This is a genomic window from Bacillus sp. PSXD-155, assembly GCF_049310765.1.
GTDB classification, from domain to species: Bacteria; Bacillota; Bacilli; order Bacillales; family Bacillaceae_G; genus Bacillus_A; species Bacillus_A cereus.
Window position 1 is genome coordinate 1 of the sequence record NZ_JBMOWC010000012.1, and the last position, 115,343, is coordinate 115,343.

Consider the following 115,343-nt stretch of genomic DNA (forward strand, 5'->3'; position numbering starts at 1 on the left):
TGCAAATATATTATTTGGGTCAATACCAAGTCTTTCTGATAATTGATATAACAATATACTAGATGGATAAATCATACCTTTTTCTATTTTGCTAATTTGACTTTGCGAACATATTCCATGACATAATTCGGATTGTGATATATTTTTTTTAATTCTAAGCTCTTTAATGGTAATACCCAAATCGTAAAATTCCATTTTCCCACCTACTATTTAGTACTATATTAGTATAAGAGTATTCTCTAACTTTTAATGTAATGTAAAATTAATATAGTTGCAATTATTGTTTGTTTCAAAGGTCTTTCTCTATCCGTATTGACACAAAAACAGGCTAGGAAGAAGACTTTCTCCCTAACCTGGCCCCACCGAACAAACTTACAAATCCAATAAGAAGACATGAATATAGAGTGCGTAACTTCTCATCTCATCTACGTTTCCTTTTAACTGCAATTAAAAACGCAATAAATAATACATTCACACCAACGATTAAGGAGATAAATAACCAATTCACACCTGTTTCTCCGTTAACTTTATACACGTTTGATTCTTCACGCTTTAAAACGAGATAAAATTCCCCATTTTCCTCTCTTATAATTTCATCCTCTAACAATCCTCTTAACTCTTGTTTTTCACCAATCGTACTTGCAGGTAAGGAGACTTTTTGTGTTTCTTTCGTATTATTAATTGCTACTAAAGTTACTTCATTTTTATATTTTCGTTTTAGTATGCTCATCCCGCTCTTATCATACAGTAGCTCAAACGTACCGCGTCGTAAAGACGGTCTAGCCTGTCTAAGTTCACCTAGTTTTGTTATGTGCTGCATAAATTTTTCGTCTGACTTAAAATCCATTAATCGTCTATTATCAGGTACACTTCCTCCATCTAATGCAATTTCAGTTCCGTAATAAAAATTCGGAATTCCAGGTGATGTTAACAAATATGTAAGCGCCAGTTTTAAACGTGATGGCGGATAATACATATTTTCTTTTGCAATACGCGCATATCTTTTTGTTTCTTGATCATCTAAAAACGTAACAAATTCCCCTTCTTTTTTACTCACATCGTATAACGATTTCACCGATACATCCGCTTTGGAAAACGATTCTACTATTTTTTCGTTGTATTCACTATCCTCCTTTGTCATAATACGAAAATCTTTCTTTATCACTTGCATATCTTTTTGCGCGTTATCCCAAAAGGAACGCGGCTTTTTTTCACTATGTATAACATAACTTCCATCTAAATCAACTTCTTTTATCCACCATTTCATTGCATCAATTACCTGTTGTTCGTTTTCTCCAAGCGGAAATTGAAATACAACTTTCATTCCTTTTGCATGAGCTTCTCTTACAAGTTCTTTCACATCATTGTCTGCCCCGAAATGTTCATTTACCTTTTTAAAATTTCGCACGTCTACTCCATCGTACTTTCCACTTTCAAAAAGCGGCGAAAGCATAACGGTAGTAAAACCCATTTCTTTTATGTAATCCAACCTTTTTATAATTCCTCTTATATCCCCACCTTGATACCCTTCTAAATTACCAACTTCTAACTGTTTGTCATTTTTCGGTTCTCCATTATTGAAGCGATCAATCATAATGGAATAGATAACTTCGTCTCGCCACTCTCTTTTTTCGTCTGCAAAAGTATGTATTGGTACAAACAAAACAACAGCTAAGCAAAAACAAATTAATAGTTTCCTAGTCCGTATTTTTCCCACACGCATCCCCCAAGTTTTTTAATTGTAAGAATATTATACCAATTTTCTGAATGAAACGCATATGTCGATTTCAACCCTCACAAAATAATACATGTTAGGTTTTCTAACATCATGTATATATTTTTCTGAATTTTTAGTTGATTTTTAGTTCAATTTCGAATATGATATGAAACATAACAAAATGATGTTATTTTTTCTAACATTACAGGAGGGAAAATCATGAATATGGGAGATACGGTTTTTATGTTTGTGACGACAGTAATGGTCATGTTGATGACACCAGGATTGGCACTTTTTTATGGAGGTATGGTTCGCAGCAAAAATGTACTCAGTACAACGATGCATAGTTATAGCGCAATGGCTATCGTTTCGATTCAGTGGATTGTTATCGGCTATTCTTTATCATTCGGACCAGATTGGCACGGGATTATCGGTACACTTGATTGGTTCGGTCTAAACGGAGTTACCTACGCACCAAATCCAGACTACTCATCTACTATTCCTCACAATTTATTCATGATGTTTCAACTCATGTTCGCCATTTTAACTCCAGCTTTAATTTCAGGTGCATTCGCTGAAAGAATGCGATTTTCTGCCTTTCTTATTTTTATCCTTCTATGGACAACGATCGTTTACAATCCTGTCGCTCATTGGGTATGGGGCGTCGGCGGGTGGCTAAGGGAACTTGGGGCACTAGACTTCGCTGGCGGAAACGTCGTTCACATCACTTCCGGAGTTGCTGGTCTTGTATTAGCTATTTTCCTTGGAAAACGAAAAAACATAAATGGTTCTTCTCCTCACCATTTGCCATTTACAATGTTAGGCGCAGGCTTATTATGGTTTGGCTGGTTCGGTTTTAACGTCGGCAGCGCATTATCCTTAAACGACGTAGCTTTAACTGCATTTATTAATACAAATATAGCCGCTGCTGCCTCCGCTCTAACTTGGATGCTTTCTGAATGGTTCTTCCAATCAAAACCGACTGCGATGGGAGCTGCTTGCGGAGTTGTTTCTGGTCTAGTCGCTATTACACCAGCTTGCGGGTTCGTTACACCTTTCTCCGCTCTTCTTATCGGAGCAATTGGTGGTATATTATGCTTTGGCGCCGTTTTCTTCTTAAAAACAAAATTCGGGTATGACGATACACTTGATGCCTTTGGATGCCACGGCATCGGAGGAACTTGGGGCGGTATTGCAACAGGACTATTTGCAACCACTACCATAAACGGAGATGGTGCAAACGGATTATTTTACGGAAATGCCACTTTACTGTTTAAACAACTGGTAGCAATTGGAGCAACATATGCATTCACAATAATAATGACTTATGCCATTATTAAAGTTATTAACTTCTTCCTCCCTGTTCGGGTAGATGAGCACGAGGAACATATGGGACTTGATATTTCGATGCATGGTGAGAAAGCTTATGAACATGCAGAGCGAGCAAACTAAAAAAGAGATGCAATCTATTAGTAATAGATTGCATCTCTTTTTTGCGCACCGGGCAACATACCCCACCTAGTATAACTGGAAATATATTAACGGTTTTTTGGATATATCAATGATTTTTCAAATATATCGATTGTTTCTTTCAATATATCAACGTTTCGACACAAGATATCGATTTACCAACAAATTCCGACATAACGAAACTGAAGAATACCCGCGTGTAACTTTACACATAAAAAAGACGACCGTTTCATAACAGTCGTCTTTTCCTATTTATTTCGGAGCATTTCCTACATATTGCGTAATATCAACATTTAATGCCTGCGCTAAACGCATACCGTATTCTTGATCTGCACGGAAGAAGTTACAAACAGCTAATAATTTTGTGCGTTCATTTACGTCTTTTAGATCATTTGTTAAGTTTGCAATTAAGTTATCTTGCTCTTCTTTAGAGAATGAACGGTAACGCTCGCCTGCTTGTTTGAAGTCATTTGGTTTCTCGATTTTTTCACGAGATACATAGCCTTCTACTTTCATAGTTGAATCGCGGTAAGCTTTGTCTTCAACCGGATTCTCTGCATGACGGCTCGGTTCGTAGTTGATTGTAGATGGGTTTTGATTTACTTGCATCGCACCATCACGTTGTTGATTATGAACAGCTGCGTATGGGCAGTTTACAGGAATTTGTAAGTAATTTGCACCAAGACGATAACGCTGTGTATCTGGGTAAGAGAATAAACGACCTTGTAATAATTTATCTTCCGATGGCTCAATACCATTTACAGTTGCACTTGGAGAGAACGCTACTTGTTCTACTTCTGCAAAGAAATTTTTCGGATTACGATTTAACGTCATCGTCCCTACTTCCATTAATGGGAAGCGATCTTCTGGCCATACTTTCGTTGGATCTAATGGATCAAAGTCTAAAGAGTCCATTTCATCTAATTGCATAACTTGTACGTGTAAATCCCATTTCGGGTGATTTCCTTTTTCGATTGCGTCGAACAAGTCACGAGTTGCATGATTGAAGTCTTTCCCTTGTACTTCTTGCACTTCTTTCGCATTTAAGTTACGTACACCTTGCTGTGGTTTCCAGTGGTATTTAATATAAACAATTTTACCTTCTTCATTAATCCATTTAAATGAATGGACGCCGAAACCTTCCATTTCACGATAACTTGCTGGTGTACCGTAATCAGAAAATACCCATGTCATCATGTGTGTAGATTCTGGAGTTAACGTCATGAAATCCCAGTAACGATCTGGCGTTTGAATATTCGTATCAGGTGCTGGTTTTAAAGAATGTACCATATCAGGGAATTTAATTGCATCACGAATGAAGAAAACCGGTAAATGATTACCTACGATATCGTAGTTTCCTTCTTCTGTATAAAATTTAACAGCGAACCCACGTGGGTCACGTGCTGTTTCAGGAGAACCTTGACCATGAATAACCGTTGAAAAACGAACAAATACAGGCGTTTCAGTTCCTTCATTTTGTAAAAATGCCGCTTTCGTATATTGCTTCATACTATTTTTCGTTACGAATACACCGTGAGCACCTGCACCACGCGCATGCACAACACGCTCCGGAATACGTTCACGATCAAAGTGCGCAAGTTTTTCTACTAAATGATAGTCTTCTAATAATACTGGTCCACGACGACCAGCTGTACGAGAATTTTGGTTATCTCCAACTGGAGCACCTTGGTTTGTTGTTAAGCGATTATTTGGATTCATCTAGGGGGATCCTCCTCTTTCTTTCGTAGTAATTATTATTTATTTAAAATCATTATAAAATAATTATTATTCAAAACTAAACCTTTGTCAACTATTTCCTTCACTTTTTTTGAAACAATTTCAGCCAAACAGTCGATAAATGCAGATTGTGCATTCGGCATACTTGGTCTAAAATATTTGGCATTTAATTCATCAGTTACAACTTTACATTCATAATCGTTGTCATATAAAACTTCTAAATGCTCCGCTACAAAACCAACTGGGCAATATATGAAAGATTCGTACCCATGCTCTGCATATAAATCTTTCGTTAAATCTTGCACATCTGGACCAATCCATGGATCAGGAGTATTCCCAGCACTTTGCCAACCGATTGTATAGTTTTGAATATTTGCAGCTTCTGCAATTAAATCTGCCGTATGCTTTAGTTGTTCTACATATGGGTCTCCTGCTGCAATAATCTTTTCTGGCAAACTATGCGCTGAGAAAATTACGACTGCTTTCTCTTTATCATCAATTTCTGTAAACGTTTCTTTTATTTGGTCTGCCCAATACGAAATAAATTTCGGTTCATCATACCATTGTTCAATTGGTTCAATAACAGGACCACCGATTTCTTTTGAAAGACGAATAGCACGATCATTATACGCTTTAATGCTAAATGTAGAATAGTGCGGTGCTAATACGATACTAATCGCCTGCTCAATTCCATCTCGCTTCATTTCCTCTACAGCATCTTCTATAAATGGCGCAGTATGTTTTAAACCTAAGTAACAAGTAAATTCATACTCTGTAAATATGTTATTCATTGAATCTGTTAATTTATGCGCCTGCTCTTTCGTAATTTTTGCAAGCGGCGAAATTCCACCAATCGCTTTATAGCGCTCAATTAAATCTTCAAGCGCTTCTTCTGACGGCTTACGCCCGTGACGGATATGTGTATAATATGCCTCTACATCGTCTAATGATTCTAGTGTTCCATACGCCATTACGAGTAAACCTATTTTTTTCTTTGTCATCTATATAGCACCTCAATTTTATAAATGAGAATCCTTTTCAGAACGTTTGTTTCCAATTATAACAAGCAATAATAAGTACGTCAAAATAATAATTCTAATTAAGTATTATTTATAAGGTGATTTTGAATTTTATATGACAATTTCTTTAATAAAAAGCGACTTACATAATTGTAAGCCGCTTTTCCCTTATTCCTTAATATTTACCCCATATTCTTTAAACCAAACGTGAATTTGTGCTAAATGAGCTAAAAGCTGTGGCCCAGTCATCAATTGACCAAACCATGGTGTTTGAAATGCACTGCCACCAGACTGAATTAATCCGTTCAACTGCTCTTTATCAAACAATTCGTGTAAAATTGAACCTTTATCCGTTAATAGATTTTGAAGCCATACTGTTACTGCTTTTGTATAGTGTGGATTGTGCGTTTTCGGATAAGGACTCTTCTTTCTATATAAGATGTCATGTGGAAGTACATCTTCTAACGCTTTACGTAATAGACCTTTTTCGCGGTTTTTATACATTTTCATTTCCCAAGGAATATTCCACGCATATTCGACAAGGCGATGATCTGCAAATGGAACACGTACTTCTAAACTTGCCCCCATACTCATGCGGTCTTTTCTGTCTAATAATGTTGTCATAAACCATACCATATTTAAATAAAATAATTGGCGTCTTTTTGCTTCTAGCGGACTTTCTCCCTCTAAAATAGGAACTTCTTGAATCGACTCTTCATAGCGCCTTTGTACATATTGTTGTAAATTTAATTTATTTCTCCATTCTTTCTTTAGCAGTTGTTCACGTGCTTCTGTAGAGCGCATCCACGGAAAGGCACTCGATTGTAAATCATCTTCTCTATAAAACCACGGATATCCACCAAATATTTCATCTGCACATTCCCCAGATAAACCGACGACAAAATCTTGTTTAATTTCACGACAAAACCATAATAATGACGAATCGATATCTGCCATACCAGGCAAATCACGAACGAGTACTGCTTCAGTTAAATACTCTGCTAATTTTTCATTCGAAATGACGCAGCGATGATGGGTTGTTTGAAATGTCTCAGTCATTAAATTAATAAACGGAGCATCTGAATTTGGCTGGAACGCATTCGCTTTAAAGTATTTGTCATTATCTTCGTAATCAATAGAATACGTGTGTAATTGCCCTTTTCCTGATCTCTCGTATTCTTTCGCTGCGATAGCTGTAATAGCGCTCGAATCTACACCACCTGATAAAAAAGTACATAGTGGTACATCAGAAACAAGCTGTCTTGTAATGGCATCTTGTAATAAAAAGCGCGTTTTCTCTACTGTTTCTTCAAAAGAGTCTTCATGTTTTTTACTTTCTACATTCCAATATCTCCATATACATAAACCGTTCTTTGAAAATGTCATCGCATGACCTGGACGTAATTCTTTTATACCAGCATAAATACCATGGCCAGGCGTTCTTGACGGTCCGAGGCCGAATATTTCGGATAACCCTTCTAACGTTACTTCCGCCTTCACATCTGGATGAGCCAGTATCGCTTTTAACTCTGAACCAAATAGTAATCGCCCACTATCATATTTATAAAATAGCGGTTTTACACCTAGTCGATCTCGCGCAATAAATACTTGTTCTTTCTGTTCATCCCATACAGCAAACGCATATATACCGTTTAAATGATCGACACATTCTTCTTTCCATTCAATATAAGAAGCTAATAATACTTCTGTATCAGAATGACCTTTGAACGTATATCCTCTTCTTAATAATTCCTTTCGAATGTCTTCTGTGTTATAAAGTTCACCGTTATAGCAAATGGCGTAATTCGTTTCATCTTTTAAACAAGTCATCGGTTGTTTCCCGCCCTCAGGGTCCACAACGATTAAACGTTTATGCCCAAATGCGACATTGCCTTTAATCCAAACTTTATTATCATCCGGCCCACGTTTGGCTAACGTCTCAGCCATCTTCGTAACGACATCTCTTTCTCCTTCTAATGAGCGTTTATAATCCACCCATCCTGTAATCCCGCACATATAAATCATCCTTCCATCTTATTTCTTTTCTTGAACGTGCAGTAATCCCCACCCTAAGAGTGCGGATCAAAAAATGGAAAACTTGACGATAACCTACTATCCACATATGGAATAGCATTCTCACTCAGTAAAACGTGTTTTATTGTATGCCCACCTATGTCTAGATGTGTCTAGTTATAAAGAATGCACGAACTGTCTATAACAGGAATAACTACTTTTTATAAAGGAGAAATCATGTATGATACAACGTAACCATATTTTATATAACCAGCCCCGCGCTCATACAGTCGGTAATGTAGAATATATAAACAATGAATGGGTATTCTTTGATGATGAAAATGATGAAGCATTTTTATTAGAAGATATTGCCGAAGATGGTTTTGAGATTTTATATAACAACAACTGGCTACCAGCTCGTTTCTATGAACAAGATATATTACAAATCGCCAACGAACAGCACCACCTGCAAAACGGGGAAATGATACGTATTCGAAAAAAATTACTTCTTAGCTATAATGAATGGCTCGAGGAATTACCTGACTCTGTGTTCACATTATTAACCGAATCATTGCAATCACTTCACTACTCTTTATATGATTGCATGTATTGTCATAATTATTTATCTTTCTTACCGAAAGAGGAGTCACGCGAAGGAGTAAATATTCTTTTGTTTGATAACGAAGAGATGATCTGTACACTACAGCATCATTTCGTCCGTCACACTACATCCAATAAAAACATGTTCCGTTTTACGAAAGTAAATGGAGAAGAGTTACATATCGATGCGACATAAAAAGTAAAAACCACCTTAGCTCCCAAGTCTTTGAGATTATAAGGTGGTTTTATTTTCTTTATTAGAATACTTGCCAACCAATCGGTAATTTCAGTCCAAGGTAAAATACTGCTACTAATGCAACAATAAATAGCCCCCAAACTGCCCCTGTTGCTTTGTTCTTGCTCATTTTCACAAGAACCATTTCCATTCCACCGATAACTAAAATACCAGCTATCATTTTTAAACCATACCACATGTGCATGTTACTTGTTGCAGTCTTCATAATCCCCATGTACAACATGAAACCTGTCACAATAATGATAATGTACATAAGACGAAGCCCCATATGTACACCTTTACCTTTTCTTCCTGCTGAATAAAGTGAATACGCAACGAAGAATAAAATTAAACCTAACGCCCATGCTGTAATATGCATATGTACCATCGTATCCCTTACCTCCTCTTTTCACACTTTTTCACTCTATATGATAACATGTTCATTTATTTTCAGGAAATGTTTCGCTTTTTTACATTTAAATGCTATAATATTTAGAGTATTTACAAACTTCTTGTAATAACAAAAGGGGGAACAATCATGATTCAAACTAAGGATATTATCGAACTTACAGACACATATGGAGCAAATAACTATCACCCACTTCCAATCGTTATTTCTAAAGCAGAAGGTGTTTGGGTAGAAGATCCTGAAGGAAACCGCTATATGGACTTATTAAGTGCATATTCTGCAGTAAACCAAGGTCATCGTCACCCGAAAATTATTAACGCTTTAATTGACCAAGCTAATCGTGTTACGTTAACTTCTCGTGCTTTCCATAGCGACCAATTAGGTCCTTGGTACGAAAAAGTTGCGAAACTAACTAATAAAGAAATGGTACTTCCAATGAATACAGGTGCTGAAGCTGTTGAAACTGCAATTAAAACAGTTCGTCGCTGGGCTTATGATGTGAAGAAAGTAGAAGCAAACCGTGCTGAAATCATCGTTTGTGAAGATAACTTCCACGGACGTACAATGGGTTCTGTTTCTATGTCTTCAAATGAAGAGTACAAGCGTGGATTCGGTCCAATGCTTCCTGGCATCGTTGTAATTCCTTACGGTGATTTAGAAGCATTAAAAGCCGCAATTACACCAAACACAGCAGCATTCATTTTAGAGCCAATTCAAGGTGAAGCAGGAATTAACATCCCACCAGCTGGTTACTTAAAAGAAGCTCTTGAAGTATGTAAAAAAGAAAACGTTTTATTCGTAGCAGATGAAATCCAAACAGGCTTAGGCCGTACTGGTAAAGTATTCGCTTGTGACTGGGACGATGTAACTCCTGACATGTACATACTTGGTAAAGCCCTTGGTGGCGGTGTGTTCCCGATCTCTTGTGTTGCAGCAAACCGCGACATTTTAGGTGTATTTGAGCCAGGTTCTCATGGTTCTACATTCGGCGGTAACCCACTTGCATGTGCTGTTTCTATCGCAGCTCTTGAAGTTTTAGAAGAAGAAAAATTAACAGAGCGTTCTCTTCAATTAGGAGAAAAATTAGTTGGGCAATTAAAAGAAATTGATAACCCAATGATCACTGAAGTTCGCGGTAAAGGTTTATTCATCGGTATCGAATTAAACGAGCCAGCTCGTCCTTACTGTGAACAACTAAAAGCAGCTGGTCTACTATGTAAAGAAACACACGAAAACGTAATTCGTATCGCACCACCTCTAGTAATCTCTGAAGAAGATTTAGAGTGGGCATTCCAAAAAATTAAAGCTGTATTATCGTAATAATAGAGAGGTTGTCCAACATGTTGGGACAACCTCTTTCTTTTTATATTCAATTATATTAAGATAAAATTGTAATTTTCTGTATTTTAAATTCATAAAGGAGGTGCGATATGCTACTAAGATATGGTAAACATATTAACTATTTAGCTACAGCGTTTATTTTAGTTACATTCTTTAGTTTCCTACTTTCCACAACATGGCTTCATTACTCAACTCCTACTACACTCACACTACTGAAAGCATCATTTTGGACTGCTGTTATTCTTACTATTATTGGATTTGGACGAGAAAAAAGCGCACTTGCGGTTATATTATTTGGCATTTGTACACTTGCATTAATTGGTCTTTACACTTTTGCCGTTATCGATTATCTCTATAATCCGAGACCATAGAAAAGAGCTATCTTTATACAAGATAGCTCTTTTCTCATTTCACTACATTTCGCAAAGTACCAATTCTTTCCACTGTAATGACCACTTCATCACCAGCATGTAAAAACTTCGGTGGTGTAAAACCTTTTCCGACACCAGCCGGCGTTCCTGTTGCGATAATATCGCCTGGTTCTAAAGTCATTCCTTTGCTTATCGTTGAAATAATTTCTTCTATTGAAAAAATCATTTTATTTGTGTTGGAAGTTTGCCTTACTTCTCCATTTACTACCGTTTCAATGTGTAATGCATTCGGCGTTTCAACCACCGATTTATGAATTAAATACGGTCCCATCGGACAAAATGTATCGAAGCTTTTCCCAAGGAAAAACTGTTTATGTTTTCTTTGAATGTCTCGAGCTGTTACATCATTTATAATCGTATAACCAAAAACATGCTCAAGCGCTTTTTCTTTTTTAATTTGCTTCCCTCGCTTACCAATAATGATAGCTAGTTCTCCTTCGTAATCTAGTTCGTCCGTTGCGTGAGGGTGACCATTAATTTGCTCATTTATGCCAATAACTGTTGTTGGTGCTTTCGTAAAGATCATTATATTTTCTGGAATAGACTCTACTCCGCCCATTTCTACCGCATGCTCACGATAGTTTTTTCCAACGCACAAAATATTCTTTCTTGGCCTTGGAATCGGCGCTAATATTCTCACCTCTGTTAACGGATAATACGCCGCTTCCCCGTTCTCTTTTGCCCAATTTACAATTTCACATACTTTCTCAAAACATTCAGTCCCTCTTTCAATACACTCTAACATTGTAATAGGGATTGTAACCTTTTCCCCTTTTTGTCTTTGCGCTTCTCTTAAGTGTAATACCTTTTCTTCTTCTTCATCCACAATACCTACAAATACCTTTTCTTCTTTCTTCGCCGTTACAAAACGCAATATTTCCACTCTCCATCCTAAAACTCATGCCCTTTAATTGTATTCGCATCCGCAAGAAAAAAACCTTCTCATGCACGCTAATTTTTACAATATTCTTCTCGCATCTTATTCGTTACTTATTCATTATTTAGCATAAAATGTAGAAATTTTACTTTTTTTAGCGAAGGCATTTCTTTTTTATGATTTTTTTGTATAATATGTACTACATATATACTAAAAATTTCATTTAGAGATGGAGCCGATTTCAATGTTTGAGCAAGCTATTGAAAAAAAACGTGAAAAAATGATCTATTTTGCTGAACGCTATGGAATGACTTCTCAAAGAACAGTGGATTGTAGCCAAGAACTGGACAGGCTCTTAAATGTAATTTGTCATGTACATACGGATTTACACCCTACTCAAACGTTCAACACACACACGCAATAACGCGTGTGTTTCTTTTATTTCAAAAAAACACACATTTTATTGGAAACGCCCATACAATAGTAGAAAAGAAAATTTTAAAAACGAAGGGTGTTTTGTATGCCAGCTATGGTCGGACATATTCGTATCGTCAATATTGGATCAAGTGGTATTTTTCATATTGGAGATGTATTTGCGATTAGGCCTATTAGTTACTCACGTGCTTTCGCCGGGGCCGGTTCTTTCAACGTTGGAGATAATGTTTCTGTCTACAATTATCAAAGTGCAACGACTGTCAACGATTCAGATGTAATCGATCAAGCGATAATTGGCTCAACTTAAAGGAGGCAATTGAATTGAATTTTTATGTAAACCAAAGTATCATCATCAACAGTATTAAAATTGATAGCATTACAACCTCTTCTGTATTCCAAATCGGTACTGCCGGAAGTATTAAAGCACTATCTAAATTTTCAAATACGGGCGGATTTACGGAGCCACTTCGCCCATTACAGGCAAAAGGACAAATTATTTCTATCAAACCATCAACTAGTTCTTCTTAAGACATCCTTGTCATAAATATATAGCAGGAATATTTTTACCCTCCCTATTGAAAAGGAGGTTTCACAAATGAATCAAGATATATATACTTACTTACACCAACTTCAACAAGCTCTTCAAACACAACAAGCAGCCATCCTGAATTTAGAAGATCAAGTGCGCCAACTCCAAGAAGAGCTTAACGAATTAAAAAATCGCCCCTCCTCTTCTGTAGGAAAAGTGGAATACAAATTCGATCAATTAAAAGTCGAAAATTTAAATGGTACTTTAAATATTGGTTTAAACCCATTTTCAGCAAAAGGACAACAAATTGAAGATTTTCAAGTGGATACAGAAACATTGAAGGTAAATCCTGAAACCGAAACAAATCCAGACTTTTATCAAGGTATCCTCCAAGAAATGCATCGATACTTAGATGAAGAAGCATATAATCGTATTCTCCATTTTGAACAAGAAGAGAGAACACCGCTTGATGAAATGTATCGACAAATGATGGTGGATGACATAAAAAAACAGATGGAGCATCGACTCCCTTATTATTTATCACAAGTTCAATCACATGAAGGTATTTCAACAGATCCAGATTATTTACGAGATATCATTATTCAGGCAATGAAACAAGATATTGACAAAGCCTTTCTCTCCTTTATTCAGCACATACCGGGAAATTTCCGAAAGGAGTAAGTATGTATGAACCTTAACGTTGTAAACCGTGAGTTAAAAGTCGGGCAGATTAAAATGAACGGTGTATCGTCGTCTGCACTCTTTTTAATTGGAGATGCAAATCTCCTCATTCTATCTTCTATTCTCGATACACCATTTGAAACAGTTACAGAGGGTCCATTTGTACCATTAGTAACAGATGTCCCTCCTACTCCAGGTTAAGGAGACTGAAAAATTATGTTGCATCATGTGTCTATTGTCCAAAATGTTTCTATTGTTTCGTTAGGGATTGCTGCCGTATTTCAAGTTGGAGATGCAAACCAAATGGAATTAAAAAGTAGAGCCATTGCCGTCCACCGTGAAATTCCTTGTTATATACGGGGAGAAGGTCGCTTTGATGCTTTTGAAATCTTTACAGATGAACACATTACAATTCCAAAACGAACGACAGATGTAAAATTAAACATTGTAAATGAATGCCCTTTTATTGAAGTTAATAACGTTGAATTACGGACACTTTTAAATTCTGGTTGCTTTCAAATTGGAAATGTTGATTATGTTTTTAATAACTCTCGTATTATGCAAATCCGCCAATATATTACGGATGAACCTTCCGCACAATAATTCATATAGTAATTAAAAAGCTTAGTAAAGTAGGTGGATGGTATGCCTTCGGTTGTAGGAAATCTCGTCGTTCAAAACAGTAACGGCTCTTTCAACTTAGGAGATTTTTATAACGTGTCTCCGAAAGAAAACACGAAAGCCTATAATGGATCTGGAGCTTCCAATGTTGGGTTTGTTGTGAATACTTTTAGCGGTGTTAGTGCAACAAATACGTTTGATTCTGATGTGGCAGATCAAGATCAGATTGGAACAGCGTAAAAAAAGTAGGAGATATTCTCCTACTTTTTTCTTTTATCTAATTCAAAATTATTAAAATGAAATTTTAATAAGCAAGAGCTTTACTGTCCACAAATAGTAGTATAAACAAGTAAGTAGTGAAGAGACACTATTTCGTTTTATTTAAATGATAACCCGCTCTCCTCCAAAGCCTTTCTAAGCTTCGGCAAAGACGCAGGTCCCATACCATGCAATTTTAAAATTTCTTTTTCACTATATTTTGAGAGTTCTTCTACAGTTTGAATTCCATGGTGTTCTAATGCCCTTCTTGCTGGTGCTGAAAGAAGAGAGAGAAAACCTTCTTTTGGTTTTCTCTCTTTCTCACAGGTTGGGCAAGTTGGACAATCGCTACTTTTATAATACTCGTGTCCCTGTTCACAAGTTCTTAACGTTTTTTCCGTTACCATTTTCAAGCCCCTCTATTCTTCAATATTTACAACGTGATTCCCATCAAAGAAATATAAACATTTCTCTTTCACAGGATGTTGTAAGCTTTTTTCGAGTGCTTTTGCATATAACGAAAGTTGCACTTTATATCGATCTTCTAAAATTGGTTTTGCTTGTTCGAATCCGCCTGGGAATTTCCCTTCAATCGTATCTGTTTTGAAGTCGATTAACGTAATGCCATCTTCCTCTTCAATCATGCAGTCGATAACCCCTTGAACAAGAATCGTTTCTTCACTCTTCCCTTGCCAATCTTGATATGCTTCTTCTGCTGCAAGCATCATCGTAAATGGTACTTCACGCTCTACACTTTTTGCCGCTAATACCCTTTTACCTAAGTCACTGTCAAAGAATGAAATTACTTTTTCAATTGCTATTTCTTCCGCCTGCTCGAATGTTAATAATTCCTTATTTACCATTCCCGCGATTTGTTCTTGTAGCGTTTCGGCCGTAATCGGTTTCTTCAAATCTACATGCTGCATAACGGCATGGACTGCTGTTCCACGCTCTGCGTACGTTAACCCTTTTTTCTCCATAAAGCGCGGACGTGTTTTAATTGGTGCACGTAGTTTTTTAATAAAGGCGTTATCGCTACCTTCTTCAGATTGATAATTTCTCTTTATTTCTGTAACAGATTGCTTCGCACGATGAGATGTCGCATCCTCATATCCGTACTTCCACATTAATCTGTCGTACACTTCTTCTTTCCGTTCACTTTGCAGGGGAACAGCCTTTTTCTCACGAAGCGCTTCTAACAATTCTTGTTTCTCTTCTTGAACTGGCTCTGGTGCAAGTAGCGTGTTACCGTCCACAACTTCTACTTTCCAGCTAGTGTCATACCCGTAAATTTCATCTGGAATACTTCCTTGTCCTAATTCAAGAAGCATTTCACTATCACGGTGTCTATATAATGAAGGTGCAATCCAGTCTAAATAACAAGACGCTCCAGCACGTATGTGATCTGGTAATAACCATTCACTATGTTCCCTCGCATCAAGCCATTTTTCCATTTCCTTATTTGCATCCTTAACTGTGCCGATTAAAATTAACTTCTCTTTCGCACGCGTCAATGCTACGTATAGTACGCGCATTTCTTCCGCAATTAATTCCATTTTCATTTTACGCTTAATCGCAAGCTGTGATAATGTTGTATATTTAATTCGTTTACGCGGATCGATAAATTGCGAACCGAAACCGAAATCTTTATGCAATAAGAAACGTTTCATTAAGTCTTGTGTATTAAAACGACGACCGAGTCCAGCTACAAATACAACTGGGAACTCTAACCCTTTACTTTTATGAATCGTCATAATGCGAACAACGTCTTCTTGTTCACCGAGAGCCCTCGCCGTACCCATATCATCACCGCGTTCTAAAATACGTTCAATAAAACGTAAGAAGCGGAATAATCCTCTAAATGATGTTGCTTCATATTGTCTTGCACGGTCATATAGTACGCGTAAGTTTGCTTGTCTTTGCTTTCCTGCTGGTAAACCGCCAACGAAGTCGTAATAACCTGTCTCACCGTACACTTTCCAAATTAAATCAGAAAGGGATTGTTGACGGGCAAATTCACGCCATCCTTGCAGTAAATTATAAAACCACTCTAATTTATCATGAAGTTCTTGCTCTTCTTCAAGCGGTGCTCCTTTTAAGAACGAGCTCATTACTTCATAAAATGACCCTTTCTTCCCATGAGCACGAAGCGTCGCAAGGTCTTCATCATTTAGTCCCACAATCGGTGAACGAAGTACAGCTGCAAGCGGAATATCTTGCATCGGATTATCAATAACGCGGAATACGTTCATCATAATATTTACTTCTGTCGCTTCAAAATAACCCGTCGCAAGGTCAGCATATACTGGAATTCCTTGCAATTTTAACTCTTCCATAATTTGCGGCGCCCACGGCATCGAGCGGAGTAAAATAACGAAATCACGGTATTGTACAGGGCGCATACTATCCGTTTTACGATCATACACTTCATAACCTGAATCAACCATCGCTTTAATACGCTGCGCCATAAGACGAGCTTCTAGCTGTGCTTTTTCGACTTCTGCACCTTCTTCACCGTCTATTACTTCTTCTTCCGTTTGCTGAATACATAATAGCTCTGCCGCTACATCTTCACCTTCTGGATAGCTAGCACCTAGCTTTAATTCAGCGTCAGCATCGTAATCGATTTCCCCAACTTCTTCGCCCATAATTTGTTTGAAGATGAAGTTCGTTCCTGCTAGCACTTCATGACGACTACGGAAATTTTTCGCTAAGTCAATCTTCATTCCGCCGCCCGATCCTTCTTGCGTAAAGCGTTTATACTTTCCTAGGAATAAGCCTGGTTCGGCTAGTCGGAAACGATAAATTGACTGCTTTACGTCGCCAACCATGAACAAGTTTCCTTCACTCTCAGAATCTTTCGTTACAAATTTAATAATGGATTCCTGTACAAAGTTCGTATCTTGATATTCATCGACTAACACTTCAGCAAATTTATTACGATATTGAAGCGCTACTGCTGAAGGATTCATTTCACCATTTTCACTTTGTTCACTTAAAATTTGTAAACAGAAATGCTCTAAATCTGTGAAATCGACCATTCCTTTATCTCGCTTCATCGCTTGGAAACGCTCTGTAAATACTTTTACAAGTTGAACAAGCTTTTCTAATACTGGGTGCATATCTTGAAAATCTCGTAAGAAACTTTCAGGTTTGCGGCTAAATAACTCTTCTTGTAATTTCTTCACTTCATCTTTCGCTTTATTACGAAGAGAGTCTACTTGTTTTACAACATCTTCATTGTAATCACTTTTCTTAATACGCTTTAACGTTTGCCACGATACGTTTTGCATCGCTTCATACAAACTTGTCCACGACTCACGAGCAGCTGATGATAGCGTTCCAAGTAATGCTACATCTGCTTGCAGGGTTTCAATGCGAGGCGCTGGACCGTCAGGAAGCATCGCGAGTTCAGTTGCCTTACGAATATGCTGTTCCGCTGTTTCAAGCTGGAATTTCACATCTTCTAATAAATAAGAAGCATATACTAAATCTTCAATTGTCTTTCCTTCTACGTCATATGCTTCTACTAATTTATCAAGCCATTTTTCCGGATTTGGATGCGCTCTTGACTCTGTATGAAGCGCTAAAATCATACGTTGTAAGTCATCATCACTACGGTCACTCGTATAACGATCAACAAGTTCAAAGAAAATTGTATTATCTTCGATTCCGTACTCTTCTTCTAATATGTCATCTAGCACTTCTTCTTTTAACAATTCATTTTCTGTTTGGTTCGCAATACGGAAACGAGGATCAACATCAAGCATGTAGTAATATCCTCTAATTACTTGTAAACAGAATGAGTGAATTGTTGAAATGGAAGCTTTATTTAATAGGCTCAGCTGCTTTCTTACGTGTTGAGAGCCTGGTTCATCAATTAATACTTTTTCTAACGCTTCCCCGATTCGGTTTTTCATCTCTTGCGCTGCTGCATTCGTAAATGTTACAACGAGCAGGCGGTCGACATCGACTGGATTCTCTTCATTAATAATCTTTTTAATAATACGTTCAACTAATACTGCTGTTTTACCTGATCCAGCTGCAGCCGCAACTAAAATATCACGCCCGCTCGCTACAACAGCTTTCCACTGGTCATCTGTCCATTGACTACCTTCTGGTTTTTTAGGCCAATTTTCTATCATTCTCCGCCAACCTCCTCTCTTATTTTCTCCATCGCTTCGCTATCTTTCATATCTTTTAACGATCGGAACTGATTATCTTCAAGTGACTCATCAAATTGACAAACAGACTTGAAGTTACAGAACGTACATGCTGCTTTATTTCCCATTTTATAAGGAGCAATATCGATAACACCTTCTGTAATATCTTTTCCGATATTTTCAAACGTATGGTGTACATATTTTTGCAGTACGTTAAACTCTTGCTCACTTGCAATACTTGAACGCGCACTAAAGCTACCGTCTTTTTTCAGGCCAGCAGAAATAATATCTGAGCTCCCTGTTGAAAGTTTGTTATCCATTAAACGAACAACGTCAGCATCTCCTAATACGAGTCCTTTCATTTTAAATTTCTTTAAAATTTCTTTTTCAATTTCAGCTTCAGATGCGTCACCTTTCATCTCAACGATTGGGTTATGAATATGGAAATACAATACACCAGCTGGTGATGCTGCGTGGCCTTTTTTCATCCACGTCTGTGCATTCGAAGTAACGACATCTAAATACGTTAACATTTGAAGTGCTAATCCGTAATACACTTCCGTTAAATCTAACGCTTTTGAACTTGATTTATAATCAATAATACGTAAGAACGTCCCGTTTTCATCTTCTGCCTTATCAACACGGTCAATACGGCCGACCACTTCCATCTTCACACCATTTGGTAATGAGAATTCCATCGGCGGAAGTGATCCTGTACCACCCATACCGAACGGCACTTCTAAATCAACTGGTACGAATCCGCTTGACTTCGCATGTTCACGAAGAATGATTGAAGTACGGAAAATGATTTGTTGTAGTTTTTGTTTTAAATAGAAATGACGGTTTGAACTTAATAAAATTTGTCGTTGTAATAACGGTGCGATTTCTTCTATTACTAAAACAGAAAGATGCTCACACTCTTTTATGGATAAATCCGCCCAAGTACGGTTTTCACGCAATAACTTGTCCGCAATTTTCTTTAATGCCGCATGGAATAATTCGCCGATGTCTGGCGCATCAAGCTTGAAAATATCACGCTCTCTAAGCGATAAACCGTGCTGCGCAAAATGAGCGTATGCACAACGATTAAATAGTTCCATACGAGAGACGCTTCCTTTAATTATATCTCCGTATAAATCTCTACTTACTGCTGTACTTAGTTTCTTCGCACGATTTCGATAGAATAAACTTGATAAGACGCGGCTACTTTTTTGTTTCCATTCATCTGAAGTTACGTAGAAATTATATACGTCCCACCAAAAGTCTAAATTTCCTTCAAATCCGTATCGCTTCCACGTTTGTAGTTGCTGCATAACGTAAGATAACGTTACTTCTGGCGTTGCTACATATGAAATTTGTTCTGAACGTGATAAATCATTTACATCATTCGTAATAAATGAATCTTTCACATTAGGGAACATTCTTTTTATTTTCTTAATAAAGCTAGACGCAAGTAACGTCTTTCCTTCTTCATCTGCAAGCGGGCATGAAATGTATAACTTCTCAGATGCTCTCGTTACCATTTGATACATAACGAACTGTTCTTCTAACAAAGTTTGTCTCGTCGTTGGCGCTAATTCAATCCCTGCCGCACCAAGAACTTCTCTTTCCTCATCAGAAAGCATACCTTCATCCATAGGTGCTGCTGGAATGACACCCTCATTTACACCTATAATAAACGTTGCTTTCACGTCAGATAACCTGGAGTGATCAATATTAGCAATTAACACTTGGTCTAATGACGGCGGAATGTTAGCAAATTGAAGTGCCTCAAGACCTGTCGACATAACGTCAGTAAACATAGAAAGAGACATTTTCTCTTCCCCAAGCATCTCTACAAATGTATCAAGAAGGCTCATTACTTCTTCCCATACTTGTTCATGATCTGTCGCAAATAAGAAATCTCCACTTTCTTCTGCACGTATACGTAATTCTTCTAGTTTCTTCGGAACATCCAGTTCTTCTAAAAACAAGTAAACTGCTTCACACATTTGCATAACTGTTCCTGCACGCTTTAACCTTTTTTGCATGCGAATAACAGGTATTCTTACAACGTCACGTAGTCTATTTATTTTCTCTTCCATTTCACGTTCACTGTCTGTAATCATCCCGTTCGTATCATCAAGAGAACGATAACGACGATACATCCATGGATCCTCTGAAGTCCATCTCTTTCCTTGTACACCGTACGCTAAACAGTAATTTTCAAATTCATCCATTTCTTCACGCATCGTTTCTTTTCTTACGTCTAATGGATATAAAAGCTCTGTTTTCACGCAGCGGAACACCGCATCATAACGCCAATTCCCACTAATAATCTCGAGTGCAGAACGAATACATTCTACCAATGGGTGGTGTGACATCGGGCGCTTTTCATCGATGAAGTGCGGGATATTGTAATCTGTAAATAACGTTCGCATCACATCGTAATAACTTTCCCCATTACGAAGAAGCACTGCAATATCTCGGTAACGATATTTTTCGTCCGCAACAAGTTTACGAATTTCACGAGCAACACCTTCTACCTCCGCTCGTAAATTCGCAGCTGTACTAATCGTTACACTCGCTTCACCGTTAAATTTTTCATTCGGACGCGCTTCATAATGAGCTTCTAAATGCGCTAATGCTGGAGAATGAAAACGCGGCTGTTCCATAAGTGGAATTGTTTTTTCAATTTCTATTTTCTCTTCACGCGCTACTTGTTTTATTTTTTCATACGTTAACGTCGTTTCATAAAATAAATCGAGTTCATTTACTGGCTGTGCTAACGTTTTTTCATCTATCGTTAACGTGATCGTAACTTTCGCTCCGCAAATCATAAGCTGTCTTACAATCTCTAACTCTTGCGGGGAGAATGAATGAAATCCATCTATATAAATTTCCGCACCATTTACATATTCAGACTGCGGAAGCTTTTCCACTAGCAATTGCAGGTAGTCTTCTGAATCTAAGTATTTTCCAATTAAAGCACGTTCAAAATCATCGTATAGTAACTGTAAATCATACACTTTATTCGCTAGTAACTTTTGTTCGGCACTGCTACTATGCGCATCTAATTGTTGCCACATTTCATATACGTTAGATGGCGTTACATTGTAACGTTTAAACTCCGCGATCATACTGCCAAGATGTTCAAAGAAACCATTTTGCTCCGCTGCTTTTTGGAACACCGATAATCCATCTTTACGAGACTCTACAATTTTACGGAGTAACATATGTACACCAGCTTCATCAATATGAAGACGACTCGCTCCGCCAACTTCTTGCAGCACCTTCCACGCTAATCGTGAAAAACTAAAAACTTGTGCCCGAATAGAACCTCTTACATCCTCACTTCCAATTAACGCCTGCTGCGTCTGGAATGTCATCTGTTCTGGCACAAGATATAATATTGTTTTCCCTCTCGGGCGCTGTTTTAACTCTTCTTGCACTTCACGTAAACAAAGTGTACTTTTTCCACTTCCCGCTCTACCAATCACAAATCGAAGTGACATGTAACCCCACCTTTCACTTACATAACGAACGTTAGTTTGCTACTATAATTGTATTATAGTACACGAAAAAAGACAAACTGAGTTGTTTGTCTTTTCTATACTTCTACTTCATTATATCAACCTTTTGAAAAATTCGTTTGTACCTCTTGAATTGGCCAATATCGCAAATCAACTTTACCGACGACTGTATCAGCTTTTACAAAGCCAAAGTGTCTACTATCCCAGCTCCCGAGCCGGTTATCACCTACTACAAAAATAAACCCGGGTGGCACCAGCTTTTCTTTCGTTAACTCTTCTAATGTAAAGTCGCCTGTTAGTTGCCTTCCATTTATCTCTTTCTTATACTTCTCTAGATACGGCTCATCAATAAATTGTCCATTTATATATAACTTATCATGCTTATATTCAATATGATCTCCAGGTAAACCGATAATTCGCTTTACATAGTCCTCTTTTTTATTCGCATGAAACACCACAACATCAAATCTGTTCAAGTCCCCAACTTGATAACTCACCTTATTTACAACGAGCATATTGCCATCTTGCAATGTCGGCATCATTGACTTCCCCTCTACAACATACGTTGAAAAGAAAAACGTTCGAAAAAATACAGCTAATAATACACCAATTAAAATTGTTCGTATCCACTCTATGCCTTCTTTTTTCAAAGTTTTCTTCATCTGCTTCTCCCCTTATCCTTTAATACTGAAGCTTTCCTTTACAAAGAAGACTATTCTTAATGTAGTTCTAACTTTACTTCGATTTTCTTACCGACATACCATAAAATAAAAATACCAATCGCTACAATGACTGATTTCACCGGGTTATGAATAAATGACATTAAATCATGACCGATATACGTTAAAATAAAAATCATCACAAGTTTTCCGAATGCTAACGCTAGACCAAACTGTTTTACACTAATTCGGGATAAACCAGCGACAACATTTATGAGCGCTGACGGTGTAAACGGAAAACAAAATATAACAAAAATCGGTGCGAATCCTTTCCTTTCAATCCACCCCATTGCTTTTCGTACTCTCTCATGCTTATTTACAAACGAAAAGAAACGACTGCGACCAAAATGGCGGATGATGAAAAAGACAAGTAATGCACCCATTACTGATCCAAGCCATGAATAAAGAAAACCGATCCAAAAGCCAAATGCAACAGCATTCGCCAGTACAAATACGATAAGCGGTAATGCTGGAATCAACGCCTCTATCATCGGTAAACCAATACCAAGAAGTGGTCCGAACGCTTTATAACTCTCAACAATATGATCCATATTTTCTGGTGAAAAATACTCTTTGATTGTCTGAAAATCCATTCTACACTTTACCCCTTTACTCTAAATACTATCCCTACTGTATCATCGCTTATATGAAAGAGGAAATGGTAGATACGACATATGGAGATGCATTTATTAAAGTTTCCATATCTTTCATAAGAATTCCTTCATTATTTAGCTATGATAATCTATCAATATTCGACAGGACATGTCGTTCGTTTTGTTATTTAGATGGTTTTCCGATTTTTTATCGGTAAATGAAATTACACTGGTGATTTTCTAAATATATCGCTTTATCTATACAGCCCGACCCCCACCTAACTTTTTTGCTTTCGCTGAATTTTGAGGTGGGGGTCTTACTGCCCACAAATAACGGGATAAACAAAAAAAGAATGGGGATTCCCCCATTCTTTCACACCTCGCCTTCTTTCACAAAATACACACTCTCATAAGCGGGTCTTAATGTTGATTCCTCTTTTTTATCAACCTCTTTAAAACAAGGGCTCCCTTGTTTTTTCCTACGATCTTCATATTCAGTACGTAATTTCGCTGTACGATTTTGTTGATTTTCAAAACTAGTTTTTGATATTTCTAATTTCACAGCAAAGCCATTTATAAATCTAATAATAAGATTTCCATCTTTTAATTCTTTATTACTTTCAATATAAAAATGAGACAACCAAGCGCACTCTTTTCTAGAGTAAGAATAGGTAGGGAAAAAATAAAGTTGATCTGCTGGACTAATCGCAATCGGTGCTTTATGTGTAATATGAGTTAACTCTTTCGTTCCTTCTTTTCTGCCTAAGAAACTAGAGCCATGCTTGCGGCAACTTCTTTCTATAATATCTAGAGGTTTTTGAAATACGAAAAAAGAATCATTCATTTCAACGACTCGCGTAACAATTTTCTTTTCACTTAGAATAACAGGAAGTAAGGCCATCGTATTTTTCGTTACAACATAATTTTCGACATAGCGTTCCACTTTACTTTCCATACTCCATTATCTCCTTTTTTCCATTTATATTAGCAGCTGCATATACAATTTTAGCATCTATGAAAAGGAAATAGCTTACAAGTTCCGCTTTTTTACAATTTTTTATCATTTATCAAACATTTGTTAAATAAAAAAATCACGATATAGTAATGATTTAATTTTAAAGTTATAAAAACAGCATTTATACTACCTATAAATATTTATTATCCCTTCCTATTTTCACATCATGAAAACAATTAACTTTGCTATAATTAAAATGTAAATCCAATATATGGAGGGCCACTATGAAGGAAAAAGAGCTCCAACCATCGATTCAAATGAAAAATAGCAGCGTCATTATCGTGAAAAACTCAGCTAGTATTATATTCGGTTTATTTTTCATTCTGCTATTCTTTGCTAAACCGTTTCGTAAATCAAAATGTCCAGAATGTAAAAAACGTGAGAAGAAAAAATCAGGGCAAGAACAATAAAAGGCCTTCCTTTATGGAATGCCTTTTTACATTTGTAGTATCATTTTATTTATTCTTCTTCACCCTAAAAAAACTATATTTTCTTTCAAGGTTCTCTACATCTTTTTTGATTTGTAATATGATCCTTATATAAAACATGAGAAAGAGTATTTGTACTTGTTACCCGCTTTTAATTTTTATTAAACACTTCAAATTTGTACATCTTTATCCATCACTAACAATTCGTTAATTAGTTAACTTTGTAATATAAGTTTTGTATATAATTTCATTCAAAAACACAATATATATAAGTGGCTATTTATAATTATATTGCTTTTTATCGAATTCCAAAAAGGAGCTGTATACTATGGATAAAGAAAATCTATTAAGTCAGCAGGTTAATAGCATTCCCTCAGATGCTCTGAATACCCCTAGTAAGGAACAAGAACAACTGTTAGAAACATCATCTCAAAACGTACAAAATTCCAACAACAATGCTAACAAAAAAGATGTTACTCAAGGTCTATCTAGAAAAGATTTCCCCATTTCAACAGAGAAAACAAATTTATAGTTATTTACTATCATACGCAGCAAATACTCTTGCTGAACTAACTCTTCTACAGAAACTAATACGCATTTCCGATAATTTTTTACCAGTTTTAACATAAAAAAAGAGATTTACATATAAAAACAGGCTCTGGAAAAATTTTCTCCACAACCTAAAAAAAGGATGGCATTAGCCATCCTTTTTTTTATCATCAACTATAAAATTATAGTTTGATTACGTTTTTAGCTTGAGGTCCACGGTTACCGTCTTCGATTTCGAAGCTAACTTTTTGACCTTCTTCTAGAGATTTGAAACCGTCAGTTTCGATTGCAGAGAAATGTACGAATACGTCGTTTCCACCTGGAACTTCGATGAAACCGAAGCCTTTTTCGTTGTTAAACCATTTTACTTGTCCTGTTACTGCCATAATTATTTCCTCCTAAGAAAATACAAATTTTAAATTTTTTAGTCTTCCTGTCTAAAAAAAGAATCCACACATTATCAAATACGAAACATAAACTAGTTCTCACATACTTTTTCTCGTTCGTTTTCAGCACTTGATAACATATGGATTGCTTAATTTAACTATTCAACTGACATCATCATAGCACATTAAAATAAAATGTACAATCTTTTTCTAAAATGGAATTTCTAATTTTTAGTATTTCTTATAAAATATAATTATCTCTATTCCAAATAAGGAGGAATTTATGAACAATAAAATTCCTAGAAAAACATTAAAAAGAATCGAAGAGGATATTGAAAATAATAATCTTGGAAAAGCAAGAGACAGATTGCACGGCCTCATCTTTACATACCCAAATGAATTACATCTTCGAAAACAACTCGGAGATATTTATTATACATTACAATATCCAGAAATGGCTGGACGTTACTGGTATCTAGAGGAGCATAAAACAGACATAATGCATGAATCATGTTTATTATTTGAAAAATCAATGGGAAATAGTCCTCATCATATTGCACGTGCTTTAAAGTTTAAAGGCGATTCTAACCATATAAAAAGTTTGTATAAAGAGCAACCTTTATCTTCAGTGCAGAAGAAAGTAGCAGAGGAGTTAATTTATGAGTATAAAGAAACATGGCAAGATAAGCTAGTCCCTTTTGGCTGTCTAGCATTGCTTGCTTCCCTTCTCTTTTCTGCCATTGTTGGTCTATTCACTATTTGGAATTGGATTTTTTAATTATAGGGGGAATTTTCACATGTCAAACTACGCTAAAGAAGAAAGGCTAACAGGGGGAAACGTCTCAAGCGTATATCGTTCTGAAAATACTGTTCGGCGAGAGTTAAAGCCAGGCAGTGAAAAGATTCATAAGCTATTACAACATTTAGAAAACAAAGGATTTCATTATGCTCCAAAGTTTTTAGGTGTAGATGAAAAGGATAGAGAGATTTTATCCTTTATTGAAGGAGAAGCTGGCAATTATCCTTTAAAAGAATATATGCGATCTAATGATGTATTAAAAGAAATCGCAAAGATGCTCCGCCTTTACCATGATGCTGTAAGTGATTTTCCGTTATTAGATGATTGGAAACCGATGGATCATACTCCAAATAACATTGAGGTTTTATGTCACAATGATTTTGCCATATATAACATTATTTTTAATAATGAGAAGCCAGTAGGGATTATTGATTTCGATGTTGCTGCTCCTGGTCCAAGACTATGGGATATCGCTTATACACTCTATACTTGTGTGCCTTTAAGTAGAGTGTATTATACAGAATCCGGTGAAGCCGTTCATTATGACTCATCGCAACATGCAGATTGTATTAAAGAGAGAATGAATTTGTTCGTTCAGTCCTATGATAAAAATATGGATGAAGATTACTTAGGAATGGTGTTGCTTCGATTAGAAGGGTTATGTACATATATGAAACGAAAAGCACAAGAAGGCGACTTGAATTTCCAAAGAATGATTGATGAAGGACATCTAGAGCATTACGAGAAAGATATGAAGTTTATTCGCGATCATGGAGCTGAGTGGAGTTGATTTAGTAATAAAGAAAAGTTAGTATCGTTTTTTGCCGGTAAATCGATATTTCTTTTCGAATCTTTTAGAAAATAACAAGGGGCACCTTTCAAAAAGGTGCCCCTTCCTTTTATTTCGTAAACTGTGCTTCTTCTGTAGATCCTTTTAACGCTGTCGTTGATGAAGTTCCGCCTGTAATCACTTGTGCCACTTCATCAAAGTAACCTGTTCCTACTTCGCGTTGATGACGTGTTGCAGAGTAGCCGTGTTTTTCAGCTGCGAATTCTGCTTGTTGTAGTTCAGAGTATGCTGCCATGCCGCGCTCTTTATAGCCACGTGCTAGTTCAAACATACCGTAATTTAATGAATGGAATCCAGCAAGCGTTACGAATTGGAACTTATAACCGTAAGATGCGATTTCCTTTTGGAAGCTCGCAATTGTTTTTTCATCTAGTTTTTGTTTCCAGTTGAATGAAGGTGAACAGTTATATGCAAGTAGCTTTCCTGGATGCTCCTTATGAATTGCGTCCGCAAATCGTTTTGCATCTTCTAAATTTGGTTCCGACGTTTCACACCAAACGAGGTCTGCATACGGTGCATACGCTAAACCACGCGCAATTGCTTGATCAAGACCTGCATTCGTACGGTAAAATCCTTCTGGTGTTCTTTCTCCTGTAATAAATGCTTTATCAACAGGATCGATATCGCTCGTAATTAAATCAGCTGCATCCGCATCTGTTCTTGCAACGATAATTGTCGGCACTCCCATTACATCTGCTGCAAGACGTGCAGAAATTAAATTGCGTACTGCTGTTTGCGTTGGTAGTAGTACTTTTCCGCCTAAATGGCCACATTTTTTTTCTGAAGATAATTGATCTTCAAAATGCACACCTGATGCACCTGCTTCAATCATACCTTTCATCAGTTCGAATACATTTAATTGCCCACCAAATCCAGCTTCTGCATCTGCTACAATCGGTACGAAATAGTCTGTATCATCGCTTCCTTCCATATGCTGAATTTGATCCGCACGTTGAAGCGTTTGATTAATTCGTTTTACTACAGCAGGTACGCTGTTCGCTGGATATAAACTTTGGTCTGGATACATATGTCCAGAAAGGTTTGCATCAGCTGCTACTTGCCAACCACTTAAGTAAATCGCTTTTAACCCAGCTTTTACTTGTTGCATCGCTTGGTTTCCTGTTAATGCGCCAAGTGCGTTAATATAGTCTTCTGTATGAAGCGATGTCCAAAGCTTCTCAGCACCACGACGCGCTAACGTATGTTCAATATCAATTGACCCGCGCAGGCGAATTACATCTTCTGCCGAATATGGACGTGTGATCCCTTTCCAACGCTCATCTAATTCCCAGCTTTCTTGTAACTTCTCGATTCTTTCGTTTTTCATTTGTTCCATCCCCTTTTCATTTTTTATAAAATTTCATAACCCGGTAATGTTAAAAATGGTACGAATTCATCATTTCGAACGAGATTTGTAAACAACGTTGTCGCCTCTTGGAATCTCCCTTTCTTAAAGGCTTCCTTACCAATCTCTCTTTCTATTTTTGCTAATTCTTCTTCTTTTAGCTCTTCCATTAATTCAAGCGTAATATTACGACCATCATTTAGTTTTCCACCTTCATGACGAATCCATTGCCATACTTGTGCTCTTGAAATTTCAGCAGTTGCCGCATCTTCCATTAAGTTATAAATGGGTGCTGCTCCCCGTCCGCTTAACCAAGATGCAATATATTGAATACCTACACTAATATTCATGCGAAGGCCCTCTTCTGTAATCGTTCCCACCGGTACCTCTAGTAAATCGTTTTCTGTTACACATATTTCTTCACGTTTTCTAAAAATTTGATTCGGTGTTTTCATAATGTGATTAAATACTTCCATTGCAACCGGTACAAGTCCAGGGTGGGCAACCCAAGTCCCGTCATGACCGTCTAAAGCTTCGCGCTCCTTATCAGCACGCACTTTTTCAAAAGCTGCTTCATTTGCTTCTGGATTATTTTTAATCGGAATTTGTGCCGCCATTCCTCCAATTGCTGGTGCATTACGGCGGTGACATGTTTGAATTACTTTCAAAGAATACGAACGCATAAATGGCGCCGTCATCGTGACTTGTGCTCTATCTGGTAGTAAGAATTTATTATGATTACGGAAACTCTTTAAAAAGCTAAAAATATAATCCCATCTTCCGCAGTTTAAGCCAGCAGAATGATCTTTTAGCTCATATAAAATTTCATCCATTTCAAACGAAGCGTGAATCGTTTCCAGTAACACAGTTGCTTTAATCGTTCCATTTGGAATGCCGATATATTTTTGAGCAAATACGAATACATCATTCCATAATCTCGCTTCTAAATAACTTTCCATTTTTGGTAAGTAAAAGTATGGGCCGCTTCCTTTTGCTAAAAGAGCTTTCGCATTATGGAAAAAGTACAAGCCGAAATCTACTAAGCTACCCGACATATTCTTCCCATCAACTTGCATATGCTTTTCCTCTAAATGCCATCCTCTTGGACGTACAATGAGTACAGCTGTTTTCTCATTTAATCTATATTCTTTCCCTTTATCATTTTTATGTGAAATCGTTCCCTTTACTGCATCTCGTAAATTGATTTGACCTTCAACTGCGTTTTCCCAAGTTGGTGCATTCGAATCTTCAAAATCCGCCATAAAAAGATGCGCTCCTGAATTTAAAGCGTTAATGACCATCTTTCTATCTACCGGTCCAGTAATCTCTACGCGGCGATCCTCTAAGTCTTTTGGCAGCTTGGCAATTGTCCAATCCGCTTCACGTATGTGTTTTGTTTCTTCTAGAAACTTCGGAAACTCCCCTGCATCAATTCTCTTTTGTTTTTCTACACGTTTTTGTAAAAGTTCTATGCGGCGCTCATTGAAATTCTCATGTAGTTCCTTCAAAAAACTAAGCACCTCAGGTGTCAATATTTCGTTGTACGCTGGTAACATTTCTCCAACGAGTGTAACCCGTGAAGTTTGCGTCGACATATTAGCATCCCCTTCTTAAACTGTTTTATAACAGATTTGATTTCATGTTTTATATTATATAACAAATCTTCAGAAAAGGAAGTTTTTTTTGAAAATTCATTTCATTTTTTTTCAAAACGCCATTCTTTCGTGCTTTATTTCATACAAAAAAGGCCGCTGTTATACAACAACGACCTTTTTGTATTATTTTTAAATTTCACTTTGACTAGTTAAACTTTATTACTGCCCTTGTTCCATATCATGCAATATTGCTCTATGTAAAAACTGTGCGTATTGTTCTCTTGTTACCTTCATAGACGGACCGAATTTACCTTCTCCGATTCCCATTGTAATACCATTTGTTTGTACTGCACTAATTGCATTCGTTGCCCATGAATTTGCTGAAACATCATTAAAGTTATGAGATCCCTTGGCCTGTAAGTCAAAAGCATTCGTAAGAACTTGTGCCATTTCCGCACGCGTTAACGTCGCCTTCGGTCTAAAGTTTCCATTCTCGTCTCCCTGGAAAATTCCCATTTCCGTTAAAGCCAATATCTCCTCGATAAAGCTTGTTGAATTTTCATCAATATCTCCATATGGGTTTTCATATTCATCTTGTTCTTCCATATCAAACACACGGTAAATTAAAGCTGCAACTTGCTCACGTGTTACATTATCCCCAAAACCGAATATTCCATCGCCATATCCCAAAATAATTTCTTGTTCCGCTAATTCATGAATTGCCTCATATGCCCAATGTCCTTTTGGTACATCTTTAAATACAATTGTATTTGTTTTTTGCAACGGTGCACTTTCCGCTTTTACACTGTTACTCTCTGCTGAGAATAACACCCCACCCATAATTGTTAATGCTGTAGCTGTTTTTAATAATTTTTTGCTCATCAAATTATCTCCCCAATATGTATATGTTTTTTTAAAAATATACAGAATAAATGGTATAGTGACAATATATTTTTCGACACATTTCGTGACGGTTTTGTGAATCATATTACACATCATGTCTTTTTTATGGGGTTGATTATAAAGCTTATGTATAACATTAAAAATACAAATAAACGAATAATAATTCTTTTTTAAACAAACAAAAAAGCACAAATATTTCTATTTGTGCTTTCATATTTCACTCTATTTCCAATCCTCTTTCAAATGATAATTAATAATCGCATTATTAATAAACTGAGCATATTGTTCTCTAGGTACAGGGCGATTTAATTCATACATGCCATTCCCAGTTCCTCTTACAACATTATTAGATTGTAGCGCACTAATTGCATCTTCTGCCCAGTGGCCTTTTGGAATATCTTTAAATGTATGTTTTTGTTTCGTTTCAAAATTAAATGCTCGTTTTAAAATGACAGCCATTTCCGCTCTAGAGATTGGTGCTTTCGGCCTAAAATTCCCTTGGCCATCCCCTGTAAAAACACCACGTTTTGTTAACGCCAAAATTTCCTTTTTAAAAGTTGTTGTACTATCAGAAACATCTTTATATGGATTCGCTACTGATCCTTCTTCTTTTATCTCAAGTGTTCTGTAAATAGTCCCAGCTACTTGTTCACGTGTTATAAGATCACCAACACCATACTTCCCGTTTCCATACCCTAATATAATTTTATGATATGCTAAATCCATAATAGCATCATATGCCCAAAATCCGTATGGAACATCTTCAAACACAATCATTTGTGGATACTCTTCCGCTTTTACAGGCGTCACATTCGTCCCTGCAAATATACCTCCTGCCATTGTCGCAATCATCATTACACCCAATATTTTTTTCTTCATTATCCTCTCTCCCTATTTCATTCAAATAAAATGAATTTCATTGTTTCAGGAGTACTCTTTTTTGGTGAATGTAAGATAAAATGCAAATCTTCTAGAAGAAATATTTCCACTACCTTTCTGCTTTATGCCTCCTTCTTTCTTTTTCAAAAAGGAAGTTGTCACCTCTAAGGTGTTATGTACTAAAACATTCTACAATCTCTTTATAAACTCCTTTTCACTTTACAACTTCCCTTTATTGGCGCGTAAAGGAAATACCTAATGGAGGTTACTATATTCATGATTTATATTTCAGAGTTAGCATTCCCCTTCACTGATAACTCGCCTTCTCTTCCCTTGCGAAAAGTTAGTGCCATCCCTACAAATATAAGGATAATCCTTATTACTTGCATCTAAATCCGGTCTAATAGTTTGGCAACAGCAGGATCTAAAAACACTAATACAGAAATAATTCTCGTCGATAAACCTCTTACACTGTCAAAAAACAAGTAATATACAAATCTAGTATGTATAAATCATCGCCTTGAAAATGCCCGAAGTCTATGAATAGTAGCAATAAAAAAAGCATCCTTTTTTTATTAAAAGAGGATGCTTTTTTTATATTTATTAACACTCAAATATGCTACTACTTTTGAAGAGTAAATTGGGCAACTATTTGTTTTAATTTTCCTGCTGCGTTATGCATATGTTCAATTGAAACCGAAATCTCTTGAACAGATTTTTCTTGCTGTTGAATAGACTCTTTTACCCTATCAGTTCGGTCAGATGATCTTTGGGAAATTTGAGCCATGTCTTCTGCAGAAGCCGAGATTTCCTCACTACTCGCTGCAATTTCATCTGTAGACATAGATACCGTTTGAATTTGCTCAGATACTTGTTGTACTTTTTCTGTAATTGTTCCAAATACTTTTTCTGTGTGCATTACTACTTGTGTACCTGCCTGTACCTCATTATCTACTTTCCCCATCATATGTACCGTATGGTTCGTTGTTCCCATAACTTGAGTAATAAGATTCTCAATTTGTTTTGCAGAATCACTAGATTGTTCTGCTAATTTCCGCACTTCATCTGCCACAATTGCAAATCCTCTACCACTTTCACCAGCACGTGCAGCCTCAATTGCGGCGTTTAATGCTAATAAGTTAATCTGAGAGGTAATACCTTGCATTACATCAATGATTTTAACAATTTCTTCTGATTGTTCTTTCATAGTCTCTACTTGTTTCACACCGCTATGTACCGAATTTTGGATTGTATCCATCTGTTGAATCATTTGTTTCATTAATTTGTTACCACTCTCTGCATCTAATGCTGATTGAGCAGATAATTCATTTACAGAGGATGATGTATTGACTATACTCTGCATTCCTTGTGTCAACTCTTCCATCGCACCCGCAGTTTGTTCCATTGCTTGCATTTGACTCTCTGCACCATTTGCGACTTCTTCAATATCCATAGTGATTTTTTTTGCTGCACTACTAGATACTTCTGACGCAGATGCTACTCCGTCTGCATATTGGAATAGAAGCTGAATATTATTCTCTACTTCTTGCATATTTGTTCTTAGCCCTGCAATCATCTCATTAAAATTACTTACTAATACACCTAATTCATCCTTAGCAGTATAATCACCATGTACAGTTAAATCTCCTTCTTTCGCTCTTTCCATCATACGACTAACCGTTTGTAAAGGAGCAACTATAAGCTTGCTAATAATATAACTTACTATACATATAACGATTGTAGTAACTACTACAAGAATGATAAAGGTAATAACGGAACGATCAATCATTTTTTGCGAATCTTTAAATACTTGGTCAGCTAAATTTGAAACATACGATTCTAGATCCACTGCATAACCAGCTAACTCTATTCCCTTCGGTTTTAATTCCTTCTGAAATTCATTTACCATTTGCGGCTCGTTTGTTGCCTTCGCCTTTTCAAATAATTTCTTATATGTATCTTTATAACTTGGTAAAGATTTCTTCATCTTCTGAAACAGTTCATCCTCTTGCTTACTTAAATTAAAACCATCATCATATTCTTTTAATAAAGAATCATATTTTTTAAGATCCTTTTCAATATTATTAATTATTCCCTCTTTATTTGCCACTTCATTTTGTGATGCCGTAATTAACTCTAATAAGTTATATTCTAGTGAATTTTGTGTGCGAAGCATTCCTTCTAATAAAATTGCAGAATATTGATAATCATCTACTACAACCTCTGTATCGTGCTTAATCTTATTAATAGAATTAATTGCTACACTGCTTATAATTACCATACCTAAAACTGCTAATGAAATAAGCGCTAATAATTTATATTTCACTTTTAAATTTTGTAAAAAATACATTTTTTCACCTTTATTCCTTTATATATAGATTTTTAGAATTTTATAGCTTATTATTTACAAAATCGCAATAAAAAGCAATGATAAATATTCCCAATATGAAACTTATATCTCTATAAAAAAAAGTAGCATAATAGCTACTCCTTTTTTCTTTGTTTCTCATATTGTTCAAACGTATGAATTCTTTCAAAAATTGGTGGGTGCGTGTATAAGAAAAATTTCACTAACGCAGGCGGATTCACTTGGCTTAAACTTGTTTTTGATAAATATTGAAAAGTTTTCACACCAGATTTTCCGTCCTTCGTCATATTTAAAGCATATTGATCTGCCGCTCTTTCTTCTATACGTGAAACATAGTTTGTTGCTGGTTGTACTGCAAATGAGAGTATAGAAGAAATTAAGAAAAATAAAGGTAAAATGGAGAAACATGCCACTTTTGAAATTTGCAATGTATCTCCCCATTTGCGAATACACATATTTATAATACGACTAATTAAAAACATACCTATAAACGATAGCAATACATAACTTGCAACGCCAAAATATATATGCTTCATAACATAATGCCCCATTTCATGGGCCATGATAAATAAAATCTCTTTATCTTTTAACTGCTTAAGCGTTGTATCCCACATTACAATACGGGCGTTAGGGCCAATTCCTGTTACGTAAGCATTTAATGCATTCGTTTTTTCTGACATATTTACTTCATATACGTGTTTAGCAGGAATATCCGCTTTGTCTGCTATCGCTAAAATTTTCGTTTCTAATTCTTTATTTTTCAGCGTCGAGAAGTCGTTATAAAGCGGATCAATAACGACAGGCTGTATGAATGTTAAAAAGATTGTAAATGGAACAGAGAGCGCCCATCCTGCGAGCCACCATCTCTTCGGAAATTTACGGATAAGCCATAATAGAACGGTAACTACAATTAACATAGTCGCATAACTTTCCCAAAAACCGATAACATGATCTTTTATCCAGCTTTGTGTGCTTTGCGTTGAAATGCCGTAATCAACGGACACTTTCCGGCCAATCCATTGCATCGGTAAGGCAAGCACTGTTGTCAATAATGATAAATAAAAGAAATAAATCGCAACTTGCAAAACACTTATTTTAGTCGTTTCCTTCGACCATTTCTCAAACTTTCTTGAAATACCTAGCACAAGTACAAATAATAAAATAATCCATTCAAGAGGCGTCGCTAAAAAGTATAGTAAATTTTTCACGCGCGAATAATCTTGGCTTAGCGTAAGCTCTCTCGTACTCATAAACGTTTCTGGATCTGCACTCGTTCCCTTATACATGTCCGGAATAAGTTCATGATTCCATCCAAATAAATACCAATATATAAGTAACGCAAATCCAACGTACAAAAAAAGCGACCAACCGATAACCTTCCTCACGCTATTCCCTCCTCTATGCTGCCTGTCTATTATTATTGTAAGTTCGTACACGCTAAATTAGAACAAGCTTATTATGTGAATTGCTCGAGATCCTTTTATTTACATAAAAAAACTCTTCTACACAAGAAGAGTTTTACCTATCTTTAAACACTTTCTTTAGTTCATAATCCGGAATAAGGATCGCACGTACAAACCAACACACGTACCCTACTTGCTTTTTAGATAACATAAAAAGCCTCTTTAAGGAAGTACATCTATTAATAAATTAAAATCTTGTAAAGAGAAAGAACTATATTTCATAATACCCTGTACAGCTAAAAGTAAAACAAGACCGATCACACACATATAATTAACGCTTTCTTCATTCTTTTTTTCAGTAACCACTCCACCACTTATACATAAAATCCCTAGCAAATGAAGCGCTAAATACATGAAAAAGTAAGCTTCCTCCCAGCGCAAAATAACATTTACTGTCGTTATTAACACTAGACTAAGTAAAATCAAATAAAAAAACTTATTTGATGATATCGTTTCATTCATATAATTTTATACATCCCTTTCAAATTTCGAATTAATGATGTTTCAAAGCTATAAAGTAAATGATTATTTTCATACCATAAAACAAAAGGAAAGCCACCATTACTTTCTCGAATACTTTATGAATCCACATATACTTCTCTTCATTCTTTCTGAAGATGCGCTTCATCATTTCTTCTACAATTAGACCAAATATTAGTAAAACCCCGAACACAATAAGAAGAGAAATAATATTTTCTTTTAAATGAGTACTAGAAAATAAGTACTACTCTGGAAACACAATCGTATCTACTACAGGTTGAAGCCAATGACAAACGCTTTTATCACACATATCTGTAATAGACGTAGCATCTATAATCTCTTTTAATATTTTTTCAACCGTCTTCTTCATCTCATTTACTCCCCACTATATCTGAAAAGCTCTTTTCCTGCTCTGCATATATAACTGGCACTTCTTTACTCCAATATTTACGATTAACAAATAAAAAGATAAGTACTAAGTTTAATCCTGTTATAAAAATAATAAGTCCAGGAAAGAATGTCGTATAATTTGAGAAATCGGCAAAACTCATAATTTTTTCTCTACTTATTAAAAAAGACGCACCCATTATAAATGCATTGTTTAACATATGTATTGCAATTGGCATGAGTAAACTTTTCGTACGAATATATACGATTGATAATACGATGCTGAATATGGCTGCACCGAGGAAATCAACATGTAACAACGCAAACAATATTGCTACAACGATGGTCGCTATGCTCGTTCCCCATTTTGTTGCAAAACGTTGAAGTAAAAATCCGCGAAAAACAAACTCCCCGATAATTGGTGCGATGAATACGACCCTAATGACTTGATATACATATCCCCCAGTACTATCTATAATCGGTTCATGCAATGCATTCATAATAAAGTCCGGTGTAATCCATGCAAAACTATACATATACAAAATAAGATACCCGTAACTAAACATGCACAACATAACCGTAATGTATAAAACTTGCACCAAGTTAAATGTTTCATTTTTATTAACAAACAATGAAAATGAAATGCGATGCTTTCTATACTCATAAAAAATCCATACGATCGGAAGGATATAGAATATAAGGATATTGATAAAAGAAGAATTTTGTATATGAAATATACTTGTTAGCAAATCGCCACTACTTCTCGCTATTAAAATTAATAGTGCAAATACAATTAAAAAATATCTAGCTCGCATCACTTGAAACGGATTCACACTCATCTCCTCCCCTATGTTACTTTTATCATATCATTTGATTCTTAATTTTTTGCGAAAGAAAACCTTAAAATTTCCTTAAAAATTCCATAAGTTACAAAATGATGATATGATATTCGAGAAAATTAGGAGGGATTTTTATGTACCAAGCAAATATTTTACTTGTTGATGATGAAACAGCAATTTTACAATTACTAACTACCATTCTTGAAAAAGAAGGTTTTTCTCATATTACAACTGCAACATCAGCTGAAATAGCTTTATCTCTAACTAAGCAAAACAATTACGATTTAATTATTTTAGATGTAATGCTTCCTGGACAATCCGGTTTTGATATTTGTCCAATCATTCGCCAACAAACAGATTGTCCAATTTTCTTCCTATCAGCAAAAGCATCTGATTTAGATAAAATATCCAGATTTTCATACGGTGCGGATGATTATATTACGAAGCCCTTTAATCCATTAGAAGTAGTAGCACGTATGAAAGCACAGCTTCGGAGACATATGAAACAAACCGTACCACACGAACAAAAATCACACTCGATTTCATTTGGCAGATTTGAAATTGATCAGCACTCTGCAGAACTGACAGTGGATGGTCACATTGTCGAATGTTCCGCTCAACTCTTTCAACTACTACTCTTCTTTTGCGAGAATCCGAACTACGTATTTTCGAAAGAGGAAATATACGAAAAAGTTTGGGGAGCACCTGCCTATAATGGCGATGACAACACTGTTATGGTCCACATTCGAAAACTACGTGAAAAAATTGAACACGATCCAAGTAAACCAGAATATATAAAAACCGTTCGCGGGCTTGGTTATAAGTTCGTTACAAAGTAGGGTGACGATATGAATTTTAATAAACGACTTATTATTCAATTTATCATGCAACACGTTTTTGTTTTAGTTACATTACTTATCGCTGTAGTTGCTGCTTTTACTTATTTAATTTTTCTTCTTACTAGTACTTTATACGAACCTAATATTCCAGATTCTGATAGTTTTACAATTTCAAGATACATCTCTTCAGAAGATGGGCATATTTCGTTACAATCTGAAGTGCAAGATTTAATAAAGGAGAAAAATGATTGGCTCCAAGTTGTAGATGAAAACGGAAAAATCCTCTACCACTTTAATACACCAAATGATGTTCCGAATGCTTATACGAAGACATCTTTAGTCGCATATATACAACATCATATCGAAAGTAATTATAAATTTACATATTGGGAAATTGAATTAGAAGAAAAGAAAGTACTTGTTATTTATGGTGGTATGTTAAAAAGCAATGCGTTACTGACAGCAATTCAAAAGGATCACTCCTCTTTAACGATGGATTCGTTCACATTAACAGATCAAGAAAAACAGTTACTGTCTAAAGAAAAAGCAGCACTTCAAATATTTAATCAAAATGGCGAAGAGGTTTTTGCCTATCCAGCTGGAAAGAAAAAAACATTTTCAGCAATACAAATCGCCCTTAATGAAAAAGAACCGTGGAATCATAAAGAAAACACGTCTAGCTTTTACGATGCAAATAGTGGCAACCTTCTCGTTGTGACTGCGAAAAATGATCACTACTATCCAGATGACGAAATTGAAGATGTATTTACTAAGAAGTTTCTCATCGGATGCGGATTAATCCTTCTTATCGTATTTGTTTATTTAGTCATTCTTTCTATTTGGTACGGTAATAAATTCGGGAAACCGTTATTACATGCGATGCGCTGGCTTAAAAATATCGCTGGTGGAAAGTATGAAGAACCCATTAGTAAAAAAGGAAAACCTGTCAGGTTCCGGCGATCTGGTAAAGAAAAATGGTCATTCCGTTTGTTTAGAGATGTAACAAGTTCACTAGAACACCTTTCTATTACACTCAAAAAAAACGATGCGATGAGGCAAGTACTTCAGCAAACACGAGAAGAATGGATTACCGGTCTAACGCATGATTTAAAAACACCACTTAGCTCTATATATGGCTACGCATTATTACTCGAATCGAATCAATATAACTGGACTGATCGTGATATTCAGCAATTTGGTAGTGTTATGAAAGAGAAATCTCAATATATGACGACATTAATTGATGATTTAAGCTTAACGTATCAATTAAAAAATAACAGCCTTCCTGCCCAACACGTAAACGTTGAAATCAATCAGTTCGTTCAAAAAGTGTTATTGCAATTTATTAACAATCCAACACTCCAAAATCAAAATATTGAATTCGTACCGAGCTCAAATAAAATTCAATATTTCATTGAAGAAAAATGGTTCCAGCGTATTATCGAAAACTTACTAGTAAATGCTGTAAAACATAATAATGAAACAACTACTGTCATCGTAAAACTATCACAAAACGCTAATTCCTTTACACTCTCCATTTCAGATGATGGAAAAGGAATGGATGAAAAAACGAAAGAACTTCTATTTGAACGATATTACCGCGGAACAAACACAGAAGAAAGCAACATCGGAACTGGACTTGGCCTAGCCATTACAAAACAGCTCGTTCATGCTCATAACGGAACAATTTCCGTTGATAGCGCACTCGGAAAAGGAACGACGATTATTCTTGTATTTCCGTTTCGTTCGTAGGAAAGACGCTATGTGGCGTCTTTTTTCTTTCCTGGGATAATTTTACAGTAATTGAAATTATGTGGATCGTTTTTTTGAGGTGTTTTAGAGGTATATGAAATTATATCGGCGATTTTTTGAATATATCGGCGCAACTCGAATTATATCAGCGATTTTCTAGATATATCGACTTACCGACAAAAACCGACAATACTAACCTGCTTCCTCTACTACTATACAAATTAAAAATAACCCTTCATAACTCACTATGAAAGGTCACTCCGTATTTCAGCTATTTCCCTACTAACACAAACACATTCTCATCAGGTGCTTCCATTACTGCAACATGTCCTGATTCTGTTGGAAATGGTTCGCGAATCCATTTTACATCTTTATTATCTTTTAAACTTTCATAAGTTTGTTGCACATCTTCTACTAATACTTCGACTTCCGTAAAATTAATATCCGGATGATTGCTTATTACTAACTCCGAACTTTTCTCATCTGGAAACTTCAATCCTATTAACGTCCAAATAACCCCTTCTTCTAATTCTCTTTCTATCATCCAGTTTTGCTTCATTCCCATTTCTTTATAAAAAGAAACTGATCTTTCTATATCCTTCGTATGTATAGATACACATTCTAGTTTTTTGAACATTTTCCTATTTCCCCTTTATGAAAAAGCGAACCATCTCCCAATAATTCGCTCTTACCCTATTATTTTTTCTTCACCGGTATCCAAAGCTCTACTTGTGCAAACTCACTCTTATCTTCGTGGCAACGCTCATCGTATAATTCAAACTCTGTAACGCCGCAATGTTCATAGCCTGAATGCGGGAACCATTCTGAGAATACTGCATTCCAAGTTTGGTGAATAGACGATACCATTTCTTCATGAGGAACTTTCGGCGTTGTAAATACTGCATATGTTGCTGCCGGGAAAGTACGCTTCGCAATTTCATTTGGTACATTTTCAAAGTCTGTAACTTCCATTCCGATAATGTAAGTGAAGTCCCCTGTTTCTAAATTAAAATCAGTACATAATCCAAGCTCTACCCATTGGCTCGTATCTTTACGATTGGGAATTGTTGTCCCAAGATCTTTTTGTAAATATTCTTGCCAAAATACTGGAATGTCTTGATGGTTTTTCCCTTCTTTACTTGTCGTCTTCAATTCATAACCCGCCACTAAAAATTCTGGTTTATTTACAATACGATATTCCATTTGTATGCCCCCTAAATACGGATTTAATTTTCTTTGCTTTACATTCACTCTGTAATACATCGGTGTTTCGATTTCTTGTTTTCGATATTCACTCGGTGTCATTTGAAATAATTTTTTAAAGGCTCTCGTGAACGTTTCGTGAGATTGAAAGCCATGTTCAAACGCGATATCAATAACTTTTTCATCCGTATGAGAAAGTTGATAAGCTGCCCGGGCTAACCTCCTCTTTCGAACATACTCCATTACTGTATCACCTACTAATGCCTGAAATACACGGTGAAAATGCGACTCAGAAAAACCTGCAATGCGAGCTAAATTACGCAGCGTTTGTTTTTCCATTACATCTTCCTCAATATAATCAATTGACCTTTGAATTTGTGTTTCATAGCTTTCCATCTCTGTTCACCCGCCTTATATGTATTATGATAAAAGAGAACGCAATCCAATTCTTGACGTTTTTTACTATAATTCCATAAAAAATTGTAACTTTTTTATATGTATTTCGTTGTTATGTATGAAGGGAGGGAAATTAGTGAAACGCAAACAATCATTAGAAGACATTTATTCAGATCATATGCATGATTTATTTCGCTATCTTCTCTCCCTAACCGGAGATTCTCATTTTGCTGAAGATCTCATGCAGGAAACCTTTTACCGCATGCTCGTCCATATTGACTATTATAAAGGAGAAGAAATTAGGCCGTGGTTATTTACAATTGCCTACAATGCCTTTATCGATTGGTATCGTAAAGAAAAGAAATATAAAACAACAGAAGTTGCAGAATTCCATTTACCAAACGTTCCAAGTACAGAACATGAATATTTCGTAAAATTTGAGATTGCTAGTTGGTTAGAAAGTTTATCTTCTCTTCCGCTCGAAAGACGAAATGTCCTGCTACTACGAGATTACTATGGATTCTCCTATAAGGAAATAGCAGAAATGACTGGTCTCTCATTAGCGAAAGTAAAAATTGAATTACACCGCGGACGAAAAGAAATGAAAAGCATAAAGGAGTGATACGGATGGGGTGTACAGAATTTAAAAAACTATGGAAGAAGTATGAAAATGGAACGCTCACGCATGATGAACAAGAACTGTTAGAAAGTCATATTGAGTCATGTGAAGAGTGTGAAGCTTACTTAGATGAGCTGTTAATAAAAACAGAACCAATTAAGAAAAAGTTACCTCCAAAAGATCTTAAAGTTCCTTTTTGGAGGATTAAGTGGAAACATCGTTTACAAACGTTTGGTTTTATATTATCAATTTGCATCGTTATCTATATAATCGGCGGGGTATTATCAGCCTTTTATTTTCAAGCTAATAATGATAAAAGGCTAGAAGAAATTAGAGAGGTTCCTTCCCTTGCACTTGAAGCAACGATCCCAAATAGCCGTGTTATGGGGGGCGGAACAAGTGTAGAAGCTTTTTTCCGTACGAATAGCCAATTTGATTTAGTACGAACCGTCGGTAAAAAAGAAATGCCCCTCGGTACAATAGAAACAAAAAGCTTCTTATCATCTGTAGATGTTACGAAGCGAACTTGGATGAATCCGTTCTATCAACCAAAACTCTTCTTTGTTCATCCAAAAACAGAGCAGGGTGATTATTTAAAGGATTCATCAAAAAAAGTATGGGATACACTTGCAAAAGTACATGATGGAACCGTTGCAGAAGTAGCAATTTCTTTTGATAAATCTTATACTTTAAAAGAATTAGAACCGCTTTTATATAGCATATTCGAGGCACAAGAACTCCCTCCAACTCCTTTATGGTACGCTTTAGATACAGGACAAGAAAGAAAAAATGTAGATGACTATATCCTACATGGCGGAGAAGCTATAGGGTTTCCAGAACATGTAAGATTCCTCGATAATGAAACTGACGGGCAGAAAACGCAAGAAGACAAAGTAACCGAAATGATGCGCGTCCTTTCTATCCATAAAAAAACGGTAAGCAAAATAGCAGCGCTTTCTGAGAAAGAATTAAACTTAGATAAACGTTATCAATATGTAAAGGATAACGGTGTAAAAGTATACGGAATTGTTATTACTGGCCCGTCGAAAGAGTTATTAAAATTACAAAACTCCCCGCACGTACGTTATGCGACTCTTGGAGATATTGAGATTTGGAATTGGTTTGATAATTAATAAAAAAGAAGTAGCGCTCTAAAAACGATGCGCTACTTCTTTTTTAATTCGAAATCACTTTCACATACATCCCTCTCACCGCTTTTTCATAAGCAATATCACTTATCTGTCTTATTTTTTCTGATACAACAGACGACTGAACAATTTTCCCTTCACGAAGTAACGGCGGATCAATAAGACGTACTTTATTTTTCTGATGTAGATCATAATCGTTTCTATCTTCTTTTACTTTTATATTTGAATGAACTTTGCTTAATAAAACTTCTACTTCGAGGTCATTACATTGCTGCAATTTCGAAATAAGCTCCTCATCTTCAAGAAGAAAATCATCTGCATGAATAATCCTTTTATGAAGAGCTACCTTTAACATTTTCGCTAACATATCATTTCCGTAAATATTCATTGGTTTCATAAAGAAATCGATTACTTCTTTGTAATACGTTTCTGTAAACCACTCTGCCATTTCGATACTTTGAAGGACCATTTTCCCCTCTACTGCGATGACATCCTCTAAAAAACTATGGACTTCTTCTAAAGAAATATACCCATATGTATACATATCTCGTAACGTATAATCTACTCGATCTGCGCATAATTCGGGCGCTGACCTTTCTAGTAATGTCCACTTCGAATCATCTAATAAAATATCTTCATAGTTATAACCATGCTTCGCAAGGATCGCTGGAATTTCTGAGTTTTTCACAACAGAACTAAATATCTCTTCATGGTAACTTTCATCTTCATTATCAAAAACGTAATCAATCACGTGGGAAAAAGCAGTATGCGATACGTCATGCAGTAAACCAGCGATCTGTTCTTCTACTGAACCACCTAGTTTTTTAACTAATAACATAACACCAACTGAATGATCAAAGCGCGTTACATTCCATTTCTCGTTCATTAAGTAACTTGCGCCTGCTTGATGAATTCCCTTTAGTCTTTGCGTAGGCTTACTTAAAATTAATTCTTCTAGCACTACATCCACTTCAAATTCTCCGTATAGTACATCTGATATGATCACTTACAATCCCCCTTTATTTTAATCGAGTCTTATAATCGTATCTCTTTTATGAAATTAGCACCAACATAAATATTTATTGTTATTTGTTTTTATTGAAAAAAATAGAGAGCCATCAGCTCTCTATTTCATAACCCCTATTCAAACGTAACTTCTACCTGCACAATCTCCGACCTACTACCAAGTCTAAGCGGGGGTCCCCAAAATCCAAATCCAGAAGAAACAATTGCGTGGAACGCGCCTTTTTGTGCGTATCCCCAGTCTAGCTCGTACATTCTTCTCGTTACAATATGATTGGGCGCCATTTGTCCGCGGTGCGTATGACCGGATAATAATAAATCTACACCTGCCGCTGCTGCTTGTTTCAACTCAAATGGCTGGTGATCCATTGCGATAACAGGCATCGATTTATCTACCGTACTCATTAATTGTTCAAAGCTTTGGCGATCTCGCTCTGTTTTATCTCTTCTTCCAACGAGATAAAAGTCATCTTTAATTGTAATCACTTCATCTAAAAGAATACGAATATCAATCTTATCCATCTCTTGTAAAAACTCTGGAACTGCTCTGCCGTAGTATTCATGGTTTCCTAATACGCCATATACGCCTAATGGTGCTTTCATTTGTTTCATGATTGGTCCCATATTCTTTTGAATGAACACACCTGGATGATCATCGATAATATCACCTGGCAGCAAAATAATATCAGGTTCCATCTCATTTACATGACGAACAAGTCTTTTTAAATGCGAAACGCCAGACAGTTTACCGAAATGCATATCAGAAGCCATCGCAATGCGTAAACTTTTACGCCCCTCTACCTTTTTCGGTATGTGCACTTCGTACTTTCTTACTACCGGACTATACGCATTAAATACTCCGTACGCAAAGATAAAGATAAATGCAGCTATCACAGCCGCCCCTGTCCAAATAATTGCTGCTTCTTTCTCCACTGAAAACTGTAAAAGAAAGACCATAATATCAGCTAATGGCAACAACATAAGTGCATATTGTATAACCGCAAACCAAATCGAACCTATCGTTCGCAGAAATGGCAGAAACTTAAACACTTGCACGAGAATGTACGCATATGAAATAAATGCGACTATGAAAGCATAATATCCCCAAGATTCCCAGCCAAATACCGCATGAAGCCAAACCCATCCGTTCCAGCCGATGTAAAACATAAGTAGTGTGTATATAATTAATACGGTAAATATATTGAGATAACGAAGATTCTTCACAGCCAGCCTCCTTATTGATTTCTTCTATTATAACTTGTTATGCACTTATAACGTAAATATTAAGCACTTCAATCTTCCCAATAAAAACATTGGTAAACATATCGTCTTAAAATTTTTAGGAACGGCTGTAATGGGCATTTTAGAGTCTTAAGTGTTGGATGAAATTCTATTATCTTTATCCTTCAAAACTCACCTATGCAATTATGCATATACATCTATTCCGTTTTATTTTTATGTTACGATATGAATGAAATACGACATATATCGACAAAGATAAAAGGAAGTGATTGTATGAAACGTTCTAAAACATATTTAAAATGTTTAGCATTATCCGCTGTTTTTGCTAGTAGCGCTGTAACTCTTTCAACACCTGCTGCTTACGCTCAAACGACGTCACAAGTTGTAACAGATATCGGGCAAAATGCGAAAACACATACGAGCTATAATACATTTAATAATGATCAAGCTGATAATATGACAATGTCTTTAAAGGTAACTTTTATCGATGACCCAAGCGCTGATAAACAGATTGCCGTTATTAATACGACTGGTAGTTTTTTAAAAGCAAATCCTACTATAAGTGATGCACCTATTGATAACTACCCAATCCCTGGCGCTAGTGCAACATTGCGTTATCCTTCACAATATGATGTTGCATTTAACCTTCAAGATAACAGCGCTCGTTTCTTTAACGTAGCACCTACAAATGCTGTAGAAGAAACGACTGTAACATCTAGCGTATCTTATCAACTTGGTGGCTCTGTTAAGGCTTCTGTAACGCCTAATGGACCTAGCGGTGAAGCTGGTGCAACTGGTCAAGTCACTTGGTCGGACTCTGTAAGCTATAAACAAACTAGTTATAAAACAAATTTAATTGACCAAACAAACAAAAACGTAAAGTGGAACGTATTCTTTAACGGATATAACAATCAAAACTGGGGTATTTACACACGTGATTCTTATCATTCTTTATATGGAAACCAACTGTTCATGTACTCTCGCACATACCTATATGAATCTGATGCAAAAGGTAATTTAATACCGATGGATCAACTTCCAGCATTAACAAATAGCGGTTTCTCTCCTGGTATGATTGCTGTTGTTATCTCTGAAAAAAATACAGATCAATCTAACTTACAAGTCGCTTATACAAAACACGCCGATGATTACCAACTTCGTCCAGGCTTCACATTCGGAACTGCAAACTGGGTTGGAACCAACGTAAAAGACGTTGATCAAAAAACATTTAATAAATTGTTCACACTAGATTGGAAGAATAAGAAATTAGTAGAGAAAAAATAAAGAAAACCGAACCGCCACTTAGATGACGGTTCGGTTTTTATTTAAATTACAAAATCCTCCGGAATAAACACCTTCACTTCTTTCGGCTGTACGTATACAACATCACCCGCTTGAATGCTGAGATGCTTGAACTGTTCTTTACTTATTTCTGCTTCTAAGTACTCATCTGTTCCATCTCGTTTTAATTCTACATATACGACAGGTCCGACTGCGTGAAAATAAGATACTTTTGCCGGGATTGCATCTACGCTTTGTTTCGCACGAGAGATTGATAAGTCATGCGGCCTTACGTAGGCTATTCCGTCTACGTTGGAAACGTGCTTATGCTCTGGTGCTTCTAGTTCGACCGACCCTACATTTAGCTTTCCTTTATGAACGCGGCCGTGAAATAAATTTACATTTCCTAAAAAGTCATATACAAACGGACTTGCTGGGTTTTCATATACTTCTTCCGGTGTTCCCATTTGTTCAATGCAGCCTTCATTCATTACAACGATGCGGTCTGCAACGTCTAATGCTTCCTCCTGATCATGCGTTACGAATACGCTCGTAATTTGAAATTCGTCATGTAATTTCCGGAGCCATCTTCGTAATTCTTTTCTCACTTTTGCATCAAGTGCACCGAACGGTTCATCAAGTAATAAAATTTTCGGTTCGACTGCAAGTGCCCGGGCTAGTGCAATACGTTGACGTTGTCCACCAGATAATTGCGCTGGATAACGTTTAGCAAAGCCATCCATTTTTACGAGCTTTAATAATTCTGTTACCTTTTCTTCTATCGCTTCTGCTGACGGTCTTAAGCTTTTCTTTCTTACTTTTAAACCGAAAGCGACATTCTCAAATACATTCATATGTTTAAAGAGCGCATAGTGCTGAAAGACGAAACCGACTTGCCTGTTTTTCACGTGAATGTCTGTTAGATCTTCCCCATCAAATGAAACAGAGCCTCCATCCGCTTCTTCTAATCCTGCAATAATGCGTAATAACGTCGTTTTCCCAGAACCTGACGGGCCTAATAAGGCAACAAGTTCACCTTTTGGAATATCCAAATGAATGTCTGTTAGTGCTTGAAATGTACCATATTGCTTCGATACACCTTGAATTTGAATACTCACCGTAATCCCCCTCTTATTGTCGTTTTTCCATTCGCCATTCAATCCAGTTTTTTATAACGAGTGTAAACACTGCAATTAATGACATTAACGTCGCTACTGCAAATGCTGCTGAAAATTGATATTCATTGTACAAAATTTCAATATGAAGCGGCATCGTATTCGTAATACCGCGCACGTGACCTGATACGACAGAAACGGCTCCAAACTCACCGATAGCACGGGCATTACATAGAATCATGCCGTATAAAAGACCCCATTTTATATTTGGAAGCGTAACGCGCCAAAACATTTTCCAGCCACTTGCGCCAAGTGATAAAGCTGCCTCTTCTTCACTTTTCCCTTGCGCCTGCATAATCGGAATTAATTCACGTGCAACGAACGGGAAGGTTACAAAGATTGTTGCGATAATAATGCCTGGTACAGAGAAAATGAGTTTCACTCCATGTTCAAGTAGCCATTCGCCAAGAGCACCCCTCGGTGTGAAAAGTAAAACGAATACTAATCCTGCGATAACTGGTGACACAGCAAACGGCAGTTCAATAAGAGAGAGTAATACTTGTTTTCCTTTAAACTGAAACTTTGTAATAAGCCATGCGGCCGCTACCCCAAATATCGTATTAAGCGGCACAACGATTAACGCAACGAGAAGCGTTAATCTAATTGCTGAAAATGCTTCTTGATCTGTAATAGCGGCAATGTATACATCCATCCCTCTTTCAAAGGCTTTTAGAAAAATAGTTATGAGTGGCAGTAATAGAAAGAGAGATAAAAATAAAACTGTAATCGTAATTAATATGCCTGGTACAAGCTTAGATTCTTTTTTAGCTGATACGCTTTTTACTATTTTCTTTTCTAATAATGTTGGTTCCATTTTCTCTCCTCCTATTCATTTTTTAGTTCATGCCTTCTACTCCAGCTTTGAATCATATTAATAAGAAGAAGGAAAAGGAGAGAAATAATAAGCATCACGGTCGCTACAGCTGTTGCCCCCGCATAATCATATTGTTCTAGTTTCGTCATAATCATCAGTGGCGCAATTTCTGTTTTCATCGGCATATTACCTGCGATGAAAACGACAGATCCGTATTCTCCTAATGCTCTTGCAAATGCGAGTGAAAAACCTGCAAGAAGAGCGGGAAAGATCTCTGGTAAAATGATTTTCACAAATATTTGTAAGCGGGATGCACCTAAACTCGAAGCTGCCTCTTCTACTTCTTTATCAATATTTTGCAGCACTGGTTGCACCATTCGAACGACAAATGGTAAACCGATAAAAGTAAGCGCAACGATAATTCCGAGTGGTGTAAAAGCTACTTTTATATGAAACAGACTAAATATTTTCCCAATCCATCCATTTTCCGCATAAAGCGTTGTAAGTGTAATACCAGCTACAGCTGTCGGAAGTGCAAACGGTAAATCAATAAGTCCATCTAATAGACGTTTCCCTGGAAATTTGTAGCGTACGAGCACCCAAGCTATTAATAAACCGAAAATGGCATTTACAATAGCAGCTGCAAATGAAGTTGTAAAACTAACTTGATAGGAATGCAACACACGCTCGTTCGTTATAACCCCAGCGAACTTCTTCCAACCTAACTGTGAAGTTTGAATAAATACGATAGAAAGTGGTATAAGTACGAATAAACTCATGTACAACATTGTAAATCCAAGCGATAATCCAAACCCTGGTAAAACACGTTTCTTCCTCATCCTCTTTCACCTCATCCCCCTTTAGCAGTACGCATTATTTTTGATAAATTTTATCGAATACGCCGCCGTCATTAAAGTGTTTCTCCTGTGCTTTTTTCCAACCACCAAATAGTTCATCTACAGTAAATAATTGAACTTTCGGAAATTGGGATGCATATTTTTCTGCTACTTTTTCATTGCGCGGACGATAAAAGTTTTTCGCCGCAATTTCCTGTCCTTTTTCTGAGTACAAATATTCAAGATACCCTTCTGCTACTTTTTTCGTTCCTTTTTTATCAACGACTTTATCTACAACCGCTACTGGTGGTTCTGCAAGTACACTAATAGAAGGGGTTACAATTTCAAATTTATCTTTTCCAAGCTCTTTTTGAGATAATAACGCTTCATTTTCCCATGCGATTAATACGTCACCAATTCCTTTTTCAACAAATGTTGTCGTTGCTCCGCGCGCTCCTGAATCTAATACTTCTACGTTTTTATAAATTTGGCTAACAAACTCTTTCGCCTTATCTTCACTATTATTATATTTTTTCAGTGCGTATCCCCACGCCGCTAAATAGTTCCAACGTGCCCCGCCTGATGTTTTTGGGTTTGGTGTAATGACAGACACACCTTTTTTCGTTAAATCATCCCAGTCTTTAATTCCTTTCGGGTTTCCTTTTCGAACAAGAAATACAATTGTTGACGTGTACGGAGTGGAATTATTCGCAAGTCGCTTCTGCCAATCTTCTGCTAATTGTTTTTTCTTGCTAATGGCATCAATATCATAAGCAAGTGCTAGTGTAACAACGTCTGCTTCTAAGCCATCAATAACAGAGCGTGCTTGACTTCCAGATCCCCCGTGTGATTGTTTTACATTTACTGTTTGCCCATGCTTCTCTTTCCAATACTTCGCAAAATCTTTATTGAAATCTTGATATAACTCCCTCGTTGGATCATAAGAAACATTTAAAAGCTCAACTGTTTTTTTATCTCCACTTCCTTCAGAATTACTAGTGGATGTTGCCGAACCACACCCTGATAAAAGTACAACTGCTGATAATAAAACACCTGTACTTTTCATAAACGCTGTCTTACCCCACTTTTTCATCGTTAAGCCCCCTTAGTTTATACAATAGAAAAAGGCACACAATATATTCACAAATGTGAACATTGTGCGCCTTCAGTTTATCTGATTAGCTTCTAATGTATTGTATTCGATTTCTTTTCATTTTAATTCTGTAATTCATATGTGTCAACTTGGAATTTGAATTTTCTTACTAAACTAAAATATTGGCATACTTCGAGCCCAATGATTTTTCAAATCAGCAAATTCTTTTGGTAACTTACTATTTTCATTCCATTCTAATTTATATGCATTTACTAACACCGTAGCCATTGATTCACGGTTCATTACTCCATTTTGATTAAAATTACCGTTCTTATCATTTTCAGAGTTCATCCATAATTTCACAAATAAGATATTGCACTCGCCGTAAGCGTTAATCCCTTCTGTTCTATGTATATCTCCTCCTTGTTGGTCATATGAAGCTTTAAATATATGGCACCACAGCTTAATCAATGCACAAAAAAATGAGGCAACCACCTTCAAAGATGGTTGCCTCATTTTTACACTTGCATCGCTTTCTCTCTCAATGCTCTTCTTAACAACTTACCAGTCGTATTCTTCGGTAATTCTATTAAAAACTCAATGCTTTTCGGCACTTTATATTTCGCTAAATGTAACGTACAGTAATGCATTAGTTCTTCTTCTGTTACGTTCGTTTGTTTCAGAACGACGTAAGCTCGCACTGCTTCTCCTAAGTTTTCATCAGGAACACCGATTACAACAACTTCCGCTACTGATTCGTGCGTATATAATACTTCTTCTACTTCACGAGGGTATACGTTATAACCGCCAACTAAGACGATATCTTTTTTACGATCAACGATATAGAAGTAACCTTCTTCATCCATTTTCGCTAAGTCACCTGTATATAGCCAGCCGTCTTTCAATGTCGCAGCTGTATCTTCTGGTGCATTATAGTATCCTTTCATAACGTTAGGTCCGCGAACGATTAATTCGCCGACTGCGCCGACAGGTACTTCTTCCCCAAGTTCATTTACAATTTTATTTTCTACATGCCAAATATTTGTGCCAATTGATCCTGGTTTACGAGGACGATCTAGCGGGTTGAAACAAGTAACTGGTGATGCCTCTGATAAACCGTATCCTTCTGAAACAATAACGTTAAAACGTTTTTCAAAGTTTTGCAGAAGAGCAACAGGCATCGATGCACCACCGGAAATACAAAGACGAAGCGTCTTCACATCTTCTGCGCTTGCTTCTTCAAATAAATATAAATAATTGTACATCGTCGGTACGCCAGCAAAAATCGTTGGTTCGTACGTGCGACAAATACGGAATACTTCTTTCGGACTAAATTTCGGTAACATTAAAATTGTTGCCCCGTTCACAATCGGTGCATTTACCGCAACTGTTAAACAGAACACATGGAACATTGGCAGTGCCGCAACGACGCGATCGTCAGCAGTAAATTGTAAATAAGACGCAACATCATTCGCATTACTATATAAATTTTTATGTGTTAACATAGCGCCTTTCGGTTTTCCAGTTGTACCTGAAGTGTATAGGATAACCGCTACATCTTCTTCATCTAGTTCAGGGCCTTCGTATTGTAAGTCTCCAGCCCCCACAAAACTAGTAAACGTTTTCATTTTTTCGGTTTCTGTATGGTTAAAATCTGATGAGGTTTCGCATATGATGATGTTTTCTAATGAAGGAAGTCTTGTTGTAAGAGATTGTATAACAGGTAGAAGGACGTCGAGTACGATGATTGTTTTTACATCTCCATTTTGTAAAATGTAATGCATTTCGTCTGCTGTATAAATTGGATTAACTGGAATAACAGTTGCTCCGGCTTTCATTGTTCCGTATAAACCGACCAAAAAATGTGGTGAGTTCCCAACAACTAATGCGACATTGTCCCCTTTTCCAATGCCCATTTCTGCTAAATTGCTAGAAAACCTTGTGACCATTTTGTTTAATTGGTCATAAGAGACCGACTGATCCATAAATATATAAGCCGGTTTATCCCCCTTCTTTTTTGCCGTTTCAGCCAAAGATTGAACGAGATTCACAAAAACCCCACCTTTATAAAATTTAGAATATTTAAAAATTCTAAATTAATTATATTAAAAGAAAATTAAAGTAGCAAGTGATATTCTATTAACTGCATATAGACAGATCACCTTCTCTTAGTTTGCTTTGGAAAGATAAGGGAATTTTATTCGCAAGTAATTTATGAAACTAGACCAGAAATCATTTTAGGATAATATGCATTCATCTTTTCTCTAAGTTTATTAAGTTCCTCTTTATTTAACGTCGTATGCTCTCCAAACAAGTTGATCGCGTCCGCTCCATCTGCATGAAAATACACCGTAACATATAATGTCGGTAACCCTGTATTGTCTTCATCTATTGAAAAGACGACATCTGGTGTTTTATTAACAGTGCTGAATGTTTCATTTCTTTTCCACTTCTTATTTTGAAACATGTCTTGTATATTATGTATCTTTCGTTTGTTATCTGTATGCGTAAAATATATAACATTATCCTCCGCTGGCTTTCCGATAGATAAAAGGGTACGACTTGAGGAAGTTTCACTGTTACACGCTGCAATCCCAATGACGAATCCGAGCAATATTACAATGTGTATGACCCTTTTCATATCGATCCGCCTCCTTTTCATATATATATTCCTTTATAAGAGGCAGATGTCCTGTAAGTATACATTTTGTGGTAAATGGAATTATATCGACAAAACTATAAAAAGAAAGAGGCTGCCTTTATGGCAGCCTCCCTCATTTTTAGAAGAATAAATGTAAGAAATCTTCTGTTGTAATGTTACCGAAGTAGCGTGCGATATCTACGCCTTCTAAAGCTGCAGTGAATGCATCTTTATCGAACTGAACGCCTGTTAGACGCTCTTCAATATCATGAACATCTAGTGAACCGAAGAAGTCGCCGTAAATTTTACATTCTGTTACTGTTCCTTTTTTCACTTCAAGACGAACATCAACTTGTCCAACTGGGAAGCGGTGTGAATGTTGTAAGTTGAACTTCGGTGATTTTCCATAGTTCCAATCCCAATTTTGGTAACGTTCTTCAGAAAGTTTATGGATTTCTTTCCAATCATTTTCTGTTAATTCGTACGTTGGGATTTCTGTTTCTCCTTCGAAAATTGTTTCTAGAAGAAGTTGTCTGAACTCTTCTGTCGTCATTTCTTCGTTTAGAAACTCTGTAATGTTCGCAACGCGGCTACGGATTGATTTAATTCCTTTTGATTGAATCTTATCCATTTTTACTTTTAATGCTGATACGACGTGATCGATTTCAGAGTCAAATAGTAACGTACCGTGGCTGAACATACGACCTTTCGTTGAGAACTGCGCGTTACCTGAAATTTTTCTGCCTTCAGCTAAAATGTCGTTACGACCACTTAGTTCTGCATTTACACCTAATTTACCAAGCGCTTTCGTTACAGGCTCAGTAAATTTTTTGAAGTTGCTGAAACTGTCTCCATCATCTTTTGTAATAAAACTGAAGTTTAAGTTTCCTAAATCATGATATACTGCGCCTCCACCTGATAGACGACGAACGACATGAATACCTTTTTCTTTTACGTAATCTGCATTAATTTCTTCTACTGTGTTTTGGTTTTTACCAATGATTATCGAAGGCTCATTAATGTAAAACAGTAAATATGTTTCGTTAATATCTAAATTCTTCACACAATATTCTTCAATTGCTAAGTTTATTCTAGGATCTGTAATTCCTTTATTATCAATAAATAACATCGTATCACCTCATGAGTTCCATACGTAACCACTATGCGCTAACGTAATATGGCCACTGAAAATTTGTTTTGCTTCTGTTACTAAATCAGATGGGTTGCCTGTATGCGGTAAGTGCGTTAATAAAAGTTCTTTTACATTTGCATCTTTCGCAATACTTGCTACTTCTGTACTATTCATATGCCCTGCTTTTGCAGCCTCTTGATGTGCATACATATTACACTCACAAATGAAAAGATTAGCATCTTTTGTGAATGGAATGAATTCAGGAATATAACTTGAATCAGCGCTGTATACTACAGCATCATCTCCAGCTGTAATACGCATCGCAAAGCATGTAACAGGATGAACAGTTTTTAAGAACGAAATCGAGAACGGTCCAACTTGAAGTGTTTCTTCTGGATTGTACGCGATTCCTTTCGTATGTCGTTCATGTGTTAAAGAATGGAATCCATTCTCGTCAAACGTATGACCGTATATTGGTAATTCCGGTAGTTGCCTTGTTGTCGCACTCGTAATTAATCTCGCATATTGCAATACCCCAATGTCCGCAACATGATCGTGATGATAGTGTGACAGTACAACTGCATCTATATCAGATGGTGTTATATATTTTTGAAGCTGTGCTAGTACACCACTACCACAGTCTACAAGTAAACGAAAACCATCGTGTTCAAACAAATACCCCGACGTTGCTTCTCCCGCTTCTGGAAAGCCGCCCCAAAAGCCGACAACAGTCATTTTCATATGTATCCATCCTTTCTAAAACCGAGTAGGAATGCAGTTTTTCTCCGTACTTGAGAAAGTTTTTTACTTACATCCTACATTGTTAACTATAATCCATTTCCTAAACTTTTTCATTAATTTTCAATTTTGTTATAAAACAGTTGTTGACTTTTATTTTTTGTACTAATACAATAATAGTAAGAAATGGAAATGGAGGGATTGACATGATCGATCAACCAATGGAGTTTTTCAGAAATTTACCGACGAAAACTTGTGCGCACTGTGGGAAAGAAATTGATGAGCAACACGAAGCATACCATAACAAATGTGACGATTGCGTTCACGAAGAATAGTAGTTTGTGAACATAAAAAAACCTAGCAGACATAGTCTACTAGGCTAATAACATCTTATCCTTCATCGTTGAACCTTTCACCAAGAGCTCCAGTTCAAACTCATACAATTCTTTTTTTCGATAATTTTTCGTATGGATTTTATCCATCATCAGGTCGACAACTTTTCGGGCCATTTCATCAATTGGCTGTTCAATTGTCGTAATACCTGGTTCTGTAATCTGCGATAATATTTGATTATCAAAACCGATAACAGCGAGATCATCTGGAATGCTCCAGTTATGGCGTTTCGCCTCTGAGATAATTCCAGCTGCTACCTCATCGCCTCCTGCCAAAATCGCGGTAGGATTTTTTTTGTCCTTCAATACTTCATGGAATATTCGTTTTCCATCTTCCCAGGAGAAAGCGTTTTCAAGAAAGTCAATCGCTTCTACTTGGCGGCTCTTCTCAGTTATTGCACGTAAAAAGCCCATTTTTCGCTGCTGGCTAACGACTTTGGTTTCGTTACCACGGCAAAAAATAAGATTACGATATCCTTGATCTAACACATGCTTCGCAGCTATGTATGCTCCTTGCGCATGATCAAACTTCACTGTTGGAATATTTGCTTCCTCAATATATTCATTACACAACACGATTGGACCGTGCTGTAAGTATGGCTCTACATCTTCCCACGGATTTTCTAGTGAACATAGAATAATCCCATCTACTTGTTTCGTAGATAATAATTGTAAATACTCCATCTCTTTTTCCGGTAAATATCTTGTTTGACAAATAATCAGTTTATATTTATGTTCAGAAGCAGCAATCTCGATTGCCTCAATAAATCTACTGAAGAAAGGATTTGTAATCCTTGGAACTAGCACCGCAATTGTTTCCGTTTTTTGTTTACGAAGCCTTCTCGCCGCAGAATTAGGAACGAAGCCTAAATGCTTCATTGCTAATTGAACCCTTTTTTTCTTCTCATCTGAAACATATGGATGATTATTAATCACCCTAGAAACCGTTGTCCTTGATAACCCCGCTAATTTCGCCACGTCCTCTATAGTCGACACGAAATTCTCCCCCTTTGCATGAAAACGTTTTCTTAAATTGATTATATAGTATATTATTGGAAACTGCAATATCGGTTGTTATGATTTTACTATATTAATATTATACATAGGAAAAAGTCTGTTAATGCAGGGGCAATATACTACTTTTAGAAATTTACGTTATGTACATTCCTTTTCTTAATACCATATATCCTTTATTCAATATAAAACCCCATCAATACGTCATCTCCATATGATCCATCTTCATACTTTATTTGCTTTCGTTGTCTCCCTTCTTCTACAAAACCCATACGTTTGTACACTTTAATTGCCCGATCATTAACAGAAACTACACCTAAGCAAATTTTCTCTAAACCTTTCTGCCCTTTCGCCCAACTAATAAGAAATTCAATTAATTTCGTGCCGATGCCTTGATTACAATACGCCTCTTTAATCCCCATTCCCATTGTGCCTGCGTGTTGTAACCGTTCTAGTTCATATCGGTTGAAAAGTAAAAAGCCAACTACCTTCCCATCTACTTCATACACGATATAAAGATTACCTTTCTCATTGCTTTTCCGTATCTTTTCTCTTTCTGCATTACTATCATTCGGTAACTTCTTTGGGGATACTATGAAAAATTTTGTAGTAGTTTCCGATAATATAATTTCTTTTCTAATATTCATAATTGCTTCTGCATCAGTCTCTTTTACTAACCGTATCATTGAATCACCTCGTACTTTTTCTTTTTAAAAATAATATTAAAACTATAAAACGTCCAATATGCAATATTACATATTGAGAATCTTTTTACTCTTGATACAATATTCATACATCAAAATAAAAGGAATGTATGGAATGAACCCAATCTTAACAGCTGCAAAACAACTATTACATAAAGAAGAAAAAATTTTATCTACTTTAAAATGTTCACTTACTGGCTATATGATTACGCATAAAGTCCCGTATCCTGGCATGTTACTTGCTACTAATAGAAGACTGCTCTTTTTTAGCCAATATAAAAACACATTCATTGCCGAATTTGATTATGAAAAAATTCTATCCATAGAAACGAAGAGAAGAATCTTTGACAAAAAAATAATATTTTATTATGAAGATGAATATATAACGCTTGGATACATTACAAGTTCGAATGTTGAAGCTTTCATAGACTTACTACAAAGAAACAGCAAGACTAGCACAGGCTTATAATCAGCGGGGATCCCCTCGCTGATTCATTATTTTAACTCCTCCCACTTCGTCCAAACTTCTCTCCCGTTTATACGGTACATATTATCCTCTCTATCCATAAACCCCTGTACAATAAATTCACGTCTAATTGTACAAAAATCATCATGATATTGTTTTATAAATGTATTAATTTCTTTTTCTGTATATTGATTTTCAGCATTTAACTTGCTTATTAAATGCTCCAACAATACTAGTTTTTTCTTCTTTTGACCTGGAATCGATTTTAAACGATCCTCTTTATCGAAAAAGTTACGAATGGTCGTATCGCGGAATTTCATTTCACTTTCAGTCATTTTTTATCCTCCATCACTTTTTTTCTTTATCTTTTCACTTAAAATATCAATAAAGTAATATCCACCCATTAACACATAGTAGAACGTAAGTATTCCAAATGCATCTTTCATACTTGTATATACTTCTTTATCAAACAATATAGGTGAAAGGGCATAAACAAGAAAGATGATTAGCGGATTTACGATAAAATAATAAGTAAGATTGCCTCTCATCATATCAACTCCTCTACCCTATGTTTCTCTGTAAATTGTTGTAATTCCTTTTCTTTCGTTTCTATAGCTTTTAGAAAGATTTATAGATGAACTAAGGAAAAAATGCCCTCTATTAAAATAAAAAAGCACCAAAAAGGTGCTTTTTTTACGCTTCAACCGATTGATTTTCAGCAACATTTTTAAATTGTCGTTTGTGCATCAAAGTTAAGGAGGCGATTGTTCCAAGTGATAATACAACGATAAAGATCATGAGCATTCCTATGTTTTGCCACATGAAGTCAAAGTCTCCACTTGATACGACTGCTTTTAATCCTGATACAGAGTATGTCATCGGTAACCAAGCATGAAATGGTTGTAAAAACTTCGGAATCAACTCTAGTGGGAATGTTCCAGCACTTGTTGTAAGCTGCATAATTAATGTAATGATGGCGATAAAACGACCTGCATCACCAAAAGCTGTTACTAAACATTGAATTAATGCGATAAACGCTAAACTTGTAATGATACTAAAGAGTATGAAGTATGGAATGCTTTGTACTTCTACACCCAATCCGAACAGTAATATAACATCTGCTACTATCGCTTGAATAATACCGACTGATAGTAACACGCCGAACTTACTAATAAACCAACTAAATCCTGATTTCGGAACGCCAACTGTATCGCGTAATGGGTATACGATAGATAATAATAATGCCCCAACAAATAAACCGAGTGATAAGAAATACGGCGTAAATCCAGTTCCGTAGTTAGGAACTTCCGCCATTTTCTCTGTCTTCACTTTTACAGGACTTGCAAACATATCATACGTTTTATCTGTCCCTTTTACTTCCCCAGTTTTCTCTGCCCCTTCCCCAAGTTTCTCAGCAAGTTCACCTGAACCATCGTTTACTTTCACTAGTCCATCAGTTACTTTTCCTGAGCCGTCTGCTAGTTTATTTACGCCGTCGATTAGCTGGGTCGAGCCCGTTGACATTTTATTTAAGCCACCATTTAAAGTACCTAAGCCAGTTGTTACTTGGCTTGAACCGTCTGCCAACTGCGTTATGCCACCTGTCATTTGGCTTGTTCCTACAGATAATGTACCCAAACCGCCGGTTACTTGGCTTGAGCCATCTACTAATTGATTTACTCCTGCAGATAATTGACCTAATCCTGCTGTCACCTTTCCTGATCCGCTTTGTAATTGCGTTATCCCATCAATTAATTGAACTGATCCATCTTTTAATTTATCGGCACCTATTTTTGCATTATCTAATCCCTCACCAAATCCATAAAACTTACTAACAAATTCATTTTGAGCATTTGTTAGTTTCTCAATACCATCTGCTAGAGTTTTTACTCCTTCTGAATTTGGTAATTTATTTTGCAATCCACTTGTTTTTTGATCTATTTCGCCTTTTAATTGTTTTACTTCTTCATTTAATTTATTTGTTCCACCTGCTACTCCAGTAGCTTTTTGCTGAACTGTCGCTGTGCTTTTTACGGCACTTGTTATGAATGGTTGTAACTGTTCTTGATATTCTTTCGGTAAACTCTCAATTTTCTTTTGTAAATTCGCTACCTCTTGCGCTGCATTTTTGGCATCTCCTGCTGTTGATTGCGTAAGTTCATTTAACTGATTTACATTCTCTCCAGCTCCATCTATTTTCTCATTTACTGCATTCAATATAGAAGGAACTTTCGACTGCATTTCCTCTAATCCTGCAGCAGAATTTTGTACGTTACTATTTAAATCCTGCAATCCCTTTTGAATCGCTTGAGAACCTTTCTCTAATTGACTTTGCCCTTCAACAAGTTTTCCCATACCATTTGATAGATTAGTTGTTCCTGTTTGTAATTCGCCGGATTTACTTACTAGTTTGTTCAAGCCACCAGTCACTTTCTCAGATCCATCACGCAATTCACCCGTTTTGCTATTTAACGTATTTAAACCGCCTGTTACTTTTCCGGAGCCATCTTGCAATTTCCCTATACCCGTCTGCATCTCACCTGTTTTGCTATTTAACGTATTTAAACCATTTGTTACTTTGCCTGATCCATCTACTAATTTATTAGATCCATCTGCTAATTTCTGAACTCCATCCTTCATCTCCCCAGATTTCCCTTGAAGTGTATGAAGGCCATCCGTCACTTTACTTGAACCATCATGCAATTCACTTGATCCGTCATGTAGTTCATTTGCCCCTTCCGCTCCATCTGCTAATCCTTTTGAGACGTCTTTAATAGAATCAAACATTTTCTCTACATATGTTTTCGTTAACGTGCTTGATACTTCAGTTTTAATCTTTTCAATAGCTGTTCCTCCAATTTGTGAAGATAAGAAGTTTAAGCTTTCGTTTGGAATGTACTCTAAGTTTAATGGCTTTGGATTGTCTTTTAGTAACGTTGTAGCGTTACTTGAGAAGTCATCTGGAATGCGCACTAACATGTAATACTTTCTACCTTCCATTCCTTTCTTTGCTTCTTTTTCACTTACGAACTCCCATTTAAAACTTTTATTATCTTTTAAATTATCAACGAGCCCTTTTCCGACCTCAATTGGTTTCCCATCAAATACTGCGCCTTTATCTAAATTGACTACTGCAACTGGTAAGTCATCTAACTGTTTATACGGATCCCAAAAGGCCCACAAAAACATCCCCGCATATAAAATCGGTACGAATAAAACCGCGATAATTGGAATTAATATTTTTTTACTTTTTATAATTTCCGTGAACTCTTTACGAAATAACTGATTCCCTTTCATAATTTCTCCCCCTTTTATAAAATGACCAAAACGTTCATATGGTCATTTTCACCCAAACAAAAAGGCTATACTTGTTCATACATATGCCTTATCCCCGAATTTATTACTATGCAACTTTTTCTCATTTTGATTATAGTTTTTCTATATCCCCCCTTAACTCAAATATATGACCGCATTGTTCAATTGGTCATTTTTTATAAAATTAAAAGGATTATCTTAGTTTGACAATCCTTTTAGTAAATAAAGTTCAAATAACTCTGCAATTTTTTCTTTTTCTAGCGGTTCATGATTTTTTTCCCAATCAAAGATAAGCGATACGTATAGGCGAAGCATAATAAATGCTGTAATTTCTGGATCACATTTGCTAATTTCACCTTTTTCAATCGCAATCTTTAAATACGATTGAATAACAGAAACGATTTCCACATCAACTTGTTGCATAACTTCTTGTACTTCTTTCGTTCCCATATCGCGCTCTTCTTGAATTAATTTAATCATGAGCTGATGTTCTTTTCTAAATTCCAAGATGCTATATAATGCTCTATGTACATTTTCAAAAAATGAAACATCTGAACGAATTGCACTTTCTGCAACTTGCTTCATTTCTGTAATTAAATTAGAAATAATTTCACCAAATAGCTCTTCTTTATTTTTGAAAAAAGTATAAATCGTTCCTTTTCCTACATTCGCTAACTTCGCTACTTGATCCATCGTTGTTGCTTTATAACCGAACGCTGAAAAAGACTTTGTTGCAGCTTCAATAATAGAACGTTTTCGATCTATCGCCACATTGTCACCTCCAAAAATGACCAATTGGATAATATAGTCAATCAGTACATCTTTGATATTACCACACGCTTACATTCTATACAAGTTCTCTTTTTATTATTTCCAGTATAAAAGATTTCAGTCAAGTTATATCATACTGTCCATAGTGTATCAAAAAGTATACTTGTATGGAAAGCTAGAATATATTCATAATAATTGCTGGCTAGATCCCACTAGAAATTTAATAAAATAGACAGTGTTCTTAAAACTAAAAGTTTAAGAACACTGCCTTTTATTTTGACATAGAAAGTAATATTTTCTCCATTTCTTTCTTAGTTAGCTCATCATCGATTATCTCTTCGTATATCTTTGTATCTCTTGTAAAAATATCATTCACTATGACAATTTGATACTCACTATTCTTACCTTGTGCTGGTACAAACATTTTAAGACCTCTTAACTTCCCCTCTCCATGAGAAGATTTATTATATACCATTCCTTTCCCATCTAAACTATAACTTTCTAGATTCTCTACTCCAGGCATCATATAGTGTAGCGGATCCTTACCACCATTAACATTACCATCCATATACATCCTTGACTGGTAAATTGTAAAACCATATTTTCCTTTTGTATATTCTGATTTAATAACTAATTCTACATCTCTTCCAAAATATGAGTCAGCCCATTCTCTCTTTAATTCATAACCTTCAGGTATATAAGTCGGCTGCTTAATTTGATACGGTACATGTTCTTTCGCTTCTTCTATAGTATATGTTAAAGACTTCTCCAGCTTATCTCCAAGCGGTTTTAATGTCTTCTCAATAGTAGCTAGTCTTTCTTGATCAGCTTTCTTCAAGCGTTCAGGTTTATATTCCTTTGTATCTCCATCATAATTCTCAGGCACATTTTTCTTAACCATTGCTTTTTTATGAATTTCTTGCGCTTCCTTAAATAATCGAACATACTGCTCAAATTCTTCTTTTGTAAAATTCTTTTCTGCCAAATACAAAAAATCTGTATTCTTTTTATATGACGTTATTGACATCCCCCATTCTCTACTTGCATTCTCCGGTGTACCTAATACTGTTTCTATCGCTTTTTCAAATGCCGCTTTAGATTGCTTTTTTTCTACAACTTTTTCTTTCTGTCTTTCATCTCCCTCAGTTATCCTTGCATTTAATAAAAATCCGCCCGCTATAGCTGCTATAGCAATCACTCCGAGTAAAGAAAGACGATACGATTTCTTTTGGAATTTTTTAATCATAATGATTCTCCTTTTTAGTGTTCGTTTATTTCTACTTAAATTTGCTAGGCTTGGTAATTGATAGGAATAGTGTTCTAGAAGGGTAATAATTGTATGACCGTATGCAATTTGTTCCTCTTTATCTATAAAAGTAAGTGCATATGCATCACAGGCTAATTCTTGATCTTCTCGCATACAAAAATAGGCGTACCAAAGAATTGGATTGAACCAATTTAATAGGATTAAACTGTACATAATCCAATTTACAGCTACATCGTTTCTCTTAATATGAGCTAACTCATGGTAAAAGACATATTGTAATTGTTGTTCATTTAATACTTTCATATGTTTTTTTGATAGTAATACTTTCGGGCGAAAGAAACTAAAAACCGTTGGACTTGCAATCTTTCCTGCAAGACGTAATGAAACTGCCTTCTTCATTTTCATAGACTGCTTACAGCGATTAAAAACTGTAGTGACCTGTTCGTCCGTAATATCCGGTTGTTTCTTTATGTAAGAATATAAACGTCTATTTGTAAGCAACGTGATGGCTGCTAATATGATTACCCCAGCTAGCCACACATACAAAGCAAGTTTGTATAAAGAAAATGTAGTTTGTTTTTCCAAACTGACTTTTACTTCCGGTTCGCTAGTTTTTGTCACCATTTTAGAATTTGATTCCAATTCCACTTTTCGGTCGCTTTCTATGTTCACTATATTCTCAGTAGCCGGCATATTTTTTGGAATAACTTCCGATACGCTAGAACTATAAGAAAGTAATGAGTAAATGCTATAAGAGCTATCTGGCGACCACGGTAAAAGGAGTCTTATCATTAATACGATCCACAGCATATATTGCCACCGGGGTGTTAATTTATTTCTAAATAGAACTTTTATACATAAAATAAATCCAACTAATATGCTAGCCATAAGTGACGTTTCTATAAGCCAATCAAAAAAATGAGGAAGGTATACATTTATAAGCGTGTTTATCATTTTTATCGATCCTTCCTCTTATTCTCCTCTGTCTTCTCATCTAAAATGCGTTTTAATTCATTAATATCTTCTGAAGATAATTTCTCCTCTTTTAAGAAATTAACAAGTAATGGCTTAAACGCTGCACCGCAAAAACGTTTTAGTAAAGATTTCGTTTCCACTTGCAAATAATTATCTTGTGATACTAACGGGTAATAAGCGTACATACGCCCTTTATCTTGATGATAAGAAACGGCTTCCTTTTGTACTAACCGATTAATTAATGTCCGAATTGTTTTCGGCTTCCAGTCCATTGCATCTTCCAGTTCTTCTATAATTTCATTCGCTGTTTGCGGAGAATTCGACCAAAGTACTTTCATAATTTCTAATTCTGCTTCAGATATTTTAGGTAATTGATTTGTCATAGTATATTTCACTCCCTCGTATTACATTTGTAATCTATAATTAAGATTACAAATGTAATACTTAATTGTCAACCATATTTTAGAAAAATTAATTTCAGCTAAACCTTACTTCACAACAACAAAATTCCTCTTTTTCAAATAATCAAATAAAAAAACAAGAAAATCTTTACAATTAATAGTAATATAGAAAATAGACAAGTTTATCAAAACAGTGGAGGCTTTTTCAGTCATGATGCGTGCACTTCGTTTAAATATAAAGCAAGCTTTTTGTAATCGTGTTTCTTTAATTATTATGTTTAGTGGACTAGCTCTTATTTTTATTTACCATTATTATTATGTAATTCGTTACATTGGGGATGGAACGGATGCGTTTGTAACAACAGCTTTTAAATGGATTGGATTTCGCGACAATGAAATGGATGTTTATTTATTATTAATGCCCGTTATTGCTAGTTTCCCCTTTAGTACAAGTTATAATTCGGATAAATCAGATGGTTTTAAACCGTTTGTAAGTAAAGGGATTTCTTTGTTCCCTTATTCAGTAACGAAATATATTGTTACATTCTTTTGTGGCGGACTTCTTTATACATTTCCATTCATCTTATCGTTATTATTTTGCAAATTAACCATTCCAGACGGAGAACCGACGGCTGGTTCAGGCATTATAAATGATAATGGGATGTTTGCAAACTTATATTACGAATCTCCCCTCACTTACATTACTGTATATATCGGAATTAATTTTTTATTTGCAGGTTTAATGGCCCTTTTAGGGCTTGCTGCATCTGCGTGGTCACAAAAGGACTATATGGCGATTCTTTTCCCATTTGCAGTTGCCTCCATTCCATACGTCCTGCTAAATACGATATTCCCTACAATAGGCGGAGCGCCTTTTCATTTATATGACCCAAAACAACCGTTGCATGGCATGTCGCCGTATATTTTAACGATGCAATGCACTTTCTTCCTTCTCGTTAGCTTAATTATGTATATACAAGGAGTAAAACGTGATAGAAAAAAATATAGAAGAAGGTTGCAAAGAAGAGAGCGGTGTAGAAAAGCGTTTCAAGTATAATAAAACCCTAATTTCCTTACTATATTGGAAATTAGGGTTTTATTTACTATTCACTTACGGTGTACCAGCCAATCCCCATAAAATAACAACCGCTACAAAATAAATCGCTTTAATCGCTACTACTAAACATAATGAAACAATTGCATATTTACTTAATTCTCTTCTTGCACCTATTAAAGTAAAAATAACCGCCAAACTAAATGTTATATAAGAAGCTGTTATATTAATTAAGTTATACGTAATATCTAGATTGCTTGTAAGTCCTGTTACATCAGCTACGAACTGAAGCATGACGATCGTACTAAAAAAAATTGCAAGCTGATTCATTAACTTTCCATTTATTTGTAACTGCATTGATGTCCCCCTTCAAAAAAACTAAATATTCAACCAATTTTATCATTAGATTACAAAAAAAGGAATCATCTCTTTATACTATTCTATAACAATGAAAAAAAAGAACGCTTAGTCACCTAAGCGTTCCTTTCTTTAAGAAGCTTTCTTCAAATCAATTTGAGCAAGTACTGGGTCATGGTCGCTTACACGTCCGTGCTCTTTCATTATGTTTGAGTTTAAGTGCACTGGATCTACAATTGTGTGCGGTGCGATATTATTTGTTACTAAAATATGATCTAACACTTGTGCATTTCCTTCGTGAATGTACGTGTAACGATTCTCTTTTGGCACTGTGTTTAACATATCTTTTAAGATTGTTCCCTCTAGTGTTTTTAGTGGTTTAGAGAATTCGAAATCGTTCATATCACCTAACACGACAACTGGTGCATTCGTATTCTTTTTCTGAATTCCTTGCACGAAATGATTTACTTCTTGTGCTAACTGAATTCGTTTGTCTTCACTTTTTAATACGAGCGGCTGCACTTTTCCAAATGGCGTTGCATCTCCTAGTTTTGAGTTTAAGTGATTTGCAACGACAACAATGTTTTGTCCTTGGAACGTAAATTCTGCCGCTAACGGTTTACGTGTACTTTCAAATAATGGATTTTCGTCTCCAATACGAACAACATTTTTATCAAGTAACTTTGGTACCGTCGCTAATTTCACGCGTGATGGATTATAGAAGAAGCCGACGCGAATATTCGCTCCTGGTGCTCCTCCGTCTTGATTATTGTTTGGAGCGATTTCTACATACTCATACTTCGGTCCACGAATTTCTAGAACTGCATCAATGATACGTTTTGCGCTTAATGACGCATCTGTTGTACCGTCATTAATTGATCCGTTATTATCTTGCATTTCCTCTACACCGATAATATCTGGCATTTTTAAGTTGTATTTAATAGAATACGCTAACGCTTTTACCTTTTCATCTGTTGTTTCTTTTTTATTCGCTGAGAAGTTTTCAATGTTATATGTAGCAACCGTTAACTTATCAAGACGTGGCTGAATATTTGCCCCTACTTGCTTAAATCCACCATCCACTACAGCTGGCAGTTCTGTTATTGGCGAAATACGGAAAGAACCGTAATCATATCCTACTACCCCTGTTATATCTCCAGTAAAAGTATCTCCTACTTTTGCTACATAATCGCGAGGTACTTTTACAGAAAGACGCTCTGGGTTTAATTGATTTTCATCTAATAGAGGTGTGCCATATTGTGTTACTATTTTATCTCCACCATTTTTTACTGTTACATATAAATTCCCGTTTTTCTGAGGTGTAATAATTTTTGGTGTTGGCATCGTAACACGCATACCTTCTATACTTTCATAGAAGTCGATTGCATCTTCATTTGGATCAAATAAACCAAATGCATCATTATCAATAATCTGGTCCGGGATTTTCACACCGTTTTCCCCAAGTACAATCGGTGCCGGCAAAGATTGATCTTTTGCGATTACAGCAACGCGACTCGCCTTAATTTCTGTCGTCGTTAAGTCTGTTTCAAATCGCTCTGCATATCCTGGTCCAACATATTCTTCTACTACTCCATCAACTTGAATAAGATCTCCTACTGCTACATTCGCATCTTTTTTATATACGTAAATACCTTCTGAAGTAGCTGGATCATTATCCGGCTGATTATCTTCTATATAAAAGCCGTTTTTATCAAGCGCTGTGACAACGCCTTCCACATTGTTTACTTTCTTCCCGTTGTAAGGAGAAATATGTGATTTTCCTTGAATGTCATGAATACGAACTGGTTCATTATTTACGATAATAAATGAAAATGTCGAAATTGCTGAAGAAGTAAGCCCTTCTTTTTCCGCGATTGCTTTCACTACACTATTTTCATTCATTACAATTTGTCCATTATAACGAACACTTTTATTAGTAGGATTAGAGCCATCTAACGTATAGTAGATTGTTGCGCCTTCTGTATTCGTCGTTAATGTTACCGCTGTTCCTTTAGCAACTTCTCCGCCGTTCGGTGAAGCTACCACATCGCTAACACGGTTTTGTCCTTCACCTTGAAACTTATAAGCTGTTACTGATTTTAGACCTGGGTTACTAAAATATAATTCAAGAGTCCCAGTCAAACTAACCTTCTTCCCGATATTTTCAGGGTGATCTTTTACATTCACTGCCGTTCTCACATCACCTTTTGGCAACTGAACGGGCATGATTTTGTCTGGATTCGTTTCGTTTGGCGAATCTGCAATTGCTACGTTTGTATCATCAAACTTAGCTGGATCCTTCGTATATTTAGAAGAACTTTGCGTATATCCAACAATATATCCTTCCACAATCCCCTTCGTTTTCCCTTGCTGCTTAAATACTTGAATTGCTTTTTCTACTGACATAGAAGCAGTTTCTTCTGCTTGCGCTAAAGTTCCAGTAAATGAAAGCAATAGCAAGAATGATAAAAAGACGCTTAACAATTTCTTCACAGCCATTTTCCTCTCCCTATTTCATATTTTCTCAGCATTTCTATCATAACAAATGATTCGTTATATAGAACTATATTTCGACAAATTTTACAAAAGATTTATTTAATTTACAAGCTTTCAAACTATAATACAAAATAATAATTTTACACCTTCTACAAATACACTCTATAATGTTAGAGAGAGAAAACAGAAAATATCGATATTTGATTGGCATGTAAAATGGATTCATTTGAATAGGAGTGATTGGATGGAAGTGCAAACAGAAACATACCGCGCAGCTATGAATGGAACATTAGAACGTCATTTTTCAGATATGATTGCTGTTATACCAACTAGAATTACAATTGAGCAGTTAAAACACCGACTAGAAATTATCGCTACTAAAGTTGATGAGTTAAAAATTGTTTATAGTGATGAGACAAGCCTTATTGTTGAATTACATATGGGTGAAACAGTCATACCGTATGAACTGCATATTGATGAGGCGAACGACCCAGAAGAATATAAAATGTACAATAGACAAGATTCTACAATTGTAGATCGTAATTTTGAAGATGTGGCTTTCGGCACTGAAATTTTCACTCGTACGCTATTTGTAGGCGATGTACTGGACTGCTTTTTCCAGCAGTTACAGTTTTTATGGAATCTCGCCCCAGATTTGTTATTTGTAATCGATTCAAGTGCAGCAATGAAAGTGATATCTAGAAGCTATATTGAATATCACTTTGAAAATGAATTATTACCTGACATTCCTGACTTGTACGTTATTCATTCTGTTTATGAAGACGATAAAGATGATGAGCCTACGCAATATTGGTTTCATACACATGGTCTTTTAAGAGCAGGCGTAACTGAAATAGAGTTAATTATTCCAAATCGCATTTCTTCCTACTACGGCATTGGCGATCTCTTTCAAACATTTGCTAATAATGCCGTTGAGAATGGACAAGTCCCTATGAATGAGCCTATCGTTATCGCGCATAGTCAGCAAGGTTCTATACATACAGTCGCTGTTCCGTGGGAAAAAGGATTATCTTATATAGGGCATAAAACGAGTATGGACCAATTATCTTCAATCGAGGATGAAGAAGTGAAACTACAACCAATAGATGCACAAAATACATTCTTAGGCGGAATGGATGCCCGAGATGAATACCATCAATCTCCATCCGTTCTCTTATTCAAATTTAATACTTCAGAAGAATATATTGAAAATTTTTTCAAAGAACACGAGGAAGCTACAGGGCTCATGTTCTATAAAACAAATAGTGAAACGGCTCGTATGGCTTACAATGCGAAAAATACTTTCGGCTATTTCAGCAACATTTTTCATATTGAACAATCAAATGAAGATTTTCGTTTCCTTGCTAAGTTTGGTGTCTCCTACGAAGAAGGAAAAAGTGAACATATGTGGTTTGAAATGCAAAACATTACGGAAGATTTCATTCAAGGAATACTCATTAATGAACCATATTTTATAAAAGATATGAGTGAAGGAAATAGTTATCATTTAGATTTTGATAACTTAACAGAGTGGGTTATTTATGCAGGAGATGCCGTTATAAAGCCAAATAACTTATATATGTTTATTGGCGAATAAGTATTTTATATAATAAACGAAACGCCTTCAATATAATTGAAGGCGTTTCGTTTATTGTGCGATTAATTCAGCATCTATTACTTTCTCCAAATGAGATAATACACGCTTTGCAGCTTCCTCACCTTGATTAATACAATCTGGAAGTCCAGCACCAGCATAGGAGCTACCTGCCAAGTATATACCTGGCAACTCTTTCTCCATAAATGTTGTGAGCTTTTTCATTCGCTCGTTATGGCCTACAGTATATTGAGGCATCGCTTCTTTCCAGCGACTTACGATTGTAAACTCTGGATCCTCTGTAATATCCATCGTCTTTCGTAAATCTTCTAGTACGAGCTGAACGAGTTCTTCTTCAGTTTGTTCTACAACAGCTTCATCACCAGCACGTCCAACGTAACAGCGAAGGAGTGTTTTTCCTTCTGGCGTTGTATGTGGCCATTTTTTATGCGTCCACGTACATGCTGTAATCGTGTAATCGCTATTTCGTGATACGACAAATCCTGTACCATTAATATCGCGCTGGATTGCAGATTTTGGGAAAGCAAGTGCGACATTGGCAACGGATGTGGATGGAATATTACGGAAGAAACGAAACTGCTTGTACTGAGCAAACATGGACGGCAATACTTTATGCGAAGTTGCCACTACGATGGCGTCCGCTTCTATTTCTTTTCCGTTACTAAGAGTAATCGTATAACCATCACCCTGTTTTGCAATTTTTTCAATGCGAGTTCCCTTTATTATCGTACCTTCATGCATCTTTGCTTCGAGAGATTTTACGATAGATTCTAAACCTGTTTTCACTGTTTGGAACATTCCCTTTTTCGGTTCAGCTTTCTCTTCTTTCGGAGCGAGCGTACGCATACCGAGTGAAATACTGCGATGTTTCTGCTCAATTTGATACATTTGCGGGAATGTTGACATTAAGCTCATTTCATCAATATCCCCTGCATAAATACCCGATAGTAACGGTTCTATTAAGTTTTCAACCACTTCATTTCCAAGACGATGCCTAAAAAATTGTCCGAGTGATTGGTCAGATACTGGCTTTGACCTCGGCATTAATAGATCAAAGCCAGCTCTTAGTTTACCAATCGGGGAGAACAGCCCGGAAAATAGAAACGGCGTAATTTGCGTTGGAATTCCCATCATTGATCCATTCGGCATTTTATGTAACCGATTGTTTACAAGGATAAATGATTGACCGGCTTGATTATTTACAAGTTCATCGCCGAGACCTAATTCTTTCACTAATCTAGCTGCACTTTCTTTTCGTGCTAAGAAAGAATCCGGTCCGCGCTCAATTGTAAATCCATCTTTTCGAACGGTTTGAATTTTTCCGCCTAGTTTACCCGATGCTTCTATAAGTAATGTATCAATCGGCAAGTTTTTTTCATGAATATTTTTTTGTAAGTTATACATTGCTGTTAATCCAGTGATGCCTCCGCCGACGATCACAACTTTTTTCCTCAAGCAGGCTCCCCCTTTCTTCTTACAGTACAGATTCTTTTTTCTTTAATACAACATCTGTTAAACAATCAATAAATGCGTCCGATGCATTTGGCATTTCTGGACGATAATATTTCGCACCAATTTCATCCGTTACAACTTTACACTCAAAGTCGTTGTCATATAAAACTTCTAAATGTTCCGCAACAAATCCAACTGGTGCATATACGAATGAAGTATAACCGTGCTTTTCATTTAGTTCTCTCGTTAAATCTTGTACATCTGGACCAATCCAAGGATCTGGTGTGTTTCCTGCACTTTGCCAGCCTACTGCATAGTTTGCTACTTCAGCTCCGCGCGCGATATAGTCCGCTGTTTCATTTAATTGATCTGGATATGGATCGCCCATTCCAATAATTTTCTCTGGTAAGCTATGTGCAGATACGATTAATACTGCTTTTTCACGCTCTGCATCTGACATACCGTTATATATAACTTTCACTGCATCGACCCAGTACTGGATGAATTTCGGCTCTTTATACCAGCTATCAATACCGTGAATTGTTAAGTTTCCAAGTTTCTCAGCTTCTTCTTGTGCTCGTCCAACGTATGATTTCACGCTAAAAGTAGAATAGTGAGGTGCAAGAACAAGTGCGATTGCATCTTGTATTCCGTCGTTATGCATATCTTTCACCGCATCTTCAATAAACGGTTCAATATGTTTTAAGCCAAGATACATATGGTACTCTACTTCATCTTGTACTTCATTTAAACGCTTCTCTAACTTCTTAGCTTGCTCTAATGTAATAGTAGCTAAAGGAGAAATACCACCAATTGCACGGTAACGCTCTGTTAAATCTTCCAGCATTTCAGGACTTGGCTTTCTTCCTCTGCGAATATGTGTATAGTAACGTTCAATATCTTCTTCTTTATATGGCGTTCCGTATGCCATCACAAGCAAACCAATTTTCTTTTTCATACAGCAATTCTCCTTTACTTCGCTAACTGCCCTTTAGAGTATTCATGAATAAATGTAGTTAAACGTTTTAATGTATCCGGATTTACTTCTGGGAATACACCGTGACCTAAGTTAAAGATATAACCCGGCTGTTTCATCCCTTGATCTAAAATACCTTTTACATGTTCTTCAATAACAGACCATGGTGCAAGTAAGAATGAAGGGTCCATATTACCTTGTACCGCCTTATGAACGCCACGTGCACGTGCTTCTTCAATCGGTAAGCGCCAGTCTAAGCCGACTACATCAAGCGGTAAGTCGTGCCACTCATTCACTAAGTGTGCAGCTCCTACGCCGTGCATAATCATCGGTACACCCATCTTACGAACTTCTGCAAAAATACGCTCCATTGCTGGTTTAATAAATACGCGATAATCTGCTACATTTACTGTTCCAACCCAAGAATCGAAAATTTGAACTGCTTTTGCTCCTGCGTTAATTTGCGCTTTTAAATATGTAATAACCATATCTGCTAGTTTATCCATTAAAGCGAACCAAGCTTTTGGCTCTGCATACATGAACGCTTTCGTATTATGGTAGTTACGAGATGGACCGCCTTCAATCATATAGCTCGCTAATGTAAATGGAGCTCCTGAAAAACCGATTAACGGTACGTCTAACATTTCTGTCGTTAATAAACGAATTGTATCTAGTATGTACGGTACGTCATCTTCTGGATTGATTTCCCCTAGTTTTTCTACGTCTTGTAAAGAACGGATTGGATTATCGATAACTGGGCCAATACCTGATTTAATTTCTACGTCCACACCAATTGCAGGTAGTGGTGACATAATATCTTTATAAAGAATTGCTGCGTCTACGTTATATTGATCAACCGGCAATTTTGTAACGTAAGCACATAACTCTGGATTGTGTGTAATTTCAAATAAAGAATACTTTTCTTTAATCTTTCTATATTCCGGTTGTGAACGACCTGCTTGACGCATATACCATGCTGGTACATAATCGGTACGTTCCCCCCTACATGCTTTTAAAAATGTCTCATTTATAGTTCTTACCAAGACCGTTGCTCCCTTCCTTACCAATGCTTCGAATACGCTCGATATTTATCTTTTTTTACTATACAGCTTGTAAAAACAAAATGCATAATATTATGTACGTTGTTCATTAAATTGACACAAACATTCTTAAAAACGCTTACTATTTTCACAACATTCTTATTATAACACAGAGAAAAACTATGGTTTAGCTACTTTTGACTTTTCTCCTTCGCGATTCGTTTGTGTATTATATGGTACAACGTAAAAGCTCGGTTTTGAAAATATGTTAACGAACTTTTCCTCATATTCTCCAGCACCGTTTACAGTGCTAACATGCGTATGAATTCCATTCTCCACTCTATAGATTCGGTACATAATTCTGTTATCTGGAAGTGGCGTCCAGCTTAATTTTGCTTTAAATAAACCGAAAGGACTAAATGATAGTTTCATTTTTACATCTTCAATTCTTCGCAGCCGAATCGGAGCACCGATTGTTTCCACACCTTCAGGCTTCATAAACTTCTCTTTATGTTCTACATTAGCCTTCGTTAAAATTTTCTTAAATAATTTTGTCGCAGATGCACTTTCTCCTTGCAACTGATGCTCCTTATCCGTGCGGTCATAACCAATCCAAACAGCGCCTACTAAGTTCGGTGTATAGCCGACGAACCACATATCTCTTGCTCCCTTATCGTCATTTGGCAATGAAGTTGTACCCGTTTTTCCAGCTAACGCACCGTTATATACACCAACTCTCGCTGTTCCTTCCTTCACAACTCCTTCTAACATTTTCGTCATATACCATGCTGTCTGCTTCGAAAAGATTTTCGTCTCTACTTTTGGAGATTCCCCAATGACTGCACCGTGTCTGTTTAATACTTTATCAATAACGTGCGGCTCGATAATATTTCCATTTGCTAAAAATGAACGATACATTTTTACAAGATCAAATGTTGAAACGCCATTTTTCAATCCGCCAAGCGCTGTACTTAAACCAGCATCTGCAATATGAACATTCCCTTTTTCTAAATATTGCTTTCCTTCTTCTACCCCTAACTCATTTAATAAAGAAACTGCCGGTACATTTGCCGACTCTAAAATCGCATCATACATCGTCATTTCTTTTGAATACTCATGATTATAATTTCGAGGTTCATACCCTTCAAAAGAATTTCTTTCATTTGTTAATAAAGAATACGGATTATACTTTTTCGTTTCTAGTGCTGGTGCATAAACGATAAGTGGTTTTAAAACAGATCCGGGCTGCCTTTTGGCAAAAACACGATTAAATCCTCTCGGGACGTACTTTCTTCCCCCAATCGCCGCTTTAATCCCTCCCGTACGATTATCCATTAATAAGAACGCACCTTGCGCCCCTTCTTCTTTCCCAGGAAAATTCCTTGCATCTTGAAACTGGTTATATGCTACCTTTTGAATCTTTTCATCCATAGGTACGACAAACGTATATCCTCCGCGAAGTACTTCTTGATGAGACAATCCGTATAAACGAGCGGCTTCATCTATGACCATATCAATATACGGCATATATGCAAGCTCATTCTCATCTAAATTTTTATATAGAGCAATTGTCTTCCCTTGATAACGAACGCTTTCTTCTGCAGTCAAATAGCCTTGTTTATGCATAAGTGACAACACTAGATCGCGGCGTTCCTTACTCTTCTCTGCAGAGTAGTACGGTGAATATCCGTTTGGTGACTTTGGAAGGCCTGCAAGCATTGCCCCTTCCTCTACTGTTAAATCCTCAACATTTTTATTAAAATACAACTTTGCTGCCGCTTGAATACCGTAAGCCCCATGACCAAAATAAATATGATTCATATACATTTCAAGAATTTGTTGCTTCGTATATTTTTGCTCTAATTGAAGAGAAATTGCGACTTCCTTCAATTTGCGCGTAAATGTTTTTTCACGAGTTAAAAAGACATTTTTAGCGAGTTGCTGCGTAATAGTACTACCGCCCTCTACCTTTTCTCTAGCTAACGTATCTTTATACAGAGCACGGAATATAGACGGATAATCAATTCCTTGATGCTCATAAAAACGAGAATCTTCCACCGCAACAAACGCTTGCTGCACATACTTCGGAATTTGCTCGACTGGTACGAGTTCCCTATTTTCTACGTATAATTTCGTAATTTCTTTTCCTTTCTGGTCAACAATACGTGATGAAGAGTGGAAAACGAGCTGCTTTTCATCCATCATATAGCCACCAGCTAACACGATAAGTTTATAGAGTACAATTGCTACTACAAACGTTGCGACGCCGCCTAATAAAGTCCACTTTACTTTCTTCATACATCGTCCTTCTTTCCAAATGATGGTACATTTATTATTTGAAAAAGAAGTATCTTTATGTATATAATCTTCGAAGTTTTTTAATAGAGTTGATATAATAGAAACAAACTATTAAGGGGGCATTAAAATGAAGGCGATTATTTCATACGAAACACCTCTAGAACAATCACATTTCACTGCAAAAAATGATGAAAAAAATATGTTTTATAAAGAAAATACAGAAGAATCTGTAGAAGGCTCACTTCAGTATGACGTACTAGATGCTGTCGGTGAATTTAAAGGACAATCTGGCTATATCGTTTGTAACAACATTTCTGTCACAGACGAAGGTCGCCCAGTATTTGAAAACCGCTTTAAAAACCGCGCAGGCCTTATTGAAAACGAACCAGGATTCCAAGCGATCCGTGTTTTACGCCCATTAAGTAACGATACATATGTCATCTTAACGATGTGGGAAACAGAGCAAAACTTTAAAGACTGGACAGAATCACGTTCATTCGAAAATGCTCATAAAAAACGTCCCACACAAGCAGAAGGACAAGCTCCAGCGCATCCACATGCGGAACAGCAAAAGAGTATTTTCTCTCGGCCTTCTTTTGTGACTACTTTTGATGTGTTAGTTTAATTAAAAAGTAATACAACACTAGCAGTACGTGAAATTATATTAACGATTTTTCGAATATATCTATCACATCTTGAAATATATCAACGATTTTTCGAATATATCTATCACATCTTGAAATATATCAACGATTCGACTAAAGATATCCATTTAATAACAAAAAGGAAACACCATTACACACCGGTGTTTCCTTTTTCTTTGTACCAATTATATATACTAAGTGAATCTTTTTTTCTCATATGCTTTACTTCATAACCGCGCCCGGCTACCGCTACAAGAGTTGTACATAATTCATCTTTTCTTTGAAAATACGATTGATCATAACCTACTACTTGAACATGTCTTCTTCGCATTATTCCTGTATATTTCGAAAAATTACGATATACAACCGTTAGTTGATTTTCTCTTAATTCATAACCGCCACTTTTATATCTAGCATACGCAAGTAACGAAAACACGATAAATAACGGTAAAATAACAAACAACGCAATATATTGTTTAAAATATATACTCACGCTGGCAATTAGAACTGTGAGTATGATACTTATTGACCAGCCCATAATGAAATAACGATGCAACGCTGTTTTTGGTAAGTGAACGATCTCCGCTTCGATTTCATAAGGTAACTCTAAATATGTGAGCAGGTGCTGTACATCTTTTTTCTTCATAAATGGATGCAACATTACTTCGTTACTTGCTGCTCCAATACTTTGAATTGCTTCCACTTCAACAGCACAATAACCAAACGGCTGGCGAAGCATACCTTCTTTTACAGTAATCGCTTGAATGCGGTGCAATTTTAAGACAAACTCTTTCTTTTCAAATAATCCTTGAACGATACGAATCTCTTCCCCTTTTCGCTCAATTTTAAAGTTTGCATATTTCAACACATATCCAGCCGTGGAAATAATCCATGAAATTACCATTAAAATTAATGCAATTACAATTAGTTTATAAACACCGTTTCCCATCACATACGCTTCTACTTTACTTGTGAATCCTTCAGGAAGAACAAAATCAAACTTTGTGTAAAGAAGTACTAGTCCAGAGAACACTAGTCCGAACCGACCAGATGTAATCGCTGCGGCTAAAACCTCTTTCGTTGTTAACTGATAAACCGTCTTGCTTTCTTCCTCTTCTATTTCTTCTTTTACAGTAGTTTCTTTCTTATGTAATAAAGAGATTAAATGTTTTGCCTCGTCTTCTTTAATACCAGCCAACATCACTTCTGGCTCACTACTGCCGCCTGCTACTTCTATATTTAGCTTCATAAGTCCGAGCATTTGATAAATGGCGTTAGAAGATGTACTAATATTTTGTACACGCTCTTTATTTAAATAGCTTTCCTTCTTTACAAAAACACCGTGCTTTATATGTAAAATATTATTCTCAATCCAGTACACTTTAAAATACCATTTAATTGCTGAAAAAATAGCCATGATGAATAAAACAACCAGAAGGAAAAGATAAAATAAATACCAAGGTTCCACTTGTTCATCAGGTTTAAATAAAACAAGAATAATAAGTGGCAACAAACTCGCAACCCTAATACCTAACAATATCGTGATCGGATGTTGCCTCCTATACATCCTCATCACTCACTTTCGCAAGTTCTCCAATTTGTCTTTTCAGCTGTTCTGCTTCTTCTTTCGTTAAACCTGGAATACTATGAGACGTTGCGGCTGTTGAAATGTGTAATTCTGCTAAATTATACTTTCTCATAATCGGACCTTGCTCAATCGTTACGTGCTGCACACGGATCATCGGAATAAGTACGCGTTTTACAACGAACATTCCCTTTTGAATCTCAATCTCTTCTTCATTTAATCTGTAACTATAATAGCGCTGACGTAAATTTGGAAACACAAAATAATCAAGTGGAATAAATATAATGGCTCCTGTTACTAATAGTCCAAACAACCAGCCCCACCAGTTAAAGTTAATCATAAAAAAGAAATACGCAATTACGACTGTTAGTATAACTGCCGCCCCAATTAAAGCGTGAATCCTCCACACTTTCAGCATATTAGAATGAATCTCCCTTTCTAACGGCTGCATCTCATCACTCCAATTCTATGAATTTATTACTTATATATTATCAAAAAATAAGGTTTTATATACAATTTTGTAAATTTATAGTCAAATAAAAATAGTTGAATCAAAAGCATGTTAAAAAACATACCTCAGTTTTTAAAATTACATATTATAAATATGAATTATATTGAACCAAATAAACCCTGCATGATTCATGCAAGGTTTATCGTTTTATACACAATATATTTCATTATTGTTGAGATATACTAGCATCGCTTTCAATTCGCTTTTCTTTTTGGCTCAGTTTTTTATCTTTAGATTTTTTTAATGTTAAAGTCATGCCAATAAAAATAAAAAGAATTCCTGTTATTTGCATTAAAGTTGGACGGAATCCAGTAAGTACAGTATCTAATAATATTGCCACTGCCGGATCTAAAAAAACTAATATTGAGATTGTTTTTGTAGATAAATGGCGTAAACTATCAAAAAACAGATAATACACTATCCCTGTGTGAATAAAACCAGTAGCTATAATATATGTCCAATTACTTTGAGTGAGGCCACTAAAAGCATCTAAATCTATAAATGGTATTAAAAGAAATATCCCCAAGAATGTTTGTAAAAATGTCATTGCATACGCACTCATTTTGTTAATCCCTTTACCAAATAAAGTTGTAAATGCATAAAAGAGAGCTGCAAGAAATCCCCATATCATACCTGAAGACATTAATGAACCGAAAGAGAAGCTTCCATCGATACCAGCAATTAATAAAGCTCCCACAAAACACACAATTATTGAAATGATAGATATTAATGTTAATTTTTCTTTAAAGACGATACTTCCAATTAACAGTACAATTACTGGTGCAAGATGATAAACTGAGATAGCAATTGTAACTGACATATTTTCAAAGGCTTTAAATAAGAAAACCCAATTAAATACTAAGAAAAAACCACATATTAAAACTTGAATAACTTCTTTTCGTTCCCATTTATCTTGTTTATATTGCCCTGTAAGCAACCAACATACACTTAAAAATATTGTCGCAAAAATACACCTTACAAACACTAATTCAAACGAAGGTAAGTTTGTTTGAACAGAAAAAAATCCAACTGATCCAAAGATAACCATTGATGCTATCATCTTTAAGGCCGGTACCGTTTTCTCTTGCTTAAAACTTTTTTGAAGCAAATTAATCCCCCTCCAATAAAAACTCGGTTTATAGTGAGAAAAACACCAGCCTAAAAAAGGACAGGTGCTTTTCCTCAAAAACACTCAATTACAAATTTTTCCCTGCAGTCCAACCACCATCAATTACAAAATTAGAACCAGTAATAAAGCGGGCCTGATCAGAAATCAAGTACTCAATACATGAAACAATATCCTGCGGCAATCCCCAAGTATCTAAAGATTGATTACTTTTTATCATAGACATCAAGGCTTTATTACTAAAGTATTCTTCTGTAAGTTCAGTTCTAATAACACCGGGAGAAATGCTATTTACTCTTATATTTTGCTTCCCAAATTCCATAGCCATCTGTTTAGTCAATCCGATTAAGGCATGCTTTGATGCCACATAAGCAGCTCGCTCTGGTTCAGCCATTAATCCAGAAACCGATGCTATATTCACAATACAACCTTTTATTTTCGATTCACACCATCGCTTAGCTACTTCCCTAGAAAGGATAAATGGGGCTACTAAATTTACATCAATTACTTTTTTAAACATATCATCGGATAAATGTAAAACAGGTGTTATCTCTCGAATACCAGCTGCATTTATTAATATATCAGGAGAAAGCTTTTCTAAATCTAATTGAGTAAAAAGATTATGAATCGCTTCGCTATTACTTAAATCAATTTGCACTACTTTCAAAGGCATATCTGTTTTCATATAATCTATTAAGTTATTATTATTAATATCAAGAGCTATTACATGAAATGATTTTTCTAAAAAGTATTTTATACAAGCATGACCTATACCGCTATTGGCTCCAGAAATCATAATTATTTTATTCTCTCTCATTTTGTCTCCTTATAAGAAAATGTTACTAATAAAATATCACGAAAAGCCTCCGTACTACATTCTGTTCCAAGTGGCGTTACGGCATGGAAGACCTTTTGTCCAAATACTAAAGTTTCTAACGGCTCCTTCAAACTTATAAACTGATTAATTTCCCGAGGAGAATTAGCTATTAAATTATCTCCACCAATAGCTGTATTACTTAAATTCATAAGGTGTAAAAACACTACTGGTTCATCATCTTTATGTAACCAAATAGGTGAACTAAAAGATGGTCTTTCTTTAGTAGCTTTATATCTTACTTGATGTAAACCTATAATTAAGTCTTTACTTGTATCTATTATATTTGTTTTAAATGCAAATTCAGTATCGAAACGCACCATATTTTGAATTAAAGGATTACATAAAAAGCTATCATTTATGCTATTAAACTGTCTAACTTTCCCGCCATCATCATAGTTATATTCTTTAGATTGGAAGTAATCATTACTATTATCTAAAATATAATCTGGTGAATCAACATACTTTATATACCTTGAATAAGATCTAGCACGGCATTCACCGTACGCATCATCTTCCAAATTATAATAATCTAACTGTGCTTGTGTTAATAAGCGATGATTCTCTTCCTCTTGTAAAAAGATTTCATTTGAGATTTCAAGAAACCCTTTAGATTCAAATTCATGTACCTTTTCTTCTATGCTAAAGCCACTCATTTTACTAAGAACAAACGTCATTATAAAAACCTCCACACTATTGTATTTTTCTTTCTCACCCTATGTTAGAAATGCAATAAGTAACCGAGATTCTTGCTTAATAAAATTAAAAATTATGATATTCAATTAATACACCAAATGAAATATATGTAATCCATTAAAACTATTTCTTAAGCAATATTATATATCCTTTTGGACATTATTTCTAATTATCTGAAGATTTATCAACATTAGTCTTAATATTCGGAACTAAAGAAATAACTTTTTCAGGAAGATAAAACTGCGAGTATTGCAATTATTTATGTATATAACTTTTTTTAAAATTATATTTTAAATATAGCTAGTTTTTTATAATTTTTTTGATATAATTACATACGGGAAACGGGAAGAATTTTGTCTTCCCATGTGTTTTTATTTGCATCTAGTTCTTTTGCTAGATGCTTTTTTTATGCTAAAAAAGGTATCCTCAAATACTTTGAGGATACCTTTTCACCTTTATTATCTCTGCTGTTTTCTACCTAATACGAGTAACCCAAAACTCATCATTACAAGAAGTGCTCCCATATATGGTTCCACAGGCATTTTCTGCCCTGTCTTCGGTAATTCTTTTTCAGGCTTTTCTGGATTCGGTGTTCCAGGTATCTCTGGATCTGGTGTTCCAGGCTTTTCTGGATTCGGTGTTCCAGGTATCTCTGGATCTGGTGTTCCAGGCTTTTCTGGATTCGGTGTTCCAGGCTTTTCTGGATCTGGTGTTCCAGGCTTTTCTGGATCTGGTGTTCCAGGTTTTTCTGGATCTGGTGTTCCAGGTTTCTCCGGATCTGGTGTTCCAGGCTTTTCTGGATCTGGTGTTTCTGGACCTGGTGGTGCTAAATGATTCAATTTGTTTAATACTTCTAATTGAACTGCATTTATCATTCCATTTGTAATTTCAAATGGAATTGGATTAGTTAATTTTTCATATCCTTTTGGTGCTTCTACTTCTACTAGTGTGTAGTTACCTACAGATAGATCTGCGATTTTTGCCTTTCCATCTTTATCTGTTGTTACTTTCACTACCACTTTTCCCTTGTCATCATGAACTTCAAACACAGCTCCTGATAAGACTTCCTCGCTTTCAGCGGCCATTTTTGTAATCTCCACTGAACCTTTGTCTAACTTTTCATTCTCTACTTTCAATGATAAGACTTTTGTCATACCTTTTTTAATTTCGAATGATACTGGTTCCGTTAACTTCTTGTAACCTGGTAAGCTCTTCGTCTCTACTAATTTGTATTTTCCTACTGATAGATCTGAAACGTTTGCTTTTCCTTCTTTATCTGTCGTTACTTCTGTTACTACTTTGCCTTGCTCATCTTGTACTTCGAAGACTACGCCTTCTAATACTTTTTGGCTATCTTTATCTACTTTTGTTACTTCTACATTTCCCTTGTCTAACATTTCATTTTCTACTGTTAAAGCAAGAGATTTTGTCATGCCTTTTTCAATTTGGAAAGTAATCGGATCTACCAATTGCTTATATCCTTTTGGTGCTTTTACTTCTACTAACTTGTATGTGCCAACTGATAAATTAGTAACTTGTGCTTGTCCTTTTTTATCTGTCGTTATTTTAGCGACTACTTGTCCTGCTGCATCTTGAATTTCAAAGACTGCATCAGCTAAAGCATCTTTATTTTCTTTATCTACTTTTGTAATTTCTATATTTCCTGTATCCACTAATTCATTTTCTACAGTCAATTGTAATGCTGTAACTCTACCTTTTTCAATTTCGAATGAAACTGGCTTTTCTAGTGGCTTGTATCCTGCCGGTGTTTCTACTTCTACTAACTCATACTTTCCAATAGATAAATCTGAAACGTTTGCTTTTCCTTCTTTATCCGTTGTTACTTTTGCAACTACTTTTCCTTTTGAGTCACGTACTTCAAATACAACATTTTCTAATCGAGCTTTACTGTCTTTATCTATTTTTGTGATTTCTACATTCCCCGTATCTACCATTTCATTTTCTACAGTGAACGTTAAAGATTTTGTCATACCTTTTTTAATTTCAAATGGTACAGGCTTTTCTAATTTTTTGTAGCCTGGTAAACTATCTACTTCTACTAGCTTGTACTTTCCTACTGATAAATCTGAAACTGTTGCTTTTCCAGCTTTATCTGTCGTTACTTTCGTTACTACCTTGCCTTTGTCGTCTTGAACTTCAAAGACTACACCTGCTAACGGTGCCTTATTATCTTTATCTATTTTTTTAATTTCTACATTTCCCGTATCTACCATTTCATTTTCTATTTTTAATGATAGAACTTCTGTCATTCCTTTTTTGATTTCAAACGATACTGGTTCTGTTAATTTTTTGTAACCTGGTAAGCTTTCTTTCTCTACTAATTTGTACTTTCCTACAGATAAGTCTGAGATTTTTGCTTTACCATTTTTATCTGTTTTTACTTCCGTTACTACTTTGCCTTGCTCATCTTGTACTTCGAAGACTATGCCTTCTAATACTTTTTGACTATCTTTATCTACTTTTGTGATTTCTACTGAACCTTTGTCTAACTGTTCATTCTCTACTTTTAATGATAAGACTTCTGTCATACCCTTTTTAATTTCGAATGATACTGGCTCTGTTAATTTTTTGTAGCCTGGTAAATTCTCTACTTCTACTAGTTTGTAACTTCCTACAGATAGATCTGAAATTTTCGCTTTTCCTTCTTTATCTGTTGTTACTTTCGTTACTACTTTGCCTTTTTCATCTTGCACTTCGAATGTTACGCCTTCTAATGCCTTCTGGCTGTCTTTGTCCACTTTTGTAATTTCTACTGAACCTTTATCTAACTGTTCATTCTCTACTTTTAGTGATAAGACTTCTGTCATGCCTTTTTTAATTTCAAACGATACTGGTTTTGCTAATTTTTTATATCCTGGTAAGCTTTCTACCTCTACTAGCTTATATTTCCCTACTGATAAATCGGAAACGTTTGCTTTTCCTTCTTTATCTGTCGTTACTTTTGTTACTACTTTATCTTTTTCATCTTGCACTTCGAATGTTACGCCCGCTAATACTGCGCCACTTTCTTTGTCTACTTTTGTAATCGCTACTGAACCTTTATCTAACAGCTCGTTCTCTACTTTCAATGATAAAACTTTCGTCATACCTTTTTTGATTTCGAATGATACTGGTTCCGTTAATTTTTTATAACCTGGTAAGCTCTTCGTCTCTACTAATTTGTATTTTCCTACTGATAGATCTGAAACGTTTGCTTTTCCTTCTTTATCTGTCGTTACTTCTGTTACTACTTTACCTTGTTCGTCTTGTACTTCGAAAACTACACCTTCTAATACTTTTTGACTATCTTTATCTACTTTTGTTACTTCCACATTTCCCTTTTCTAACATTTCGTTTTCTACTGTTAAAGCAAGAGATTTTGTCATGCCTTTTTCAATTTGGAAAGCAATCGGATCTACTAATTGTTTATACCCTTTTGGTGCCTTTACTTCTACTAACTTGTATGTGCCGACTGATAAATTAGTAACTTGTGCTTGTCCTTTTTTATCTGTCGTTATTTTAGCGACTACTTGTCCTGCTGCATCTTGAATCTCAAATACTGCATCAGCTAAAGCATCTTTATTTTCTTTATCTACTTTTGTAATTTCTACATTTCCTGTATCCACTAATTCATTTTCTACTGTTAGCTTTAGCGCTGTTACTCTACCCTTTTCAATTTCGAATGAAATTGGCTTTTCTAGCGGTTTGTATCCTGCCGGTGTTTCTACTTCCACCAACTCATACTTCCCAATAGGTAAATCTGAAACTTTTGCTTTTCCTTCTTTATCCGTCGTTACTTTCGCAACTACTTTTCCTTTTAAATCACGTACTTCAAATACAACATTTTCTAATGGAGCTTTACTATCTTTATCTATTTTTGTTATCTCTACATTCCCTGTATCCACCATTTCATTTTCTACTTTTAATGATAGAACCTCGGTCATGCCTTTTTTGATTTCAAATGATACTGGTTTTTCTAGTTTTTTATAACCAGGCAAACTTTCTACCTCTACTAATTCATACTTTCCTACAGGTAAATCTGAAACATTTGCTTTTCCATCTTTATCTGTCGTTACTTTTGTAACTTCATTACCCTTTTCATCTTGGACGATGAATGTTACTCCCGCTAACGGTGCTTTATTATCTTTATCTATCTTTGTTATCTCTACATTTCCCGTATCTACCATTTCATTTTCTATTTTTAATGATAGAACTTCAGTCATGCCTTTTTTGATTTCAAATAATACTGGATCTGTTAGTTTCTTATAGCCTGGTAAACTTTCTTTCTCTACTAATTTGTACTTTCCTACTAATAGATCTGAGATTTTTGCTTTACCATCTTTATCTGTTTTTACTTCCTTTACTACTGTTCCAGCTTCATCTTGCACTTCAAAGACTACGCCTTTTAATGCTTTTTTGCTGTCTTTATCTACTTTTGTAATTTCTACTGAACCTTTATCTAACTGTTCATTTTCTACTTTCAATGATAGGACTGTTGTCATACCTTTTGTAATTTCGAATGATACTGGTTCTGTTAGCTTTTTGTAGCCAGGTAAGCTTTTCGTCTCTACTAATTTGTACTTTCCTACTGATAAATCTGAGATTTTTGCTTTACCATCTTTATCTGTTTTTACTTCTGTTACTACTTTTCCTTGCTCATCTTGCACTTCGAAGACTACGCCTTCTAATACTTTTTGACTATCTTTATCTATTTTTGTAATTTCTACTGAGCCTTTGTCTAACTGCTCATTTTCTACTTTTATTGATAAAGCTTTTGTCATACCTTTGGTAATTTCAAATAATACTGGTTCTGCTAGATTTTTGTAACCTGGTAAGCTTTTCGTCTCTACTAATTTGTACTTTCCTACTGATAGATCTGAAACGTTTGCTTTTCCATCTTTATCTGTTACTACTTTTCTTACTACGCCATCTTTCTCATCTTGGACTTCAAATTCGACACCGGCTAATACTGCCCCGTTTTCTTTGTCCACTTTTGTAATTTCTATATTACCTTTGTCTACCATTGCATTTTCCACTTGTATTGGGAATATGCCGTCCCCTGTTACATTTACTTCGAACTCTGTTTCTTTTAATTGGTAGCCTTCAGGTGCTTTTGTTTCTTTTAAAATATATTTTCCTGGTGCTAACGGTTTAGAGATTGCCTTACCATCTTTATCTGTAACAATATGTTCGACTACTACACCGTCTTTTACTATATCAAACTCTGCATTTGCTAATGGTTTCTCACCATTTTCCGAATCAATTTTCTTTACTTCAATTTGACCCTTTTGCATAGTATTTTTAATTTCAATTGTTTTTGTTTCTCCAGCTTGAAGTGTAACCTCTACTGGACTTGTTAATTTTTGATATCCTTCTGGTGCTACTGTTTCATATACTTTATACGTCCCAGGAGCTAAAGTTTGAGGTACTGAAAAACCTTTTTCGTCCGTTTTCAGTTTTGCAACAACTTCATTTGCACTATTTCGGACTTCAAATTCGGCAGCTTTTAACCCTTTGTTCGGATTCTCAGAATCTATTTTATGAAGCGATACTGTACCATCTTTTGGAGCTTCAGGCGGCGTAATAGTTACTTCTTTTGATGTTAAAGTTTTATCATCAAAATGTAATTCCGCTTTATTAGGAATCTTCTTATCTACGTAAGAAGATAAGTCTGCATTATTTTTGATTTTCGCCTTGATACTGAGATTAATTATCTGGTCTTCATATGACTTATAGTCAAAACTCTCACCAAACGTAAATGTTACTTCACTTCTTTGTTTATCTATATTTAACGTTCCTTTAGAAGTAATATCTTGGCCATTTTGATCATACACTTTTGCCTCTAATACTTCTAAAACATCTTCTAAATCATCACTAATTACCATAGAAGTGTATTTAGGAGGATCGTTCGGTATATGTGTACCAACTTGGTATTGAATAACTTGATCCATTTTTGTTAACTGCTCATTCTCTACAAGCTTGCCATTCTCATCAACTATATTTTTTTCAATGCTAGGTGGATTATTGTCACCTGAACCGGATCCTCCCCCACCACTTACGAATACTTGTCCTACTTTTTCTTCAGTTTTAATATTTTTACCTTCTAATTTCACAGTATTTTTATGAGGCTTCGCAGCAGGATTTGTAACCTTTGTTTTATATCTTAAAATATAGCCTTTTGAACTGTCTGGAAACTCAATTGTAAATCCAGTCTTCGTTGCATTTATTTTAATGTTAGATAAATCTGCTGGCTTAATATTTGTTGGTGCATAACCATCTTCAAATACAGCCTCTTCTAATACTACGCTGTCTGTAATTAACTCATGTCCAGGTCCTAATGTATCTGTTAATTTAAGATCTTGCATTTCTGTTCCAGTTGCATTTACATATACAAGCCAATCAGCAATCGAAGGATCTTCTTGATTATAAGAACCCCATTTCAATAGATTATCTGTATTGGGCTGTGGCTTCGGTCTCTCTGTCGTATTACTTACATTTACTTCTTTATTAACGATTTGACCATCAACGTTAAATTCTAATGGAATTTCTTTAACACCATCATATGCTTCTAAACCAAAGTAGAATTCTACGAATAAAGAACCTTTAATGTTATTCTTTCCTTCTACGTAATCACCCATAGTACACGTTAATAGACCCTTTTTCATCTCACATGTACCAACTGTTTTTCCTTCAGCATCTTTTAAAGGAAAACTCATATTCATAAGGTCTTTTCGAAACTCTTTTGGCATATCAATTGTGAATTGATCTCCACTTTTTATTTTTTCTTTAGCTGACCACTTCACTTCTACTTTCATACCATCTGAGGCTTGATACGGTTCAGATGTCGTGCCATCAGTACGGGAAATATTAATTTCGTCCACTGGACTTTTCATCACAGCAGCTTGAATAACTGGAGCCCACACATTCAGCACTGAAAATAATACTAGAAAAACTAATGAAACCATTGAAATATGTCTTTTAGTACTTTTCATTTGCATAGTTCCCTCCTATTTTTTATATTTATATAACAAAAAAAGACCGTCCGGTTGCATCAAAAATGTGCAACCAGACGATCTTAGTAACCAATATGTATTACCGTAGACTCTAAGCTTTGCGGCCTATCCTTTCGAATAGTGTGCTAAAAATATCTTTTATTCTTTTTTTGTTTCATTTTCCTCTTAAACCAAATATTACTATACCGTCTGGACGGTTATAATTCAATACTCTATAAAATTGTTCTATTTTTCTAATAAAAAAAATAATTCACGACTGCATTAAAGAAGCAATGGTGAATTATTTTCGCATTATATAGTTCGTATATTCTATTTATATGAATTACCAATAAGAGCTTGAATCACTTTTTCTCTTAACTCGGGGCTTAGTCTTCCAACCCCTAAATATTCCGAATACCATAATCCATCTGCTGCTAATCTAATAATTGTTGCACAAACTGAATCTATCTCATCATTTTCTATATTCTTTTGCAGTTGCTGAAATGATTGTTGTAATGGCTCAAGTAATTCAGGTTTTAACATGAATGCTGCCATCATACTACTAGATAACTCTTCTGTTCTTCTCTCATTATTTAATCTTTCCTCTACAAAAGAGCGAACCCATCTCCCTTTCTTCTCTGCGTCTTCCGCTACTTTATTGTAAATGGCTCCCTCATAATCCTCTACCCCTCTGACTATCATACCTTCTATTAAAGCTTCTTTATTTGAAAAGTGATACAATAATCCACCTTTACTTACACCCGCCTCTTTTGCCACTGCTTCTAAGGTTAATTTAGCAACCCCTTTACATTGCACAATTTGAGAAGCGGCCGCCAAAATCTTTTGCCGCGTTATGCTTATACTCATTCCTTTTTAAAACCCCATTTCTACTAAATTTATATAAATACGAATCTTATTTTTAATATTGTTGATTACTACTAAGTATTTTCTTTATACAACAAAAGCTTCATTACCTTTGAATTTTTAGTTACTTATTCTATTAAAAATTTCCATATCATTCAATATGATAACATTAAACACACAAAGCTGACTATACATCTATACTTTTGTATTTATTGAAAATATATCCATAAACACGAAATGTATAAAAATTGATTATCCTTATACATCTAATCTATAATTTAAAGAGGTTTATATTTTCATAAAAATAAAGTGAAATTTTATAAGGATGATTCCATTGAAAAAATTTTCTATTAGTTATTTAATATGCTTATTGTTTTTTTCTATCATTGTGAATGTTTTTACAGTATACAAGCGTTCCAAATTATGCGGATTCATGGGGGCCGATTTGGGTATCTATTATTATGCTTTCAATTCTTGGAAGTATTCCTGTTTTTATCGGTTGTTTAATAGGCGAATTTTGTTATAGAAAAATAAGAGGAAGTCACGAATTAAAAATCGGTATTCCTTTATTTATAGTGTTAGGTATTTCCTACAATCATTTCTTCTTTATGTTGTTTAACGACCGATATTTTCTATCCTTTAATTTAGAAGCCTTTTTGGAAACAGGCCTACCTATTACGTTATCATCTTTATTATTTTACCTTATAAGACGCCGTTAATTCTTTCATCATTACATAAAAAAATGTTATTACTCTTGTTACATCGAGTAATAACATTTTTATTTAAATCTATTTAACTAATTTGCTTCCAACTAGTATCCTTCACATCTTCGCTAGTCGGCTTTCTAACTGATTTCACAAAACATTCCTCGCAAGCACCAAATGCAATGAAGTTTTTCTGTGCTTGTCTTAACGAGACTTCATTTGCCCCGCCTTCAAAGTCAGGATCGTTAAACTGTACCTCATCATCTTCCCAGTAACATATATTACAAATTTCATATGTACCTGGTGGTTCTTCTTCTATTGTTCTATACCCGCAGCACGGACATGTATATTTCATTCTGTTACTCCATTATTCATTTCTTTTTTCTCCCATATATTCCGGCCCATAAAGAATGTAACAGCGCAAATCATAGTTATTACCATGAAAGTAGTATTAGAATCCTCATATGTAGTTGGAATTCCAACCGTTACAGAAACAATACTAAAAGCTAAAAGTAAATATAATAATAAAGATAGAATATAGCTTAGTTTAAATCGTAAAATGATACCTCTAAACAATAGCTCACCAAGTAGACAGCCACCTAAAATGATAGGTACTCCGAAATATAATGTAAGGACTCCCATTTGCGCAGTAGATTGAATTATCTTTCCAATTATGTTCGGCGAAACCAGCTCACTATTGTTTCCCAACCTATCATATAAATCAAGTGCTGTTGCTGAAATAAAGAAACTTAATATAGAAAATGAATACGGTATTAAAAATTTGCTCACTCTCATTCACCTCACTTTTTTTGTTTCACATATATTATTCATTACTTTCACAAAAAAAATAGCCCTCTATGCTAAAACATAGAGGGCATAATTTTTATATAAAAACCTATACCTTATCCTGAAATCCCCCCTAAACAGAACATCTAAACTATCTGTGCCCTATATTCTTTAGGGGATAGGTGGTTATTAGAAAGTAGTGCCTTCTTTTTTATAATATTCTTTTGAAATCTCTTCATAAAATGCGGCTGATGTCGCGTAGAAATACGGTGCTAACCATAAGAAACCGATTCCTATAGTAAGAATACTTAATATGAACCAGCCTAAGAAACTTAAGCATAGTAAAAAGTAATCCATTTTATGTCCATTCATCATATGACGACTCTCAGTAATCGCTTGATTCGCTGTATATTCTGGATGATCATTCAAAATAAAATATGTCATAGAATAAGAAAATGATTTAATAATACCTGGAATAATAAGAAGTAATGTCCATAGAGTCAAGTATACATACATTAGTAAATATGTTAAAAACGACTTCATCAACTTACTTCCATCGCTAAACCATCTAAATATATGACCAATGCGAGCATCAGTCCCACGAATTGCATTTAAAACAAGATAATAGGCACCTATTGTTAATGGACCAATAACAAGCATTACTATAATACTTACTGTAAGTGAATCACTTGCCTCTTCCCAACCCCAAAATATCGAGAAAATACCTGTTGTTAGCATTTCAACAGCTCCAATAAGGATTCCAATTAATAAAGTTGCCCCTACCGCTAATCCCCATCTTCCTTTTAATGCATCAAGTGCTTCTCTTTTCAACTGACTTATCATATATAACCTCCTAATACTATTTGTATTTTAGTATACCATTTATATCAAAAATTCCACATATTTTCCTAAAACAGAAGCATACTCCTTTTTGCATACGTATTGATACATGTGTGCTGTAGTTGTACTAATATATGGATTAAACGACTCTTTTCCCTATAACAAAAAAGCTTGCCCTTCATAATAGGCAAGCTTTCTCAAGTTATTTCTCACTTAACTTCTTCTTATACCAATTCTGCATTCTCTCCGCATCTTCTACTCTCGTATGCTCTATTTTATAACTAGATGATGCACTCGAAAACTTATACGTACATAAATCCGCACGGCGCTGGAAATATGATTGTGTCTTCTCCATTGATTGGACATGTCTTCTTCTAATAAGTCCTGTATATTTTCCGACGCTACGATAGACAAGTGTAATTTGTTCTCCGTTAACACTGTAACCATTTGTTTTAAATGTTGCGTATCCAAGTGTAAAGATAAGGATTGCGAGCGGAATTAATGCCCACATGATGAAGTGCTTTTCAGAGTATATACTTATTCCAAGAAGCGGGATTGCTAGCATTGCGAAGAAAATGAAACTATCAATGAGATAGCGGCGTAATGCTGCTTTTGGTAATGCAATAATGTTTGCATTCAGTTCGTATGGTAATTGTAAATGGGCGAGTAACTGTTGTACTCGATCTTTTCGAATGATTGGGTGCAGTGTAACCTTTTCTTTTTCGTCACCCATTCCTTTACTTTGAATGACTTCTACTTGCACAGCACAATAACCGAATGGTTGGCGTAAAATACTTTCTTTTATCGTAATACCTTGAATACGATGCAATTTTAGTACGAGCTCTTTTTTCTCAAGTAATCCTTGCGAAATGCGGACTTCGTCATTTCTTCGATTCACTGTGAAATCGCCATGTTTTAACGCGTAACCGATTGTAGATATAATCCAAGAAAGAACGAGTAACATGGCTACCATGAAAATCCAGCCATATATATCATGTTCCATTACATACGACTTTACGCCATTCTCTATCCATTTCGGAATGTACTCATCTACTTGGTGATAGACGAAAAAGATTAAAGAGAATAATAGTCCAAATTGACCAGATGTAACAGATGCTAATAAAATCTCTTTCCAAGTTAATTTATATTCTGTCGCTTGTTTTTCTTCTGTAACAATTTCTTTTTCTACTACATTTTCTGTTGCTTCGTCTAACATTCCTTCTGCTTTCACTTCTGGAGTTGGCTCATTTAGCAAAGTAATAAGCTCCGCCGCTTCTTCTGCCGTAATACCAGCTAAGCTAACTTCTGCTTCATCGCCCCCACCAGCTGTTTCGATTTGAATTTTCTTTAAACCGAGCATTTGATAGAGCACGTTAGAACTTGTATTAATCGTTTGAACACGTTCTTTATTTAAGTAGCTCTCCTTTTTCACGAAGAGACCTTTTTTCACATGTAATACGTTATTTTCAATCCAATATGTTGTGTAATACCATTTTTCAAATGCTGAAAAAACGGTGAGTAAACCAAATGCTGCGGGAATTAAATACCAAAACGGGAATTTTCCGTTTAAGCTAAACATGAAAATAATGAGTGGTATAAAATCTGTTATTTTTAATTCTAATAACATCGTGATTGGATGCTGCCTCTTATACATCCTCATCACTCACTTTCGCTAATTCTGCGATTTTCGTTTTCAACATTTCTGCTTCATACATCGTTAAGCCTGGGATGCTATGAGAAGTTGCTGCTGTTGAAATGTGTAATTCTGCTAAGCCATATTTTCTCATAATTGGTCCTTGTTCAATCGTTACGTGCTGCACACGAATCATCGGTACTAATACGCGCTTTACGACAAAAAGACCGTGCTGAATTTCAAGCTCTTCTTCATTTAGTTGGTAGCTGTAATAACGTTGACGTAGTTTCGGGAATAAGAAGTACGAAAATGGTGCGAACACAACTGTTAGCCCAATCATTACATACAAAATCCACGCCCACCAATCAAACTTTATCATGAGGAAAAGGTAAGCTAAAATGACGAGTATACCAATCCCTTCTTCAATTACAGCACGAACTTTCCACACCTTGACCATGTCAGGGTGAATTTCATTTTTCAATGGACCCATGTAACCACTCCAAATCTAGTAATCTAATATATGAATACTCCCAATCTATATTTTACATAACTTTACAGAAAATTGAAATTTAATCTTCTTTCTTCTCCGGAATAAAATATCCGAACCAAAGTAACCAAATGAAACCGATTAACTTTAGCCAACTTCCATCCGCTTGAAAAGCTTCAATCATACCTGGTATTTTATAAATCCCAATAAATCCAAGAAAACCGAGCCACCAGTTTTTTTGCATTTTCATCTTTACTCCTCCTTCATGACGTTTTTCACATTTCGAATCCAAATTTCTTTATACTTTAAATGGAATCCCATGAGCATATAGTTGCTCATATTATCGATCACAAGCGCTAGCGTATGAGCATTTTCTTCCGTTTCATGTTGTGACACAACGCCCAGTCTCGCGCCTTTCTTCAATAAATCGTGGAAACCATGTAAGAAATCCTCTTGTATTTCAAATAAACGTTTCTGGTACTTTTCATTTCGCGATGCAGTTACGATAAATTCATTGATAACGCGTAGTATTCCTTCTTGCCCTTCATACTCAGAGAGCATATGTAAACCATCTGCGATTAGCTTTTCTGCAAAGTTTTCTTTCGTATACTGCTCTTTATCGAAGTAATTTGCAAAATGATAATCAGAAAAAATCTCTTCAAATAAAAAATCAACTAACGCTTCTTTAGAAGAAAAATGATAGTAAATAGCCGGTTTTGAAATACCTACCTCTTTCGCAATCATGGAAAGACTCATCTTCTCAATGCCGTGTTCTGCCATAAGTTTAAATGATGCCTCTACAATGTTCTGCGATGTTTGTAAATTCTTCGTCATATTGTACCTCACTTATTTTTACTTACCGGTCGGTAAGTAAATTGTAAAATAAAAAATTATCGTTTGCAAGTTTGATTCAAAACTATATATTACTTTTTCAATCTATATTATGAATCTGGATCATATTCCTTAATAATTACTACAATAATCTTTAATCCAGTTAAATCACAAAAAGCACCGTTGTGAGTGCTTCTTGTAATCTAATATTTAGGCCCCATGTAATCATAACTTTGATCTAGCGCTTTTAATAAATCAATCGCACCCTTTAACTCTCTTTTATCAGACTCTAATTCTTCCATTCTTCTTTCAATATCTTTTTTAAAAGATTCTAAATCGCTAATGGCTTTTTTCCCTACTCCAAGTTGAGACCAGCTTGATAAGAGTAAATCATGTACAGTACTTACCACTCTTTTATTATGGTTTAAATCTTGAATCATATGGTCAAATTGTTGTAAAGCTTGGCTCAATGCTTCTTCATTTAAGTAAATTCTCGGCATCTTAATCTTCTCCCTTAATATTGTTGATCCGTCTTCTTATAATCCTCGGCTTTCTTCTCAATAAAATCTGAAATTTCCGTTGCTGTTCGTATGTACCAAAAACTTAAATGCTCTACATGTGCACGTATATTATTTACTTTAGCTTCTACCCGTCTACTTTCAGCCGTTTCTAATAATGTCATCATATTAGAAATTAACCTCGGTACTCTATCTTGAAATTCTTGCGCGTTTCGCTTCATATCTCTTACAGCTTGTTCTAAATTCTCTACCACTACACGAATCTCTCCCCCGCCTAATAACGCGCCTGGTGAATCATAAACTCTTTCATTCGTGTCTACATTTAACAAGTATTTATTTGATAAAGATCCATTCTCTCCAAACCGGAAGTTCTGATCTGTTTGATAATGATAACCAGGGCCACTTATCGAATTTAAAAATCGAGTAACATCCATCCCAAGCTTTTGCTGTAATGATAGCTTTGACATTTCTTCTTTCGAAATTGGTGGGGTTACCGCATAAGTAGAGCCTATATGACTTTCATATGCACCAAATGGTCCATAGCCAATTGAATCATTTCCGTGAACAACACTTACAATTCTATTATTAAACTCACCATTATTTGCTCTTTCTTGTAAATCAGGCGGTAACAAATGTTTTGCACTCGGCGCATTCCATGACATACATCTTACATTATCATTAGATGCCGCTGCATACTCCGCTAAAGCTCCCCCTAACGAATGACCCGTCGTATATATCTCTACATCATCCCTGTCCTTGTATGTATCCGTTACTTGTTTCATGACCCTTTCAGCTTGTTCGAATTGATTATGTGTTTCCCAGCGCTGATTCTCTTCATTCCAATATTTCTTTGAACCTTCATTCTCAGTCCCTGCTACAGGAGGTGCTGCTGGTTCATGAACACCTTCTCGTAATACAAAATGATTAGTATCTGTTTTTAAATCCTTCATACCTTCCCCTGGCTTCATCGGAATGCCTAAAGAGTTTTTCTCTATAATTTTATCCCCTTCTGTTCCTCGGAAAGCTACCATAACTTGCTTCTTCCCATCGACATCTCGTTCAAAGACTACTGCGTCCATTCCGGTTTGTTTGTCGTGGAATGTTTCTCCTACTTTCCATGTTTGGACAATATTATCATGAGTATCTTTAACATCAAATTCTTTTTTTAATTGCTTATCATTACGATAAGCCCCTTTTGCTAATTGATAATAACTTAAGTCTAATACTTGATCATTTTCACTCAAAACATTTCCCCTCCCAAGAATTTTAAGATATCCTAAATATATGATAACATTCAAGGAGGCTTATTGATTGAAAAAATATTATTTAGGATTAATGATGGTCTTTATATTAATGTTTATAGGAGGGTGTAGTATGGATAAAAAAAATGAGGAACAACAAATCGTTAATAGAGCAGAAGAAACAACCATTCAATATTTTAAAGAAAAACATAATTTAGATGTAGTAATTACAGGGCATAGCTTTCCTCCAAATGATTTTCAAACTGTATTTATAGATGGTTATGTTAAAGATGATAAAAGTAAAGAATTCTCAGTAGATGTAGAATTTGGTGATGGGGAATATAGGGTCGGTTCTATATCTCGTTCTGAAAACTTTAAATTAAATTATTAATAATAAATCTAAAAAACTTTAATAATACTTAAGATTAATATAATATATAGAGTTTGGTTACCAAGTCTATTGAAGACACCTTAAGGTGTCTTTTTTGCGTAAAATACTTTAGCATATAAAATTTTTTCTTAACAAAATGATTAGTATCTGTTTTTAAATCCTTCATACCTTCCCCTGGTTTCATCGGAATGCCTAAAGAGTTTTTCTCTATAATTTTATTCCCTTCTGTCCCTCGGAAAGATACCATAACTTGCTTTTTCCCATTTATATCTCATTCAAAGACCACTGGGTCCATTCCGATTTATCTTGGAATGTTCCTCCCTTTTCCTATACTTGTAAACTTCGACCATCTTTATTGGTAATAACAACTTCTTCAATATATTTATCAGATTCCTACGTAGTTTCTGCTAATTGATAAAAAGTAGAATCTAAAACTTCATTTTTATTACTCAAAACATTTTTCTCCTACAACATTTGATATATTCTTATAATTAAGATAACATTTTCGGAGGATACATATGGATATTATTATTAAAAAATTTAGTTTTTGTTTATTATTTATACTTATTTTAAGTACTTTAGAGGGATGTACCATGGATCAAAAAAACAATGAAGAACAAGTAGTAAGAGAAGCAAAAGCGACAACCATTACATACTTTAAGGAAAAGCAAAATTTGGATGTAGTAATTACTGGGCATGAGTTTGGTCCTAAAGACTTACAATCCATTTATATTTCTGGACATGTCAAAGATGATAAAGACAAAACATTTAATATAACTATTAAATATAGCGGAGAGAAATACACGATAGGTTCAATTTCTAAAAGTAAAAGTTTAAAATTAAAATACTAACACTTCCCATAATTTTTATCTAAGGCATTCCTATATGCTCCCAATGATGTTCAAATAGTTTTTATAAACGGACATGTTAAAGATAACAAAAATAAGGTTTTTTCTATGGACGAAGAATATGATGTAGGAGATTAGCATATAAGCTGTATGTCTCATTCAAAAAATTTAGAGCTTAAAAACTAATAATCCGGGCACTTTAGATTGCCTTTCCTTTATGCTTCACCACACAATGTCCAGTGAATATAAAATTTATTGAAGAGGAATATAACGCACTATTAACGGAGTGATTATTCGTGAAAAAATATGCTATAAGATTATTCTTTATTTTTACACTTATCCTTTTAGGAGGTTGTACTATAGATCAAAAGAATGAGGAACAACAAATTGTTAATAAAGCAACAGAAGAAACCATTCAGTATTTCAAAGAAAAAGAGAATTTAGAAGTGACTATTACGAATCATCGATTTCCTTCTAATGATATCGAAACTATTTTTATAACTGGTCATATCAAAGATGATACAAATAAGAAATTTACTACTTCAATTGATTATAAGGATGATTATAATATCGGTTCTATCTCTACTACTAATTTCAGCCTAAAACACTGAAAAGACAATCTGAATTATACCTTCTTTTGAAGTATTAATCATTAAAACAAAAAAGCATCCTAAATCACAAATTTAGGATGCTTTCTTTTTAATCCCTATTCAGCAACCGCATACGATAACAATTCATCGTTACTTCCCCAAGTCTTTGCAGTAATTGATAGTTCGCATACGCGCCGACTGGGGCACCGATTATGGGTACGAGCTGAAGCATTTTTGCTAAATCGATATAGTCTCGGTACTCTGTTTGGAACTTTTCCCAGTCCATATGGTTTTCTTCTTCTGTATCCCACGTTTCGATGGCTTTCCATATTTCTTTTCGGTGGTCGTCACTTGAAAAGGCAAGTTGGAAAACGTGAAGGATAAAAAGGCGCTCTTCTTTGTCGCTCGTATCAAATCCGTACAATGTTGCTGCATCGAATAAAAATTTAATTTTAATGCCGAGTAGAAGCGGAAAGTCAGCAAGGCCAAGGAGAATACCGCCTGCTCCCGTCCCTGCTCCTTCTGCCGCTGCTATTTTTTTGTACTCATCCATTTTTTTACGTACTTCATCGTCTCGTCTTTGCAATGACCAGTTCGTCTCTTTTAATTTCGGCTTTATAAAGTTTGATCCGGCGCTAATTGTTTGTACCATCATCCGAATCGTTTCTGTTAATACTTTTTGCACTTTCGCCGGAATAAGCTGTTGTACTTTCGTCTGCACTTTCTTTGAGAACCGTGTCATCATAGAAGAATCTTTCATGAATGTAGCTTTCCACTGCTCCAGCTCTTTTATAACCTTTTCTTCATATGTAATCATAGGTTCATTCCCTTCAATTTAAACGCTCAATACGTTTTGCCCCGTATTGATAAACGAAACCGATACTAAATACTATGCTCACGACTAGTAAAATTCCCGTCATCATGAAATCTTTCGTCGCAAGGGCAAATATAACTGTAAATACAACGCTGCCAGTAAGAAGAATTGCATTTAATAAAGTAAGAAAATCTTTCTTCTTCTCTTCTCCCCCGACCGGATACAAATCAAGCCAAATCTTCATGCGGTGATGCTTCCATAAAGTTAATAGCTGATAACCGATTAAGTATAAGAAAATAAGGCTTACGATAAATCGTCCATATAAAAACGGAATGAAGTAAAGAATAACCCCTCCAAGAGCGAGCAGGCGCACATATAAGCCGAAATAGTTACCCGATCGTAAAAACGTTCTCGTATATAAGTATAAATATGTACGCTTTTCGCCGATTATCGACAGAATGAAATCCAGCCATTTTCGGCGAGATACTCTTTCTTTTAATGCTGGTACATCAACGAACATATTCGCAATTCGGTACAGCAGCATCATTTTCTTACCTTCTTCAGAAATTAAATACTCCCAGTTTAGCGGCTTTCCTTTTACCATTTGATGCATGATAGCAAGATATAACACCATGAGCAGAACGATTCCGCCAATAACAAGAACTGAAGTACGTTCTACAAGGAAATATACAAATAAACCGTTTAAGATAAAACGAATAAACCAATCAGCCCTTTGTATATTTTGATCTGTTAAAAATGACTTTTCCCACGCGACGAATAAATTCCACGCTTTTACAATGACAAATGCGAGGACAATCCATATGTAGCCAGCACCTGTTTGCTTCATTTGTTGGAAGTATAACGGAGCAAGCGCAGCTGCTACGATTGCGATTATGTATAACTGAATCATAAATGTAAAAAGAAATGCCTTGGTGAAGTAAGGTTTTAACTTTTCTTCAACTGGCAGTAAGTAAACGAGATCCGCTTCTTTTAATAACGTTTGAATGGATCCAGCTGTTAACACGAGTCCAATTAATACTGCCATTACGAGCGCAGTTGGAAACGAAGATGTTAACGTTTGTAACCATTGCTGGTAATAATACGCTCCCGCACCGATGATGAACACAAAAATAAATTTCAAATGATCATTAAATACGTATTTACTATATGTACGAACTTCTTTTAGAAAGTGACGAAATCGTTCTTTCCATAACGCTGTGCTATTCATAATCTTCTTCCTTTGTTAGCGCGATGTAAATATCATCTAACGTTGCACCTGGCATATTAAACTGTGATTGCAGCTCAGATAACGTTCCCTTCGCTCTTACTTCACCTTGATGCAGAATAATGAACGAATCACAATAACGCTCTGCCGTCGCTAAAATATGTGTGCTCATTAAAATACCGGCTCCACTCTTTTTCATTTGATCCATCATTTGAAGAAGAGATTGAATTGCTAACGGATCTAATCCAACGAAAGGTTCGTCTACTATGTAAAGAGATGGCTCAACTAAAAACGCGCTCATAATCATTACTTTTTGTTTCATCCCTTTTGAGAAATGAGATGGAAACCATTTTAAACGATTTTTCATGCGAAATTCATGTAATAGTTGTCCTACACGTTCTTCATATTGTTTTTCATCAACACCGTACGCCATCGCTGTTAATTTCAAATGCTCTTCTAACGTTAATTCATCATATAATACCGGCGTTTCTGGAATGAATGAAAAGCTAGAACGGTACGCTGTCATATCATCACGAATTGTTTTCCCATTAATTGTGACAGTTCCTTTTTTCGGTTCCATTAAACCGATAATATGTTTAATCGTCGTACTTTTACCAGCTCCATTTAAACCGATTAAGCCGACAAGTTCGCCTTTATTAACAGAGAACGAAACATCTTTTAATACAGGTCGTTTCGTATATCCTCCTGTAACATTTTCTACACGCAATAACTCGCTCATACGACACCACTTTCTTCATTAGTATTCATTCTATATTCATCTTACCAAAAATTATGCTGTACTACATAGTATCCATGTACTCAAAAAAAAAAATTTAAATTTATTAGCATATATTTTCCCGAAAGCGGACATCATAATTAGTGAAGAAGGAACACATTGAAAAAGCGACCACCAATTGATGAGTACAACAACATAGTTAAGTCATCATGAAATGGGGTGTCCATGTTGGACAAAGAAATTTACACATAACCAGATCATTTGTTTCATTTTAGAAACGGGGTGTCTCCGAAAGAGCATATACTGTTTTAAAAAATAAACAATTTCCTTTTATAAAAGATTGCAATTCATTTCACTTGAAAATGGGGTGTCTACGGCAGAAACTTTAGCCGATTTACCGTGCATTTCTTAAATAAATGAGGTGTCTGCGAAACGTAAATTACGATAATGCTTTTTCAATCCCTCTTCAGAAAACAGGAAGCTGAGTCAGCTTCCTGTTTTTCGTGTTTGTTCTCTTATGTAATTATGGTAAAATACGGCTAAGGATATTTGAAAGGATGAGATCAATGAATCATACAGCAGACAATTGTATTTTTTGTAAAATCATTGACGGGCAAATCCCTTGCTCAAAAGTATACGAAGATGAACATGTGCTTGCATTTTTAGATATTAGTCAAGTAACAAAAGGACATACTCTTGTTATTCCGAAAGTTCACAAACAAGACATTTTTGCGTTAACGCCAGAAATCGCATCACACATTTTTTCTGTCGTTCCAAAAATCGCAAATGCGATTAAAGCAGAGTTTAATCCAGTTGGCTTTAACCTACTTAACAATAACGGTGAAAAAGCTGGACAAACTGTGTTCCACTTCCACCTTCATTTAATTCCACGCTACGGTGAAAAAGATGGTTTCGGTGCTGTTTGGAAATCACACCAAAATGAATACACTATGGAAAATTTACAAAACATCGCAAGTACAATTGCAAATAGTGTGAAATAATGACACTATAAGAAGGCGTAATACATAACAAGCCACTTCCCTGAAGTCATCAAATTCCGCATGGCTTGTTTCTTCACTTAAAATGCTCAGGGATGATTGTTTGTGCATAGCACATATAAGAAAGATATGCATATTTTTTCACATCATGAATACGAACAAAAAATAAGGAGGTTTCCTTTTATGTCAAAAGCTAAATCCTTTATTACAGGTGTTATTTGCGGGGGAGCAGTTGCTGGACTGGCCGTTCTTTTCTCAACTCCTTCTTCTGGTAAAGACATGCGCGGCAAGTTAAAAGAAAAAGGAAATGATATTAAAAAGACTTTAGCTGATATTACAGCTGATACGAAATTATTAAAGCGTCAAATTGTTGAAACTGCTTCAGAAGGTAAAGAAGTGTTTCAAGAATTAAAAGATGACATGCAAGACACGCTTTCTAACTGGAAACAAGATATTTCTCAAAACAAGCGCCATATTGAGAAAGAAATTTTAGACATCCAAAAGTCAATTGAGAAACTGCAAGAAGCTGTTCCAGAAAAAGCGTAAACAAATTCCTGCTTAGTTTTTTGCATATAACAAATATTTTTTATATAAATTGACCTTGACACGGCATATCGTATAGATATGCCGTGTTTTTATGCATTTACAATATATGTTATCAATTAACATGTAAGGACAACGCATGTATTCACGACTCATAAAACGCTTCCATAGTTATGCATGATTTGTATAGAATGTCATTTTGTTAAAAAATTTTCACAATTCTTACAAAAAGACTTTATTAATTTTTATTTTACTGGCATAATAGATAGTAATGAAAAAGAATGTTAAAGTGGGTGAGTAAATGAAAAGTGGAGAAAAAGATTACTCGGTAAAAGAAGCGATGATTTTCAGCCAACGCATTGCTCAATTATCGAAAGCGTTATGGAAATGTGTAGAGAAAGATTGGCAGCAGTGGATTAAACCTTACGATTTAAATATTAATGAACATCATATTTTAACAATCGCTTATCATTTAAAAGGGGCTTCTATTTCTGAGATTGCTAAGTTTGGAGTTATGCACGTATCAACGGCGTTTAACTTCTCGAAAAAGCTGGAAGAACGCGGCTATCTTGTATTCTCAAAAAAGGAAGATGATAAACGAAATACGTACATTGAAATTACAGACAAAGGGGAAGAATTACTACTTCGCTTAATGGAGGAGTATGATCCTGAAAATAATTCAGTGTTTAATGGGGCTCTTGCACTTCGTAATTTTTATGGGAAGTTCCCAGAAAATATCGAACTGATTGCAATCCTGCGTAATATTTACGGACAAGACTTTATCGATATTTTTGAGAAATCATTAGAAGATATTGAAGAGAACTTTACAGAATCCGATCAAAAGTTAGTTAAGAAATAATCTATTTATTTTTTCGCAATCATGCTTAAGAATTCATTCATAAGCGGCTTAAATAAACCTTGTTTTGCTAGCGCTTCCGCAGTTTCGTGTACTTCGAGCTGATGTGGAAGCGCTTTTTCAAATTGATCTAACAGCGCATCGAACAAAAGAAGCCCTTCTGCTTTCTCCACTACATATTGCTCGTTCAGTTTTTCACAAAGATTTAGTATACGTTCAATATCTTTTTTACGAGCTTTTTTCTTTATGATCAAAGAATAAAATGGACACTTCTCTTCATCAATCATTTTAAATAGTAGGTCTACATAGTATTCAGCTTGTTCTAATCTTCTAACAACGTCCATTTTCTCCCTCACTTTCTAACACAAAGTCTTCTATTTCTGAATTTTGTAACACGAACAAAATATCGTGTGATACAATATATGTATATGTATTTTAGCCAAAAGGAGGTCTCGCCTCATGACACTTATAACAGTTGTTTTTGTCGCATTCGCACTTCTTGTTATATTTTACACGAATTTCATGACACATACACTGTGTGAACGAAAACAAATAGCTGCGAGCCGCCAGCCCGGTGTCTTTCGGGTTATTAATGTATGTATAACAATTTTATTAATTTCTAGTTATATAGAAATTATATTTCATGGAAAGTGAGGAAGGAAAGCCCCTTCCTCACTTTTTTCCTCTATAAGCAAATTATACCTACAATAACCAATAAAATAAACAGTACAAGTAATAAAATAAGTTGAGAATTCATCCCCATCCCCTCCTCTATTCTGTATATGCGGCATACGCCCAATATGGCACACTTTCAAAATCTGACACGTACTGGTTAATTTTTCTTTATCAATATGAAAACGCGTCGAAATATGATATATTAAATTTTGTACATATTGCTTATACTATAGAACAAAACATTCATCAAAACTTTATCCTCAGCCACGGTAAGCCCTGTTAAGCGCGCTTTACCAATACAAAAAAGCAAAAGTATCAGTGAGACTTAATCGGGCTCTTATGAATTTAAAATTCATCGGTGTAGGATAAATTAAAAATACATAATAGTAGGAGTGTTTATCGAATGAAGAAAGCTATGCTTGCCTTAGCCGCAACAAGTGTAATCGCATTATCAGCATGTGGAACATCATCATCAGACAAAATCGTTACATCTAAAGCTGGTGACATTACAAAAGAAGAATTCTACGATCAAATGAAGACACAAGCTGGTAAACAAGTACTAAACAACATGGTTATGGAAAAAGTACTTATTAAAAACTACAAAGTTGAAGACAAAGATGTAGACAAAAAGTTCGATGAAATGAAAAAACAATACGGTGATCAATTCGATACCCTAATGAAACAACAAGGTATTAAAGAAGAAACTATAAAAAATAGTGTACGTGCTCAATTAGCTCAAGAAAAAGCGGTTGAACAATCGATTACTGATAAAGATGTAAAAGCAAAATTCGAGGATTATAAAAAGGAAATTAAAGCAAGTCATATCCTTGTAAAAGATGAAGAAACTGCTAAAAAAGTGAAAGATGAACTTGCTCAAGGTAAATCTTTCGAAGAATTAGCAAAACAATACTCTGAAGATACAGGTTCAAAAGAAAAAGGTGGCGACTTAGGATTCTTCGGACCAGGGAAAATGGTAAAAGAATTTGAAGAAGCAGCTCAAAAGTTGAAAAAAGGTGAAGTAAGCGAACCTGTAAAAACACAATTTGGTTACCATATTATTAAAGTAACTGATAATCACGCAGATGCTACTTTCGATAAAGCAAAAGCTGATATTAAAAAATCACTAGCTCAAGAGAAAACGCAAGATGCTCAATTCATGAACGATCTTATGATGAAAGAAATCAAAAAAGCTGACGTAAAAGTTGACGATAAAGATTTAAAAGATCTTTTCAAAGAGCAAAAAGCTGACGAGAAAAAAGACGAAAAGAAATAATGAAGTAAAAAGCTTGGGCTTCGGCCCGAGCTTTTTTATGTATCCTCTTCGTTAATGAAAGTTTATTTTTTCATTCGTTTAACTAAAACCATCTTTTATGCATTTCACTTAAAAACATTTCTGTAATTTTAAATCCAGAATTTTCTCCTATAATAGAGTCAATCCCGCAATGCGGACAAACTGCTGTGTTATCATCATCCCACCACTCTGTAATTTTTTCTGGATGAAAAATTTCTAAACAATAGAAACAACCACATATAACATCCTTTTCTAAGTGCTTTCTATTACGAGAACAAAAACGATGCGCTTCCTCAAAATATTTTTGCATCAGTATCCCCCTATTCCTGATTTTCTTCTTTGCTTTACTTACATTCTCCTCAATAAAATTGCAATTCTTCCTTAAAGAAAAACACAAAAAAACCTTGATCCACGCCACGCAGAACCAAGGTTTATCTTATTATCATTGATTAAATTCAAAAACTATGTTAAATTAGAACAGAAACACGTTTTATAAAAAGAAAGTAACGTATTTATCCGTATCTTAATTTTACACCAAAACACATCTTCAGTCAACCTCTATTTTTCACTTTTAAAGGAGTGCTTACCGTATGAACAAAAAACTTGATCTAGAGCAAAAAAGATTGGATACCGTAATCGAGACAATTACGGAGCAAATTGATAAACTGGAAAACGAAACCGGCAGACGCCGGGCAGAAGTAATCAATATTCGTAAACACTTTTGGGATGATGTGAAAGTGAACACGGATACTTTTGATGATTATCTTGAAACAGTTATCAACTTAAGACAACAAGCTCAGTCACTAGCTGTCACACAAATCACCCATAAGCACACCTTCAATCGACTTGCCGCATTAAGACGCATGCATAAAGCACCTTACTTCGGGCGAATTGATTTCAAAGAAGAAGGAGAATCTGCTGCGGATCAAATTTATATCGGCGTAGCTACACTTACTGATGCAAGCGGAGAAAACTTCCTTATATATGACTGGCGCGCACCCATTTCGAGTGTGTACTACGATTATCCACCAGGACCGGCTGAATACAGTACACCAGGAGGCGTAATCCACGGTAATGTGGAGAAAAAATTACAATATATTATTCAAAATGGCGAGATTGATTCAATGTTCGATACGAGCCTTACAATTGGCGATGAAATCTTGCAACAAGCGCTCGGAAAAGGTACGAATAAACATATGCAAAGCATCGTTGCTACAATTCAGCGCGAGCAAAATGAAATTATCCGTCACGATGAAGGCCGACTACTTATCGTGCAAGGCGCTGCTGGTAGCGGGAAAACGTCAGCTGCCCTGCAACGAATCGCCTACTTACTATATAAATATCGCGAATGGCTAAAAGCGGATCAAATTATTCTCTTCTCCCCTAACTCTATGTTCAACAGCTACGTATCTAACGTACTACCTGAACTCGGTGAAGAAAATATGCAACAAGTGACGTTCCAAGAATATTTAAACCATAGACTAAGCAAGTCATTTGACGTTGAAGATCCTTATGAACAATTAGAGTATATGTTAACGGAAACGAATAGCCCTACCTATAAAACGAGAAATGCGAGCATTCGATTTAAAGCATCTACTCAATTTTTTGAGATGATTAGAACGTACAGACAATCTCTTGAATCTTCAGGCATGCTATTTAGAGGAATGAAATTTAGAGGAAAATTAATTGTTTCTGCTAAAGAAATTACAGAGCAATTTTATAATACTGACTCCTCCCTCCGCTTCCATAATCGAATTGAAAAGTTAACGGATTGGCTAAATAAACAAATAGATGCAATTGAAAAAGCAGAACTGAAAAAGCCTTGGGTAGAAGAAGAAATTGAATTACTGAGTAAAGATGAATACCAAAAGGCTTATAAATATTTACAGAAAAAAGGCGAGTTTGACGACAACTCCTTTCATGATTTTGAAAAAGAAACGAAAGTACTTGGACGTATGATTGTCCGTAAAAAATTGAAACCACTTCGTAAAGGCGTTCAAACATTGCGTTTCATCAATTTCACAGGCATATATAAACAGCTCTTCACAGATGCATCATGGGTTACTGGAGAAAAACCGAAAGAATGGGATGACATTTGCTCCTTAACAGTAAACATGCTTGATGAAGGAAAGCTATATTACGAGGATGCGACGCCATTTTTACTTTTAAAAGAATTAATTGAAGGCTTCCAAACGAATAGATCGATTAAACACGTACTCGTAGACGAAGCGCAAGATTACTCGCCGTTTCAATTTGAGTTTTTAAAACGCCTCTTCCCTGCCGCAAGAATGACTGTACTCGGGGACTTTAACCAAGCGATATTTGCCCACGCGAGTGAAGCAGTGAATTTCAACACACTTACTAGCTTATACGGACCAGATGAAACGAACGGCATCAACTTAACTCGTAGCTATCGCTCAACAAAACCGATTATTGAATTTACACGTGCTCTCGTACCGGAAGGCAACAACATTCACGCCTTTGAACGTGACGGTGAGAAACCTACAGTGACGAAAGTAGCTGATTACAGCGAACTGCACGAGCACATTACTGCAAAAGTTACTGAATTACAAAAACAAAATCACAATACGATCGCAATTATATGTAAATCCGCAGCTGAAAGCGCCGCTGCATACGAAGCACTCCGTCATATCGAGAATATTAAACTCGTGAAGAGTAACTCAGCCGAGTATGAGCAAGGCATCGTCGTGATCCCTGCTTATTTAGCGAAGGGTATTGAATTTGACGCTGTTATTATTTATGATGCTTCTGAAGATGTATACAGTGATGAGAGCGTACGTAGATTGTTCTACACTGCTTGTACGCGCGCGATGCATGAGTTGCAACTTTATAGTGTTGGCGAGGTTAGTCCTTTTGTGCTTGGGGCTGATTCGGATAGTTTTGAACTAATAACTAAAACACCTTGATGATTATCAAGGTGTTTTTTTACAATAAGAATGTTATTTTTCCTAACTATCTATTTACGTTTTTGAAACAACACAATTAAGACTGGTAATATGGTTAAAGCGCAGAATAAAGAAAGTGTTGTATCAATAACAGTTGTAATACCAAATTCACGTAAGACTGGGAAGTTAACAAAAATTAACGTTGAGAATCCAACAATTACTGTTAATCCTGAAGCTGTAATGGCTTGCCCCACTTTTGAAAGAGAGACGCGAATTGCTTCTTTGGGAGACAGTCCCTTCGCCTCTTCTTCACGATATCTTTCCATAATGAGAATCGTAAACTCTGTTCCAATTCCAAGTACAAGGCAGCTTAGCGCTGTTGTTAGCGGATTATATGAAATATCGAGTAGTTTTAAAGCACCAGGCGAAAATCCTAATACTAAAACAATTGGTATTAATGGATATAATGCATGTTTTACGCGGCGATACACCAGGAGTAAAGATAAGAAAATAATGAGCAGCCCTGCGCAAATCATTAATTCACTATTTGCACCAATGTTATCAATACCATACAGCATCATAACTTGCGCGCCCGCTGGCTTCATTTTCACACCATCGACCGGCTTCATATCCTTTGATATGTTATGCATCAACTTCAATTGATCCGCCGAAGACAGATCTGGATTCACTTGGAACTGAACTGTTGCGTATTTTTTGTTTTTACTTATAACGGTTTCTTTCAGAGAATTTGGCACGTTTTCAAGCTCATTTGCTACTTGTGCAGTAGATTCTGGCAACGCACTTTTCCCATTGATTTGCAAAATAGCTTTAGGCAGTGATATGACATCACTCACATCTTTATATTTGTTTTCAATCTTTTCACTTTCATTATGCATCCAAGACATTACTTTCGGTTCCGTGACGTCCTCTGCTTCTACTAAATACGTAATATATGTTGTAGAGCCAACTATCTTTTGTAATTGTTTCGTATTTTTTAATGTCTCCATATTTTGCGGAATCATTTTTGTTAAGTCTGTTTCAGTTGGTATAGACTTTTCTGCTATAAATCCAAGACCAGATAAAATAACTGAAACGATTAAAATAGGAATTGCGAGTTTCATAGCTAGATTCGCGTATTGATTTAAGAAACGTGATAACATTGTGTTTTTATCTACATCACCTTTTAATGTAGGTACTTCTTTTTTGCGATCTAATAAGTAGAATGTTGAGAACATCAATAATAGTTCAACAACGTAACAGAATATAACACCTATCGCTAAAGTTAATCCAAATTGTTGCATCATCGGCGCTTTCGATAAATACATTGTCAGGAAGCTTAAACTCATAATCACAACTGCAATTCCCACGCCAGGTCCAATATGACGAACGGCATGTAATGTTGCAAGCTTCGCATTACATCCACTCGTTTTATATTCCTCTTCATATCTATTATGGAATTGAACACCGAAGTCAGTGCCGAGCCCTATAATGATTGGTAGTGTCGCCATTGTTGCGAGTGTAATCGGGATTCCGGCCCATCCCATGAAACCAAATGTCCATATTAATCCGACTAACACAAAGGCTAATGAAATAATACGACGTCTTACAGGGAATACGAAGAATAGTACAACAATCATTAATAGAACCGCTAAACCGAGCATGATTCCTAATGTCGTTATGACCTCTTCTTGAATATCCCCTAAAATCGCAGGCATTCCAGCTACCTTTACTGTTACACCTTGACTGAAATTCGTATCTTTAATAAGTTCATTTAGCTCTTTATTCATACGTACATACGTCGTCATCTCTGTATTATTTGATGTGTGAAGCTGAATCACAACGTGTTTTCCATTCCCAGGAATGAGTTGTTTCAATTGGTCTGGTACTTTCCCTTTATTAGAAAAGACGATTTCATGAAGTAAATCATTATTCATATTTTGAACATTCGGTAGAGCTTTCAAAATAGCTCGTTGCATATGATCTTTTTGTTGCTCTATTAAAATGCTTTGCGTATACTTTGCAACTTCATCATTTTGCTTTTCCGTTAAAACAGATTGCGTTATTTTCTCTTGCTCATCAACTGTAGGAGTATGTTCGAGCGCGACTAATTGTTTTTGTATTTCTTGCATTTGTTCAGCTGCAAGTTGTTGCTGAATAAACACTCCCATTTTTTCACGTTGCTCATTCGTTAAACTGCTTTTGACGTTATTATTAATTTCATTCATTTTTTCGCTTGAAATAGAGTTTTTCAAAGCTGTTTCTAATTTCTCATTTGCTACTCCTGTATCAAATGTTGAAAATGAAGGAGCAGGAGCGGATAACATTTCATTTAATAAGCCAACATAATGTGTTGATCCGGTAATATCTTTAATACCTTCTGCTTTTTTAGTGAATTCTACAATTGCTTTATTTGTTTCTTGTGAAAGCAATGTATCACTCTCTCCACTAAGCAATACGTATATACCATCCCCGCCAAAATGTTTTTGGTACGTTTCTGTATCCTTATAAACATCAGATGTATTACTTAGAAATACATCATTCCCCATCTTCATCTCAATTTTCGTTATACCAAATACGAAAAATATCGTTAAACATAATATAAGTGCAATATTCATCTTCGCGTACTTGATGATAAACCGTCCAATTGTATCAAAAACCTTATTCATCGTTTTCCTCCTTTGCTATGCTCAATAATTTATCATAGGCTTTAGAGGAAAACGATGAATAAAAATGAATATACGTCTCAAAATGAGACATATGTCTTATTTTGGTTCATTTATGAGAAAATTGTTAACGATATGGATGAGTTCTTCTTTTGAATACGGATATTCATTATTTACCCATTTTTTTACGATCTCAAAAAATCCACTACAATAAAAATCACATAACACATTTGGATAATCTGAATTTTGGATTTGTCTTGAAAGAGGGTCGTTATATTGCGTTGCATTTTCATATAAGGACTCCCCGCCAAGTTGAATCAACTTATCATATAATTCACGGCTATTATTTTTACTCGTAACATTAAAAAACAACGCACGATTCACATCTATGTAGTCAATTACTTCTTCAAAAAATGTACGTTCCAAATTCAAACCTTGCTTCGTTTGTTCAAATAGCTCTATGGCAATAGTATTTATCGTGGCACTAAAGAGCTCATACTTATCAACGTAATAACGGTAAAACGTACTTCTATGAATCATTGCTTTTTCGCAAATATGATTAATCGTAATGGCTGAGAATGGTTTTTCTTTTAATAGTTCTATGAAAGTGTTCGTTATTAAAATTTGTGTACGTAAACGCGTAAGGTTACTCAATTTATTTGTCCTCCTATATGTAAGTGATGCTAAAATATCATTTTGTTGTTCTTTTAGTATGCCGTACTTGATTATAATAGTGAATTCTTTTTACATATAAAAGAAACACCTTGATCATTATCAAGGTGTTCTCTTCATTCTAAATGGCATATCTTTACGTCGATATACACTTAACACAATCCCCATTAAAAGCGCATGAAATACAGTCGGTGTTAATCCATAACTAATAAAAGGTAATGATATAGCAGCAATCGGCAATAAGCCTAAAATCATGCCCACGTTATAAATAAACTGGACTACAAAAAGAGTCATTCCTCCAATGAGAAGCAATTTACCATATCGGTCATTTATTTTATAAGATATGATTACTAATCTTGCTACAAAAAGAGAAAGAACAGAAACCAGAATTAACGCAAGCACATACCCATAATAGTAAGTCAAACTTGCAAATACAAAATCAGTATCCGCAGCAGGGATGAATTTTGTATCTCCAGATGTACCAAACCAACCAGCCGATGACATTACCTCTTTTAAACGTATATACATAAATCCTGCACCACCTGCATCACTCTCCGGATTTAAATACCCTAAAATTCTATCTAAGTGGTATCCTGAAGACCAGGATACCGATGCCCTGATAATAAATAAACAAATGGGTACAATCGTAATAATCAACGCCGTTTTCTTTCCTAACTTACTCCACCAAAGCATAACGAATACCATTGTCATATAAACAAAAATTGACGAAAGGGTTGATACAATCAAAAATAAATACAAAGAAAATAAATATAAAACCACAAGATGTATAATCTTTAACCTACTATCATTAAAAAAAGAAGCCCAAGCTAGAAAAAAGAAAGGCACTGCCATTAGACAGTCAATTGCAATTGGGCCGATTTGTATTAACGGTTCTCCAATCATTGAAGCGTTTGGAAAACAGTATAGCATTAACAGGACAACTACTCCGATTATATAAAACAACCATCCCATTCTCTCTAATTTCCGATAATCAAGTAACATCATTCCAATCGCTGTTACAACACCGAGAATAACAAATATCACCTTATTTATTATTACATCATTCGTATATCCAAAAACTAAAACCGGCAAAAATCCTAACCCCATAGCAGCCACTAATAAAATAAGTAAGAACCAATCAACCTTTGGCTTATGCAGTTTGTTAAGTTCTTGTCCCAATTTAATCGGACTTCCCATTTGTTCAACGGCCTTATCTTCAGCAACTTCCTCACTTAAGCCTTTCTCTATCCACATATTCTTCGTCTGTTTCAAGTGAAAATCTAGTTCCGCTGCTACTAAGTCCTTCGCTTCTTTTGATTTAATATGGTTCGTAACTTCTTTTAAAAAACGCTCCCCTTTTTTGCTCAATTTTTTCTCACTCCTGTACTAATCCTTTTAATATAAATCGTGCCTTCGTAGCATTTTTCTCTGCCTTTCGCAGCATCTTGTTTCCTTTATCAGTTAATTGATAATATTTAGCTCCTGCGTGATCCCAGCTAGATTGGATAAAGCGATTCTGTTCTAGACGATGTAATAAAGTGTATAGAGACCCTTCATCACCTTCGAATTTTTGAATTCCCCTCCCCCGCAGTAACTGCATCAATTCATAACCTGTTTTTTCATTCATAAGAAGTTGCAACACTGCTAAAAGGATGTCTTCTTCCTTTTCGGACGATTGATTGATTTTTTCGCGCACCCGCTTTTGGTGCTGATCAGAAAAACTCAAATGTTTAAACGTTGTGTTCTCCATTGATTTTCGCAAACCTTTTAATCGATCTTCCATTTGATTATTCCTCCAATCCTTTCTTCAAAAGCTCCTTCGCTTTTTTCAGTCTCGTTTTTATCGTGTTTTCCTTCACTTCTATTACCGTAGCAACCTCTTTAATTGATAATTCCTCATAATAAAATAGATAAATCACTTCTCGATATTTTATCGGTAAATTCATTACTGCAGAAGCCAGTTCACGATCCTCCGCATTTTGAATGACAGTTTGTTCCACACTTTCTTTTTGACTCCCCATATACGTAAAGTCATCCTCTGTCACAATAACTTTTTTGTTATACCAACTTTTTAAATAGTCCTTACAATGATTGATTGCAATTCTCCATAACCATGTTTTTAAGTTCGAATTCCCTTTATATGTATGAAGAGATTTATAGCATTTTACAAATATATCTTGCGTTAAATCCTCCGCAACCTCTTTATTATTCACATATGAATACACAAGCTGCAGGACTTCTTGTCCATACTTGTTCATGATTTCGTCGATAAGGTCCTCCTTATCTTCTATTTCAAACGCTTCTATCGTTAATTCATCCACATCATTTCCTCCTTCCCATATATTAGACGACGCACTGTATGGAAAAGTTTTATAAATTCATAAAAAAATACGGATGGTAATGTCCATACCGTTTTTTTATGAATATTTATTTACTTCTTGTCCCCTGACACTAATGCTCTGCTTAAAAACAGGAATTTTCATCCATATATCTTGTTCCCTATTTTAAAACATAATACAATTAATATGTAACTTAATAAGCTATAACTAGTAGGTGTGGTAATCATCTCTTCCATTTTGAAAAAAGGGGGAGGTGATAATATGATCGCGATGTTTGTAATTAAATTAGTGTATGGTATCCTAACCGGAGCTGGCGTTGTCATCGGTAGAAGATACGTCGGTCCATGGCTAATTTCTGTATACAAAAAAGCGAGAACCACCCTGCTTCGTGGAAAAGGTAAGGGCGGTTCTCGGCTAAAACGTTAATGTAATTGTCTTATAACCGCACCTACTACCACCACAATAGCAAGTTAGGTTACAAAGGCAGAAGTTTCTCAGGCTTCTGTCTTTTTTATTTTATGCAAAATTCACACTAAATACTCTATCATCATTGTAACACATTTTATTTATTTTTAGTCAAGAGAAAAAATCACCTAAAAGGCTCCCCTTCAGGTGGTTCTCTATTTTATGCTAACGCAGCTGCCTGCTCTTGTTGATCTAGACTTTTTCTAGTTCAGCTGTGCCGCTCTCATCATTTATAGCACCAATAAAGACGGATTATGGACCCGCTTCATAACAGTAGGATTAAACAAGGAACAACACCTATTACGAATATAAAAAATCCTCTCACTACATAGTACCTATGTTTTCAGCGATACTCTATTACCATCAAATTAAATTTGTATAATTTAAACTACAGAATAGCGAGCTAAATTTCAAATATCTTCTTTCGCATAACCCTAAATTTATTATCCAGTTGCATTATGCTTATAAATAAAAGATATCCTACCGACGCACCGAGCATATTTATAGCAATCCGCCACACATCAAAAACATCAGACAAAGTTAGTAAATGTAATATCTCCCAAACAAGAAAGGTCATAACATACCACTTACGAGCTTTCTTATAGTTAGTCACTTTATTAATCAGCACTGGAACGAAAAATCCGAATGGAACTACTAATATTATATGTTGTAAAACGCTTAACCAATAAGTTGAGTTTCCCCAAGGACCTGGATGTGCAATAAAATCTTTAACTTGCCAAAGTGTTATTCCAAAAAGTTGTAATAACGTTTCTAAATCAGATATATGTAAAAATTGCTGCCAAAATTCAATGGGATGATAGACAGTCC

111 protein-coding genes, 6 pseudogenes and 1 riboswitch (1 of these 118 running past the window's edge) are annotated in these 115,343 nt (G+C 35.6%); of the genes and pseudogenes, 37 read left to right on the forward strand and 80 right to left on the reverse strand.

What is annotated here, in order from left to right; genetic code table 11:
* Together ACO6VI_RS15110 and ACO6VI_RS15115 are read right to left on the reverse strand one after the other, a co-directional pair.
* A partial coding sequence (locus tag ACO6VI_RS15110; protein WP_422423581.1) for a helix-turn-helix domain-containing protein occupies positions 1–195 on the reverse strand: 195 nt, incomplete at its 3' end.
* A 226-nt stretch (positions 196–421) separates the two neighbouring features.
* Positions 422–1,723: an alpha-amylase family glycosyl hydrolase gene (locus ACO6VI_RS15115; RefSeq protein ID WP_049800791.1), complete on the reverse strand. Its 1,302-nt coding sequence runs from the start codon at positions 1,721–1,723 to the stop codon at positions 422–424.
* 213 nt (positions 1,724–1,936) lie between these two features.
* Here ACO6VI_RS15115 and ACO6VI_RS15120 point away from each other — a divergent pair, with 213 nt between their 5' ends.
* Positions 1,937–3,169 (forward strand): ammonium transporter, encoded by a 1,233-nt coding sequence (locus ACO6VI_RS15120; protein ID WP_063546782.1) that lies wholly within the window; start codon positions 1,937–1,939, stop codon positions 3,167–3,169.
* A 270-nt stretch (positions 3,170–3,439) separates the two neighbouring features.
* Here the strand turns inward: ACO6VI_RS15120 and katB are convergent, their stop codons facing one another.
* The 3 genes from katB to asnB form a co-directional block, all read right to left on the reverse strand.
* The gene (katB, locus tag ACO6VI_RS15125) at positions 3,440–4,906 is read right to left on the reverse strand and encodes a catalase KatB (protein ID WP_001069184.1); all 1,467 of its coding nucleotides are present in this window, start codon (positions 4,904–4,906) and stop codon (positions 3,440–3,442) included.
* A gap of 35 nt (positions 4,907–4,941) precedes the next feature.
* Positions 4,942–5,925, reverse strand: coding sequence for a ferrochelatase (gene hemH / locus ACO6VI_RS15130; RefSeq protein WP_063546780.1), 984 nt, complete (start codon positions 5,923–5,925; stop codon positions 4,942–4,944).
* Positions 5,926–6,111: 186 nt separating this feature from the next.
* A complete protein-coding gene (gene asnB / locus ACO6VI_RS15135; protein ID WP_000333991.1) occupies positions 6,112–7,959 on the reverse strand; it encodes an asparagine synthase (glutamine-hydrolyzing) in 1,848 nt (615 codons plus the stop codon).
* A 238-nt stretch (positions 7,960–8,197) separates the two neighbouring features.
* Here asnB and ACO6VI_RS15140 point away from each other — a divergent pair, with 238 nt between their 5' ends.
* Positions 8,198–8,752, forward strand: coding sequence for a DUF2777 domain-containing protein (locus ACO6VI_RS15140; protein ID WP_000616066.1), 555 nt, complete (start codon positions 8,198–8,200; stop codon positions 8,750–8,752).
* 61 nt (positions 8,753–8,813) lie between these two features.
* Here ACO6VI_RS15140 and ACO6VI_RS15145 read toward each other — a convergent pair whose 3' ends face one another.
* On the reverse strand, positions 8,814–9,179 hold the full coding sequence (locus ACO6VI_RS15145) for a YisL family protein (protein ID WP_000233490.1): 366 nt from the start codon (positions 9,177–9,179) through the stop codon (positions 8,814–8,816).
* Between the two features lie 150 nt (positions 9,180–9,329).
* Here ACO6VI_RS15145 and rocD point away from each other — a divergent pair, with 150 nt between their 5' ends.
* Both rocD and ACO6VI_RS15155 read left to right on the forward strand, forming a co-directional pair.
* A complete protein-coding gene (gene rocD, locus ACO6VI_RS15150; protein ID WP_000616660.1) occupies positions 9,330–10,520 on the forward strand; it encodes an ornithine aminotransferase in 1,191 nt (396 codons plus the stop codon).
* Positions 10,521–10,630: 110 nt separating this feature from the next.
* The gene (locus tag ACO6VI_RS15155) at positions 10,631–10,912 is read left to right on the forward strand and encodes a hypothetical protein (protein WP_000926859.1); all 282 of its coding nucleotides are present in this window, start codon (positions 10,631–10,633) and stop codon (positions 10,910–10,912) included.
* A gap of 34 nt (positions 10,913–10,946) precedes the next feature.
* Here the strand turns inward: ACO6VI_RS15155 and ACO6VI_RS15160 are convergent, their stop codons facing one another.
* Entirely contained in the window at positions 10,947–11,846 is a 900-nt protein-coding gene (locus tag ACO6VI_RS15160; protein ID WP_063546778.1) for a fumarylacetoacetate hydrolase family protein, read from the reverse strand.
* Between the two features lie 247 nt (positions 11,847–12,093).
* On the opposite strand from ACO6VI_RS15160, the gene ACO6VI_RS15165 reads away from it, so the two are divergent.
* The 7 genes from ACO6VI_RS15165 (at position 12,094) to gerPF (ending at position 14,355) form a co-directional block, all read left to right on the forward strand.
* Positions 12,094–12,273 carry an aspartyl-phosphate phosphatase Spo0E family protein gene (locus ACO6VI_RS15165; protein ID WP_000462857.1) on the forward strand — a complete coding sequence of 60 codons (180 nt, stop codon included), beginning with the start codon at positions 12,094–12,096 and terminating at the stop codon, positions 12,271–12,273.
* A 96-nt stretch (positions 12,274–12,369) separates the two neighbouring features.
* Positions 12,370–12,591 carry a spore germination protein GerPA gene (gene gerPA / locus ACO6VI_RS15170; protein ID WP_001111187.1) on the forward strand — a complete coding sequence of 74 codons (222 nt, stop codon included), beginning with the start codon at positions 12,370–12,372 and terminating at the stop codon, positions 12,589–12,591.
* A gap of 14 nt (positions 12,592–12,605) precedes the next feature.
* Positions 12,606–12,812 carry a spore germination protein GerPB gene (gene gerPB, locus ACO6VI_RS15175; RefSeq protein WP_001012508.1) on the forward strand — a complete coding sequence of 69 codons (207 nt, stop codon included), beginning with the start codon at positions 12,606–12,608 and terminating at the stop codon, positions 12,810–12,812.
* 67 nt (positions 12,813–12,879) lie between these two features.
* Positions 12,880–13,494, forward strand: a complete 615-nt coding sequence (gene gerPC / locus ACO6VI_RS15180) for a spore germination protein GerPC (protein WP_063546776.1) — start codon at positions 12,880–12,882, stop codon at positions 13,492–13,494.
* A 6-nt stretch (positions 13,495–13,500) separates the two neighbouring features.
* On the forward strand, positions 13,501–13,695 hold the full coding sequence (gene gerPD, locus ACO6VI_RS15185) for a spore germination protein GerPD (protein WP_001052807.1): 195 nt from the start codon (positions 13,501–13,503) through the stop codon (positions 13,693–13,695).
* Between the two features lie 15 nt (positions 13,696–13,710).
* Positions 13,711–14,097, forward strand: coding sequence for a spore germination protein GerPE (locus tag ACO6VI_RS15190; RefSeq protein WP_063546774.1), 387 nt, complete (start codon positions 13,711–13,713; stop codon positions 14,095–14,097).
* Between the two features lie 42 nt (positions 14,098–14,139).
* The gene (gene gerPF / locus ACO6VI_RS15195; RefSeq protein WP_001141570.1) at positions 14,140–14,355 is read left to right on the forward strand and encodes a spore germination protein GerPF; all 216 of its coding nucleotides are present in this window, start codon (positions 14,140–14,142) and stop codon (positions 14,353–14,355) included.
* A 137-nt stretch (positions 14,356–14,492) separates the two neighbouring features.
* On the opposite strand, the gene ACO6VI_RS15200 is transcribed toward gerPF, so the two are convergent.
* The 6 genes from ACO6VI_RS15200 to ACO6VI_RS15225 form a co-directional block, all read right to left on the reverse strand.
* Positions 14,493–14,780 (reverse strand): RNA polymerase alpha subunit C-terminal domain-containing protein, encoded by a 288-nt coding sequence (locus tag ACO6VI_RS15200; RefSeq protein WP_000255723.1) that lies wholly within the window; start codon positions 14,778–14,780, stop codon positions 14,493–14,495.
* A gap of 12 nt (positions 14,781–14,792) precedes the next feature.
* Complete coding sequence (addA, locus tag ACO6VI_RS15205) at positions 14,793–18,518, reverse strand: helicase-exonuclease AddAB subunit AddA (protein ID WP_063546772.1); 3,726 nt, start codon at positions 18,516–18,518, stop codon at positions 14,793–14,795.
* Positions 18,515–22,030 carry a helicase-exonuclease AddAB subunit AddB gene (addB, locus tag ACO6VI_RS15210; protein WP_063546770.1) on the reverse strand — a complete coding sequence of 1,172 codons (3,516 nt, stop codon included), beginning with the start codon at positions 22,028–22,030 and terminating at the stop codon, positions 18,515–18,517. Before addB ends, addA begins: the two co-directional genes overlap by 4 nt.
* Positions 22,031–22,146: 116 nt before the next feature.
* Entirely contained in the window at positions 22,147–22,710 is a 564-nt protein-coding gene (gene lepB, locus ACO6VI_RS15215; RefSeq protein ID WP_000751897.1) for a signal peptidase I, read from the reverse strand.
* Between the two features lie 56 nt (positions 22,711–22,766).
* Positions 22,767–23,360, reverse strand: coding sequence for a TVP38/TMEM64 family protein (locus ACO6VI_RS15220; protein ID WP_000347515.1), 594 nt, complete (start codon positions 23,358–23,360; stop codon positions 22,767–22,769).
* A gap of 373 nt (positions 23,361–23,733) precedes the next feature.
* The gene (locus tag ACO6VI_RS15225) at positions 23,734–24,315 is read right to left on the reverse strand and encodes a competence protein ComK (RefSeq protein ID WP_000444444.1); all 582 of its coding nucleotides are present in this window, start codon (positions 24,313–24,315) and stop codon (positions 23,734–23,736) included.
* A 284-nt stretch (positions 24,316–24,599) separates the two neighbouring features.
* Between ACO6VI_RS15225 and ACO6VI_RS15230 the strand changes: the two genes are divergently transcribed.
* Positions 24,600–24,785, forward strand: a complete 186-nt coding sequence (locus ACO6VI_RS15230) for a hypothetical protein (RefSeq protein ID WP_161520138.1) — start codon at positions 24,600–24,602, stop codon at positions 24,783–24,785.
* Positions 24,786–25,131: 346 nt separating this feature from the next.
* Positions 25,132–25,335, forward strand: coding sequence for a hypothetical protein (locus tag ACO6VI_RS15235; RefSeq protein WP_000356914.1), 204 nt, complete (start codon positions 25,132–25,134; stop codon positions 25,333–25,335).
* A gap of 199 nt (positions 25,336–25,534) precedes the next feature.
* Here the strand turns inward: ACO6VI_RS15235 and cspA are convergent, their stop codons facing one another.
* Positions 25,535–25,738 (reverse strand): RNA chaperone/antiterminator CspA, encoded by a 204-nt coding sequence (cspA, locus tag ACO6VI_RS15240; protein WP_000301523.1) that lies wholly within the window; start codon positions 25,736–25,738, stop codon positions 25,535–25,537.
* A 283-nt stretch (positions 25,739–26,021) separates the two neighbouring features.
* On the opposite strand from cspA, the gene ACO6VI_RS15245 reads away from it, so the two are divergent.
* Together ACO6VI_RS15245 and ACO6VI_RS15250 are read left to right on the forward strand one after the other, a co-directional pair.
* Entirely contained in the window at positions 26,022–26,516 is a 495-nt protein-coding gene (locus tag ACO6VI_RS15245; protein ID WP_023521410.1) for a DUF6584 family protein, read from the forward strand.
* Between the two features lie 19 nt (positions 26,517–26,535).
* Entirely contained in the window at positions 26,536–27,327 is a 792-nt protein-coding gene (locus tag ACO6VI_RS15250; RefSeq protein WP_023521409.1) for a phosphotransferase, read from the forward strand.
* A 109-nt stretch (positions 27,328–27,436) separates the two neighbouring features.
* Here the strand turns inward: ACO6VI_RS15250 and aceA are convergent, their stop codons facing one another.
* The 11 genes and pseudogenes from aceA to ACO6VI_RS15305 form a co-directional block, all read right to left on the reverse strand.
* A complete protein-coding gene (gene aceA, locus ACO6VI_RS15255; RefSeq protein WP_000787346.1) occupies positions 27,437–28,714 on the reverse strand; it encodes an isocitrate lyase in 1,278 nt (425 codons plus the stop codon).
* Between the two features lie 23 nt (positions 28,715–28,737).
* Positions 28,738–30,327, reverse strand: coding sequence for a malate synthase A (gene aceB, locus ACO6VI_RS15260; protein ID WP_048537986.1), 1,590 nt, complete (start codon positions 30,325–30,327; stop codon positions 28,738–28,740).
* 219 nt (positions 30,328–30,546) lie between these two features.
* Positions 30,547–31,314, reverse strand: a complete 768-nt coding sequence (locus ACO6VI_RS15265) for an S-layer homology domain-containing protein (protein WP_113304420.1) — start codon at positions 31,312–31,314, stop codon at positions 30,547–30,549.
* A gap of 138 nt (positions 31,315–31,452) precedes the next feature.
* A complete protein-coding gene (locus ACO6VI_RS15270; RefSeq protein ID WP_000727104.1) occupies positions 31,453–32,109 on the reverse strand; it encodes an S-layer homology domain-containing protein in 657 nt (218 codons plus the stop codon).
* Positions 32,110–32,390: 281 nt separating this feature from the next.
* Positions 32,391–32,671 (reverse strand): annotated as a pseudogene (locus ACO6VI_RS15275) (EamA family transporter); the annotation flags it as partial.
* Positions 32,672–32,731: 60 nt separating this feature from the next.
* A complete protein-coding gene (locus tag ACO6VI_RS15280) occupies positions 32,732–33,685 on the reverse strand; it encodes a methyl-accepting chemotaxis protein (RefSeq protein ID WP_404978304.1) in 954 nt (317 codons plus the stop codon).
* Positions 33,680–34,459: pseudogene (locus tag ACO6VI_RS15285) on the reverse strand (MCP four helix bundle domain-containing protein); the annotation flags it as partial. The pseudogene ACO6VI_RS15285 and the gene ACO6VI_RS15280, both read right to left, overlap by 6 nt.
* Before the next feature lie 134 nt (positions 34,460–34,593).
* A complete protein-coding gene (locus ACO6VI_RS15290) occupies positions 34,594–35,862 on the reverse strand; it encodes a M48 family metallopeptidase (protein ID WP_001233328.1) in 1,269 nt (422 codons plus the stop codon).
* A 240-nt stretch (positions 35,863–36,102) separates the two neighbouring features.
* Positions 36,103–36,402, reverse strand: coding sequence for a DUF2101 family protein (locus ACO6VI_RS15295; protein ID WP_016082517.1), 300 nt, complete (start codon positions 36,400–36,402; stop codon positions 36,103–36,105).
* Between the two features lie 31 nt (positions 36,403–36,433).
* Positions 36,434–36,790, reverse strand: a pseudogene (locus tag ACO6VI_RS15300) (hypothetical protein).
* A 1-nt stretch (position 36,791) separates the two neighbouring features.
* Positions 36,792–37,640 carry a CPBP family intramembrane glutamic endopeptidase gene (locus tag ACO6VI_RS15305; protein ID WP_120461120.1) on the reverse strand — a complete coding sequence of 283 codons (849 nt, stop codon included), beginning with the start codon at positions 37,638–37,640 and terminating at the stop codon, positions 36,792–36,794.
* A gap of 140 nt (positions 37,641–37,780) precedes the next feature.
* Here ACO6VI_RS15305 and ACO6VI_RS15310 point away from each other — a divergent pair, with 140 nt between their 5' ends.
* Complete coding sequence (locus ACO6VI_RS15310; protein WP_422423595.1) at positions 37,781–38,485, forward strand: response regulator transcription factor; 705 nt, start codon at positions 37,781–37,783, stop codon at positions 38,483–38,485.
* A gap of 9 nt (positions 38,486–38,494) precedes the next feature.
* A complete protein-coding gene (locus tag ACO6VI_RS15315; RefSeq protein WP_001010445.1) occupies positions 38,495–40,237 on the forward strand; it encodes a sensor histidine kinase in 1,743 nt (580 codons plus the stop codon).
* Positions 40,238–40,508: 271 nt separating this feature from the next.
* Here ACO6VI_RS15315 and ACO6VI_RS15320 read toward each other — a convergent pair whose 3' ends face one another.
* The gene (locus tag ACO6VI_RS15320; protein WP_000473644.1) at positions 40,509–40,874 is read right to left on the reverse strand and encodes a VOC family protein; all 366 of its coding nucleotides are present in this window, start codon (positions 40,872–40,874) and stop codon (positions 40,509–40,511) included.
* Between the two features lie 59 nt (positions 40,875–40,933).
* Complete coding sequence (locus ACO6VI_RS15325; protein ID WP_000446842.1) at positions 40,934–41,836, reverse strand: AraC family transcriptional regulator; 903 nt, start codon at positions 41,834–41,836, stop codon at positions 40,934–40,936.
* A 136-nt stretch (positions 41,837–41,972) separates the two neighbouring features.
* Here ACO6VI_RS15325 and ACO6VI_RS15330 point away from each other — a divergent pair, with 136 nt between their 5' ends.
* Both ACO6VI_RS15330 and ACO6VI_RS15335 read left to right on the forward strand, forming a co-directional pair.
* Complete coding sequence (locus ACO6VI_RS15330) at positions 41,973–42,458, forward strand: RNA polymerase sigma factor (protein WP_149149399.1); 486 nt, start codon at positions 41,973–41,975, stop codon at positions 42,456–42,458.
* 5 nt (positions 42,459–42,463) lie between these two features.
* On the forward strand, positions 42,464–43,588 hold the full coding sequence (locus tag ACO6VI_RS15335) for an anti-sigma factor (protein WP_088020713.1): 1,125 nt from the start codon (positions 42,464–42,466) through the stop codon (positions 43,586–43,588).
* A gap of 43 nt (positions 43,589–43,631) precedes the next feature.
* Here the strand turns inward: ACO6VI_RS15335 and ACO6VI_RS15340 are convergent, their stop codons facing one another.
* Together ACO6VI_RS15340 and ACO6VI_RS15345 are read right to left on the reverse strand one after the other, a co-directional pair.
* Entirely contained in the window at positions 43,632–44,609 is a 978-nt protein-coding gene (locus ACO6VI_RS15340) for an HD domain-containing protein (RefSeq protein WP_063546762.1), read from the reverse strand.
* A gap of 134 nt (positions 44,610–44,743) precedes the next feature.
* Positions 44,744–45,850 (reverse strand): metallophosphoesterase, encoded by a 1,107-nt coding sequence (locus ACO6VI_RS15345; RefSeq protein WP_161520136.1) that lies wholly within the window; start codon positions 45,848–45,850, stop codon positions 44,744–44,746.
* Positions 45,851–45,884: 34 nt separating this feature from the next.
* Between ACO6VI_RS15345 and ACO6VI_RS15350 the strand changes: the two are divergent.
* Together ACO6VI_RS15350 and cytK2 are read left to right on the forward strand one after the other, a co-directional pair.
* Positions 45,885–45,998, forward strand: a pseudogene (locus ACO6VI_RS15350) (TetR family transcriptional regulator); the annotation flags it as partial.
* A gap of 143 nt (positions 45,999–46,141) precedes the next feature.
* Positions 46,142–47,152, forward strand: coding sequence for a beta-channel forming cytolysin CytK2 (cytK2, locus tag ACO6VI_RS15355; RefSeq protein ID WP_063546758.1), 1,011 nt, complete (start codon positions 46,142–46,144; stop codon positions 47,150–47,152).
* A gap of 41 nt (positions 47,153–47,193) precedes the next feature.
* On the opposite strand, the gene ACO6VI_RS15360 is transcribed toward cytK2, so the two are convergent.
* From ACO6VI_RS15360 to ACO6VI_RS15400, 9 genes are all read right to left on the reverse strand, one after another.
* Positions 47,194–48,267: a sulfate/molybdate ABC transporter ATP-binding protein gene (locus ACO6VI_RS15360; RefSeq protein ID WP_422423600.1), complete on the reverse strand. Its 1,074-nt coding sequence runs from the start codon at positions 48,265–48,267 to the stop codon at positions 47,194–47,196.
* Positions 48,268–48,280: 13 nt separating this feature from the next.
* Positions 48,281–49,138 (reverse strand): sulfate ABC transporter permease subunit CysW, encoded by an 858-nt coding sequence (gene cysW / locus ACO6VI_RS15365; RefSeq protein WP_000433826.1) that lies wholly within the window; start codon positions 49,136–49,138, stop codon positions 48,281–48,283.
* 11 nt (positions 49,139–49,149) lie between these two features.
* Entirely contained in the window at positions 49,150–49,977 is an 828-nt protein-coding gene (gene cysT, locus ACO6VI_RS15370; protein ID WP_063546754.1) for a sulfate ABC transporter permease subunit CysT, read from the reverse strand.
* A gap of 34 nt (positions 49,978–50,011) precedes the next feature.
* Positions 50,012–51,067, reverse strand: coding sequence for a sulfate ABC transporter substrate-binding protein (locus tag ACO6VI_RS15375; protein ID WP_000758702.1), 1,056 nt, complete (start codon positions 51,065–51,067; stop codon positions 50,012–50,014).
* 174 nt (positions 51,068–51,241) lie between these two features.
* Positions 51,242–51,418, reverse strand: coding sequence for a hypothetical protein (locus ACO6VI_RS15380; RefSeq protein WP_001986183.1), 177 nt, complete (start codon positions 51,416–51,418; stop codon positions 51,242–51,244).
* A 167-nt stretch (positions 51,419–51,585) separates the two neighbouring features.
* Entirely contained in the window at positions 51,586–53,118 is a 1,533-nt protein-coding gene (locus ACO6VI_RS15385; RefSeq protein WP_053565058.1) for a fatty acid--CoA ligase family protein, read from the reverse strand.
* A gap of 161 nt (positions 53,119–53,279) precedes the next feature.
* Positions 53,280–53,708 (reverse strand): hypothetical protein, encoded by a 429-nt coding sequence (locus tag ACO6VI_RS15390; protein ID WP_063546752.1) that lies wholly within the window; start codon positions 53,706–53,708, stop codon positions 53,280–53,282.
* Between the two features lie 139 nt (positions 53,709–53,847).
* Positions 53,848–54,837, reverse strand: a complete 990-nt coding sequence (locus ACO6VI_RS15395; protein WP_059304035.1) for a lipoate--protein ligase — start codon at positions 54,835–54,837, stop codon at positions 53,848–53,850.
* A gap of 9 nt (positions 54,838–54,846) precedes the next feature.
* Positions 54,847–55,581, reverse strand: a complete 735-nt coding sequence (locus ACO6VI_RS15400) for an MBL fold metallo-hydrolase (protein ID WP_063546750.1) — start codon at positions 55,579–55,581, stop codon at positions 54,847–54,849.
* A 203-nt stretch (positions 55,582–55,784) separates the two neighbouring features.
* On the opposite strand from ACO6VI_RS15400, the gene yhfH reads away from it, so the two are divergent.
* Positions 55,785–55,913, forward strand: a complete 129-nt coding sequence (gene yhfH, locus ACO6VI_RS15405) for a protein YhfH (protein WP_000567010.1) — start codon at positions 55,785–55,787, stop codon at positions 55,911–55,913.
* A gap of 39 nt (positions 55,914–55,952) precedes the next feature.
* Here yhfH and ACO6VI_RS15410 read toward each other — a convergent pair whose 3' ends face one another.
* Together ACO6VI_RS15410 and ACO6VI_RS15415 are read right to left on the reverse strand one after the other, a co-directional pair.
* The gene (locus ACO6VI_RS15410) at positions 55,953–56,966 is read right to left on the reverse strand and encodes a LacI family DNA-binding transcriptional regulator (RefSeq protein ID WP_000103715.1); all 1,014 of its coding nucleotides are present in this window, start codon (positions 56,964–56,966) and stop codon (positions 55,953–55,955) included.
* Between the two features lie 194 nt (positions 56,967–57,160).
* Positions 57,161–57,670: a GNAT family N-acetyltransferase gene (locus ACO6VI_RS15415; protein ID WP_000620470.1), complete on the reverse strand. Its 510-nt coding sequence runs from the start codon at positions 57,668–57,670 to the stop codon at positions 57,161–57,163.
* A gap of 133 nt (positions 57,671–57,803) precedes the next feature.
* On the opposite strand from ACO6VI_RS15415, the gene ACO6VI_RS15420 reads away from it, so the two are divergent.
* Positions 57,804–58,157, forward strand: coding sequence for a PH domain-containing protein (locus ACO6VI_RS15420; protein WP_001068221.1), 354 nt, complete (start codon positions 57,804–57,806; stop codon positions 58,155–58,157).
* A gap of 26 nt (positions 58,158–58,183) precedes the next feature.
* Here the strand turns inward: ACO6VI_RS15420 and ACO6VI_RS15425 are convergent, their stop codons facing one another.
* The 6 genes from ACO6VI_RS15425 to ACO6VI_RS15450 all read right to left on the reverse strand — a co-directional run bounded on the left by ACO6VI_RS15425 (position 58,184) and on the right by ACO6VI_RS15450 (position 64,865).
* Positions 58,184–58,489 carry a DUF2087 domain-containing protein gene (locus tag ACO6VI_RS15425; RefSeq protein WP_000140289.1) on the reverse strand — a complete coding sequence of 102 codons (306 nt, stop codon included), beginning with the start codon at positions 58,487–58,489 and terminating at the stop codon, positions 58,184–58,186.
* A gap of 3 nt (positions 58,490–58,492) precedes the next feature.
* Entirely contained in the window at positions 58,493–58,705 is a 213-nt protein-coding gene (locus ACO6VI_RS15430) for a hypothetical protein (protein WP_014481972.1), read from the reverse strand.
* A gap of 142 nt (positions 58,706–58,847) precedes the next feature.
* Positions 58,848–61,451 (reverse strand): YhgE/Pip domain-containing protein, encoded by a 2,604-nt coding sequence (locus ACO6VI_RS15435; RefSeq protein WP_161520134.1) that lies wholly within the window; start codon positions 61,449–61,451, stop codon positions 58,848–58,850.
* 216 nt (positions 61,452–61,667) lie between these two features.
* Positions 61,668–62,240, reverse strand: coding sequence for a TetR/AcrR family transcriptional regulator (locus ACO6VI_RS15440; protein WP_000963381.1), 573 nt, complete (start codon positions 62,238–62,240; stop codon positions 61,668–61,670).
* A gap of 271 nt (positions 62,241–62,511) precedes the next feature.
* On the reverse strand, positions 62,512–64,461 hold the full coding sequence (locus ACO6VI_RS15445) for a M56 family metallopeptidase (protein ID WP_088020717.1): 1,950 nt from the start codon (positions 64,459–64,461) through the stop codon (positions 62,512–62,514).
* A gap of 2 nt (positions 64,462–64,463) precedes the next feature.
* Positions 64,464–64,865, reverse strand: coding sequence for a BlaI/MecI/CopY family transcriptional regulator (locus ACO6VI_RS15450; protein WP_000184503.1), 402 nt, complete (start codon positions 64,863–64,865; stop codon positions 64,464–64,466).
* A gap of 229 nt (positions 64,866–65,094) precedes the next feature.
* Between ACO6VI_RS15450 and ACO6VI_RS15455 the strand changes: the two genes are divergently transcribed.
* Positions 65,095–65,940: a hypothetical protein gene (locus tag ACO6VI_RS15455; protein WP_088020718.1), complete on the forward strand. Its 846-nt coding sequence runs from the start codon at positions 65,095–65,097 to the stop codon at positions 65,938–65,940.
* 54 nt (positions 65,941–65,994) lie between these two features.
* On the opposite strand, the gene ACO6VI_RS15460 is transcribed toward ACO6VI_RS15455, so the two are convergent.
* Both ACO6VI_RS15460 and ACO6VI_RS15465 read right to left on the reverse strand, forming a co-directional pair.
* Positions 65,995–66,294 (reverse strand): hypothetical protein, encoded by a 300-nt coding sequence (locus tag ACO6VI_RS15460; RefSeq protein ID WP_023521387.1) that lies wholly within the window; start codon positions 66,292–66,294, stop codon positions 65,995–65,997.
* A 132-nt stretch (positions 66,295–66,426) separates the two neighbouring features.
* Entirely contained in the window at positions 66,427–68,793 is a 2,367-nt protein-coding gene (locus tag ACO6VI_RS15465; RefSeq protein ID WP_161520133.1) for a DUF6359 domain-containing protein, read from the reverse strand.
* A gap of 241 nt (positions 68,794–69,034) precedes the next feature.
* Here ACO6VI_RS15465 and ACO6VI_RS15470 point away from each other — a divergent pair, with 241 nt between their 5' ends.
* The gene (locus tag ACO6VI_RS15470; RefSeq protein ID WP_161520132.1) at positions 69,035–70,387 is read left to right on the forward strand and encodes a DUF4026 domain-containing protein; all 1,353 of its coding nucleotides are present in this window, start codon (positions 69,035–69,037) and stop codon (positions 70,385–70,387) included.
* A gap of 51 nt (positions 70,388–70,438) precedes the next feature.
* Here ACO6VI_RS15470 and hemY read toward each other — a convergent pair whose 3' ends face one another.
* From hemY to ACO6VI_RS15490, 4 genes are all read right to left on the reverse strand, one after another.
* On the reverse strand, positions 70,439–71,860 hold the full coding sequence (gene hemY / locus ACO6VI_RS15475) for a protoporphyrinogen oxidase (RefSeq protein WP_065482490.1): 1,422 nt from the start codon (positions 71,858–71,860) through the stop codon (positions 70,439–70,441).
* Between the two features lie 19 nt (positions 71,861–71,879).
* Positions 71,880–72,815 carry a ferrochelatase gene (gene hemH, locus ACO6VI_RS15480; RefSeq protein ID WP_000726787.1) on the reverse strand — a complete coding sequence of 312 codons (936 nt, stop codon included), beginning with the start codon at positions 72,813–72,815 and terminating at the stop codon, positions 71,880–71,882.
* A 14-nt stretch (positions 72,816–72,829) separates the two neighbouring features.
* Positions 72,830–73,876 (reverse strand): uroporphyrinogen decarboxylase, encoded by a 1,047-nt coding sequence (gene hemE, locus ACO6VI_RS15485; protein ID WP_000252605.1) that lies wholly within the window; start codon positions 73,874–73,876, stop codon positions 72,830–72,832.
* 177 nt (positions 73,877–74,053) lie between these two features.
* The gene (locus ACO6VI_RS15490; RefSeq protein ID WP_000756303.1) at positions 74,054–76,171 is read right to left on the reverse strand and encodes a transglycosylase domain-containing protein; all 2,118 of its coding nucleotides are present in this window, start codon (positions 76,169–76,171) and stop codon (positions 74,054–74,056) included.
* 127 nt (positions 76,172–76,298) lie between these two features.
* Here ACO6VI_RS15490 and hmoB point away from each other — a divergent pair, with 127 nt between their 5' ends.
* Complete coding sequence (gene hmoB, locus ACO6VI_RS15495) at positions 76,299–76,796, forward strand: heme-degrading monooxygenase HmoB (RefSeq protein ID WP_000644097.1); 498 nt, start codon at positions 76,299–76,301, stop codon at positions 76,794–76,796.
* 170 nt (positions 76,797–76,966) lie between these two features.
* Here the strand turns inward: hmoB and ACO6VI_RS15500 are convergent, their stop codons facing one another.
* The 7 genes from ACO6VI_RS15500 to ACO6VI_RS15530 all read right to left on the reverse strand — a co-directional run bounded on the left by ACO6VI_RS15500 (position 76,967) and on the right by ACO6VI_RS15530 (position 89,466).
* The gene (locus ACO6VI_RS15500) at positions 76,967–78,382 is read right to left on the reverse strand and encodes a PH domain-containing protein (RefSeq protein WP_015055095.1); all 1,416 of its coding nucleotides are present in this window, start codon (positions 78,380–78,382) and stop codon (positions 76,967–76,969) included.
* Positions 78,375–78,851, reverse strand: coding sequence for a PH domain-containing protein (locus ACO6VI_RS15505; RefSeq protein ID WP_001182719.1), 477 nt, complete (start codon positions 78,849–78,851; stop codon positions 78,375–78,377). Before ACO6VI_RS15505 ends, ACO6VI_RS15500 begins: the two co-directional genes overlap by 8 nt.
* A gap of 226 nt (positions 78,852–79,077) precedes the next feature.
* Entirely contained in the window at positions 79,078–80,019 is a 942-nt protein-coding gene (locus ACO6VI_RS15510; protein ID WP_065482472.1) for a DMT family transporter, read from the reverse strand.
* Between the two features lie 88 nt (positions 80,020–80,107).
* The gene (locus ACO6VI_RS15515) at positions 80,108–80,854 is read right to left on the reverse strand and encodes an SDR family NAD(P)-dependent oxidoreductase (protein WP_001208940.1); all 747 of its coding nucleotides are present in this window, start codon (positions 80,852–80,854) and stop codon (positions 80,108–80,110) included.
* Positions 80,851–81,588, reverse strand: coding sequence for a 2OG-Fe dioxygenase family protein (locus ACO6VI_RS15520; protein WP_023521378.1), 738 nt, complete (start codon positions 81,586–81,588; stop codon positions 80,851–80,853). Before ACO6VI_RS15520 ends, ACO6VI_RS15515 begins: the two co-directional genes overlap by 4 nt.
* A gap of 477 nt (positions 81,589–82,065) precedes the next feature.
* On the reverse strand, positions 82,066–88,605 hold the full coding sequence (locus ACO6VI_RS15525) for a SpaA isopeptide-forming pilin-related protein (RefSeq protein WP_422423611.1): 6,540 nt from the start codon (positions 88,603–88,605) through the stop codon (positions 82,066–82,068).
* Between the two features lie 59 nt (positions 88,606–88,664).
* Positions 88,665–88,757: riboswitch (cyclic di-GMP riboswitch) on the reverse strand.
* A 172-nt stretch (positions 88,758–88,929) separates the two neighbouring features.
* On the reverse strand, positions 88,930–89,466 hold the full coding sequence (locus tag ACO6VI_RS15530; protein WP_065223818.1) for a TetR/AcrR family transcriptional regulator: 537 nt from the start codon (positions 89,464–89,466) through the stop codon (positions 88,930–88,932).
* Positions 89,467–89,797: 331 nt separating this feature from the next.
* Here ACO6VI_RS15530 and ACO6VI_RS15535 point away from each other — a divergent pair.
* Positions 89,798–90,182, forward strand: a pseudogene (locus ACO6VI_RS15535) (hypothetical protein).
* Between the two features lie 73 nt (positions 90,183–90,255).
* Here ACO6VI_RS15535 and ACO6VI_RS15540 read toward each other — a convergent pair.
* The 9 genes from ACO6VI_RS15540 to ACO6VI_RS15580 form a co-directional block, all read right to left on the reverse strand.
* Entirely contained in the window at positions 90,256–90,522 is a 267-nt protein-coding gene (locus tag ACO6VI_RS15540) for a CPCC family cysteine-rich protein (RefSeq protein WP_000877837.1), read from the reverse strand.
* Positions 90,519–90,962, reverse strand: coding sequence for a hypothetical protein (locus tag ACO6VI_RS15545; RefSeq protein ID WP_088020725.1), 444 nt, complete (start codon positions 90,960–90,962; stop codon positions 90,519–90,521). Before ACO6VI_RS15545 ends, ACO6VI_RS15540 begins: the two co-directional genes overlap by 4 nt.
* Positions 90,963–91,142: 180 nt before the next feature.
* Positions 91,143–91,796, reverse strand: a complete 654-nt coding sequence (locus tag ACO6VI_RS15550; protein ID WP_000625399.1) for a DUF975 family protein — start codon at positions 91,794–91,796, stop codon at positions 91,143–91,145.
* Positions 91,797–91,995: 199 nt separating this feature from the next.
* On the reverse strand, positions 91,996–93,447 hold the full coding sequence (locus ACO6VI_RS15555; protein WP_088020726.1) for a PH domain-containing protein: 1,452 nt from the start codon (positions 93,445–93,447) through the stop codon (positions 91,996–91,998).
* Positions 93,440–93,916, reverse strand: a complete 477-nt coding sequence (locus ACO6VI_RS15560) for a PH domain-containing protein (RefSeq protein WP_071731884.1) — start codon at positions 93,914–93,916, stop codon at positions 93,440–93,442. The genes ACO6VI_RS15555 and ACO6VI_RS15560 overlap by 8 nt, the downstream gene beginning before the upstream one ends.
* Positions 93,917–93,995: 79 nt before the next feature.
* Positions 93,996–94,163 (reverse strand): hypothetical protein, encoded by a 168-nt coding sequence (locus ACO6VI_RS15565; protein WP_000783806.1) that lies wholly within the window; start codon positions 94,161–94,163, stop codon positions 93,996–93,998.
* A 2-nt stretch (positions 94,164–94,165) separates the two neighbouring features.
* Positions 94,166–94,747, reverse strand: coding sequence for a TetR/AcrR family transcriptional regulator (locus ACO6VI_RS15570; RefSeq protein ID WP_016082590.1), 582 nt, complete (start codon positions 94,745–94,747; stop codon positions 94,166–94,168).
* 200 nt (positions 94,748–94,947) lie between these two features.
* Positions 94,948–95,244: a hypothetical protein gene (locus tag ACO6VI_RS15575; RefSeq protein ID WP_002030222.1), complete on the reverse strand. Its 297-nt coding sequence runs from the start codon at positions 95,242–95,244 to the stop codon at positions 94,948–94,950.
* Between the two features lie 14 nt (positions 95,245–95,258).
* Positions 95,259–96,506 (reverse strand): lipase family protein, encoded by a 1,248-nt coding sequence (locus ACO6VI_RS15580; RefSeq protein WP_088020727.1) that lies wholly within the window; start codon positions 96,504–96,506, stop codon positions 95,259–95,261.
* Positions 96,507–96,597: 91 nt separating this feature from the next.
* Here ACO6VI_RS15580 and ACO6VI_RS15585 point away from each other — a divergent pair, with 91 nt between their 5' ends.
* Positions 96,598–96,894 carry a hypothetical protein gene (locus tag ACO6VI_RS15585; RefSeq protein ID WP_371878382.1) on the forward strand — a complete coding sequence of 99 codons (297 nt, stop codon included), beginning with the start codon at positions 96,598–96,600 and terminating at the stop codon, positions 96,892–96,894.
* 121 nt (positions 96,895–97,015) lie between these two features.
* Here ACO6VI_RS15585 and ACO6VI_RS15590 read toward each other — a convergent pair.
* A pseudogene (locus ACO6VI_RS15590) lies at positions 97,016–97,209 on the reverse strand (hypothetical protein); the annotation flags it as partial.
* Between the two features lie 203 nt (positions 97,210–97,412).
* Here ACO6VI_RS15590 and ACO6VI_RS15595 point away from each other — a divergent pair.
* Together ACO6VI_RS15595 and ACO6VI_RS15600 are read left to right on the forward strand one after the other, a co-directional pair.
* Positions 97,413–97,745, forward strand: coding sequence for a hypothetical protein (locus ACO6VI_RS15595; RefSeq protein WP_043924631.1), 333 nt, complete (start codon positions 97,413–97,415; stop codon positions 97,743–97,745).
* Positions 97,746–98,038: 293 nt separating this feature from the next.
* Complete coding sequence (locus tag ACO6VI_RS15600; RefSeq protein WP_000759576.1) at positions 98,039–98,353, forward strand: hypothetical protein; 315 nt, start codon at positions 98,039–98,041, stop codon at positions 98,351–98,353.
* An 88-nt stretch (positions 98,354–98,441) separates the two neighbouring features.
* On the opposite strand, the gene ecsC is transcribed toward ACO6VI_RS15600, so the two are convergent.
* The 3 genes from ecsC to ecsA are packed head-to-tail and all read right to left on the reverse strand — an operon-like array spanning position 98,442 to position 101,110.
* Positions 98,442–99,149, reverse strand: a complete 708-nt coding sequence (gene ecsC / locus ACO6VI_RS15605) for an ecs operon protein EcsC (protein ID WP_000634126.1) — start codon at positions 99,147–99,149, stop codon at positions 98,442–98,444.
* Positions 99,150–99,162: 13 nt separating this feature from the next.
* Positions 99,163–100,374 (reverse strand): ABC transporter permease EcsB, encoded by a 1,212-nt coding sequence (ecsB, locus tag ACO6VI_RS15610; protein ID WP_088020728.1) that lies wholly within the window; start codon positions 100,372–100,374, stop codon positions 99,163–99,165.
* Positions 100,367–101,110, reverse strand: coding sequence for an ABC transporter ATP-binding protein EcsA (ecsA, locus tag ACO6VI_RS15615; protein WP_001292598.1), 744 nt, complete (start codon positions 101,108–101,110; stop codon positions 100,367–100,369). The genes ecsB and ecsA overlap by 8 nt, the downstream gene beginning before the upstream one ends.
* Before the next feature lie 563 nt (positions 101,111–101,673).
* On the opposite strand from ecsA, the gene ACO6VI_RS15620 reads away from it, so the two are divergent.
* The 3 genes from ACO6VI_RS15620 (at position 101,674) to ACO6VI_RS15630 (ending at position 103,507) form a co-directional block, all read left to right on the forward strand.
* A complete protein-coding gene (locus ACO6VI_RS15620) occupies positions 101,674–102,108 on the forward strand; it encodes an HIT family protein (RefSeq protein ID WP_001016835.1) in 435 nt (144 codons plus the stop codon).
* Between the two features lie 180 nt (positions 102,109–102,288).
* Entirely contained in the window at positions 102,289–102,651 is a 363-nt protein-coding gene (locus tag ACO6VI_RS15625; RefSeq protein WP_000030302.1) for a YtxH domain-containing protein, read from the forward strand.
* 298 nt (positions 102,652–102,949) lie between these two features.
* The gene (locus ACO6VI_RS15630) at positions 102,950–103,507 is read left to right on the forward strand and encodes an HTH-type transcriptional regulator Hpr (RefSeq protein WP_000834924.1); all 558 of its coding nucleotides are present in this window, start codon (positions 102,950–102,952) and stop codon (positions 103,505–103,507) included.
* Between the two features lie 5 nt (positions 103,508–103,512).
* Here ACO6VI_RS15630 and ACO6VI_RS15635 read toward each other — a convergent pair whose 3' ends face one another.
* Complete coding sequence (locus tag ACO6VI_RS15635; RefSeq protein WP_000383655.1) at positions 103,513–103,848, reverse strand: DUF1878 family protein; 336 nt, start codon at positions 103,846–103,848, stop codon at positions 103,513–103,515.
* Between the two features lie 115 nt (positions 103,849–103,963).
* On the opposite strand from ACO6VI_RS15635, the gene ACO6VI_RS15640 reads away from it, so the two are divergent.
* Both ACO6VI_RS15640 and prsA read left to right on the forward strand, forming a co-directional pair.
* Positions 103,964–104,158, forward strand: coding sequence for a hypothetical protein (locus ACO6VI_RS15640; RefSeq protein WP_000172690.1), 195 nt, complete (start codon positions 103,964–103,966; stop codon positions 104,156–104,158).
* A 424-nt stretch (positions 104,159–104,582) separates the two neighbouring features.
* Positions 104,583–105,452, forward strand: a complete 870-nt coding sequence (gene prsA, locus ACO6VI_RS15645) for a peptidylprolyl isomerase PrsA (RefSeq protein ID WP_023521358.1) — start codon at positions 104,583–104,585, stop codon at positions 105,450–105,452.
* 82 nt (positions 105,453–105,534) lie between these two features.
* On the opposite strand, the gene ACO6VI_RS15650 is transcribed toward prsA, so the two are convergent.
* Entirely contained in the window at positions 105,535–105,780 is a 246-nt protein-coding gene (locus ACO6VI_RS15650) for a hypothetical protein (protein ID WP_001174905.1), read from the reverse strand.
* A 280-nt stretch (positions 105,781–106,060) separates the two neighbouring features.
* Here ACO6VI_RS15650 and helD point away from each other — a divergent pair, with 280 nt between their 5' ends.
* Positions 106,061–108,397 (forward strand): RNA polymerase recycling motor HelD, encoded by a 2,337-nt coding sequence (gene helD, locus ACO6VI_RS15655; protein ID WP_078993486.1) that lies wholly within the window; start codon positions 106,061–106,063, stop codon positions 108,395–108,397.
* 50 nt (positions 108,398–108,447) lie between these two features.
* On the opposite strand, the gene ACO6VI_RS15660 is transcribed toward helD, so the two are convergent.
* From ACO6VI_RS15660 to ACO6VI_RS15680, 5 genes are all read right to left on the reverse strand, one after another.
* Entirely contained in the window at positions 108,448–111,042 is a 2,595-nt protein-coding gene (locus tag ACO6VI_RS15660) for an efflux RND transporter permease subunit (protein ID WP_422423616.1), read from the reverse strand.
* 96 nt (positions 111,043–111,138) lie between these two features.
* On the reverse strand, positions 111,139–111,693 hold the full coding sequence (locus tag ACO6VI_RS15665) for a TetR/AcrR family transcriptional regulator (protein ID WP_078993484.1): 555 nt from the start codon (positions 111,691–111,693) through the stop codon (positions 111,139–111,141).
* A 120-nt stretch (positions 111,694–111,813) separates the two neighbouring features.
* Positions 111,814–113,079, reverse strand: a complete 1,266-nt coding sequence (locus tag ACO6VI_RS15670) for an FtsW/RodA/SpoVE family cell cycle protein (protein WP_078993483.1) — start codon at positions 113,077–113,079, stop codon at positions 111,814–111,816.
* Positions 113,080–113,086: 7 nt separating this feature from the next.
* Positions 113,087–113,494, reverse strand: a complete 408-nt coding sequence (locus ACO6VI_RS15675) for a PadR family transcriptional regulator (RefSeq protein ID WP_078993482.1) — start codon at positions 113,492–113,494, stop codon at positions 113,087–113,089.
* Positions 113,495–113,498: 4 nt separating this feature from the next.
* Positions 113,499–114,032, reverse strand: a complete 534-nt coding sequence (locus ACO6VI_RS15680) for a sigma-70 family RNA polymerase sigma factor (RefSeq protein ID WP_000343998.1) — start codon at positions 114,030–114,032, stop codon at positions 113,499–113,501.
* 279 nt (positions 114,033–114,311) lie between these two features.
* Here ACO6VI_RS15680 and ACO6VI_RS15685 point away from each other — a divergent pair, with 279 nt between their 5' ends.
* Positions 114,312–114,476, forward strand: coding sequence for a hypothetical protein (locus ACO6VI_RS15685; RefSeq protein WP_000561154.1), 165 nt, complete (start codon positions 114,312–114,314; stop codon positions 114,474–114,476).
* 442 nt (positions 114,477–114,918) lie between these two features.
* Here ACO6VI_RS15685 and ACO6VI_RS15690 read toward each other — a convergent pair whose 3' ends face one another.
* Positions 114,919–115,343 carry the 3' portion of a VanZ family protein gene (locus tag ACO6VI_RS15690; RefSeq protein ID WP_071731878.1) on the reverse strand. The gene runs 352 nt beyond the window's last position, so 425 of the gene's 777 nt are visible here — the last part of the coding sequence; its start codon lies beyond the right edge, outside the window — the gene reads right to left on this strand; the stop codon is at positions 114,919–114,921.

Bases quoted from the DNA above. Each gene is read 5' to 3' on its own strand.
- ACO6VI_RS15425 (WP_000140289.1), bottom strand. From the start codon at position 58,489: ATGACTGAAAGTGAAATGAAATTCCGCGATACGACCATTCGTAACTTT.
- ACO6VI_RS15400 (WP_063546750.1), bottom strand. From the start codon at position 55,581: ATGAAAATGACTGTTGTCGGCTTTTGGGGCGGCTTTCCAGAAGCGGGA.
- aceB (WP_048537986.1), bottom strand. From the start codon at position 30,327: ATGTCGACGCAAACTTCACGGGTTACACTCGTTGGAGAAATGTTACCA.
- ACO6VI_RS15280 (WP_404978304.1), bottom strand. From the start codon at position 33,685: ATGATTGCAGGGCTAAGAACAAATATGCAAGAAGTAGAGAATAATATT.
- ACO6VI_RS15520 (WP_023521378.1), bottom strand. From the start codon at position 81,588: ATGACGTTTGTTCTTAGTAAAATGAGTGGCTTTAGCATAGAAGAAAAG.
- cysT (WP_063546754.1), bottom strand. From the start codon at position 49,977: ATGAGGAAGAAACGTGTTTTACCAGGGTTTGGATTATCGCTTGGATTT.
- ACO6VI_RS15505 (WP_001182719.1), bottom strand. From the start codon at position 78,851: ATGCAGCCGTTAGAAAGGGAGATTCATTCTAATATGCTGAAAGTGTGG.
- ACO6VI_RS15450 (WP_000184503.1), bottom strand. From the start codon at position 64,865: ATGACAAATCAATTACCTAAAATATCTGAAGCAGAATTAGAAATTATG.
- ACO6VI_RS15120 (WP_063546782.1), top strand. From the start codon at position 1,937: ATGAATATGGGAGATACGGTTTTTATGTTTGTGACGACAGTAATGGTC.
- ACO6VI_RS15525 (WP_422423611.1), bottom strand. From the start codon at position 88,605: ATGCAAATGAAAAGTACTAAAAGACATATTTCAATGGTTTCATTAGTT.
- ACO6VI_RS15455 (WP_088020718.1), top strand. From the start codon at position 65,095: ATGATGCGTGCACTTCGTTTAAATATAAAGCAAGCTTTTTGTAATCGT.
- ACO6VI_RS15430 (WP_014481972.1), bottom strand. From the start codon at position 58,705: ATGATGAGAGGCAATCTTACTTATTATTTTATCGTAAATCCGCTAATC.
- ACO6VI_RS15490 (WP_000756303.1), bottom strand. From the start codon at position 76,171: ATGAAGAAAGTAAAGTGGACTTTATTAGGCGGCGTCGCAACGTTTGTA.
- asnB (WP_000333991.1), bottom strand. From the start codon at position 7,959: ATGTGCGGGATTACAGGATGGGTGGATTATAAACGCTCATTAGAAGGA.
- cspA (WP_000301523.1), bottom strand. From the start codon at position 25,738: ATGGCAGTAACAGGACAAGTAAAATGGTTTAACAACGAAAAAGGCTTC.
- ACO6VI_RS15675 (WP_078993482.1), bottom strand. From the start codon at position 113,494: ATGGAAGATCGATTAAAAGGTTTGCGAAAATCAATGGAGAACACAACG.
- prsA (WP_023521358.1), top strand. From the start codon at position 104,583: ATGAAGAAAGCTATGCTTGCCTTAGCCGCAACAAGTGTAATCGCATTA.
- ACO6VI_RS15315 (WP_001010445.1), top strand. From the start codon at position 38,495: ATGAATTTTAATAAACGACTTATTATTCAATTTATCATGCAACACGTT.
- ACO6VI_RS15465 (WP_161520133.1), bottom strand. From the start codon at position 68,793: ATGGCTGTGAAGAAATTGTTAAGCGTCTTTTTATCATTCTTGCTATTG.
- ACO6VI_RS15585 (WP_371878382.1), top strand. From the start codon at position 96,598: ATGATGGTCTTTATATTAATGTTTATAGGAGGGTGTAGTATGGATAAA.
- ACO6VI_RS15250 (WP_023521409.1), top strand. From the start codon at position 26,536: ATGTCAAACTACGCTAAAGAAGAAAGGCTAACAGGGGGAAACGTCTCA.
- addA (WP_063546772.1), bottom strand. From the start codon at position 18,518: ATGATAGAAAATTGGCCTAAAAAACCAGAAGGTAGTCAATGGACAGAT.
- ACO6VI_RS15595 (WP_043924631.1), top strand. From the start codon at position 97,413: ATGGATATTATTATTAAAAAATTTAGTTTTTGTTTATTATTTATACTT.
- ACO6VI_RS15620 (WP_001016835.1), top strand. From the start codon at position 101,674: ATGAATCATACAGCAGACAATTGTATTTTTTGTAAAATCATTGACGGG.
- ACO6VI_RS15245 (WP_023521410.1), top strand. From the start codon at position 26,022: ATGAACAATAAAATTCCTAGAAAAACATTAAAAAGAATCGAAGAGGAT.
- ACO6VI_RS15390 (WP_063546752.1), bottom strand. From the start codon at position 53,708: ATGAAAAGGGTCATACACATTGTAATATTGCTCGGATTCGTCATTGGG.
- ACO6VI_RS15395 (WP_059304035.1), bottom strand. From the start codon at position 54,837: ATGTTATTTATTGATAATAAAGGAATTACAGATCCTAGAATAAACTTA.
- ACO6VI_RS15200 (WP_000255723.1), bottom strand. From the start codon at position 14,780: ATGGTAACGGAAAAAACGTTAAGAACTTGTGAACAGGGACACGAGTAT.
- ACO6VI_RS15115 (WP_049800791.1), bottom strand. From the start codon at position 1,723: ATGCGTGTGGGAAAAATACGGACTAGGAAACTATTAATTTGTTTTTGC.
- yhfH (WP_000567010.1), top strand. From the start codon at position 55,785: ATGATCGATCAACCAATGGAGTTTTTCAGAAATTTACCGACGAAAACT.
- ACO6VI_RS15230 (WP_161520138.1), top strand. From the start codon at position 24,600: ATGAAGGAAAAAGAGCTCCAACCATCGATTCAAATGAAAAATAGCAGC.
- gerPA (WP_001111187.1), top strand. From the start codon at position 12,370: ATGCCAGCTATGGTCGGACATATTCGTATCGTCAATATTGGATCAAGT.
- ACO6VI_RS15380 (WP_001986183.1), bottom strand. From the start codon at position 51,418: ATGAACTCTGAAAATGATAAGAACGGTAATTTTAATCAAAATGGAGTA.
- gerPC (WP_063546776.1), top strand. From the start codon at position 12,880: ATGAATCAAGATATATATACTTACTTACACCAACTTCAACAAGCTCTT.
- gerPF (WP_001141570.1), top strand. From the start codon at position 14,140: ATGCCTTCGGTTGTAGGAAATCTCGTCGTTCAAAACAGTAACGGCTCT.
- ACO6VI_RS15540 (WP_000877837.1), bottom strand. From the start codon at position 90,522: ATGAAATATACATGTCCGTGCTGCGGGTATAGAACAATAGAAGAAGAA.
- ACO6VI_RS15220 (WP_000347515.1), bottom strand. From the start codon at position 23,360: ATGGATTTTCAGACAATCAAAGAGTATTTTTCACCAGAAAATATGGAT.
- cysW (WP_000433826.1), bottom strand. From the start codon at position 49,138: ATGGAACCAACATTATTAGAAAAGAAAATAGTAAAAAGCGTATCAGCT.
- ACO6VI_RS15565 (WP_000783806.1), bottom strand. From the start codon at position 94,163: ATGAAAATGCAAAAAAACTGGTGGCTCGGTTTTCTTGGATTTATTGGG.
- ACO6VI_RS15235 (WP_000356914.1), top strand. From the start codon at position 25,132: ATGGATAAAGAAAATCTATTAAGTCAGCAGGTTAATAGCATTCCCTCA.
- ACO6VI_RS15660 (WP_422423616.1), bottom strand. From the start codon at position 111,042: ATGAATAAGGTTTTTGATACAATTGGACGGTTTATCATCAAGTACGCG.
- ACO6VI_RS15685 (WP_000561154.1), top strand. From the start codon at position 114,312: ATGATCGCGATGTTTGTAATTAAATTAGTGTATGGTATCCTAACCGGA.
- ACO6VI_RS15650 (WP_001174905.1), bottom strand. From the start codon at position 105,780: ATGCAAAAATATTTTGAGGAAGCGCATCGTTTTTGTTCTCGTAATAGA.
- ACO6VI_RS15165 (WP_000462857.1), top strand. From the start codon at position 12,094: ATGTTTGAGCAAGCTATTGAAAAAAAACGTGAAAAAATGATCTATTTT.
- gerPD (WP_001052807.1), top strand. From the start codon at position 13,501: ATGAACCTTAACGTTGTAAACCGTGAGTTAAAAGTCGGGCAGATTAAA.
- ACO6VI_RS15500 (WP_015055095.1), bottom strand. From the start codon at position 78,382: ATGTATAGGAGGCAACATCCGATCACGATATTGTTAGGTATTAGGGTT.
- ACO6VI_RS15640 (WP_000172690.1), top strand. From the start codon at position 103,964: ATGACACTTATAACAGTTGTTTTTGTCGCATTCGCACTTCTTGTTATA.
- ACO6VI_RS15145 (WP_000233490.1), bottom strand. From the start codon at position 9,179: ATGGTACATATGCATATTACAGCATGGGCGTTAGGTTTAATTTTATTC.
- ACO6VI_RS15420 (WP_001068221.1), top strand. From the start codon at position 57,804: ATGAACCCAATCTTAACAGCTGCAAAACAACTATTACATAAAGAAGAA.
- ACO6VI_RS15545 (WP_088020725.1), bottom strand. From the start codon at position 90,962: ATGAGAGTGAGCAAATTTTTAATACCGTATTCATTTTCTATATTAAGT.
- ACO6VI_RS15635 (WP_000383655.1), bottom strand. From the start codon at position 103,848: ATGGACGTTGTTAGAAGATTAGAACAAGCTGAATACTATGTAGACCTA.
- ACO6VI_RS15190 (WP_063546774.1), top strand. From the start codon at position 13,711: ATGTTGCATCATGTGTCTATTGTCCAAAATGTTTCTATTGTTTCGTTA.
- addB (WP_063546770.1), bottom strand. From the start codon at position 22,030: ATGTCACTTCGATTTGTGATTGGTAGAGCGGGAAGTGGAAAAAGTACA.
- ACO6VI_RS15460 (WP_023521387.1), bottom strand. From the start codon at position 66,294: ATGCAGTTACAAATAAATGGAAAGTTAATGAATCAGCTTGCAATTTTT.
- ACO6VI_RS15310 (WP_422423595.1), top strand. From the start codon at position 37,781: ATGTACCAAGCAAATATTTTACTTGTTGATGATGAAACAGCAATTTTA.
- aceA (WP_000787346.1), bottom strand. From the start codon at position 28,714: ATGAAAAACGAAAGAATCGAGAAGTTACAAGAAAGCTGGGAATTAGAT.
- ecsB (WP_088020728.1), bottom strand. From the start codon at position 100,374: ATGAATAGCACAGCGTTATGGAAAGAACGATTTCGTCACTTTCTAAAA.
- ecsC (WP_000634126.1), bottom strand. From the start codon at position 99,149: ATGATTACATATGAAGAAAAGGTTATAAAAGAGCTGGAGCAGTGGAAA.
- ACO6VI_RS15555 (WP_088020726.1), bottom strand. From the start codon at position 93,447: ATGTATAAGAGGCAGCATCCAATCACGATGTTATTAGAATTAAAAATA.
- hmoB (WP_000644097.1), top strand. From the start codon at position 76,299: ATGAAGGCGATTATTTCATACGAAACACCTCTAGAACAATCACATTTC.
- lepB (WP_000751897.1), bottom strand. From the start codon at position 22,710: ATGAAGAAAACTTTGAAAAAAGAAGGCATAGAGTGGATACGAACAATT.
- ACO6VI_RS15445 (WP_088020717.1), bottom strand. From the start codon at position 64,461: ATGATAAACACGCTTATAAATGTATACCTTCCTCATTTTTTTGATTGG.
- ACO6VI_RS15515 (WP_001208940.1), bottom strand. From the start codon at position 80,854: ATGAGAGAGAATAAAATAATTATGATTTCTGGAGCCAATAGCGGTATA.
- ecsA (WP_001292598.1), bottom strand. From the start codon at position 101,110: ATGAGCGAGTTATTGCGTGTAGAAAATGTTACAGGAGGATATACGAAA.
- ACO6VI_RS15575 (WP_002030222.1), bottom strand. From the start codon at position 95,244: ATGCCGAGAATTTACTTAAATGAAGAAGCATTGAGCCAAGCTTTACAA.
- ACO6VI_RS15630 (WP_000834924.1), top strand. From the start codon at position 102,950: ATGAAAAGTGGAGAAAAAGATTACTCGGTAAAAGAAGCGATGATTTTC.
- katB (WP_001069184.1), bottom strand. From the start codon at position 4,906: ATGAATCCAAATAATCGCTTAACAACAAACCAAGGTGCTCCAGTTGGA.
- ACO6VI_RS15265 (WP_113304420.1), bottom strand. From the start codon at position 31,314: ATGATTCACAAAACCGTCACGAAATGTGTCGAAAAATATATTGTCACT.
- ACO6VI_RS15415 (WP_000620470.1), bottom strand. From the start codon at position 57,670: ATGATACGGTTAGTAAAAGAGACTGATGCAGAAGCAATTATGAATATT.
- hemH (WP_063546780.1), bottom strand. From the start codon at position 5,925: ATGACAAAGAAAAAAATAGGTTTACTCGTAATGGCGTATGGAACACTA.
- hemH (WP_000726787.1), bottom strand. From the start codon at position 72,815: ATGAAAAAGAAAATTGGTTTGCTTGTGATGGCATACGGAACGCCATAT.
- ACO6VI_RS15140 (WP_000616066.1), top strand. From the start codon at position 8,198: ATGATACAACGTAACCATATTTTATATAACCAGCCCCGCGCTCATACA.
- ACO6VI_RS15375 (WP_000758702.1), bottom strand. From the start codon at position 51,067: ATGAAAAAGTGGGGTAAGACAGCGTTTATGAAAAGTACAGGTGTTTTA.
- ACO6VI_RS15225 (WP_000444444.1), bottom strand. From the start codon at position 24,315: ATGGAAAGTAAAGTGGAACGCTATGTCGAAAATTATGTTGTAACGAAA.
- ACO6VI_RS15530 (WP_065223818.1), bottom strand. From the start codon at position 89,466: ATGAGTATAAGCATAACGCGGCAAAAGATTTTGGCGGCCGCTTCTCAA.
- ACO6VI_RS15155 (WP_000926859.1), top strand. From the start codon at position 10,631: ATGCTACTAAGATATGGTAAACATATTAACTATTTAGCTACAGCGTTT.
- rocD (WP_000616660.1), top strand. From the start codon at position 9,330: ATGATTCAAACTAAGGATATTATCGAACTTACAGACACATATGGAGCA.
- ACO6VI_RS15320 (WP_000473644.1), bottom strand. From the start codon at position 40,874: ATGTTCAAAAAACTAGAATGTGTATCTATACATACGAAGGATATAGAA.
- ACO6VI_RS15625 (WP_000030302.1), top strand. From the start codon at position 102,289: ATGTCAAAAGCTAAATCCTTTATTACAGGTGTTATTTGCGGGGGAGCA.
- ACO6VI_RS15325 (WP_000446842.1), bottom strand. From the start codon at position 41,836: ATGGAAAGCTATGAAACACAAATTCAAAGGTCAATTGATTATATTGAG.
- cytK2 (WP_063546758.1), top strand. From the start codon at position 46,142: ATGAAACGTTCTAAAACATATTTAAAATGTTTAGCATTATCCGCTGTT.
- ACO6VI_RS15295 (WP_016082517.1), bottom strand. From the start codon at position 36,402: ATGAATGAAACGATATCATCAAATAAGTTTTTTTATTTGATTTTACTT.
- ACO6VI_RS15560 (WP_071731884.1), bottom strand. From the start codon at position 93,916: ATGGGTCCATTGAAAAATGAAATTCACCCTGACATGGTCAAGGTGTGG.
- ACO6VI_RS15470 (WP_161520132.1), top strand. From the start codon at position 69,035: ATGGAAGTGCAAACAGAAACATACCGCGCAGCTATGAATGGAACATTA.
- ACO6VI_RS15570 (WP_016082590.1), bottom strand. From the start codon at position 94,747: ATGACGAAGAATTTACAAACATCGCAGAACATTGTAGAGGCATCATTT.
- ACO6VI_RS15335 (WP_088020713.1), top strand. From the start codon at position 42,464: ATGGGGTGTACAGAATTTAAAAAACTATGGAAGAAGTATGAAAATGGA.
- ACO6VI_RS15270 (WP_000727104.1), bottom strand. From the start codon at position 32,109: ATGAAGAAAAAAATATTGGGTGTAATGATGATTGCGACAATGGCAGGA.
- ACO6VI_RS15435 (WP_161520134.1), bottom strand. From the start codon at position 61,451: ATGAAAGGGAATCAGTTATTTCGTAAAGAGTTCACGGAAATTATAAAA.
- ACO6VI_RS15550 (WP_000625399.1), bottom strand. From the start codon at position 91,796: ATGATAAGTCAGTTGAAAAGAGAAGCACTTGATGCATTAAAAGGAAGA.
- helD (WP_078993486.1), top strand. From the start codon at position 106,061: ATGAACAAAAAACTTGATCTAGAGCAAAAAAGATTGGATACCGTAATC.